The sequence below is a fragment of the Chryseobacterium sp. P1-3 genome, from assembly GCF_000738495.1.
In the GTDB taxonomy this organism is placed as follows: domain Bacteria; phylum Bacteroidota; class Bacteroidia; order Flavobacteriales; family Weeksellaceae; genus Chryseobacterium; species Chryseobacterium gallinarum.
The window spans coordinates 115344-230686 of record NZ_JPEQ01000014.1 but is presented as its reverse complement, the minus strand read 5'-3'; the positions used below and the strand labels follow the sequence as shown (position 1 = coordinate 230686).

Here is a 115343-nt window from a genome sequence, read left to right as displayed (position 1 = left end):
ATCTAAAATAGGTCGATTTTTAGCAATGGTAGCAACTGCTGGTATAAATGTTATTATAGAAACACACAGTGATCATTTGATTAATGGAATTCAAATAGCTGTCGCTGAAGAAAGAATTAATAATGAAGAAATTACTATCAATTTCTTCAATCATGAAGATAATGCTATTCAGCCAGATGTACAGCCAATTACGATAACATCAAAAGGGGAACTTTCTGATTGGCCAAAAGGTTTTTTTGATCAAACACAAATTGATTACGCCAAACTATTTAATCTTAGAAAAAAAGATGAATAATTTTTTTTTTATTTAAAGATGCCCTAAATGTAGCAACAATAGAGGATTTTGAAAAAGGAATTAAAGCTTTAAATGATGTTGTAACAAATAAAGATAAAAGTAGCGATACCTTTATCCGTTATGAAGGCTTTTGGTGTCAGACCTGTTCTTTAGGTAATTTTTACGATATTCCAAGGCAATTAAACAAAGAATATATCAATCTAAGTTACAAATTATTTGATTCATTTGTCTCAATTCCTTTTGATATAGCAAATGAAACAGAATTTGATACGCTTTATACAAATGACTGTAATGGCTTTAAAGGTTTTGATTTTAGCGCAACAAATATTTTAGCTAATCGACAAATTATTGATCTTGAAAGTTTTAGTGATTTTAAACATAACTGTGTTAGTGAAAACGCTTTTGACACGATTCAAACATTTTGGGATAGTAGAGAAATATTATTTCCTAATTTAGTTTTTTGTGATAGAGTTTGGGATCAAATATCACATCTATCAATTTCTGATGATAGATTTACATTAATTAATCAGAAGTTAAAGAGGTTGGATTCATTTACTAGTTTATGGAAAACGGGAGTTTTTGATTATAAAAAATTTGGGCTTAGATAATTCACCCGATACGCCCACAAGAGTTAAAAATACACAAGCACTTAGGACATTTGATTGTCCTGGAATTGGGAAGAAAGTTTTTAGCTTACACATAAAATGGAGTTTTGGCAGAGAGTTTTTTAGATTATATTATTATCCCCATGATGAAAATTGTAAAGTTTATATTGGGTATATTGGGCCGAAGGATGATATTGGATTTTAAGCAAAAAGTATTTCTAATACTATAAACCTGTTTAAACTTATTTAACAGAAAAGTTTCAAGAAAAATAAAAACAAGAGGTTAGTATTGCAAAACAAAAAATCCATAATTCTGGAACTCCCAAGCAACGATAGATATTGTTCAAGAGTAAGGAATAAATGTAAAAATGCAGTTTTGATAAATAATCTTATAAAGGGATGAAGTCACATATTATGAAGAATAATTTAGATTGTTAATACAGGATAAACTATCAAGGATTATACTTCATATATAATTCTAAATTAAACAAACTTAATATTTCTAAACTGATATAGTAGGGTATGGTTTTTCATTTAGAAGAAATGTATAGTTTAACATCATCATCATCATCTCGTTCTATACCAAAGGAATGAGTGTGTCGATATTGAAGAACATATCCGTGAGATGTATGATTTTGAGGTTTCTATTTCGATTATATACCGAATTATAGCACACAATTAAACCAAATCAATGAAATAATGCCAAAGTGAAATATTGTCTTTAAGTATTTTTCTTTTATGTTGTGAAGAGTATTTTTCAACGGAATAAAATGAAGTATGCTTCAAAAGTTGTTCATTTTCTAACCAATCAATTGAACTATCTGTATTTGAATTGAATTGGTTTATTAACCAATTATTTACTTTGGTATACCATTCGCCGATAGTACGGCTTTGAACATATGCAAACATTCCACATATCTTTAAGTGAGAAGAATGATGACCTCTTTTGAATCTCTCAATTCCTCCACGATCACCATATACATATTGCTCATTACTTGAATTTTCTGAAAAACGCTTCGCTTCAAATTCAATAATTGGAGATGGTTTTCTCCCTCTTGTCAATACAAAAACACCAATATCCGTTTCTTTTCCTGAAATTTCTTGAGTAGGATTTTTTCTAAAATCGAATGGGAAATAGTCTTGATTATTCTCTACTTTGCAAAGTTGAAAATGATGGACCAAGAAATCACTAATCCTATTTTCCCGATCAGAATCTTTTATCTTTTTGTAATACTCAGGAAATTCCGACACATGACCATCTACAAATAACAAAATCTGTTCTACCTCGTGATTATTTGGTACAGATAAATCATTCGATTTAGGTAATTGATATGGAGGCATACTATCTCTAAGCATCTTGATAGCGGGCTTTTACATAATCAGCAACTACTTCATCAGCGTCTCGTAATGCAATTGAGGGTAGCCAATAACGTAACTGCTTTGGTTTTACCAAAATAATACTATCCCTACCATACACTTTCATTATTTTCTGAATATGCAAGTGTTGTTGGTTGGATTCTCTTTGAGGAATAGCTTCTTTAATATACTGATCTAAATCTGAGATTTGCTCTTCTACAGAGGTAATAGTTTCTTCGCTGTATTCAAAATGAACAGCAAAGTAATTGCCTGTATCTAAAATTTTATATGTTTGAAATTGCTTGTTTTCAATCTGATATACGCTATTAAGTGTCTTGCAAAAAACATCAGCAAATTGTTTGATAAAATCAACATTTGTTTCTTCTAACCAATATTCACTTTTGATTTTGGAGTAATATTTTTGGATGTCTCCTATAATCAACTGTTCTGCCTTTGAAACGGCAAATGAAGTTTCTATATATGGAATAGCCATAATATCTTCTTTGTTTAAAGCTGTAGCCTTATCAATCAATACTCTTCCACTAGTTGAAACAATAAATGTCCTTAATACTTCACTATTTGTAACGAGGTAGTTATATAATTTTTCTAAATCTAAAACATCTTTTTTGGGAGCATGAATACCTATAATTCCTTTAGGAAAAGCTATGTCCTCTTTTGATAAAAAAACAGGGATTTTAAAATCTCCTATTATCCCTCTTATTAAAATGTGAGGATTTTTTATATATATACTCATTTCTAGGATTGTCAAAACCATCAATTAAACAACTTGTAGATTGATTCAATCCGTATTCTGTTAAATCTGATACTTCAACATATTGCTTTCCAGTTATATAATCTGCTTTTTGTTTTTTTATTTCCTACTATAAACCCAACACCAAAAGCCCAATGATTATTTTTTCTTTTTATTTTCTAGATAATCATTCAATTTTGGAAGTTGGTCTAATCTCTGTATAAGATCGAACAATCTTCCACCTCCTAATAGATTAGTTTTCCATATAAAAGAGTTTGTTAATACATTTACTTTATCAATAAAATGAAAATTATAGTAATCAAACTCTAAAAACATTTTATTCGTATTCGAAAAGGTACGTTCTGCAATTAGGTGAAGGACTGGTTCATCATCAGGTTCGGTATTTTTAACAAAGGCGGCAGCAGTAGCAATATTTGCTTTCCCCCATATTTTTTTCTGAGAGTTTAGAGAAGTCTATAACCTGTAAAAGATTAAATTTTGAAAAAATATTATTTTTAAAATCCTGCTCATCTTGATATAAGAGAGGTCCTGAAGGTTGTATTAAACATAATAATCCATCTTTTTTTAATAATTTGAAAGATTGGAAAAAGAAATGTAGTGCTATATTCTGAGTTGGTATACGTATCTCACTTTTATAGCCATATTTTTTTTCTACGTGTTTTAAATAATCATTATTTGATTGCTTTTTTCCCTCTTCCGTTTGCGGAGGGTTAAATGGAGGATTTCCGATGACCAATGAAAAATCATTAGGAGGATTATCTCTTATAAACTCAAAGAAATCTTTAGTGATAACATTATCATTCATATCAGGGAATTTTAATTTTTCCCATGTAGGTGGATCTAAGTTAACTTCATCTAAAATCGCTAGAGCCAAACTAAAAATAGACAGTCGTATAGCATCTTGTTGAATATCTATACCATGAATACTTTTTAGCAATAAATCTTTTAGGACAGAAAGAGATGGTTTCTCTAACTTTCCTGTTTTTTGCCATTGTTCATATCTCCACCATTGAACAATACGTTTGTATGCTTTGACTAAAAAAATACCCGAACCACAACTTACATCAATTAGCTTAAAGTCCTTTTGAGGAACTTTGAGTGGCATACACTCATCTACAAGCGTAGAGACAATCATCTCAGGGGTATAAACGATATCTTTGCTGTCAGTTAGCAGTTCTTCATATACAGAACTGATAACCTCTACAGGTAAATGTGAAAACGAATATAGTCTCCAAATAACAAGTTGACCATTATCATTATTTCCGTCCAAGTAGTCAGCTAATCTTTGCACTTCACTTTTTTGAATAGCTTCTCTTGCATCAGCTTCATTTTCTTTATGCCATTCAAATATTTTTCCGTTGAAATCTTCTGCTAACTTATCTAGCAAAAGAATTAATTTCCCCTTGCGAATAACGTCACAAAAATCAGCACACTGAAAATTATTCTTAAAGTATGTTCCTGCAAAATAGCCACTTTTAGAATCTTCATCACGCTCCTCAAGATATTTAATCAAAAGGCTCTGTACTAAAAGTTTTAAAGCGACATGTTTATCCAGATTGGATTCTTTTTGAAATCCTTCATAAACATTTTTAAGCCCTCGAATTAAATCTCGAGTAGCTGATTGCTCAAATTGGAATCGTTTTTTATTATTCTCCTCTTCCCAAAATAATCCATCATCAAAACTTTGAGCATTGAACGATTTTATCGCATCACCTGTTTTTCTGATGATTTCCTCTGCATAGTACTCTTTTTCCTCTTTAGGTTTTTCCCTTGCGTCGAAAACACTTATAACTGATTTTTCAATAATAATGTATGCAGGAACTTGATAGCCGTTCCACATATTTCTATGTATACGATTTCGGTCTTCTGTACTTAAAGTTTTTTGTGTATAATCAAAGATATATAACTGTGGAACAGCCGCCCTCCCATCTTGGAAATAGCGAAAATAAACAGCATCTGCTTCAAACTTGCATGCTGTTTCTAATGAAAATAGAATATCCGGGCTAGCAATGGTCTTGTTAAGATTTTCGTAGTTTGAAGTCAGTAATACACCACTTGTTCCTTTATTTAAAATAAAGGAAAAGTTAAGTTCCTGAATATATTTTTCAAAAACTGCTGTTGGCATATTGTGATATAATAACGTTATTGTTTACTGTGTAAAGATACTAATTATAATAGCTGAATTAATTCGTTATATCAAAATTTTCTGTGATTTTTCAATTGCTTACCTGTTCCAGATAAAATAACTTTTCACAGAAATCAGCGTTTTTTTGTGTTGGCGGTTTCTGAGGAATTGTGCTAAAACCATCTGAATTTATTTTGAAAAAAGTTTAGATTATATTATCCAAGCCCTACTTTTAATCTATACTATACTTCGTGCGGTAATGTCTTCCTATTTAAAATTAAATCTCTATGAAGCTATGGGTGAAAGAGGTGGAGCTATACTTTATAGCTCTAACACATTTTTTTTTTTACCTTTTTATCAGAATGCTTTTCAGTAGCAACATATCCTCTCCAATTTTTTTTATCTTGTATTTTAGCATAATGTTGGGTCATTCTAATGTTGGCGTGTCCAAGCATTTTACTTACGGTCTCTAAAGGTACACCATTATTGAGGGTAACCGTAGTAGCAAATGTATGTCTTGCCGTGTGAAAAGTAATATCAAAATCAATGTCACACAAGTCTCCAATCTCTTTTAAATACCCATTCATCTTTTGATTGCTTAGTACCGGTAAAACAGTATTTTCATTTACACATTTCGGATGATTTTTATATCTGCTTAAAATTTCCTGTGCTTCTGGTAGCAGCGGTATACTGGCTTCGATCTTTGTTTTAACCCTTTTAGTTTTTATCCATAACCCTGTGTCAATTCCCTTTGTTATTTTATCTCTTGTAAGATTCTTGGCATCAATATAGGCTAACCCTGTATAACAGCAGAATACGAAAATATCACGGACTATTCTTAATCTGTCAGAATTAAAATTCTTCTCACGGATTTTTTTGTAGCTGGATATCAGTTAAGAATCTGACATCGACGCTTTCTATTTTAGATTTATAGCCTATAAAAGGGTTTTTGCTAATCCATTCATTGTTGAGACAGATATTAATTATTTTTTGAAAATTTCTAATATACTTTACAGCAGAATTATTTGAGCAGTTTCTCACAGTTCTCAAATAAAACTCATAATCTGCAACGAATCCGGGATTAATATGACGGACATCAATGTCACTGATATTAAATTTCCATTTCAAAAATGCCTGAGTATGTCGTAATGATGTTTCATACCGTTTCCACGTTCCTTTAGAAAATTCTCTATCTATAAGTTCCTTTACCTTTGAGTTGTGATCTTTAAAAGCTTCAATAAGAGTAACTTTTTTTTCTTCAATTCCTAAATATTTATTTCGGAGATTTTCACAAGTTATCTCTTTGCCTTCGTTATACAAGGAATTATAGCATTCAAATAATTTAGCTCTGAAGCTTTCCAGTAAGGAGTTTAATTGTCTACCATTGGGACTATTACCTGATACCTTTCCTAATTTTATACTCCATTGAGAGGTTTTTACCGTTTGTCCTGTTGAAATCTCCGTTCGTTTTCCGGCAACAGTGATTCTCATGTAAATTGTAGATAATTCAGGGTTGTTCTTTGCCTTTTTGGCATAAAATAGTAAGCTGTAGGTTTGCATAACATTTTAATTTTAAAGATTAATAATATTGCTGAATCTTTAAACCTACAAGATGTTCAATCAATGAACAGGCTGATGAATAAGCTGTTTAATGAGAATTCGGTGAGTCAAAAGCTACCTAAAGACGACTCACCGAATGACTCACGTTCGATTTGTATTTCTTTGGTATATTTTGATAACTCAAAAAATAAAAAAGCCCTTAAATACTAGGATTTAAAGGCTTTTAGATTAATTTGGTTTCCCACCTGGTGGAGTTGGAGGGATTCGAACCCTCGTCCAAACAAGCAATACATAAGCTTTCTACATGCTTATTCTGCTATTGGTTTTCGACGGGAAGCAGAGAGCAGACGCTCAACTTCCAGCTTATCTTCTAAAATTTTCGTGTGATAGCCGAAGCTTCTATCACCTTATTTCTGCATTCCTATATCCCAGGATCAAAACGCCGCAGAACGAGGCATTTGTGGAATATCTTGCTTCCTTACTAAATCTTCAGGAAAACGCTTGAATCTACTATACTTCGATTATTAAGCTGCAAGAGCGAACTCTTCGTTGCCAGTTAAAATTCTGTAGCAAGGGATTATAGAGATCGCGCTACGGTTCTCTGCATGCTTACTTACCCATTGGTCTTGCTGTCGAAACCAGTCAACCCCTATAAATAAGTGAATGCAAAGATAAAATATTTTATTCAAATAGCATGAATACTATCTATAGCTTTTTTAAATAATCATTATATCTGTTATTTGTAGTTTAAACCCATTATTTGTTTGAACTGTAATTAGGGTTCCTGGAACGAGCAAGTTCTCTCTTTGAATACCTGAAAATACGTAGTTTTTTAAGAAAAGATGTTGAAATTTTGTACTTTAAGAAAAAATGTCTACTTTTGCAATCCAAAATGAGATGTAAAATATGTTAATAATTCCAGTAAAAGATGGGGAATCCATCGACAGAGCATTAAAAAAAATATAAAAGAAAATTTGATAAAAACTGGTACAGTTCGTCAATTAAGAGCTAGACAACAGTTTATTAAGCCTTCTGTAACGTTAAGACAAGCCAGACTAAAAGCGGCTTACAAACAAAGAGCACTTAGCAAAGAAGAGCAGGCTTAAGATTTTTTCTTAACCAAATACTAATTCACTTCTTAAATTCTTATATTTGAGAAGTGAATTTTTGTTTTTATACTAACGGATGATGCTTGAAAAATTTTTGGAATACTTGGCACTTGAAAAGAGGTACTCTCCTCATACCATCACAAGCTACAAAAAAGATCTTGATGACTTTTTCCATTTCTATCTGCGTACAGAGTCTTCTGAAGACATCACTAAGGCAGACAAAAAAATAATCCGAAACTTTATTGTTGAACTCAGTGAAAACCATATTTCCAAAAGAAGTATCAACCGGAAATTATCTTCACTCCGAAGTTTTTACCTTTTCCTTTTAAAAATAGGCGAAATCAAAGTGTCTCCCACTGAAGGCATCTCTTCCCTGAAGTTTTATGCAGAGAAGCAAATTCCCATGTCTAAAGAAGAAATGGAGGGTCTTAATGAACGTATCTTTGAGCAGGTCCATGATATATTGGAACAATGTATCGTGGAAGTGCTTTATCAGACAGGAATACGTAAGGCAGAACTTTGTGGCCTGATATTTGAGCATGTTGATACAAATGGGAATGAATTAAAAGTAACCGGGAAAGGAAATAAGGAAAGGGTGATTCCTATTTCAGGCGATCTGTCCGGATTGCTGAAAAACTATCTGGAAATCAGAAAGCCACAGGCAGAATATCAATCCTATTTTTTTGTGAATAAGAAGGGGAAAAAACTCAATGAAAAATTTGTTTATTTGGTAGTTAATAAGTACCTTAGTCTTATAACAACGAAAGAAAAAAGAAGTCCTCATATCCTTCGTCATAGTTTTGCTACGCACGTGTTGGATAATGGGGCGGAGATCTCCAAAGTAAAAAAAATATTAGGGCATTCAAGTCTTGCCAGTACTCAGGTCTATACGAATGCTAATATTGAACAATTGAAAAAAGTGTTTAATCAGGCTCATCCCAGAGCATCAAAAAAAGAAGAATTATGAAGATTTCAGTACAATCAATTGGTTTAACTCCTCACGAACCACTAGAATCACACATCGACAAAAAAGTAAGTAAATTAGACACGTTCTATGATAAAATTCAGGAGTGTAAAGTCTTTTTGAAAGTAGAAAATAATTCGGATAAAGCGAATAAAACAGCTGAGATTATTTTGGCGGTTCCGGGAGATGATATCGTAGTAAAAAAAACCACTACAAGTTTTGAAGAAAGTTTGGACCTTTGCGTTGATACTGCTAAAAAGCTACTAATCAAGAAAAAAGAAATGGCTTAGGAAAAAAGTTTAAAAAAAGTTCATAAAAAATTTGAGAATTCAAAAAATCCGTTCTATATTTGCACTCGCAAAAAAGGAGCAGTGATCTTTTGAATTCTTTTTTAATTTGCCTCCATAGCTCAGTTGGCCAGAGCACGTGATTTGTAATCTCGGGGTCGTGGGTTCGAATCCCTCTGGAGGCTCATTAATATAAAATATCTGGGGAGATTCCAGAGTGGCTAAATGGGACTGACTGTAACTCAGTTGCTTCGGCTTCGTAGGTTCGAATCCTGCTCTCCCCACATTTTATATTAGAGAAAAACTTGCAGAATTAAATTAGTTTTCTTAGTTTTGCACAGCGTTTACCAATAATTTTGGAAACAAAATTGCGGAAGTAGCTCAGTTGGTAGAGCGTCAGCCTTCCAAGCTGAATGTCGCGGGTTCGACCCCCGTCTTCCGCTCAGAAAAATCACACGTTAGGGGTGATTTTTTTTAACACTGAAATGTAAAGAGTAGAATTTCTCAACCACTTTCAGTCCTACTATTAAATGCCTCCATAGCTCAGTTGGCCAGAGCACGTGATTTGTAATCTCGGGGTCGTGGGTTCGAATCCCTCTGGAGGCTCATTAATATAAAATATCTGGGGAGATTCCAGAGTGGCTAAATGGGACTGACTGTAACTCAGTTGCTTCGGCTTCGTAGGTTCGAATCCTGCTCTCCCCACATTTTATATTAGAAAAAAAAAACTTGCAGAATTAAATTAGTTTTCTTAGTTTTGCACAGCGTTTACCAATAATTTTGGAAACAAAATTGCGGAAGTAGCTCAGTTGGTAGAGCGTCAGCCTTCCAAGCTGAATGTCGCGGGTTCGACCCCCGTCTTCCGCTCAAAAAAAATCACGCTCATTAGTGTGATTTTTTTAGTTGATGCCGACTTAGCTCAGCGGTAGAGTGCTTCCTTGGTAAGGAAGAGGTCACGGGTTCAAGTCCCGTAGTTGGCTCTCGATTTTCCCGGATTGATTCCGGGATTTTTTTTGCTCTAAACTTCAGGTAAGTGTAGAATTGTAAAAGTTGGAAACTAAACATAAAAGTTTGTTCCTCACAACTTGATCTCAATAGATACTCAATAGAAATGGACTTTAGTCCGTTTAAAAAAAAAAATAGACTCTTTTCCATTGGCTTTAGCCAAAACCTATATTATCCATAAGATAAAATAATTTAGAAGAGTGAGAATATAATCCGTTTTTTTCATATTCTATTTACTTCATCTTTAGAATCACAATCCTAAAAATTTTCTTTAAATTCGTGTAAAATAATTGTTGATGAATATTCTTTTATTAGAAGATGATCTCATTCTATCTGCTGAGCTTTGCCGATTTTTAGAATCTAATAATTTTACCTGTGATAAAATCTATGACGGAGAGACCTTTCTTCGCCAGATTAAAAGCAATAGCTATGATCTTTACTTACTGGATATCAATGTACCTAAAATAAATGGGCTGGACGTTTGCCAAACAATCCGGTCTTTTGATAAACATACACCCATTATCATTATTTCCGCTTATGGAGATATTTCGGATAAAAAGGATGCGTTTACAAGACTTGCTGATGATTATCTGGTAAAACCTTTCCAGTTTGAAGAGTTGCTTTTAAGAGTAAATTCTTTGTTAAGAAGAAAGGCTCCTTCTGATACTTCTGACCAGGATATCATCAGAATTGATGACCTGATTATCAATAAAACAGAACAGAAAGTATATCGTGGTGGAAATGAAATTACCCTTACTCTAAAAGAATTTCAATTATTGGTATATCTTGCGGAAGCCCAGGGAAGGACAGTTTCCAAACAGCAGATTACAGAACATGTATGGGAACATAATTTTAATACCAATACTAATACTGTAGAGGTTTATATCAATTTTTTAAGAAAAAAGATCGACAAAGATTTTAAAATTAAATTGATTCATACCCGTTCTGGATTCGGATATTACTTAAGCCCGCTATAAATGTCATTAAAAAGAAAGATTGCTTTAACGATCAGTATCGCCTTTTCATTGCTTTTTGGAATGGTAATGGCCGTTATTTATTTATCTTTTAATGATTTCAGAAGAGAAGAGTTTAAAGAAAGATTCAGACAAAGGCTTGAATTTACCACTCATTTCATTTCAAGATCTAAAGATTTTGAAGAAGAAGCACCTATTTTTTTTAATGAAAACTCGGACAATATCCTGCTGAATGAGAAAATTTTGATTTTTAATGCAGAAAAAGAACTGATCTATAGCACAATCAAGGACCGCAATGTAACCTGGGATAACACCATGCTTAATGAACTGGATAAAAAAAAGATTATTTATACTGAAAAAACAGTTCCTGAAATTTATGCGGCATTAAAAAATATCAATGGGGAGAACTACTATATTCTTACGAGTGCGTTTGATACCAACGGAAAATCTAAATTGGTTTACCTTAAATACCTTCTGATTCTGTCCTATGTAATGAGTACACTTCTCATTGGATTTTTCAGTTATTATTTTGTAGAAAAATTCCTCCGTCCTTTGGAAGATCTTAATCAGGAAATCTCTGAGGTGACTGCTCATAAATTAACCACACAGATTCCGGTACAGAGTTCCAATGATGAAGTAGGGGTTCTCGCACAATCTTTTAATACAATGATAGCCCGGTTAAATGACGTTTTCCAATCTCAGAAAGATTTTACCGCCAGTGCTTCCCATGAGATCCGCACTCCTATTACAAGGATGGCTTTTCAACTGGAAAACTTAATTAAGTTTGAAGAGCATTCCCCTGAAACACTTTCCGCATTACAGCAGATACAGCGGGACGTTTATCAGTTGTCTGACCTGACTAATTCGTTACTGTTGCTTACAAAATTTGATAAAGAAAATATTCAGAGTATTTATGAAGAGGTAAGGATTGATGAGGTAATTTTTGAAGCTTTTGAAGCCGTAGAAAAAAGTTATCCGGATCTTAAACTTGATTTTTTGATTACTGAAGAAACCTCTGAAAATGCACTTCTTACTATCAATGGAATATCATCGTTATTAGTTATTGTTTTTATCAATCTGTTTAAGAATGCAGCTGTATATTCTGACAACGTTGAAGTAAAGGTTTTAATTACAGAAAATAACGATTATCTTACGGTGGATGTAATCTCTCGTGGAGATACAATTCCCGAAGAAGAGCGGTCCAAATTATTTGAAGCTTTTATGAGGGGGAACAATGCTCAAAATATAGCAGGATCCGGTTTAGGGCTCCGGATTGTGAAACGGATACTGGAATATCATGATGCGGGAATTTCTTATTCTTCTCCTGAAAAATACCTGAACAAATTCAGTGTAACTTTTAAAAAATAATTCTCTTTATATATTCAGCTCATAAATTAAAATATATTCTTTGAAATCCTGAAATTATTTTAGGTAAAATTCAAAGAGTGAGAAAAAAATGTTAAAGCCTTCTTTTTTGAATCCCTTTATTTAAACGATTTTAATTTTTTTTTAAGGATCCTTTAAGTTTCTTTTAATCACATCAAGGCAATTTTGTAAGTAAAAGAAAAATAATGAACAAAATTGCCGTGCTGTTTTTGGCTATTTCCTCATTCATGGCAGCACAACAACAAATGTCTCTTTTGGACTGTGAAGAAGCTTTTCAGAAGAACAATCTTCAGCTGCTTGCCGAACAGTACAATATCAGTATGGCTGAGGCGGATATTTTACAGGCCAGGATCTGGGAACTTCCACAGTTGAGCGGGCAGGTTAATGCATATAATCCCCAAGGGAAGAAAATATTCGATATAGGCCATTCAAAAGGAGCGGGTATCACCCAGCTGATTTATATGGGAGGCAAAAAGAAAAATGAAATTGCTTTCGCAAAATCCAATAAAGAACTGGCCCAGCTTCAGTTTACCCAGCTTTTAGTAGATCTGAGAACCCAGCTTCGTTCTGCTTACTTTAATCTTTACTATGAGAAATTAAAGCTTGAAAATACAAATAAGCAGTTAGGGTATATGAATGACCTTTTAAATGCCTATCGGATACAATCAGCCAAAGGAAACGTATCGCTGAAAGATGCCGTAAGACTTCAGAGTATTGTGATTCAGCTGAATCATGATAAACTCGCCATCAATAAGAATATTCTTGAGTTTGAGCAAAACCTGAAAGTGTTAACGGGAATTTCTGAAGATATAGAACCTCAGATGTCCGAGTCAGAAGCTAAAGAAGCATTGGCGGCTCAGCCTTTTGGGGATGAAGAAGAGCTGAAAAAAAAGGCGCTGGAAAATAACGCGGATTACCGGTACAATTTAAAACTGATTGATAATAGTAAGCTGTATGCTCAATGGCAGAAATCACTGAATGTTCCTGATCTGAATGTAGGAGCCGGCTGGGATCAGGCGGGAGGAACCTTCAATAATGAAATTAATCTGACGTTGGGGATTCCTTTACCTCTTTGGAAAGTAAATCAGGGGAATGTAGAAAAAGCCAATTATGCCATTCAACAAAACCAAAGAAATGCAGACTTTCAGAAACTAACCCTTGAAACAAAAGTTCAGTCTGCTTACAAGGCCTGGAAAGCACAGTATGATCAGCTATTGGAAATTAAAACTGCCGATCTCCAGAACATGGACCTGGTGTATAACGGAATGTTAACCAACTTTAGAAAAGGCAATGTGAATCTTATTGAATTTACAGACTTTATGGATAGTTACAGAGAAACTGCACTTCAGATTTACGATATGAAAAATGAAATTATGCAGGCTTCAGAGCAGCTTAATCAATTAGTACAAACCAAAATCTTCTATTAACAATGAAAAAATATATAATCCACGGATTGATAGCCTTATCATTATTGGCTTGTTCAAAAAAAGAGGAAGAAAAAACAGATAGGGCCCAAAAAGGCTTTGAACTCAGCAATACGATGCTGAATTCTATTTCTTTGGCAAAAGTTGAAAGAAAGAATATAGAAGATGAATATAGTTTTTACGGAAAAATCTCTGCCGATAAAAACAGCTATATAGATGTATATCCTCTGGTAGGAGGAAACGTGATGAGTGTAAATGTGGAACTTGGAGATTACGTGAAAAAGGGGCAGGTACTGGCTACCATCAGGAGTACGGAACTCGCCGAGATCCAGAAAGATGTAAGCGATGCCAAAACCGATTTGGTAGTTGCCAAAAACAACCTGCGTGTAGCAAAAGAACTATATGAAGGAAAACTGAATACGGAAAGAGATGTACTGGAAGCTAAAAGTCAGTTGCAGAAAGCACAGGATCAGCTGCAGAGGGCTACTGCGGTAAGTACCGTTTACAATGTAAAAACAGGAAATATTTATAGTGTTGTAGCACCAATCAGCGGATATATTGTTCAGAAAAATATCAATAAGGATATGCAGCTGAGAAGTGACAGGAGTGAAAATATTTTTGACGTAGCCAATACAACGAATGTATGGGCGATTATGAACGTTAATGAATCCGATATTGATAAAATAAGTCTTGGAATGAAAGCTCAGGTTTCTACACTTTCTTATCCGGATAAAGTATTTGACGGTAAAATCGACAAGATATTTAAAATTATTGATCCCCAAACGAATGCCATGCAGGCAAGAGTAGTGCTTGATAATGCAAACGGACTGTTGATTCCGGACAGTAAGGCTACGATAAAGGTGTCCAGTCTGGAAAGTAAGACGATGCTTACTGTACCTTCTAAGGCTGTGATTTTTGATGATAACAAAAGTTTTGTCGTTGTTTTTAAATCCAGAACGGATGTAAAAGTCAGAGAAGTGAAAGTTCTGAAACAGGTAGGTGATATTACCTATATTTCGGATGGTTTAAAAGAAGGAGAGGAAATTATTACAAATAACCAACTGCTGATATACCGCTCTTTGAATAGCTAACACTTGTAATGATATCCAATCAATTCTTTCAACGGCTTTTTTAGGTCATCAATGTATTCATCATGAACAAATTCATAAAAAATATAATCGCTTTTTCACTGAAAAATAAAGCATTTACCTTTATCTGGGTTGCTATTCTGGCGATTTCCGGATTTATAAGTTTCAAAAACATGCCTATTGAAGCTTTTCCGGATGTTACCAATACCCAGATTGTTATTATTACCCAATGGAATGGACGTAGTGCAGAAGAAGTGGAACGCTTTGTTACCACCCCCATAGAGCTGGCTATGAGCCCGGTTCAGAAGAAAACCAGTGTGAGAAGCACTACAATGTTTGGGCTTTCCATTGTTAAAATTCTGTTTGATGATGGGGTGGATGATACTTTTGCCAGAAATCAGGTCAATAACCAGTTAAGAACCATAAGTCTTCCTGATGAGGTAGATCCGGAAGTACAGCCACCCTACGGGCCAACCGGGGAAATTTTCAGATATACGCTTGAAAGTAAAACAAAAGATTCACGTAAGCTGCTTACATTACAGAATTGGGTCATTGACCGGGCATTGAGAGGCGTGCCGGGAGTAGCTGATATAAAACGTTTTCGGAGGACAGGATAAAGTATTTGAGCTTAGTATTGACCCTAGAGCATTGGATAAATATAACCTGACTCCGCTTCAGGTATATGATGCCGTTACCAAAAGTAACCTGAATGTAGGGGGAGATGTTATTGAGAAGAATGGGCAGGCTTATGTGGTAAGAGGGATCGGTTTGGTAAAATCGGTGGCGGATATTGGAAATATTACTATCCAGAATGATAGCGGAAACCCTGTTTTGGTAAAAAATGTAGCGGAAGTACACGAAAGCTCTATGCCTAGGGTAGGACAGGCAGCCCTGAACAATCACGATGATACGGTCGAAGGGATTGTGGTGATGAGAAAAGGCGAAAATCCGAGAGAAGTTCTGGTAGGAGTAAAAGCTAAAATTAAAGAGCTTAATGAAAAAATCCTTCCGAAAGATGTAAAAATGGTGACTTTTTACGATCGTGATAACCTGATGGATTTCACCACGCGCACCGTAATGCACAATTTAATTGAAGGAATTGTACTGGTAACCGTGATCGTTCTGATCTTTATGGCAGATTGGAGGACTACTTTGATCGTTTCCATTATCATTCCCTTATCCTTATTATTTGCTTTTTTATGTTTAAAACTGGCAGGAATGAGTGCCAATCTGCTTTCATTAGGAGCCGTAGACTTCGGAATTATCATTGACGGAGCCGTCGTTATGGTGGAAGGACTCTTTGTAATGCTTGACCATAAAGCTCATAAATATGGAATGGAAAAGTTTAATAAGCTGGCAAAAGGAGGATGGATCAAACAAACCGGTACAGGATTGGGAAAGGCAATCTTCTTTTCAAAATTAATCATTATCACTTCCTTAATTCCGATTTTCTCATTCCAGAAAGTAGAGGGAAAAATGTTTTCTCCTTTAGCTTTTACACTAGGATTTGCTTTAATGGGAGCGTTGATCTTTACATTAACACTTGTTCCCGTTCTTTCCCATATTCTTTTAAATAAAAATGTAAAAGAGAAAAACAATCCTTTTGTGAATTTTTGGGACAGGATCGTTTTAAAAGGATTCAACCTCACATTCAAACACAAGAAAATGAGTATGATTGTTGCGGTTTCATTTCTGGCAGTGACTTTGTTTTCTGGTAAATTCTTAGGGACGGAATTCTTGCCACAGCTGAATGAAGGTTCCCTTTGGATTACTGCAGAAATGCCGATGAGTTCTTCATTAAAAGAATCTCTGAAAACAGCAGACTTACTAAAGAAAGATATCATGAGTTTCTCTGAAGTTACAGATGTTTTGGCACAAACGGGGAGAAGTAATGATGGAACAGATCCCAACGGGTTCGGGTTCGTACAGTTTGCGGTAAACCTTAAACCCAGGGAAGAATGGAAGCGGAAGATTACTTATGATGAATTGATTAACGAAATTGATAAAAAGCTGAGGAGCTACCAGGGGATTACATTCAATTATTCCCAGCCGATTTCAGATAATGTAGCAGAGGCAGTGGCAGGCTTTAAAGCAGAAAACGGAATCAAAATTTATGGAGACAACCTGGAAACCCTGGATAAGCTGGCTCATGAAGTTTTGACAAAAATAAAAGATGTACAGGGAGTAAAAGATCCGGGAATCATTAAAAATATTGGACAGCCGGAAGTAAGTGTGATACTTGATAGAGATAAAATGGCGGCTTACGGTGTCATGCCGGCGGATGCACAGGCTGTTTTGGAAATGGCGTTTGGAGGAAAAACAGCTTCTGAAATGTTTGATGGAGAACGGAAATTTCCTATTCGTCTCCGCTATTCCCAGGAGTACAGAACAGATGAGAAGGATATAGCTTCACTGATGGTACCTACGCAGGAGGGTACAAAAATTCCTTTAAAAGAAATTAGTAATATCGTTAAGGACAACGGTGCTGCCTTTATCTACAGGGATAATATTAAAAGATATATAGGGGTTAAATTTTCAATCCGCGACAGGGATCTGGGAAGTACTATTGCCGATGCCCAGAAGGAAGTGGAAACTATAGAGCTTCCGGATGGTTATTCTGTAGGCTGGACGGGACAGTTTGAAAACCAGCAGCGTGCTTCACACCGTTTAGCCCAGGTGGTTCCTGTAAGCCTTTTAATGATTTTCTTTCTGTTGTTTATTTTGTTCGGAAACATCAAAGACTCTCTGCTTGTATTGGCCAATGTACCTTTTGCACTGATCGGCGGTATCATTGCATTGCATGTTACGGGGATCAATTTTGGTATTTCGGCAGGAGTAGGAATGATTGCCCTTTTGGGGATTTGTATACAAAATGGGGTCATCCTTATCACAGAATTTCACCAGAATGTTAAAAACGGATTGGATATAGATACCGCTATATTGAATGGAGTAAAATCCAGAACGAGACCAGTCATCATGACGGCATTGATGGCCTCTATCGGATTGATGCCGGCGGCTTTGTCTACAGGGATCGGATCGGAATCTCAAAAGCCTCTGGCTATTGTCATTATCGGAGGACTTATCACCGCTACTGTATTGACATTACTTATTTTTCCGATTATTTTCTGGATTTTCAACAGGACAAAAAAGCTTCGTCAAGTTTGATTATCTTTCATTTTATATCATAACTGAGCCTGAAATAATCTGTATTTCAGGCTTTTTCATAAAAGGTTTTCAGAAAGTTTTTTTCAATCAGGAAAATTATGTAAATTTGCAGTCTCAATACGTTGAAATATAAGGTTTGCCCTTCATTGAATAAGAATATTGAAAGTTTTTTTAACAAAAAGTTTTTGGTATCTAAAAATTCATTATATTTGCACACCGAAAATTTGAAAAACAATAAATAAATAATTTTAAATCATGGCAAAGGAAACGTTTAATCGTAACAAACCACACTTGAACATTGGTACTATTGGTCACGTTGACCATGGTAAAACTACACTTACTGCAGCTATCAGTAGTGTATTAGCTAACAAAGGTCTTGCTGAGAAAAAAAGACTTCTCTGCGATTGACTCTGCTCCAGAAGAAAAAGAAAGAGGTATCACTATTAATACAGCTCACATCGAGTACGAAACTGAAAACAGACACTATGCACACGTTGACTGTCCAGGTCACGCCGACTATGTTAAGAACATGGTAACTGGTGCTGCTCAGATGGATGGAGCTATCTTAGTATGTGCTGCAACTGATGGACCAATGCCTCAAACTAGAGAGCACATCCTTCTTTGCCGTCAGGTAAACGTACCAAGAATCGTTGTTTTCATGAACAAGGTTGATATGGTGGATGATGCTGAGCTTTTAGAGCTTGTTGAACTTGAACTTAGAGATTTATTATCTACTTACGAATATGACGGAGATAACTCTCCAGTAATCCAGGGATCTGCTCTTGGTGCTCTTAACGGAGACGAGAAGTGGGTTAAAACTGTAGAAGAATTAATGGATGCTGTTGATACTTGGATCGAGCAGCCGGTAAGAGATCAGGATAAGCCATTCTTGATGCCAATCGAAGACGTATTCTCTATTACAGGTAGAGGTACTGTAGCAACAGGTAGAATCGAGTCTGGTGTTATTAACACTGGTGATCCTGTTGATATCGTTGGTATGGGTGATGAAAAATTAACTTCTACTATTACAGGGGTTGAGATGTTCAGAAAAATCCTAGACAGAGGTGAAGCTGGTGATAACGTAGGTCTATTGTTGAGAGGTATTGAAAAAACTGACATCAAGAGAGGTATGGTTATCGCTAAGAAAGATTCTGTTAAACCACACAAAAAATTCAAAGCTGAGGTTTATATCCTTTCTAAAGAAGAAGGTGGACGTCACACTCCATTCCACAACAAATACCGTCCTCAGTTCTACGTAAGAACTACTGACGTTACAGGTGAGATCTTCTTACCAGAAGGTGTAGAAATGGTAATGCCTGGTGATAACTTAACAATCACTGTAGAATTGTTACAACCAATCGCTCTTAACGAAGGTCTTAGATTTGCGATCAGAGAAGGAGGTAGAACAGTTGGTGCTGGTCAGGTTACTGAAATCTTAGATTAATATCTTAAAATATAAAAAGCTTCCGTAAGGAACTTCTTTACGGAGCTTTTTAAACTACGGGCATCGTCCAATGGTAGGATACCGGTCTCCAAAACCGTTGATCAGGGTTCGAATCCTTGTGCCCGTGCAAATATAAATTATGAGTTCATTTGTCGATTTTTTTAAAAGGTTCTTATAACGAATTTAGACACAAAGTAGAATGGCCAAAATGGGCTGATCTTCAGTCTTCCACAATCGTAGTGACTATTGCGACAGTGATTCTGGCATTATTTACATTTGGAGTTGATGAATTGTTTTCCAAAGCAATCAGCAACATAATAGGAATGCTAATCAACTTGTTCAATTAATAATTAAGTATTTTCCATAATGAGCGAATTGAAATGGTATGTGCTGAAAGCTATCAGCGGACAGGAAAATAAAGTGAAAAACTATATTGAGACAGAAATCAAAACGTCTAGGGTTTGAGCAGTACGTTACTCAAGTGGTTATTCCTATGGAAAAGGTAATCCAAATTAGAAACGGTAAAAAAGTTCCTAAAGAAAGACCTTACTATCCTGGCTACCTGATGATTGAAGCTGACCTGATGGGAGAGATTCCTCACGTTATCAAGAATATTCCCGGAGTTATTTCTTTCTTAAGTTTAACAAAAGGAGGTGATCCTGTTCCTATGAGAAAGTCTGAAGTAAACAGAATGTTAGGAAGAATGGATGAACTTTCAGAATTTGCAAGTGATGTTGAAATTCCTTACATTGTAGGTGAGAACGTTAAAGTAATCGATGGACCTTTCAACGGATTCAACGGTACTGTTGAAAAGATTCTGGAAGATAAAAAGAAAATTGAAGTTTCTGTACTGATCTTCGGTAGAAAAACCCCAATGGAACTTAGTTACATGCAGGTAGAAAAAGTATAAGAATATTTATAATAAATATATAAAACCGCTGTTAAGCGGTTTTTTTTTTATTTCCATCATCTATACTATCCGAAAGAATCATGGATCAAGCGCAAAAATTGTGGTCTTATAATATTTAGATCTATTTAATTTTTAAAATTCACGTTTTGATTACTCTTTATTTTAAGTAAGCTGAGAAATGAAGCGAAGACTTTGCATGCACTTAGCCAGCAGCTATGCTGCTTCTTTGCCTACTTGAAATAGAACATTTATTTTTTTTTAAACTTTGCGTGAAAAACGATCTCAATAATTTTGACGTTTAATCAATAATAAACAGAATTTTTTACATTCAGACCCAATTTATTATGTCCCCAACTTTTGCTCCTGATCCAGGATCATGGATTGATTCCATTTTAATACTCAAGATTCTTTTTAATCTGAAATTTAGGAATTAGAAATAATTTGCTTATTTTTTATTGAAATAAATAAATATATTTTATTTCGTGGCATGCTTATTGCAAACTGTTAGCTAATTAATCCATAGAACTTTTCATATTTTATTCAGATACAGTGCAAAGCATATGTACATATGTTTGTGTGTCTGTTGTAAATATAAAAGCTATGGAGTAAGATGAGTTAGCCACATAAACACACAAAACAATGACGAAGATTATTTCGACAGTACTTCTTGCAAGTGCTGTATTTACTAATGCACAAGTTGGTATAAATACCAATACTCCTGAGAAGACCCTATCCGTAAATGGAACTATGAAAACATCCGGGATAGCTTTCAAAACTCCTTTGGAAAAGTTGGGAACTAATGAAAATTATACCTTCATCATTAAATCCCCGGCACCTGAAAACAAGATTACTGCTTATAATGATTCTTTTGTGCCTAATTCTCCGGCACCTATCAATCTTATTCAGTATAAAATTACCTGTGACCCCACAGATAAAGATTGGGTAAATCAGTTTGATACTAAAATAAACTCCAGTAAATTTCTGGTGGTAATCTCCTCATTTGGATTTACTCAACCGGTAAAAGCAGCTTCTCCGGACTGGCTAACGCCGGTACCACAGATTTTTGCCTATTCTTCAGGAGGGACATGGAAGCTAAAAGCAGATTACCAGGGGTTTGCACCCGATAGTTCTCTTCCAACAGGAGTATGGACACTTAATTTACTGGTTTATGACCGTGCCTATGCAAAGGAGTTTAATCCGACACAGGCAATGGGGACTTCAACAACCGGAACAGCTGCAGCTCCTTTGATTCAATAACATAAAAAAACATACTATAATGAGAAAAATAACCACATTCATCCTTGCGGTTGGTACTTTTCTAATTGCACAATCTCAAGTTGGCATTAATACTAAAACCCCGCAATCCACTCTGGATGTAGAAGGAGAAACTTTGGTGGAGTCTTACCTCATTGATACGGTAAATTCACCTGCAAGCGGAAATTATCTTCTGCTGACACGTTCTAAAGATACTACCCCTGTGGGGAAAGTAAAACTCCTGGACATTGCCCTTAGGAATGTAGCCCCGGTGAATTCATATAAAGTAGTTTTAACCAATGTTAAGCAGGATGAAGTAGTAAGCCTGAATACAGGATTAGAAACTAATAAATATGTAGTTGCTATTACCGGAGCTGTCTTTACCAATGCTGTTTCTGCAGCGAATATGTCGACTACCCCAAAATCCTATGGTGCTTATTCTACAGAAGTTACCCCGGTAACAAGCAATGGAAAAAGTTATCATGCTATTAATCTAAGTTTTAAAGGGGCAGGAACAGTTTCTTCAACAAATGGTACCTGGACTATCACCCTGAATGTTTTTGAAAGATCTCTGGTAAAAGACTGGGGAACATTCAATGGCTCAGTCACTGCAGCATCCGGTTATTCAGGAGTTTCAACCAATACTCCGCTAGGACTTCAATAAAACAACAATTATGGAAAGAAAAATTTATATAATCATCATAATGTGTCTGGGAATTTTCCTGAATGCACAAACGGGGAAAGTAGGGATCAATACTACAAACCCTACAGAAACACTTGATGTGAATGGTAATACGCGTACCAATGCCCTGTATTTAAGAAATCCGGGGGAACCTACGATGACAGGGGGAAGCTTCCTGGCTACCTCCCAGAATTCTCTTCAGCTATATGATCCTGCATTGGAAAGCAGTGGTCTGTTTAACTATATTAAGCTTACGCTGACAGGAGTATCTGGTGCAGGAATCACTGATTTTGATACTAAAATTGATGCGAATAATTTTCTGGTTGTAGTACATAACTATGCTTTCAAGCTTAATGATGGTACTACAAGTGTAGCTTTGGATTTCGGAGATAACGGAGTAAATGATAACCAACAGGGCTCTCCGGATGTTACTGCATTTAAAAGTAACGGAACCTGGCATCTTAAAGCAGGATTTACCAATAACAGCAGGCTTATTGCCTTTACCTCTTCCAATCCTTCGAGAACATATAATAACTTTACCGTAGAATTTTACCTGATGGCTTACAAAAGACTCATCACTAAACAGAATTTTAGTGATATCAATACCAACTTAGGAGGAACTGATGGTTCCACACAAACTCTTACCAAGCCTTCAGGATTCTAAAGATTATTAATATCAAAAAGCCAAAGCCGACTCATGGAGCCGGCTTTTTGTTTTTATAGTCATTAAGTTTTTGATCTATTCATTATTGGATAAATGGAAGCGGTCGTTTTTAATGGACTTAAAATAAGATTCAAGATCTTCCTTCAGAAAAAGAAATGGATGATTTTGAATAAATATTACTAAAAATCAACACTATCCGTTTGCTATTTCAAAAATATTTTATACTTTTGCAGTCCAAAAAGTAGGTTTATTATAGGTGAGTACGATAACCTGCTGAATAATAAATGCTTCCAAACTCATTAATTATTCAAATTTAAAAAACAAACAATGGCTAAAAAAGTCTTTAAAATGGTAAAGCTTCAGGTGAAAGGTGGCGCAGCTAACCCTTCTCCACCAGTAGGTCCAGCTTTGGGTTCTGCAGGTGTGAACATCATGGAGTTTTGTAAGCAATTTAACGGAAGAACCCAGGACAAGCCAGGTCAAGTTTTACCTGTAGTAATTACAGTATACGAAGACAAATCTTTTGAATTCGTTATTAAAACTCCGCCTGCAGCAATCCAATTAATGGATGCGGCTAAGATCAAAGGAGGATCCGGTGAACCAAACAGAAACAAAGTAGGTTCTGTAACTTGGGATCAGGTAAAGAAAATCGCTGAAGATAAAATGGCAGACCTTAACTGCTTTACAATGGACTCTGCTCTTTCTATGGTTGCAGGTACTGCTAGATCTATGGGATTAAGAGTAACAGGAACTAAACCAACTAACGCTTAAAACTTAGAGAAATGGCAAAATTAACAAAAAAGCAAAAGGAAGCTTTAAGCAAAGTAGAAAAAGGAAGAATCTATAACCTTGAAGAAGGTTCAGCTCTTGTAAAGGAAGTGAACACTGCAAAGTTTGATGCTTCTGTAGATATCGCAGTAAGATTAGGAGTAGACCCTAGAAAAGCAAACCAGATGGTAAGAGGTGTTGTATCTCTTCCTCACGGAACCGGTAAAGATGTTAAAGTATTAGCTCTTGTAACTCCGGATAAAGAAGCAGAAGCTAAAGCTGCTGGTGCTGACTATGTAGGTCTTGACGAATATTTACAAAAAATCAAAGATGGTTGGACAGATGTTGACGTTATCGTTACAATGCCAGCTGTAATGGGTAAACTAGGTCCATTAGGTAGAGTATTAGGTCCAAGAGGTTTAATGCCAAACCCTAAATCAGGAACTGTAACAATGGAAATTGGTAAAGCAGTAACTGAAGTAAAAGCAGGTAAAATTGATTTCAAAGTAGACAAGTATGGTATCATCCATGCGGGTATTGGTAAAGTATCTTTTGATGCTGCCAAAATCAAAGAAAATGCTCAGGAACTTATCCAGACATTGATCAAAATGAAACCGACTGCTGCTAAAGGAACTTATGTGAAGTCTATCTATTTGTCTTCTACAATGAGCCCGGGTATTGCAATCGATACTAAATCTGTTAACTAATATTAAATCCTTAAGACAATGACAAAAGACCAAAAAGTTGTAGCGATACAAGAGATCAAAGACTTGCTTCAGGATGCAAAAGTAGTATACGTAGCAGATCTAGAAGGATTGAACGCTGGTAAATCTTCAGATTTCAGAAGACAGGCTTTCAAACAAAATATCAAAGTAAAAGTGGTAAAAAATACACTTTTACAAAAAGCAATGGAGCAGATTGAAGGAGTAGATTACTCTGAAATGTTCCCATCTTTCAAAGGAAACACAGCGTTGATGATTGCTGATACAGCTAATGCTCCTGCGAAATTAATCCAGGGATTCAGAAAGAAAGAAGAGAAGCCGGCTTTAAAATCTGCTTTTGTTCAGGAAACTTTCTATATCGGTGACAACAATCTAGATATGTTGGCTAACATCAAGTCTAGAGAAGAAATGATCGGTGAAATCATCGGATTACTTCAGTCTCCAATCCAGAGAGTTGTTTCTGCTCTTCAAAACAAACCTGAAACAGTAGAAGCTAAAGCTGAAGAAGCTGCTCCTGCGGTAGAAGAAACTCCTGCTGCTGAAGCTCCGGAAGCTGCTGCAGATAGCACTGAGGAAACAAGTGCTGAATAATTACACTCAAAAAATTAAATAAATAATCAACAAAAACATTACAACAATGTCAGATTTAAAAAATTTAGCTGAAACGCTAGTAAACTTAACAGTAAAAGACGTAAACGAATTAGCTACTATCCTTAAGGATGAGTACGGAATTGAGCCAGCTGCTGCTGCAGTAGTTGTTGCAGGTGGAGGTGCAGGTGAAGCTGCTGAAGAAAAAACTGAATTCGACGTAATCCTTAAGTCTGCAGGTGCTTCTAAATTAGCTATCGTTAAATTGGTAAAAGATTTAACTGGTGCTGGTCTTAAAGAAGCTAAAGATATCGTAGACGGTGCTCCAGCTCCAATCAAGACTGGTGTATCTAAAGACGAAGCTGAAGCTCTTAAGAAGCAATTAGAAGAAGCTGGTGCTGAAGTAGAATTGAAATAATTCAATTATTCTTATAAATAAGGAGCCCGGGCAAATTGCCCGGGCTTTTTTTATGTCTATAACGATGCTTTTTTTAATAAGAGTATTCAAATATTTTTATATGGATTTGTGAAATATTTTATTATCATTGGGTTATTTATAATTTAAAACTTATTTAATTGAATTATATTATTTTTATTTAGTGTTTTGTAATATTTTTTTAAATGAAATGTTGTTTTTATTGAAAAATTATTATATTTGTATTGAGAAAACACACAAATAAGTTGGATAGAAATTATTTTCTTTCTTATAGCCGTATCATAGCTCTTCTGCTGCTTTTGCCGGTTATAGGAAAACTAAACACTAAGGCTATATCAAACACAATGGACGGATTCCCGGAAGTATTGCATTGTACTGATATACATAACTACAATCTGCAAACACCTATGACAAAGAATTTTGTCATGCAGACTATTCATACAGATCCGGATTACAAAACTGGCGGGCTTTTTACAGGCATCAATTCTAAACGTGATATAAAGCTAAAACGCTTCCCGGTTGTAAATGATAATTTTTCTGTTTTATTTCAGAAAAATATCAATGAGATCCGAAACTGGCATGAACGGATGTATACATTATATCCTGAATCCCTGGCAGCTGTATTGCCATTACAGAGAACTCACAAATTTAATACGCCTTCCTCTACGTTGGTCGATGGTTTTCAATTCATTATTAAAATTCCCGACAAAATATTCAGTGCTTCTGAATAAGTACAATTTCTGAAAAAACTCTGAACCTTACGAGAATAGCTGTCTTTTTCATTTAATAGTTAAGTGAAACAGCTAAAGGATTGTCATTACATAAAAAAACAACAAATATCATTAAAATGAAAAACAAATTATTCACCCTCGCACTTTTATCTGCGAGTTCATTAAGCTTAGCACAGGTTGGGATTAATACCGGTTTACCGTCAGCAACTTTGGATGTGACCGGATTTCCTGCAATGTCAAGTAAACTGGATGGAATCATTGCTCCGCGACTTACAGGAGCAGAACTGAGAGCCAAAACCTATACATCTGCCCAAACAGGAGCTATTGTATATGTCACCTTAGCTGAATCAGCACCTGCAGGACAAACAGTTGATATTGTCGCCCCCGGCTATTATTATTTTGATGGAACCAAATGGGGGAGCTTAAGCGCAGATTGGCGTATCCTTGGAAATACCGGTACTATAGCTACCACGGCTCCTCTGGGATCAGATGTTACTTCCGGAAACTATTTGGGAACAAATGACGGACAAAATATAGTATTGGCGACTCAAAAGAATGTGAAGGGGATTTTAGATGTCAATGGAACTTTACAGGGAGGAAACGCCAATAGCGCAACAGGACCTTTTTCTTCCTTTACCTGGGGATCTAATAATGTGCTTGCCAACAGCACCTCTTCCAATATAGCATTAGGAAAAGACAACACCGTATCTGCGCAGGGGAACTTTCCGGCTGTAGCTATCGGGCTGGGGAATAAAGCAACAAACGGAGCCAAAATAATAGGAAACTCCAATACGGCGAGTGGAGCTAATAATTTGGTGTTGGGAAATTCTAATACTATTACAGGTATTATCGGAGTCACTGTAGGGAATTCTAATACCAATAACGGAGGAATTATTTTCGGGACCGGAAATACGGCTTCTTCAAATAATATAGCTATTGGCTCAGGAAATACGGCTTCGGGAATTGAAGCAATAGCTATCGGAGTCTCCACTCAGGCCGCAGCCGGACAGACAGCTTACGGGAATACAGCACATGTTTTTACAGGAAAAAATGGAGCTGTTACTGATGTGGGTATCAATATGACTCCCAGTGCGGCTAATTTTGCGGATCTGGAAGTCAGTAAGGCCATCCAGATCAGAGGTGTAGCTTCTCCGGCCAACGCTGCCTGTACCACGGTGGATGAAGGAGCTATCCGCTACAACACAACAACAAAAACACATGAAGGATGTAATGGCAGTAACTGGAAGCCTTTATACTAATTGAGAATAAACACAAACCTTATAAAAAATAAAAAAATGACCAAAAAATTATTCGAGAAACTGATTGTAATGCTCATGGTAACAGTAATGTCGTCTGTAGCATTTGCACAACAAGGCTATGAACCTATTCGTGGGATGGGAGTAGAAGCAAAACCTGTAAATAACTCAGGAATTTGTTTGGCATGTTACAACGGAAGCATGAACCCGGTAATTGACGCCAATCTGGATAACAGTGTAAATATGGGGAATTTTGCTTCCCTGGTTAGTGGAAATGGTATATCGGTTAAAAATAAGAATACAACATATCCTGCCGGCTATATTACAGGGTTTAATGTGGATCTTGGAACCAGCTTTATCACGATTGATCTGCTAAGCTCAATGAGAATCAGTACATATAAAAATGGGGTTCTCCAGGAGTCAACTTCCAGTAGTACGCTTTTATCAGTGCCGGCATTTGGAGGAAACAAAAACAGGATATTTTTACATTTCAAAACTTCTAAAGAATTTGATGAAGTAAGGCTGTATCAGACAAACGTTCTTTCCGTATTCAGTGCTATGAATGTGTATTATGCATTTGCTTTTGATCCGGCCAGGGTGCCTGTTGATAATAATGGCATCTGTGATGATATTATTGCGGGAAGTGGTGTAGATGGAAATGTATCGGGGAGCAGTACTATTCTGGCTCCGCTTTCATATGTTCAGAATAAGGAAAGGATCGGGGATGGGAATAAGAACTCTTTCGGGACGATAGTTCTTCCAATCGGGTTATTAGGATCTTATTCAGTAGGAGTATTGGATAAAAATCAGGTATATCCTGCAGGGAACAGGGCCGGATTTGTGATTGAGCCTGATGACCAGGGAAAGCTTCTTAGTGCTGAATTTTTGAAAAATATTACAATAGAAACCTATCTGTTCGGGCAACTTCAGGATTCAAAACAATTGTCTGACGGGGGAGGTCTTATTAATATTAAAGTTCTTGGATATGGTTCAGGAAAGCAGAAAGTAACCCTTACAACCTCTAAACCATTTAATGAGATTCGCCTGAAGGTGACACAAACCATAGGGTTTAATTTAGGAGCTTTGAAAGTATATTATGCCTTTGAAGAACCGGTATCTTGCGAATGTGATGATAAAATCCAGACCAGTGGCTCTTCGGTGCCCGGAAATCTGGTAACGGGAAGCAGCTGGACATCAGGACCTGGTTTTCTGGGGCTTATTTTAGCAAAAATGACAAATCCGGGCGCTATTGTAGATAACAACCCATCAAATTATGCCACTGCCACTGTGCCGGCAGCCTCTTTGTTTAGTATATTTTCGGCTTATGCGACGGTAAGCAGTAATGCAACCCTGCCGGCTAATACAATGGCCGGATTTACGGTGGAAAAAGCAGGAAACCTTCTTGGGGTAAGTGTTCTTGAGAATATTACGGTGACATTATATAATGGTAATACGCTAACGGATAGCTTCACAAGTTCAGGAAGTCTCATCAGTGGTAATTTCTTTACAACAAATTCAAACAAATTCTATGTCGGGGGTAAGGCGACAAAACCCTTTAACCGTATAAAAATTACGTTTAACAGTGGTACGGCGGTTCGCATTCCTCAAAACTATTATATTTATAATGCCTTCGCAAGCAGGGATGATGATAACGACGGAGTTCCGAATTGCTTTGACCGCTGTCCGGGAGGGGATGACAGTATTGATAATAATGGTAATGGTATCCCGGACTGTGCAGAAGGCTGTAATGCTGTAAATGATAAATCTCCTACACTGGATACAGACGGTGACGGGATTGTGGATGCTTGTGACCTGGATTCTGATAACGATGGTATTCCTGATGCAACAGAAGACTTTGATAAAAATGGTAAATTCCAGGACGATGATACTGAGGGAGACCTGGTATTGACACCTGTATTGGGAGATTCTGTTCCGAATTATCTAGACCTTGACTCTGATAATGACGGGGTGTTAGATTTGTTTGAGTCAGGAATTCCGGCATCGGTGATCAGCCAGATCGACACGGATCGTAACGGAATCATTGATAGTAATGTTGCAGTAGGTAAGAACGGTATTGCCGATATTCTTGAAACTTTTCCAGATTCAGGCATCCTGAAATATGCCATTAAAAATACAGATGGTGATGATAAACCGGACTTCCTGGATCTTACATCCAATGGTTCAGATCTTGATCTGTACCAGATCGGAAAAAGTAACCTGGATACTTTAGGAGGAGGATTCATTTCTACAATTGATGACAAAGATAAAGATGGTATTCAGGCGGTTGTAGATACTGATCTTATTAAGAGAGGAGCACCGGATTCTCCACTTTCTCCATACACTTCAGTATTGAAAAATTCTTCTGAAAGTGCAAGGATTGCCGGTGCATCGGAAGTGATCAATGCAGCCAATGATATTAAAATATATCCTAACCCTGTAAAAGCAGGAGAAAATCTTACCATTACCGCAGGAGGAGAAGGAGCTTATACGCTGTTCTCTGCAGAAGGAAAGGTGATTAAAGCAGGCAGGTTTACCGTAAATACCGGAATTGATACCACTTCATTATCAGCAGGAATTTATATTGTTAATATAGAAACCAAAACCAATGTGAAGTCTTATAAAGTGATTGTAAAATAATTACAGAAAACTTATAGAATGCTGTGCCGCCGGACAACAGGCGGCACTTCTCTTTTAATGGTCTCAAAATGAGATCATTTATTTGTATTAATGGAAGTTTTTTTGTATCTTTGCCCCTCTTTTGGCGCGGAAAATTGTTTGTAAATTTATAAAATACTGAAAATCAGCTCTTTCATTGTAAAAATATGAAAGGGATTTCGTGTTTATAGATGTCGCGGTAATTACGCACAAAAGTAATAAAAATATTTTGCATTACGCTGTGAAAAGATATACCAGTGTTGCAGTTAGGAATCGGACTGTAAGAATAAAGAACAAAGAATAAAGACTATTTCTGATAGCGCCAAACATCTCCATGTCTTTTATCTTTTTTCTTTTCTCTCCTTTCTCTTCCTGATATTTTTTAATAAAACAAAATATTTTTTAACCCTTTCTTACAAGTTTTATGAGTAAAACAAAATCAACAACTCAGGGAAATCCGAGAATTAATTTCTCATCAGCGAAAGGAAAAATCATTACTCCGGACTTTTTGGATATCCAAATTGAGTCTTTTAAAGAATTTTTCCAGCTTGATACACTTCCTGAAGCCAGAAAAACTGAAGCTCTTTACAAGACTTTCCAGGAAAATTTCCCTATTACGGATTCTAGAAACCAATTCGTATTGGAATTCTTAGATTATCTGGTAGATTCTCCACGTTATTCAATCGATGAGTGTGTGGAAAGAGGTCTGACGTATTCAGTTCCTCTGAAAGCAAGACTTAAATTGTACTGTACTGACCCGGAACATGAAGATTTCCAGACAGTAGTGCAGGATGTATATTTAGGTCCGGTTCCTTATATGACACCTAGTGGATCTTTCATCATCAACGGTGCAGAAAGAGTTATTGTTACGCAGTTACACCGTTCACCCGGGGTATTCTTCGGACAGACTTACCACGCTAACGGAACCAAACTATACTATTCAAGAATTATTCCTTTCAAAGGATCTTGGATGGAATTTACAACTGATATCAACAGCGTAATGTACGCGTATATCGACCGTAAGAAAAAGTTACCATTAACAACTTTATTAAGAGCTATCGGTTATGAATCTGATAAAGATATCCTTCAGATTTTCGACCTTGCTGAAGAAGTGAAAGTTTCTAAGGCTGCCCTTAAAAAAGTAGAAGGAAGAACATTGGCTGCGAGAGTTTTGAACACATGGTTCGAAGATTTCGTAGATGAAGATACAGGTGAGGTGGTTTCTATCGAAAGAAACGAAATCATCCTGGACAGAGAAACAATCCTTGAAAAGGAACATTTGGACCTTATCCTGGATGCTGGTGTGAAATCAATCCTGATTCACAAAGAAAACAGCAACGAGTTCTCTATTATCCAGAATACATTACAAAAAGACCCTACCAACTCTGAAAAAGAAGCAGTAGAGTACATCTATCGTCAGTTAAGAAACGCAGATCCGCCAGATGAGGAAACCGCAAGAGGAATCATTGAAAAATTATTCTTCTCTGAGCAGAGATATTCATTAGGTGAAGTAGGACGTTACAGACTAAACAAGAAGTTAGGTCTTAATATCCCAACTACCACTGAGGTTCTTACAAAAGAAGATATCATTGCTATTGTAAGACATTTGATTGAACTTGTCAACTCTAAAGCGGAGGTGGATGACATCGACCACTTATCAAACAGGAGAATTAAAACTGTTGGTGAGCAACTAGCAGGACAGTTTGGCGTAGGTCTTTCAAGAATTGCAAGAACAATCAAGGAGAGAATGAACGTTAGAGATAACGAAATCTTTACTCCACTTGATCTTGTTAATGCTAAGACTTTAACGTCTGTAATCAATTCATTCTTTGGTACCAACCAGCTATCTCAGTTCATGGACCAAACCAACCCACTGTCAGAGATCACTCACAAGAGAAGATTATCTGCACTAGGGCCTGGTGGTTTATCAAGAGAAAGAGCAGGGTTTGAGGTTCGTGACGTTCACCATACGCACTACGGAAGAATCTGTCCGATTGAAACTCCGGAAGGACCAAACATCGGTTTGATTTCATCTTTAGGAATTTATGCAAAAATCAACAGATTAGGTTTCATTGAAACTCCATATAGAAAAGTAGAAAATAGTAAGGTTGAACTTAATGCAGATCCTATCTACTTAAATGCTGAAGACGAAGAATCCAAAGTAATTGCTCAGGCAAACGTTGAATTGAACGATAATGGTGAATTCGAAACAGACAGGATTATTGCAAGACTGGATGGTGACTACCCGGTAGTAGAGCCAAACCAGGTTGACCTTATCGACGTTGCACCTAACCAGATTTCCGGTATTTCCGCTTCATTGATTCCGTTCCTGGAGCATGATGATGCGAACCGTGCATTGATGGGATCTAACATGATGCGTCAGGCCGTTCCTCTATTGAAGCCACAGGCTCCGATCGTAGGTACAGGGCTTGAGCAACAGGTTGCAAGAGATTCAAGAATTTTGATCAACGCTGAAGGTACAGGTACAGTAGAGTATGTAGATGCTGATAAAATCGTTATTAAATACGAAAGAAGTGAAGATGAAGATCTTGTATCATTCGAGTCTGCTACTAAAAAACATATAACCTTACCAAGTTCAGAAAAAACGAACCAGAGTACTACCATTACCCTGAGACCAAACGTAAGAGTAGGTGATGTAGTGGAAAAAGGACAGGTACTTTGCGACGGTTATGCTACTGAAAAAGGAGAATTGGCTCTTGGTAGAAACTTAGTAGTAGCATTCATGCCTTGGAAAGGATACAACTTCGAGGATGCGATCGTAATCAACGAAAAAGTAGTACGTGAAGACTGGTTTACTTCAATCCACGTGGATGAATACTCACTGGAAGTTCGTGATACTAAATTAGGTATGGAAGAACTTACTGCTGATATTCCAAACGTATCTGAAGAAGCTACCAAAGATCTTGACGAAAACGGTATGATCAGAATCGGTGCTGAAGTGAAGCCTGGAGATATCATGATTGGTAAAATTACTCCAAAAGGTGAATCTGACCCGACTCCTGAAGAAAAACTTCTTAGAGCAATCTTCGGTGATAAAGCCGGTGATGTAAAAGACGCATCATTAAAAGCTGACTCTTCATTAAGAGGGGTGGTTATCAACAAGAAATTGTTCTCCAGAAACATTAAAGACAAAAAGAAAAGAACTGAAGAAAAACTTAAGCTTGAAGAAATTGAAAACACTTACAAGGCTAAGTTTGACGAATTGAGAAATACTTTAATTGAAAAATTAAATACACTGGTTAGCGGTAAAACTTCTCAGGGAGTACATAACGACCTTGATGAAGAAATCATCGGTAAAGGGGTGAAATTTACTCATAAGCTATTAACTTCAGTTGAAGATTATGTAAACGTTAGCGGTTCAGACTGGACAGTAGACGCTGACAAGAATGAATTGATCAAACAATTGATTCACAATTACAAAATCAAATATAACGACATTCAAGGAGTTAAAAACCGTGAGAAATTTGCCATTTCAATCGGAGATGAGCTTCCTGCAGGTATTATGAAGCTGGCTAAAGTTTACATCGCTAAGAAACGTAAACTGAATGTAGGAGATAAAATGGCAGGACGTCACGGTAACAAAGGTATCGTATCAAGAATCGTTCGTGAAGAAGATATGCCGTTCCTTGAGGATGGAACACCGGTAGATATCGTATTGAATCCACTAGGGGTACCTTCCCGTATGAACATCGGACAGATCTATGAAACTGTTCTTGGATGGGCTGGTCAGAAATTAGGATTAAAATTCGCTACGCCAATCTTCGACGGAGCTAGTCTTGATCAAATCACTGAATATACAGATAAAGCAGGTCTTCCTAAATTCGGTCACACTTACCTTTATGATGGTGGTACCGGAGAAAGATTTACACAGGCTGCTACAGTGGGTGTTATCTACATGCTGAAACTTGGACACATGGTTGATGATAAGATGCATGCACGTTCTATCGGTCCTTACTCATTGATTACTCAGCAACCGTTAGGAGGTAAAGCTCAGTTCGGGGGTCAGAGATTCGGAGAGATGGAGGTTTGGGCACTTGAAGCATTCGGTGCATCTAACATCCTGAGAGAGATCCTTACTGTGAAGTCGGATGACGTGATTGGTAGAGCAAAAACTTATGAAGCAATTGCTAAGGGTGAATCTATGCCTGAACCAGGTATTCCGGAATCATTCAACGTATTACTTCACGAGTTACAAGGTCTTGGATTAGACGTAAGATTGGAGGAGTAAGATATCAGATGTCAGACACAAGATGTCAGACTATGGCACTCTAAGAATTTTATAATCCTTGAATTTGGAATGATGATTTCGTCTGAAATCTGAAATCTGAAATCTAAAATCTAAAAAAAAATTATGTCAAATAAAAATAAATCAAGTAGATTTAATAAAATAACCATCGGTTTAGCTTCACCGGAGTCTATTTTACAGGACTCAAGAGGGGAGGTTTTAAAGCCGGAAACTATTAACTACAGAACTCACAAGCCTGAAAGAGACGGGCTATTCTGTGAGAAAATTTTTGGTCCTGTAAAGGATTACGAATGTGCTTGTGGTAAATACAAGAGAATTCGTTACAAAGGGATCGTTTGTGACCGTTGTGGAGTAGAAGTTACTGAGAAAAAAGTAAGAAGAGAGAGAATCGGGCACATCAACCTTGTAGTTCCTATTGCACACATCTGGTATTTCCGTTCATTACCAAACAAAATCGGATACCTTTTAGGAATTCCTTCCAAGAAATTGGATATGATCATCTACTACGAAAGATATGTAGTGATCCAGCAGGGTATTGCTAAAAAGCTGGATGGTTCTGATTTTGAGCATATGGAATTCCTTACAGAAGAAGAGTATCTTGATATCATGGAGACCCTTCCTGTAGAAAACCAGTATCTTGATGATTCTGATCCAAACAAATTCATCGCCAGAATGGGTGCTGAAGCTGTTGAAGATTTATTAAAGAGAATCGATCTTGATGCATTGTCTTTCGATTTAAGACACAAAGCTCACAACGAAGGTTCCAAGCAGAGAAGAACTGAGGCATTAAAAAGATTAAATGTTGTAGAAGCATTAAGAGGTGCCAATACAAGAATGATCAACAAACCTGAGTGGATGATCATGCGTGTACTTCCTGTTATCCCGCCAGAACTAAGACCATTGGTTCCGTTGGATGGAGGACGTTTCGCTACTTCTGACTTAAATGACCTTTATAGAAGAGTTATTATCAGAAATAACCGTTTAAAGAGATTATTGGAGATCAAAGCTCCTGAAGTAATCTTGAGAAACGAGAAGCGTATGCTTCAGGAATCAGTAGATTCATTATTCGATAACACAAGAAAATCTTCTGCAGTAAAATCTGAATCAAACAGACCATTAAAATCACTTTCTGATTCATTGAAAGGTAAACAAGGTCGTTTCCGTCAGAACTTACTAGGGAAAAGGGTAGACTACTCTGCGCGTTCGGTAATTGTTGTAGGTCCGAACTTACAGCTTCACGAATGTGGTATTCCTAAAGATATGGCAGCTGAGCTTTACAAACCGTTCATCATTAGAAAATTAATTGAGAGAGGTATTGTAAAAACAGTAAAATCTGCAAAGAGAATTATCGACAGAAAAGAACCTGTAGTGTATGATATCCTTGAAAACGTGATGAAAGGTCACCCGGTACTATTGAACAGGGCACCTACTCTTCACAGATTGGGTATTCAGGCCTTCCAGCCTAAGATGATCGAAGGTAAAGCAATCCAGCTGCACCCGTTAGTAACAACGGCCTTCAATGCCGACTTTGATGGTGACCAGATGGCGGTACACTTACCGTTAGGGCCGGAAGCGATCCTTGAAGCTCAGTTACTGATGTTAGGTTCTCAGAACATCCTGAACCCTGCAAACGGTTCTCCAATTACGGTACCTTCTCAGGACATGGTTCTTGGTCTTTATTTCATGACTAAAGAATTAAGCTCTACAGAAGATATGAAAGTAAAAGGAGAAGGTCTTGCATTCTATTCTCCTGAAGAGGCGGAAATCGCTTATGCAGAAGGAAAAGTTTCTCTGAACGCTAAGGTAAGATGTAAATTACCTGTTAAAGAAAATGGAGAAATCGTAACAAGACTGATCGAAACTACTGTAGGTAGAATTTTATTCAACCAGATCGTACCTAAGCAGGTAGGATATATCAATGAACTTCTTACGAAGAAATCATTGAGAAACGTTATCGGTAAGATCCTTGCTGATACAGATTTCCCTACAACTGTGAAGTTCCTGGATGCAATGAAAGATCTAGGGTATTCAAACGCATTCAAAGGAGGTCTGTCGTTCTCTCTTGGAGATATCGTAGTACCTGTGGAGAAAAAGCAGATGATTGCACAATCAATTGAAACTGTAGACGAAATTAGAGCTAACTATAACATGGGTCTGATTACCGATACAGAACGTTATAACCAGGTAATCGACGTTTGGACAAACACGAACGCCGGATTAACTGAAATGATCATGAGCAGAATGAAAACTGACCAAGGTGGTTTCAACTCTGTGTACATGATGCTTGACTCTGGGGCGAGGGGTTCTAAGGAACAGATCCGTCAGTTATCAGGGATGAGAGGTTTGATGGCGAAACCGCAAAAAGCTGGTTCTACCGGTGCGGAGATCATCGAAAACCCGATCCTTGCTAACTTTAAAGAAGGTCTTTCCATCTTGGAATACTTTATCTCTACCCACGGTGCCCGTAAAGGTCTTGCGGATACCGCTCTTAAGACTGCCGATGCGGGTTATCTAACCAGAAGATTGGTAGACGTTGCACAGGATGTTATCGTTACAGAAGATGACTGTGGAACTTTAAGAGGAACAGAAGTTACTGCACTTAAGAAAAATGACGAGATCGTTGAAAAAGATTTCTGAAAGAATCTTAGGTAGAGTATCTCTTCATAATATTTACGATCCTGAAAGTGATGAATTAATTGCTGAAGCAGATCAGGTAATCACTGAGCAACTAGCTAAGAGAATTGAAGAAGCAGGATTAGAAGCCGTAGAAGTACGTTCTCCGCTTACTTGTGAAGCTAAGAAAGGTATCTGTGCGAAATGTTACGGTAGAAACTTAGCAACTGGTAAGATGATCCACATGGGTGAAGCAGTAGGGGTAATTGCAGCACAATCCATCGGGGAGCCGGGTACTCAGCTTACGTTGAGAACCTTCCACCAGGGGGGTACTGCAGGAAACGTATCAGAAAACCCATCTATCGTTGCAAGAAGAGACGGTATCGTTGAAATGGATGAAGTAAGAACCATTACTTCTGAAGATGAAAACGGTAATACAGCTGAGGTTGTAGTTTCTCGTTCAACGGAATTCAGATTAGTTGCTGATAACGATTCCAGAACACCATTAATGGTAGCTAACGTACCTTATGGATCAATATTATCTGTAAAACCAGGTGATAAAGTGAAGAAAGGAGATGTAATCTGTAGATGGGATCCGTATAACGCGGTTATCATTGCTGAAACTTCAGGTAAGGTAGAATACGAGGATATCATCCAGGGTATTTCATTCCAGCTTGAAATTGACGAACAGACAGGATTCGAGGAGAAAGTAATCTCTGAATCCAGAAATAAGAAAGCTGTACCTACCTTAAAAGTGGTAGACTCTAAGGGAGTTGAGCAAAAAGCTTACAACTTACCGGTAGGAGCCCACTTGATGGTTAATGATGGTGAGAAAATTAAGGCTGGTAAAGTCTTGATCAAAATCCCGAGAAAATCTGCAAAAGCAGGGGATATCACCGGAGGTCTTCCGAGAGTTACTGAATTATTCGAAGCAAGAAACCCTTCAAACCCAGCGGTTGTTACTGAAATCGACGGGGTAGTTTCTTACGGAAAAATCAAGAGAGGTAACCGTGAACTTATCGTTGAGGCTAAAACTGGAGAAAGAAAGATTTACCTGGTAAAACTTTCCAACCAGATTCTTGTACAGGAGAATGACTTCGTAAGAGCAGGTTCTCCGCTTTCTGACGGTTCTATTACACCGGAAGATATCCTAAGAATTAAAGGTCCAACAGCCGTTCAGGAATACTTAGTAAATGAAATTCAGGAAGTTTACCGTCTACAGGGGGTAAAAATCGATGATAAGCACTTCGAAATCATCGTAAGACAGATGATGACAAAAGTATCTATCGTAGATGGAGGTGATACTCAGTTCCTTGAAGGAGCTCTTGAGCACAAATATGACTTCCTGGAAGAAAACAACAGGGTATTCGGTCTTAAAGTAGTAGTAGATGCCGGTGATTCTAAGGAATTCAAGCCAGGTCAGATGATTACTGCAAGAGAATTAAGAGACGAAAACTCGAAGTTGAAACGTGAAGATTTAGCATTGGTAGAAGTAAGAGAAGCTCTTCCTGCTACAGCAACTCCGGTATTACAAGGTATTACAAGAGCAGCACTTCAGACTAAGTCATTCATGTCTGCAGCATCGTTCCAGGAAACAACTAAAGTTCTTAACGAGGCCGCAGTGGCTGGTAAAATAGATGATCTGAATGGTCTTAAAGAAAATGTAATTGTAGGACACAGAATCCCTGCAGGTACAGGTCTTAAAGAGTATCAGAATGTTATTGTAGGTTCTAAGAAAGAATTCGAAGACCTTAATTAAAATTAATGATTTGAAATTTGGGATTTGAAATTATTTTTATATTTTCACAATCTCAAATTTCGAATTTTAAAAACATAATTTATAACAATGGACAACAATCAAAATCCACAAGACGGAAACATCAACATCGAATTAAACGAAATGGTAGCTGCTGGTATCTATGCTAACTTAGCATTAGTAAACCACTCTCCATCTGAATTTGTAGTAGACTTTATTCAGTTGATGCCGGGTGTTCAGCAAGCTAAAGTAAGATCAAGAGTTATTCTTGCTCCACTTCACGCGAAAAGAGTATTAAACGCTCTTCAGCAGAACATCGCTAACTACGAGCAGCAGTTCGGAGAAATCAAAGAAGTTGAACCTTTCGTATTAGGTGGAAACAACGTACAAGCTTAAGATTTCTTTTACAATAAAATAGAATGCCCCGGTTTTTACCGGGGCATTTTTTATCAATAGCCCAGGCTAACATGTTTCAGGACAGTTTTAAATACACCTATATAAATTCACATATTCTTAATATTATCTTATTTCATTGTGTTTGAAGAGGGTTAGAATGAAGTAATCATTGATATCTTATTGTAATAATGAAAAGTTTTTATTTATCTGACATATTTATTGCATGATTTTATATATTTGTTTCAAATACTTGACAAAAAAGATATGATGAGTGATCCGTTTATTGTACAGAAATTTGGTTTTTTAGGCAGCGGTTTTTCAGCTGAACTTGAAAAACATGCGGTAATAGTCAATATAAAGGCCAAAACAGAAATTATAAGGGAAGGACAGAAAAATAAATATGTGCCCTTCCTCACGAAAGGTTCTATTAAAGTTTTTACCCTTAATGACGGCCGCGAGCTTATTTATTATTATATCAAACCGAGTGACAGCTGTCTTATGACCTTTTCTTCTATTTTCACAGATTATGTGAGCAGGGTATATGCTGTAGCAGAAGAAGACTCAGAAGCCCTGTTGATCCCTGTTTCTGTAATGCATGAATGGCTGATACAATTTCCGGAAATCAATAAATTATTTTATCATGAATATGACAGGCGCTTTTCCGAAGTCATGAATATGGTAAATGATGCCGTTTTCCACAAACTGGATAAAAGGGTTCTGAATTATATTAAACAACAAATTGCACTTACCGGAAATCATCCGATCAGAATAACCCATCGCGAAATTGCCAACAATCTTGGGACTTCAAGAGAAGTTGTAAGCAGGGTTTTAAAAAAAAATTGAAAGCGATGGGGAAATTCAGCAAACAAAAGAAGGAATAAAACTGGCTGTAAATGAAAATGTTAGATTAATCTAATGTATTTTGTTTAAAAATTTTTGCTTTCTGATTGATAAAAACAATCTCCTCGGTGACTTTTATCACCTGTTTTTGAATTGATAACTCTATAAGTTTGTTATATCATAATTAAATGTAAAATATAGTTATCATATGACAAAAACTCTCTTATTTTTGTCGGTATTTTCATCAGTTTTTGCCTTTGCACAGGAGGATTTGCTGAAAGATATCGACACTATTAAAACCAACACAGAAACTTCACAACCCGCATTCAAAGCCTTGCAGATCGTTACAGGGCAATCTACAAAACTATCTGCAAAAAAAGAATGGTATATTGTTGTTGCCCATCGTTTCGGAGATATTAGCACAGGCTTTAAAGACTTTTTTGGTCTGGACAATGCTTCTACCAAGCTCGGGGTTATTTATGGCATTACGGATGCCGTTTCTGTAAGCTTGTCGAGGGAGACCCATATGAAAACCTTTGAAGGCGCTGTAAAATACAGGCTGGTAAAGCAGAATGAGAATTTTCCGGTAGATATTGTAGGATATCATGTAATGGGTTTAAATACCGCCTTGAATAAAGATACCTATCCCTATCTTACATTCAACGATCGGCTTTCCTACCTGACACAGGCTTTGATTTCCAGAAGGTTTAACGAACAGTTTTCATTGCAGCTTACTCCGTCTTTTGTTCATAAAAATTTATACGAACCGGCAACCGAAGATAAAAACCAGTTTTTGGCCGGAATAGGCGGTCGATATAAAATTTCCAAAAGAGTCTCTGTAAATGCAGAATATTTTGTGAATTTTGATGATCATAGTTTCTATAAAAATCCTCTTTCTTTAGGAGTAGATATAGAAACAGGGGGACATGTTTTCCAGCTTTTATTTACGAATTCCCAGATCAATTCGGATATCGGGTATCTTACCAACGCCACCGGCAGATGGGGAAAAGGACAAATTTTCTTTGGGTTTAATCTTTACAGAGTTTTTTGATATGAGAAAGTTAGCGTACCTATTGACAATATCGGCGGGAAGTATACTGATATCCTGTGAAAGCAGAACCTATGAAGAAATTTCTGATAATACCCCCATTACATTACCGGTAAAATATATAACCGATGTAAAGCCAATTATGGATAATAACTGTAACACGTGCCACTCGGCAACCAGTTTTAAACCTTTGGCAACCTATGATCAGGTAAAAAATAATATAGACGGAATTCTTGACCGGATTCAAAGACCTGATAACGACCCCGGGAAAATGCCTAAGGGAGGTTCTTTATCTGCAACACAAATCAACATTTTCATTAAATGGAAAGCCGACGGATTAGCTGAAAATTAAAATATCTGATATGAAAAAATTAATAATAACAGGTGTTTTTCTGTTTATGGCAGGTTACACCTCAGCTCAGAAATACAGTTCAAAAACCGGAAAAGTCACCTTTGAGGCCTCTGTGCCATTATTTGAAGATATTTATGCCCGGGATGACAATAATATTGTGGTCTTCAATGCAGATAACGGGGAAATGGCATCCGTTTCATCCGTCAAAAACTTTCACTTTAAAACAAAACTGATGGAAGAACATTTTAATGAAAGTTATGCCGAAACAGCAAAATATCCAAAAACCACCTTTAAAGGAAAAATCGTCAATTTTGATTCCACAAAACTTACTGCGAACCCTCAGAAATATACAATTCAGGGAACCCTCAATTTTCATGGTGTGGATAAAGCGGTCACTTCTACAGCTTCTGTTTATGCCAAAGACGGGAAAGTTTATATGCAGGGAGGATTTGTTGTGAAGCCTGCAGATTACAAAGTAACGATTCCTAAAATGGTAACTAAAAAAATTGCTGAAAATGTAAATGTGGAATATAACTATATCCTGACAAAACAATGAAAAACCTGATCTTACTGCTGAGTATGTTTCTGACTTCGTTGTTATATGCTCAGGAACAAACAAAAACAATTTTTGATGTTGCCAGAAACGGAACGGTTGATGAAGTAAAAGGATTGATGAAACAGAATCCGGATATTATCAATCAACCGAATGAGAATGGTTTTTCACCTCTTATCCTGGCTTGTTACAGAGGCAATACAGAGGTTGCAAAATTTTTGATTGACCATGTAAAAGATGTGAATTATCAAAGTAAAGAAGGAACTGCACTGGCAGGACTTTCGGTAAAATACAATAAAGAGCTTACAGAAGCTTTGCTAAGAAAAAAATGCCGACCCTAATATTGCAGATGCTACCGGTTATACTCCTTTATTCTGGGCCGTGAAATTTGGAAACAAAGAATTGGTGGAACTACTGCTTTCATATAAAGCAGATAAATCTAAAAAAGATTCAATGGGAATGACTCCTTTTGAATATGCATTGCAAACCAATAACAAAGAAATCATTAACCTCTTAAAAAATTGATATGAAAAAAATTTTACTCACCATCAGTATGGCCCTCGCTACCCTTGCCTGGGCTCAGTTTTCGTCTGGAACAGTAAGCCTTCCGGTTACTTCCATGACGGTGAAATTGGATACCACTCCTACAGGAGTGACCCTTACAGTAACCGGCGACAGCAATTCTATGTTGGGAATCGGGTTTGGAGGAAATGGAGTGGACAGCGGAGGAATGGCTCCGGGAGCAGATGGGTTTATTTATAATTCTGCAACCACCAGAGATTATTCCTTTATAGGAACTACAACGCCCAATGCTGATGTTTCACAAGACTGGACAGAAGTATCCAATACTATATCAGGAACTACAAGGACTATTGTGGCCACAAGATCTCTTTCCGGTGGGGCGGGAGACTTTGCGATTCCCAATTCGGCAGGAACCATTAATATCTTTTATGCACGCAGGCTTGGAAATCAGGCTTTAGGATATCATGGACCAGCTAATAGAGGATATGCAACATTAACAATGGCAGCCAGTACTTTATCCACAAATGAAGCAGCTGCCGGAAACAAAAAAGTACTTCTTTATCCTAACCCGGCAAAAGAAACGATTGGCTTTAAAAATTTTGATAAAATAAGATCCGTTGATGTTTTTGATGCTACCGGAAGAAAAGTAAAATCAATAAGACCAGACAAAGAGCATATTAATATTGAAGATCTGAAGTCAGGAACTTATTATTTTGAGGTTTTGCTGAAAGACGGAAGTCTGTCTTATGAAAAACTGATTAAAGAATAATTAAAAAAAACACATCCTAATAATTTTTAAAAAATGCCTCTGATTTTTCGGAGGCGTTTTATTTTTAGAATCAAAAATCTTAAAATGCCCGGTTTAAAGGCTTTGAGCGAATTTTCATATATTTGTATAAACCGTTACCGATGAAAGTTACGTTTGAAAAATACAACCCTTCCTGGAAAATACAATTTGAATCCATTAAAAATGAATTGGAAGAAAGCATCGGTTTTTTGAATCCCGAAATTGAACATATCGGAAGCACATCCGTAGAAGGCTTATCTGCAAAACCTATCATAGATATTATGATCGGGGTAAAAGATGCGGAAGATCTGGATAAAATTCCACATTTATTACAAGGACAGGATTATGTTTATTATGAAAAATATAATAAAGATATGCCTTATCGCCGCTTTTTTATTAAACTTATAAACCGTCCCAAAAACTTAGGATTTCCTGAAACCATTTTCAAGGAAGAGGATATTCCTGAGAAGCTTCATGACCATAGTCTTCGTGTGGCCCATATTCATGCAATTCCTGTATCTTCTGAACATTGGCTTCGTCATATTGCCTTTAGAGATTATTTGTGTACCCATGCCCGTGTAAAGCAGGAATATCAACAGCTTAAAGAAGTTCTGAGCAAAAAAGAATGGTATGACGGTAATGATTATAATGCAGGCAAGGATCCGTTTATTAAAAGAGAAGAACGTAATGCGGTACAGTGGTATATGGAACATCACAAATAAATTTATCTATGAGAAAGGATTTAAAGGAAATAGCCGGTCAGTTTGCAAAATCCAGGATGCTGAATGATTTTATAGAATATGGAGGAGTAGCGGCTGCTATTGAAACTGCAGAAGGTAATGTATATACAGGAATCAGTATAGATACTGCCTGTTCAATGGGGTTTTGTGCAGAGCACAGTGCTGTGGCTGAAATGTTGAAAAATGGTGAACATCGCATTAAAGCAGTAGTAGCCTTAGGTAATGACGGGAATGCAGTTCCTCCTTGTGGAAGATGCAGGGAACTGATGAGTCAATTATCCAAAGAAAATCTTAATGCTGTAGTAGAAGTAAAAAACGGGGTTTTTGTCACTTTAAAAGAACTGATGCCATACGACTGGAAAGAAGATTTTGACAGAACATGGTAGGCTTTTAATGAAATTAAAAATAAACAGTAATGGAATTTAAAACTTTAACCCATACTACGATAGATGAGCTTTTAACGGTCTTTAATCTTTCATTTTCAGATTATATTGTTCCTTTCCATCTCACAAAAGAAATGCTCATCTCAAAAATGGCAGCGGAAAAATTAGATATGGATTTGTCAGTCGGTGCGTTTGAAAACGGACAGCTTATAGGTTTTATCCTTCAGGCTGAAAAGACTGAAAATGGTGAGAAAGTTATCTATAACGGAGGAACAGGAGTGGTTCCGGAAGGCAGAGGTAAAGGATTGGTAAGAAAAATGTATGATTTCATTATTCCGGTTTTGAAAGAAAGGAACGCAAGTGTACTGCTTCTGGAAGTTATTGAAGGAAATCAAAAAGCAATCAGGGCCTATGAAAATCTTGGCTTTAAGATTATGCGAAGGCTTCTTTGCTTTAATGGAATTATACATCCGGAGGAAGAGCAGGCTTCAATTTGTATACGGGAGCTGGAAGATTTCCAATGTGAAAAGTTCCGTTCGTTCTGGGATATTGAACCTTCCTGGCAAGGTTCTGCTTATGTGCTGGATCCTGTTCCGGAAGGGTTTGTCACTTTTGGGGCGTATCTGGGAGAAAACCTGGCAGGGTATGTTATTTATAATCCTTCAGCAAAAAAAGTGCATCAGATTGCCGTTGACCCGGAGCACCGTAGGCAAGGAATCGGGACACAATTATTTAACGCGGTCAGAAAAAGAAATGAAGGACAGCCGGTTTCTTTGAATAATGTAGATGAGATTTCCGTAAGTACGAGTCAGTTCCTTTGCGAAAAAATAGGACTTACAAACTGGTTATCTCAGTTTGAGATGAAAAAGGCAATTTGAAATAAATGTAAGGTTTAATATACTTTTAATCCTTTAAACTTTTCAGGGAGCAGTATAGAATGTACCTTTGCCAAAAAAATTAAATAATGAAGCGAGGAATACATTTTTTACTGCTGCTTGTCTCCTTTACGGTTTTTGCACAGCAGGTAAATATTGATACGGCTCAGGTAGTAATATCAGGTCGTCAGAACACAGCTGAAGCCCAGTCAAAACCTTACGTAATCATGATTTCCACGGATGGTTTCCGTTATGATTATGCCCATAAATACAATGCTGAAAACCTTTTGAAATTTTCTGATCAGGGAGTAAAGGCTGAAGCAATGATCCCAAGCTATCCGAGTATTACATTTCCGAATCACTGGAGCCTGATTACCGGGCTTTATCCTTCTCATCATGGGTTAATTGATAATTTTTTCTACGATTACAAAAGGAAAGAAGTATATGCCATGAGCAATAAAAAAAAATGCAGAAGACGGAAGCTGGTATGGAGGGATACCGCTTTGGGGGCTGGCTGAAAAGAATGGGATGGTTTCTGCTTCTTTAATGTGGGTAGGATCTGCCAGTGATGCCGGTGGAATAAGGCCATCTTACTATTATCCCTATCATGAAAAATTCACTCCTTCTGAAAAAGTGGAAAAAGTAGTGAACTGGCTAAAATTACCAGACAATCAAAGACCACACTTTATTTCTTTATATTTCCCGGAAGTGGACGGGAGCGGTCATCATTATGGACCGGATTCAAAAGAAACTGAAAATGCTGTCCACTTGATTGACCACGCAATTGGAGACCTTGTACAGAAAGTAAATGCATTAGGTTTGAAGAATGTCAATTTTATATTCGTTTCAGATCATGGAATGATCAAAGTAGATGGCGGAACGCCATTGGAAATTCCGGCCCTTCTTTTTGATAAAAACAGATTCGATTTTTATAATTCCCAAAACGTTATTAAGAGTATATGTTAAAAATCCGGATGAGGTAAAAACCGTTTATAAAGAATTAAAAGCACATAAAACAAATGACTATGATGTTTATCTGGATAAAAGGTTGCCCCGGTATCTGCATTTTGCAACGAGAGATGATCAATATAACAGAATAGGACAGATCCTCCTGCTTCCAAAAGCTCCAAAGATATTTTTAGAGAAAGGAAAGAAAACATCTGTAGGAAAACATGGATACAATCCCAGGGTAGTTCCTGAAATGAAAGCTACTTTCTATGCCTGGGGACCTGAGTTTAAAAATAATCAGGTTATCAGTGAATTTGAAAACGTGAATGTCTATCCGCTTGTTGCTGAAATTTTAGGTTTGAAAATCGAACAGCCTGTTGATGGAAAGCTAAAGGTTCTGAAAGGGATACTAAAAGAAAAGAAGTAACCTTAAGGATAAAATTAAGGTAAATTTGTAAAAAGTTTCGGCGCACCAAAGGTGCGCCGAAACTTTTTACGGATAACAAGACCTACTCTTATAAAGACTTCATATCAATCACAAAACGATACCTTACATCGCTTTTCAGCATTCTTTCGTATGCTTCATTGATTTCCTGCATTCTGATCATTTCAATTTCCGAAACAATATTGTGCTCACCACAGAAATCCAGTAATTCCTGAGTCTCGGCAATACCTCCGATGACAGAGCCTGCTACAGATTTTCTGCCCATAATCATGGGAACTGTATTAAGTATTGGCTCCAGGCCACCCAGATATCCGACAAGAACATGGGTTCCGTTAATATTCAGGGTAGCTACATACGGATTAACATCATGAACATAAGGAACGGTATCAATAATCACATCAAATTTACCTGTTACCGATTTCATTTGTTCCTCATCCGTGGAAATGATTACATGATCAGCTCCCAGTTGTTTGGCATCTTCCGTTTTCCCGGGAGTTCTTGAGAATAAAGTTACCTCAGCTCCAAGTCCTTTAGCCAGTTTAATGGCCATATGGCCTAATCCGCCTAACCCTACGACAGCTACTTTGGAGTTTGGACCTACATTCCAGTGTCTCAAAGGAGACCATGTTGTAATACCGGCACAAAGGAGTGGTGCTACAGCAGCAGGGTCAAGATTTTCAGGAACCTTTAAGACATGGTGGGCATCTACCACTACTTTTTGAGAATATCCACCGAAAGTATGTCCTCCGGAATGTTTATCATGTCCGTTATACGTTCCCGTAAACCCGTTTAGGCAATATTGCTCAAGATCATGCTGACAGCTTTCACAATGCCCACAGGAATCAACAATACATCCTACCCCGGCAAGGTCACCCACTTTAAACTTGGAAACCTCACTTCCAATTTTTGTTATTCTCCCGATAATTTCGTGACCCGGAACAGCAGGGTAGATAGTTCCACCCCAGTCATTTCTTGCGGTATGAAGATCAGAATGACATACCCCGCAATACAGGATTTCTATTTCTACATCTTTAGGAGTGACTTCTCTTCTTTCAATATTCATTTCTTTCAGGTCTGCAGTGGTGGATTCAGCGCCATAAGCTTTTACTGTAAATGTGTTCATTGGTTTACTTTGATTTATGTTATATATTAGATTGATACATTGTGATAGTGCTCATCCGGTACAGGCTCCAGCCATTCAACCATTCCATTCTGGGTATTGGGATTGATTGCAATATGGGTGAACCCACTGTCCGGAGCGGCCCCATGCCAGTGGATAACTTCCGGAAGAATAGTAACAACATCTCCCGGGTGTAAAACCTGGACAGGTTTACCTTTTTCCTGATAGAAACCGGTTCCTGCAGTAACAATCAAGATTTGTCCGCCAGCATGAGAATGCCAGTTATTTCTGCATCCCGGTTCAAAAGTGACGTTTCCGATCTGGCAGTTGAGCTGGTTTTCGTTGAGTTTAATAATCTGGACCCAGGCAGTTCCTCCTGAAAAATATTCTGACGGAGCTTTTTCTCCTCTCGGAAAAATGGTTGTATTAAAAAGTTTCCATAATGATACAAAATTCGATACTTTCATAGAAAAACTGCTTATACAGATTACCGGATTACTTACCAATTTTACAGGCAGCCTGCCAGTTCATCCGGAAATTGGTAATTTTGAATAATAAAAATATACTTCATGGAAGATCAGGAGGTTGAAATCTATAACAGCATCTCGGAATACAACAAAATGGCTAATCATGAAACACTTCACCCGTTGGTAAGTGTAATTGACTTTTCCCAATCAGATCCCGTTTGCCAGCACAAAAGGAAATTCGGTTTTTATACCGTTTTCCTGAAAGATGTAATGTGTGGTGACATGCTGTATGGGAAACATAGCTACGATTACCAGGAAGGTACATTGGTGTTTATTGCTCCCGGACAGACCTATGGTATCTATAACAAAGGAAAATATGTTCAACCGGCAGGCTACGCTCTGATTTTTCATCCTGATCTGCTGAAAGGAACAAATCTTGGGAAAAACATTAAAGATTATAATTTCTTTTCGTATGATGTTCATGAAGCCTTACACCTTTCAGAAAAAGAAAGAGAAATTATCCTGGAATGTTTTAAAAATATAAAGCATGAACTCGGACAGCCTATTGATAAGCATAGTAAATCATTAATGGTCAATAATATTGAATTGTTTTTGAATTACTGTATGCGTTTTTACGACCGTCAGTTTATTACAAGAGATCATATCAATCAGGGGCTTATCGGTAAATTTGAAAGTCTGGTGGATGATTATCTCAAATCTGAAAAACCTAAAAGTATTGGTTTTCCCATGGTAAATTATTTCGCGGAAAAGCTGAACCTCTCGGCCAATTACTTCGGAGATCTCATAAAAAAAAGAATTGGGTATTTCCCCGCAGGAATTCATTCACAATAAATTAATCGATGTCGCCAAAGAACAGATTCTGGAGCATGGAAAATCAATCAGTGAAATTTCTTATGATTTGGGCTTCAAATATCCGCAGCACTTTACAAGATTGTTCAAAACCAAGGTAGGTATTTCCCCGAGTGAATACAAAACTCTGAACTAAGTTTTGAAAATGGATAGCATATTTTTTTGACAGATAGAACCTTTCTCAGTGAATATTTGTGTTATGTGATATTTGTATTTTAATTATTTCCTGTTGTCAAAAAACAAGATTAATTTTAAGGATAAGAATTTTAGCGTTTAAAATGACATCAAATCATAAAGGAATCCATGTTTTTGAAACCGGTTTCGGAAGGATTATCGCCTTAAAAGAAAATGGTATCATCAAGGCCAAAAGTATTCGTTATGCCCATTCCAAAAGGTTTCAGAGGCCTGTTCCTGCAGAAGCTTCTGCATCAGATATTGTTTTTCCGGATAAAACCCCGGTTTGCCCGCAGAAATTAAGTGCTTTAGTGGAAAAAATGATCGGCGCAACGCCGGTTGAAAATTTTGAGCCCGACGAATCTACCCAATACCTTTCAGTAAGCTGTCCCGAAAATAGTAAAGAAAATGAAAAACTTCCGGTTGTTGTATGGATTCACGGAGGATCTCATGAAATAGGTTGTGGGGATCTGCCGACTTCCGATCCGGCGGAATGGATAAAAGAGCAGCATATTATTGTCGTTACGGTTTCCTATCGTTTAGGTCTGTTTGGATTTTTAGGAGGGAGTGAAAGCAGGCCCCCGAATCTTGGGCTATTCGATATCATTGAAGCTTTGAAGTGGGTAAAGTCTTACATTGCAGATTTTGGTGGCGATCCGGAAAATATTACGTTGCTGGGGCAGTCATCGGGAGGAGACGCTATTGCGCATTTAATGATATCGGAGGGGGTAGAAGAATTGTTTCACCGGGTCATTATCCAGAGTGCTCCTTTAGGATTACGGCATAAAAGACAGAAAATGTCAGCTGAGTTTTTGCAAAAAACAGAGACCCTTAAAGATGAAACCGATGTCTTTAAAATGATGGAGGAGTATGGAAAATATGTACCTTCTGTCATAAAATACGGACTAAAAGCAGCAATGCCTTTCGGAATCCAATACGGATATCCCCCTTTATGTACAGAAGAAGAATCTGTGGAAAAGTGGAAACAGAATGCAAAAAAATATGATGTCCTGATTGGCCTGAATAATGATGAAACAGCATTTTACCTTAAAACATCCGGGGCATTGAATAAGTATTTAGGGAAGGGCTTAGGCTTGAAGATTATGGATAAGACGGTAGAAAAAACTACCAATCTCATCTATGGAACTCCTGCCAGGATATTTGCAGAAAATTATGCCGGAGCTGGAGGAAATGTCTATCTATTCAGAATCATTTCGCGGTCGGAATACAATCATATAGGAGCGCCTCATTGTATTGATCTCCCTTTGATTTTTGGGAATGAGGCTGCCTGGAAATCTTCTGAAATGGTGAAAAATATTCCCTGGAAGTATATTCATGAGAATGGAAGAAAATTAAGAGCACTTTGGGCGGAGTTTGCCAGAACGGGAAAAATAAATGATCATTCGGAAAGACCGGAAATTCTGGCCATCCGGAAAGTCGGAGCCTAGTTACTGGATGGAAATTACAATTCCAATATTTTCCGGGCATTATGATTTGAACTTTAAGTAGATGCAATGGTGGAGTTGGAAGATTTGTTGAAGATCCATTGTTGTTTTTTACTTATATTTGATTACAAATCAAAAAAATAATAATTATGAAAACAAAAAAAATTCCCAATGCCCGAAAAATTGATCGGCAGGAACTTAAAAATTTAAAAGGAGGAATCATCATCAGAGACAGAATCTGCTGTTTTTATAATGAAGATAATTATTGTTGTGAGTGGGCTCCCGACTTATGGAGCTGCAGGGGTATCAAATGTTAGGATACGACATAATAAGAAAACAAAGCGTACTTCATTTAGGTACGCTTTGTTGTTGATAGACAGTTATATTCTTATTTATTCAGGCACCCATACACTGACATTCCCGGCCGGTACAGGAAAATCCCCCCATCCGTTTTCATCAATGGTTACCTGGCCTTTGAACCTTTTTAATAGATCCTTACATTTTTTTCCGGCATAGCGTTTACCTATTTCCATAGGCTTATTATAGGCATCTTTATTGCTCAGAACTACGGCGCAGCCTGTATGTTCCTCATCACCTTCACGAACCCATCCCAGGCAATTGGCATCTTCAAAATAATCCCGTTGTGCCCCGTAAGCATGATCTTTCCTGGCTTTAAGAAGTTCTTCAATACCATCCACTTTAGGCATGAAAATTTCCTGATCATGTCCCCCCGAATCTTTATCCACATAATGAGCTCCATACAAGTCAGGATAAAAAACACATGGATAGCCATCCTTTCTTAATAAAATTAAAGCATAGGCAAGAGGCTTAAACCAGGATTCCACGGGAGCTTCCAGATCCTGAAGAGGCTGTGTATCATGGTTGGCCACAAGGCTCACGGAGTGTAACGGGTCAGCCTGAGTAAGAGTTCCGTCAAAAATTTTCCGGAGGTCATAGCTGCTCCCTTCTTTTGAAGCATTGTGGAAATTATTTTGTAATGAGCTGTCAAAAAGGCTCATACATCCTTCTGTTACCTCAATATATTTTTGAAGAAGATGAAGATGTCCGGGAGCCCAGTATTCTCCTACGGCAAATATATTTTTTCCTGAATTGGAACGGAGCAGCGTAAGCCATTCTTTATAAAAGTCAAAAGAAATATGTTTCAGGGCATCAAGCCTTACCCCGTCAAAATCCGTCTGGTCAAAATACCATTTTGCCCATTTGTTGAGTTCTTCACGTACAAAAGGATTTCTATGCTCAATGTCATTATACATCAGAAAATCATAGTTGCCCTTTTCATCATGGATCATTTCTTCCCAGTCATTTCCATATTCAGATTGTATTTTAAAAATATGGGGATCCATTCCCTCTGCATAATCCACTCCACTGAAGCAGGTAAAATTCCATTCAAAATCAGAATATTTTTTTCCTCTTCCCGGAAAGGTAAATTTAGTATATGATTCTATTTCGATAACATCAGAGATTACTTTCTCCCTGTTGTTTTCATCTACTTTTACCACTTTGAATTTTTCAAGCTCATCACCGCCGGCTTTATGGCCGAGAACAATATCTACAATAACTTCAATATTCTGTTTCTTTAATGCTTTAATAGCTTTGAGATAATCATTTTTGGTACCATATTTTGTAGGAATAGATCCTTTTTGATCGAATTCGCCGAGATCATAGAGGTCGTAAGCGTCATATCCTACAGAAAGACTGCCATGAGTCCCCTTATAAGCCGGAGGGAGCCAGGCGGAAGTAATTCCTAGTTTTGCCAGGTAGCTAGCTTGCTTTTCTGCTTTTTTCCATAACGTTCCATTCCCTTCAGAATACCAGTGGAAAAATTGAATCATGGTTGGGTTCATATATTTATCGATTTGGTCGATACAAGTTAGCAAAAAAATAGGAATTATTCATTTTCAAATTCCTTAAACGGGATTTTTAGTTGAACGGAAACCTGCTTTTTTTCTTCCGTATTAAGCTGAGAAAGCGACAGTCCCAGTAGCCGTACTGCCTTGTCGTAGGGACGAAGTTCCCAGAGTTTTTTTCCGGTGTCGAAATATTGTTCAGGCGAAGTAAAATAGTTTTCTTTTGTAATGCTTCTTGTGAAAAGAGAAAAATCCTTGTATTTGATTTTTAAGGTTAAAGTCCTTCCCAGAATATTGTTTTTCTGTAATCGTTGATGAAGTTCCTGGCTTAAGCTCTCCAGCTTTTCATTAATCTGCTGCTCATCAAAAAGATCTTCAAAAAATGTACGTTCCACTGCTACACTTTTCTGAATCCGATGAGGTTTCACTTCCGAAGTATGAATGCCTCTGACCACATTGTAATAATGTTTACCGGACTTTCCGAAAATTCTGACAAGTTCCTCAAGTGTTCTTTTTTTTAAATCTTTTCCTTTATAAATTCCCAGACTGAACATTTTGTTAGCCGTAACTTTCCCTACTCCATAAAATTTTTCAACAGGTAATTCTTCCAGAAAAGTCTCTACTTTATCAGGATGAATGGTCTTCTGCCCGTTAGGTTTATTGATATCAGAAGCCACCTTTGCAAGGAACTTATTTACAGAAATACCTGCGGAAGCGGTGAGGCCGGTTTGCTCAAAAATTTTTTGTCGGATTTCCCGGGCAATCTGGTTGGCAGATTCTATTCCTTTTTTATTTTCAGTGACATCCAGGTAAGCCTCATCCAAAGATAATGGTTCTACCAGGTCTGTATATTCATAGAAAATTTCACGTATCTGTTTTGAAATTTCTTTATAGCGGGGAAAGCGGGGAGGAACAAAAATGAGATGCGGGCATTTTTCCTTTGCCGTCTTGCTAGGCATGGCAGAACGTACTCCATATTTTCTTGCTTCATAACTGGCGGCAGCCACTACGCCTCTATGCTGGCCGCCAACAGCAATAGCCTTTCCTTTGAGGGTGGGGTTATCATGCTGCTCCACGGAAGCATAAAATGCATCCATATCTACATGAATAATTTTACGAAGCGGCAAAGAAAAATCCATAACACAAAGATATGGATTCCTGTATTTATTTTATAGAAGGGAAGTTAGAAGCTAGAAGCTAGAAGCTAGAAGTGGGAAGTTAATATACCCGATAAGGAAATTAAAACCTGCTTACTAAATATAATGAAAGACGAAGTAGTAATTAATAATACGTTAATCCCTTCCATCTCCCGGTATCCGCCTTTTAAGCTTTCAGTCTCATGGTAAGAAGGTGAGGCTCAAAGCCTGCCTTTTCATAAGCTTTTATAGCAGATTCATTCTGTGCATATACATCCAGCCTGACCTCTGAAATACCTCTGGATTTTGCCCAGCCAATCAATTCATCAGTGATCACTTTATTAACGCCTTTCCCCCTGTATTCAGGCTTTACATACATAAAGCCCAGATACGCATACTTTTCAAACGTGTAGTAAGACTTTTCTGCCTTTTTAATCAGAGCATAGCCGGATCCGATGATCTCATTATTTTCTTCAGCAATAATCAAAGTGGCATCCGGAGATTGTATAAAATGGCTCAGATCATAATAATGAATCTCCCCGTCAATAAGTGTAATGTTGAATGGCCTTTCTGCTGAAACAATTCCCTGTTCAAATTCTAAAAGAATTTTTAAATCTTCTTCTCTTGCTTCTCGTGTGGTCATGGTGTTTATGTGATTGTGTTATTATTGTAAAAGACTGTCGATTGTTTTCTGGATTTCAGGATCTTCCGGAGATATAGCATAATATTTTGCAATCGCTGATTTCTGATCGATCACCATATATCTCGGAATCCAGTTCAGGTCTATATAATTGTTGAAATCATTTTTCCATCCTGATGCAAACCAATAATTATCTTTGTCTTTCATATTGAACCTTACGAGACTTTTTTTCAAACCCTTCTTTTGATCTTTCTAATGATAAAAATACGAAGTCTACGTTCGTATTATTTTTTTCTAATTCTTCAGCTTTAGGAAGGGCCTGTAAACAATCCCTGCACCATCCGGCCCAGAAGTCTATCACCAAAACCTTACCTTTATGCTGATCAAGGATTTGTTGGATGGTAATTGTTTTTCCCTCTTCATCTTCCAGTTTCTGGCTGAGTGCTTCTTTGGAAAAACCTTTTTTCAGGATGGCAGGAGCCTTTTGAGCATAATTCAGTCCAAAAAGGGCTATTGCAAAAATTAATAACAACTTTCTCATTTCTTACAATTTCATTTATACAAATCTAAACAATGAATTGCAATTGAAGATTGATTTTTCACGAATTAGGAAAAATTTATAATATTGAAAAATTCTATAAAAGGAAATGGATGAGCCGTCGTATAAATCTAATTGGCCCGAAGCAGGCTACGGATAATTTTGAATTAATCCCTTTACTACCGTGATTACGTTCGGCATGGCTTTATTGGCAGCATTTAAAACTTCTTCATGAGAAACGGCAAAAGCGACATCCGGCCCTCCAAGATCAGTAATTACAGACATACAGAATACATCCATTCCCATATGTTTTGCGACAATTACTTCAGGAACGGTGCTCATCCCTACCATATCGCCTCCAATAGCCTTTATCATGCCATATTCAGCGGGTGTTTCAAAAGTTGGCCCTTGCAGGGCAACATATACTCCCTGGTGGATTTTAATGTGATGTTTTGAGGCAACCTGTTCTGCTATGGCAATCATTTTTTTGTTGTAGGGCTCGCTCATATCCACAAAACGTGGTCCAAGCCCATCAATATTTCTGCCACGAAGCGGGTGTTCAGGCATCATATTGATATGATCTTTTAAGATAACGATATCTGCAACACTATAAGCAGGATTTACTCCACCACAGGCGTTGGAAAGAATCAGATTCTGGATGCCTAATAAGTGAAAAACTCTTATGGGAAATGTAACGGTTTCCATAGAGTGGCCTTCGTAATAATGGAAACGGCCGCTCATCATCAGGACTTTTTTACCTTCCAGTATTCCATAGATGAGTTTCCCGGTATGTCCCACTACTGTCGTTTGCGGGAAGTTAGGAATATCCTTATATTCCAAAATATGGATAGGCTCTACTTCATGCTGCAGCTTTCCAAGTCCGGATCCTAAAACAACCGCAAAATCCGGGGTTTCATGAATAATACTTCTGATGAAATCTGCTGTCTCGTTAATTTTTTCTAACATAATCCAGGATGATTTGATTGAATTCTTCCTTTTTATCAATAATGACATTGATAGGCCAGTAGTAAACAATTTCTCTAAGATAGTCAAAAGTTTTCAGACGGACGTAATCTTTCTCCGTGGTCAATATCAGCTTATATTCACCTAATTTTTTATATTCTTCAAGGATTTTCTTAATATCATCATCCGTAAAATTATGATGATCCCTGAACTTTAAATGTTTAACCCGTTTCGAAAATTTCGCCAGGTGCTCCAAAAGAGGCTTCGGGTTGGCGATTCCTGTAATCAATAAAATATCGTAATAGTTCAGATTGTTATCAGGAAGCATTTTATCCTTTCCATATACATTTTCATCATAACCGATGGATGAAAAGAATACTTTTTGGTTATGAGACGGGTTTATCCTGGAAATATAATACCTTTTGGTTTCTTCTGTCAGCTCATCAGGACATTTGCTTACCATGATGATATTGGCTCTTCTGGCACCGGATCTCGACTCTCTGAGATCTCCGGCAGGAAGAAGATAATCTTTGAAATAGGGATCATTAAAATCAGTCATCAGGATATTGAAGCCTGCCTTAATAGCTCTATGCTGCATTGCATCATCCAGCACCAAAACCTCAAGATCCATATCGCTGATTACTTTTTTAGCTCCGGGTACACGGTCTTCGGAAACAGCAATGACAAAACGGTTTTTGAAACGTTCAAAAAGCTGCATGGCTTCATCTCCTACTATTTTGTAGTTGCTGTCATAATTGGTCACCTCATAACCTTTGGTGAGCCTTCCGTAGCCTCTTGAAAGAACTCCGGTCCTGTAATGTTTGGACAGATACTGGGCAAGGTACATCACCATCGGCGATTTTCCGCTTCCGCCCACAGAAAGGTTCCCGACATTGATTATCGGTGTCTTGAATTTTGTCGACTTAAAAATACCCAGATCATACAATGTGTTCCGGATACCCGTTACCAAATGATAACCGAGGGAAAAAGGATAAAGGTACCATCTTTTCATACGATTGCAAAAATAGGAATTTTCATAAGCATTTGATATAATATTCTCAAAGACTTTTCAACAAATATTTCGTTAAATTAAAGTATTTTTGTGGAGTTATTATAATACCTTGAGATACTTTATAGAATTTTCTTACAACGGAAAGAATTATTTCGGCTATCAGATACAGCCGGATGCTATTTCTGTACAGGAAGAACTGGAAAAAGCGCTTTCCACTATTTTACGGGAAGAGATTAAAACAACCGGAGCCGGAAGAACCGATACCGGTGTTCATGCTAAAAAAATATTTGCCCATTTTGATACAGGGCAGGAGTTGAATGATGATCTTCCGAGAAGATTAAACAGTTTTCTTCCTCCGGATATTTCCATCCATAGGATTTTTAAGGTGAAGGATGATTTTCATGCCCGCTTTGATGCTACTTACAGAACGTATGAATATTATATTTCCTTGTCTAAAAATCCGTTTACCCAGGAATCTGCATGGCAGCACTGGAAAAAGTCACTGGACATCCATACAATGAATGAAGCCTGTAAGATTTTATTTGAATATGAAGATTTTACAAGTTTTGCCAAATTAAAAACAGACAACAAAACCAATATCTGCAAAATGTATAAAGCAGAATGGGAACAGAACGGAACAGAATTGAAATTCACTGTTTCCGCAAACCGTTTCCTGAGAAATATGGTTCGTGCTATCGTAGGAACAATGGTGGAAATTGGAAGCGGAAAAATGAAGCCTGAAGATCTCCGTAAAGTCATTGAAGATAAAAACCGTAATGCCGCAGGAACCTCTGCACCCGCGCATGGACTGTACCTGGTGGATGTAGGGTATGAGTTTGATGAATGATGGAGAGCAGATATCAGATGATAAATGATATTAGACCGATAAACCTTTGCAGTCTCTCTACCTTCTAATCATCCGCTCCATTCATTCTGTAAATAACAGGTATCCGGAATTTTCTATGACGATTTGCAAAACTTGTAAAGGCAGTCCCGTTATAAAGTATTATTTTTGCATAGACTTTAATTCTTTTCTTCGATCCGAACAATGAAAAAACAAGATACCTGGGGAATTATAAAGAGGTTGTTCTTTATCGGAATGAAATTTCGTTCTTGGTTTATCCTCACTTTGATAATTTCTGTCATACTTTCAATCGTTTCTACCTACAGGCCTTATCTTACCATGGAAGTAGTGGATAATGATATTACAAAGCTGAAAGATAAGGCTTTGATGATGAAACATATCTATATTTTAGTAGGATTGGTATTTGCAGAAACTATTCTAAACTTTTTCCTGGTTTATTTTTCCAATTTCATTTCACAGAATGTTATCCGTGATATCAGAGAACGATTATATGCCAAGCTGATTTATTTCAGAACTTCATTTTTTGATAAAACACCGATCGGGCAACTGGTAACCCGTGCCGTAGGAGATGTGGAAACAATTGCGACTGTGTATACAGACGGGTTTCTGATGGTTTTTGGAGATATTCTGAGAATTATATTTGTATTGATCATGATGTTCAGTACCAATGTCCATTTAAGTTATATTACCCTGGCTATTCTGCCTTTGATGGTAGTTATTACAAGGTTTTTTCAGAAAAGGCTCAAAAAGGCATTCGGGGATGAAAGAAACTGGACGGCCACTCAAAATTCATTTGTACAGGAAAGGCTTGCAGGAATGCCGATTATCCAGGTGTTCAACAGACAGGAAGCCGAATATAAAAAATTTGATGATATTAACATTACCCTGAAAGGAGCTCTGCTGAGAACAGTTTTCATCTTTTCTTTATTCTTTCCCGTAGTGGAACTTATTTCTTCATTGTTCATCGGTTTTATCCTGTTTTATGGAGGATATATTACCATCAGCGCGGGAGTGGTTATTGCTTTTATTCAGTATATTTCAATGCTGATCCGTCCGCTCAGACAGATTGCCGACCGTTTCAATAACATTCAGAGAGGTATTGTAGGGGCAGAAAGGGTATTGGGACTCATGGACGAAGAAAATTCAATGCCTAATACCGGAACGGTAAAAAAAGATCATTTTGCCGGAAAAATAGAATTCCGGAAAGTGCATTTTGCGTATGATGAAAAGCAGGAAGTTCTTAAAGGAATTGATTTTAAAGTAAATCCGGGAGAAACTGTAGCGATTGTAGGAGCTACCGGTGCAGGAAAATCTACGATCATCAGCCTGATTACAAGGCTTTACGATATTAATTCGGGGAGTATTCTCATTGATGATGTAGATTTAAAAGATTACGAGCTTTATAACCTGAGAAGTCATATCGGGGTTGTCTTGCAGGATGTTTTCCTTTTCCATGGAAGTATTTTTGAAAACCTTTCTTTCGGTGATGACAGCATTACCCTGGATAAAATAAAAGCCGGAGCCAGGGAAATTGAAGTAGACCAGTTCATCGAACAGCTGCCGGGTGGATATGATTACGTGGTAAGTGAAAGAGGCTCTTCCATTTCCTTGGGGCAGAGACAATTGCTGTCTTTCCTTAGAGCATACTTATCTGATCCTAAAATCCTGATATTGGATGAAGCTACCTCTTCTATCGACCATGAAAGTGAAAAACTGATCCAGAGGGCTACAGAAAAGATTACCAAAAACAGGACATCAATTATTATTGCACACAGGCTTTCAACCATTGAAAAAGCAGATAAGATTATTGTTATGGAGCATGGTAAAATTGTGGAAGAAGGGAAGCATCTGGAGCTTTTAGATAAAAACGGATATTATGCTACCCTTTACAAAGCCCAGCTGCGCCATGAAGTAGAAATGGAAGAAGAGAAAAATCATAATCCATAGGGGTTATCCCGAAGTTTTTTTCCAGGCATCAGCCTATTGATCCGGGACTTTTTTTTGCAATGGTTTTGAGATTTCCGGCTTGCTACACAAGTCTGATGCATCAGGCTTACCTTTTTAAAAAGCTCAGACCTTCTTAAAACTACAAAAAACAAAAATGTTGGGTCGTACCGAAGGGGGTTATATGCTCTTCAGTAATGCACTTTATTTTTTCAAAATCTTGCTCAAACTGCTGAGATAAAGAGTGTTCATCATATTGCTGAATATCCAGCCCGCTGCATTGGGTGGGTCCTTTCGTGGAAAAAGTTCCCAAAATCATAAAATGGCTGGTATTTTTTCCGGCAATGCTGACATATTGGGATATCTGTTCTGCAGTGGTCAGAAAATGGAATGCTGCTCTGTCATGCCAGATGTCATAGGTTTCAGCAGGTTCAAATGCAGTAATATCCGCAGTGATCCATTTTACTTTGTCAGCAGCTTTTCCCAGGCGTTGTCTGGCTTTCTCTAAGGCTTTGGAAGAAATATCAAGAACGGTGATATTTTCGTAGCCTTCCTCAAGGAGGAAATCTACAAGATTGCTGTCGCCGCCTCCAATATCGATGATTTTGGCATCTTTTCCTAAACCAGAAGAATGGATGAAGGCAAGAGAAGTCTGAGGTTTTTTCTGAGTCCAGCTTACCTGGTCCGGATTTTTGGTTTCGTAAACATTTTCCCAGTGGCTTTTAGGATCAGGTGTGTTCATAATTCTTTAAACTGATTATTTATTTCTTCAAATTTATTAATTAATCCATCAATTTTAGCCTGTTGCTTCCTGATTGTTCTCGGCCTTATATAAAACCAGTTGAAACCTATCCAGAATAAGACGGCAGTGTAAGCAATAATGGCCGGTATAGCTGACATTTTCAAAGTGTATTCGTACATATAAAAGCATAATCCCAGAAACAGTATCATAAAATATATATTCAGCATGGTAGTCTGCATAAATTTTTTGTTTACCTTTTACAATATAAAGGCTTTGCAGGTACTCCTGATTGGTTTGGGTATTGTCAATCTTGTAAAAAACCATAAATAGCCTGTTATAAGCACACAGAAAAATCAACATTGCCAGGATAACGAGCACAATCCCGATTTTCGTAGTGACAAGCTGAGGCTGATAACGATACCAGATAAAAGCAATACCTAAAGAGGTTATGATCAACATGATGTTGATAAGAATAAGTTTGCGCAGATTTTCAAGCCTGAATTGTTTCAGTTTGCCAAGCAGTTCTTCAATGCTTGGTTGATGGGAAGTTTGTTGTTTCCATATATTTTTGAAATCAATATTAGTATCCATTTTCTTTGAATTTTTTAGTTAATTTTTCCTTGATCCGATAGATTTTCACCCGTATGTTGGCTTCTGACAGTCCTGTGATAAGGGCTATTTCTGCTTGTTTTACTTCTTCCAGTTCCAAAGAAATAATAATCCTGTCTGTTTCAGGCAGCTCAGAGATAAACTGGTATAGCAGCTGTATCTGAGGCTCCATAGATTCCTGCTTTTTTTCCTCCAGTTGGGCAGGAAGGCCGGTTTTAGAAAATTTTTTTTCTTTTTCAATTCTGACGCAGGCAATTGTTGGAGGCAATTCTGAAAATCCATGTACCGATAGCGGATTCATTCCTGAATTTCGGGAGCTGCTGCCAGACAATGATAAATGTTTCCTGGGCCAGATCCTGCGCGAGTTCAGCATCATTAACATATCCCATACACAAACGGAATATCCTTTGCCAGTAGAGCTCATATATATCTTCAAATACCATTAATGTGCAGATAAGAAGTTATTCAGCTGATTAAAGTACCATTCTTTATCATCATACATAATAAAATGGAGCCCTTTTGAGGCATATTGAAAGTTAGCATTTTTCAGGTTTTTATATTGCCCTTCAATACTGGGTTTAAGGTTTATAAAAAAAGATTCCAGTAAAATAAGAGATGGACATTGTATGGATTTTATCTTTTCCCTGAGATCTGTATTGGAAAAATCACAATACATTTTGGCAAATGTTTTTCTGTCTGATTTCATACTCCAGCCAATAACGGTTTCCTGCATAGAAGTATCTGCTAAAAGACGAGGGATGGATTGGTTTTGCATTTGACGGAATTGTTCATCTGTCATTGCAGATAATTTATTAATGGTAGAAGTGCAGTCATTGTTTTCTTTGGATGTAAAATCCGGATCAGACAACGCTGCCAGACAAGGAAGTGTATCTACGATTACTATTTTACCTGGGAGTTCAGGGTAGTCTGCTGCAATGGCCAGGGCCAGTCCGCCACCCATGCTATGTCCGATAATAACCGGCTTTTCAATCTTATTATTTTTTATATAGGCTGCAATTTCTTTTTCCCAATCTGTAAAACTGGCATCAGCATTAGCTTTCACGCCGGCAAATCCTGCCATAGTGAGGACATAACAAGTATACTTGTTTTCAAATTTTGCAATGGTTTCGTTCCATACCTCACCTGAAGAGGCAAAGCCCGGAATAAAGATTAAAGCCCGGCTGCCATTTCCGGTTTTCCTGACTTCGAACGGATATGATTTTTCCTGACCAAATACTTTACATAAAGCAGCGAAAAATAACATCAGGATAAGAAGGAATTTGATTTTTTTCATGATTTCCAAAGTTTAAAGGTTTATTTGCCTTTTAGAGACCAACCTTTTTAAAATGTTACATTTATTTTTTAATTTTTTTTTCAAAAATTATTTCGAATATCTGCAGAGACTGTATTTAAATGGTTTTTGCCAGGGACTTGCTGCAGATCATAAACGGCAATTAGGTATTTTGTTTTGCTATTGTATATAACGTAAGAAGTATTGATTGTAAAAATAAACATCATTTTGTTGATTTTGTTAGATAAAACAAAAAAATAATGGATGTATGGTGTTTATATTGAGAAAAGTTTTTAAATTTATTAAATATTTAAACCTTTACCCGGAATATTAGAGGGGTATGGCATTAAGTTGGAATTTTTAACTAAAATCTATAAAATATAAATGAGCAGTAGTATCCAAGATGAATTTAAAGTCTTTAAAGACGAATTAAAGAAGCTGAATATCGAAGTACAGAAAGTTGTGAAAGTAGGAAACGGAAGTATGGATTTCCATGAAGTTTTTTACAAATCGCCAAGGTATGAAGAGGTAAAAAGTGTGTATGTCCAGCGACATAATCTGGACAGTATTATTGAAAAATTTAAACAAGCCTATCATTAAAATACAACCGGCGGCGCAGAGAATCTGCGCCGCCGGTTTCTTGAGGGCAATTTATTTAACGTAAGTTCAGACAAGAATTATCAGAATAACTTCAAGCCTATTATGGGTCGAATGATCTATTTTATTGTCATAAATTCCCGATTTCAGCGGTTAATCCTGATCCAGTGCTGATGTCTTTTTAGTGTCCCTCATTCTTACATAGACGATGAATGAGAAGAAAATACAGGCTGTGATATACCAGTAAAAATATTCTTCTGTTCCGGTTTTTTTTAAACCAAAGCGCAATATATTCTGCCGTTCCTCCAAAAACAGCCACCGTGAGTGCATACGGAAGGCCTACTCCAAGAGCTCTGATCTCGGAAGGAAATAGCTCTGCCTTTACCACAGCATTAATAGAAGTATATCCGCTCACAATAATCAGGGATACCATAATCAACAAAAAAGCTGTCCACATGGAAGTCGTATTGCTCAGGGCGGTAAGAAGCGGTACTGTACACAAAGTTCCCAGAACACCGAAGCTTAACAGAAGAGGCCGTCTTCCTATTTTATCAGATAAGCCCCCGAATACAGGCTGGAGACACGCAAAAATAAATAAGGAAATAAAAGAGATTAATGTAGATTCTTCCTTAGTCAGATGAACGGTGTTCACCAGGAATTTCTGCATATACGTTGTGTAAGTATAGAATGCCAGTGTGCCGCCCAAGGTCAGCCCAACTACAGTAAGCAGGGCTCTGGGATGTTTGAGAAGCTCTTTAACGGTTCCTTTTTTCTTTCCACTGACTTTTTTTTGGTTTTCAAAAGCTTCGGTTTCATGCAGATTGGCACGTAAATATAAAGCAATAATGGAAAGCATTGCTCCGATAACAAACGGAATTCTCCATCCCCAGTCTTCAAGTTGGGCTTCCGTTAACAGTAATTTTTGTAAAATAAGCTGAATTCCCAGCGCTATAAGCTGTCCGCCGATTAATGTTACATATTGAAAGCTGGAATAAAATCCCCTTCGGTCCTGGGTAGCCATTTCACTAAGATAGGTGGCAGATACCCCATATTCGCCGCCAACACTCAGCCCCTGTAATAACCGGGCTGTTAAAAGCAGGAGTGGCGCCAGAATTCCTATGGTTCTATAGGTTGGAGTAAGGGCGATAAGAAGTGATCCGAAGGACATAAGCAATACGGAGAAGGTCATGGCTTTTTTTCTTCCTATTTTATCGGCAATGCTTCCGAACAGCCATCCTCCGATGGGGCGCATCAAAAAGCCAACGGCAAAAATTCCTGCGGTGTTCATCAACTGGGCATTCAGGTCGGAATCCGGAAAAAAAGAATGAGAAAAATAAATTGCAAAGGCTGCATACGCATACCAATCATACCATTCTACAAGATTTCCGATTGATCCGCCCACAATCGCTTTGATTCTCTGGGCAGTGGTGATTGAGGAAGAGTTCATATTTTCCGGGGAATTCTGATAATGGAAGGCAATATACAAAATTCATCTAAAAATAAACCGTACCGGGAAGAACGGTTTTACAGTAAATGATATTGTTTTTAAAATCTGTATCCTAAAGAAAGCCCGCTTCTAAAACCCGCCCATGGACCGTCTATTTTTATTCTGGCACCGTTGGCATTTGTTTCTACGGTATATTTTACAAAAGGGATATCCAGTTTTTCTATTTCTCTTTTAAGCTGTGCCTGCATGTCCGGGGTAAGCACGTAGTCAGAGGTCATGGTAAAATCGCCTTTTCCCCTTCCGTAGTGAGCACCGGCAATCCAGAAATCAAGGACGAGATTGCGACTTCGGGTAAGAAAAAATTGTACTCCGGCCATCAGTCCGCCACTATTCCCGTTAGTGCTTCCTTGTCCTTTAATGGGGATGGGGTAAGTAATTCCGTTGGGTCCGTTATAATCATAGTAAAAGTCGAAAGTATTGGATGAAACATTGGAATAGCGGTAGTAAGGGGCAAGGTAGAAGCCTTTTCCATATCCTTTTCCAAGATAAAATCTGGGCTCTACTGTAAATTGAGTTGCTTTTACCCTGAGATTTTGGAATCTTTTTTCATCTTCATCTTTCAGAAAGGCGTTGATGAACGGAACTTTCCCCTCAGGCATGGTTCCGAAGCCTATATTTAAAGAAAACCATTGATTAATGACTCTTTCATAAGATAAATTGATATTTCTGAAAGTATAGGCTGTAACATTAGTCTTTATGATATTCATTTTATCTGTCCGGATATTCTGGCTTTCCTGTGCTTCCGCTTTTGAAAACAGAATACTGAGAAAGAGTAAACTGGCCTTTTTCATAATCATATATTTTATGGTATACTATTGTCACAGCAAAAAACGGGCTGAATTTAATGTATTGTAGTTGTTATTAGAAAAAAATACTTATAAGTTTCAATTATTTAGGTATTTTTTTTTATCTGATTCAAACTGAAATGTAACGAATTGGCAGTTAGATTTGTCTTATCAGTACTGTACTATTCTATGCGGAACATGAAAAAAAACTATATATACCTTATTTTTACTTAGTGGAATTTTTGTTTTTTCACAAGAGAAGCAAAATGACACGGTGGAAGGAACGAAAACGAAAGAGATTCAGGCAGTTATTTTAAAATCACAGCGTAAAAAACAATTTGCAGATAAAGCCGTTTATACTTTTGATAAAGAAGCGCTGGAAAAAGCCCGTTATGCAAAAGATCTGCTTCAGACGCTTCCCGAATTGCAGCTTGATCCTGTTTCCAACACGATTACAAGTACCAAAGGAGGAACCACTCTATTTCTTATTAATGGTATTGAAGCAACCGATCTTCACATCCGGAGTATTGCTCCCGCTGAAGTGGTAAAAGTGGAATATTACGACATTCCACCGGCAAGATGGTCAACAAGAGCTGATACAGTGATTAATATCCTGACAAGATCTACCGAAACCGGTTATGTTTTCGGGGCAGATTCCTTTTTTGCACTGAATACAGGTTTTCTGAATAGCTCCGCCTATGCCAATTATACAAAAGGGAAAAATAATTTTGGCCTTGAATATTCCCTTAATCTGAGAGATTATAATGACAGAAGAGTCAATAGTATTTATGACTACCAGCTGGACGGAAAACATTATCGTTCTGACGAAGACAGGGCCGATCATTTCGGATACACTTTTCAGAGTGTAGCATTACGGTATACCCGTCTTGTCCCCGATAATTATGCCTTACAGGTAAAACTGAATACGGACATTTTCAGCAGGTTTTCAAAAGGAACCGGGCAAAGTATCTTCACTGCAGACAATTCCAATGAAGAGCATGCCATGTTTAAAAATAACGGTTCGGATTATGTAATTCCCAAATTGGATGTATATTATTCAAAAAAAATAGGTGAAAAAGATGAGGTGAGCATTAATGTGGTAGGTTCTCACTATACAACCAATACCTCGGAGACGGCCAAAGAATGGATTACAGGTTCGGGGCTGTCAGTCTACGATAATGACATGATGCTTAAAGCAAAACAGACAAGTGTAGTAGGAGAGCTTGCGCATGTTCACGATTTTACGACCGGGAAATTATCCTCCGGATATCGTATTTCCAGTTCTTCCATTTCGAATGATCTCAACAATCTTGCAGGATATTCGCAGTATAAAGTAAATTACCTTGAACAGTATTTTTATACCGAATTTTCAGGAAAAGCCGACCAGTTCAGTTACCGTATTGGTGCCGGCCTTACTAATATCCATAACAAAAGTGCTGAAAACACTTTTGACGAATGGAGCTTTACTCCCAAGGTTATTTTAGGTTACCAGTTGAAGAATAATCAGAATCTACGGTATACAGGAAGTTATAGCCCGGTAAGCCCGTGGAGTAGTGCGTTGAGCAGCAATGTGGTACAGCTGGCTCCCAATATAATACAGAGAGGTAATCCTTTCCTGAAATCTCAGCAGGTTTTTTCCAATAATCTGACGTATTCTTTTAACAATAAATATTTTGATTTTAATGCCACCTTGTTTTACCGGTATACAGACCGGATCATCAATCAGTATTATGTTTTGGATAATGAATTCGGAGGATATGCATTGACATACGAAAATGGAAAAAATGCCCAAAGGTACGGAGTGCAGCTAACCGGTTCCTATAAGCCGTTCGGAAACAGTCTTCTTGTAGTAAAAGCAGTACTTACCCCTACCTCGGAATTAGTGAGAAACAGCCAGGGAGTACTTATTAAGAATGATCTTATAGGTAATTATTTTGTACTGTCATCAGAGTATAAATCCTTTTCGCTGCAGTACCAGTTTAATATCCCTGTTTATAGCCTCAGCGGAGCATTTCTTAATACCAATGAAAACCAGAATAATGTTTTTGTAAGCTATAAACATAAAAACTGGACATTCTCAACAGGAATGTATTGGATCGGTATGCCTTCAGAGTATAAAACGAAGAGCCTTTCCGAAAGTGCAGTAGATTATAGGGTACATACACAGATTATGAATAATAAATCTATGTTTGTATTGGGGTTGAGCTATGATTTTTCAAAAGGAAAGAAAACGGAAATTCAGAGAAAGCTTAATAATGAAACAGCTCCGGCAGCTACTTTTTAATGATAGTATAGAAAAACCGCTCTGATTACAGAGCGGCTTTCCTATGCATTAAATAAAATAAAGTTTAGTTGCTGATAATCATTTTGCGGTAAGCATAAATATCTTCAATAGTAACCACGCTCATATCTTTTTTAAGAGCAAAGTCTACGATTTCCGGAAGTCTTGCCATGGAGCCGTCCTCATTGGTTAATTCACATAAAACGGCATCGTCCCCCAGATTGGCCATTTTTACAAGATCTACGCTGCCTTCAGTGTGGCCGCGTCTTTCAAAAACTCCTCCTTTTCTGGCGATCAATGGGAAAACGTGCCCTGGGCTAGCGATGTGCTCGGCTTGTGCATCCGGGGCTACGGCTGTCCTGATGGTCGTTACACGGTCTTTCGCGGAAACTCCTGATTCTACTCCTTCTTTAGCTTCAATTGTAATGGTAAATGCGGTCTGATTTTTTGAATTATTGTTTTCTACCATCGGTCGCAGGTTGAGGTGTCTGCTTTTTTCTTCAGAAATGCATAGGCACACAATTCCGCTGCACTCGCGGATCAGAAGGGCCATATCCTGTTCTGTAATGGTGGAGGCGGGAAAGATGATATCACCTTCATTTTCTCGGTTTTCATCATCTACTAAAAGAATACCTTTTCCCCGTTGTAATGTTTGAAGTGCTTTTTCTACACGTTCTGCGGAGGTTGCTCCGAATTGTTCTAATAATTTTTCCATGTTATTTTACTTTTAAAAGTTAAAATAGTCTTCGGTACATGGAAATGAAATACGACACAGTAAGAGTCCCTAGGAAATCTTATTGCCGTCTCATTTTCTTCTCCCATCCAGACTTTAACTGTCGGTTCCGGAATTTCACCAGATCAGTCCCTTCAAAGAAAGGAGTCGCGGACTATAACCGCCGGTAGGGAATTTCACCCTGCCCCGAAGAAAACTTATACTAAGTTTTGCTGTATGTTATAATTTACATTTTTATTTCATAGAATTCTATTTAATGCACAGACTGCTAATTTCGGGAAGTTTTTCGAATTAGAGAAGTTTTTTATAAGATTTTCAGGGGATGTGGCAATTGGAAGTATATTATTTCCTCAGTATCTTTTCCATTGATTTCCCTTTTGCCAACTCATCAATCAGCTTGTCCAGATACCGGATATTTCTCATCAGATCATCCTCAATATCTTCTATGCGATATCCGCAGATAACTCCTTTTATCAATGAGGTATTAGGATTCATTTGAGGAGCGTTTTCAAAAAAAAGTTTTAAAATCCGTTCTGTTGTCTAATATCTCCTGCAAATTTTTTTTCATCATATCCGGTGAGCCATGATATAATTTCGTGCACTTCTTCTTTCGTACGTCCTTTTTTTTTCGGCTTTCTGAATATAATGAGGATAAACACTGGCAAAGGCCGTAGTATAAATTTTAGTGTTTTGCATATATTTTTTTCATTGATACTAATAAGCAATTTACAAAAAGATTGGAAATCGTATTTTTAGATAATAAATCTCGGCATCATAGTAATGCCGGGATTTATTGTTTGGTTTTATTTTGATAGCATGCTGATAATGAGGACTGCGTATAAGACTCCTGTAGTATCTTTTATTTCACATTTAAAATACGTAAGGTTTTTTTAAAAATTTCTGTTGGAATACTTCAACCCTGAATTCTACTCCGGTAGGCATGGCTTTGGAAGCGTAACCTTCAAGGCTGTCTATCTCATGAGACCCTTCGCCTCCCAGGAGTTTGAAAATTTCCCTCAGCACACAGTTACCGAGATAAACAAATGGTACAATGGGGTAGTTTTCAAAATGTCCCTTGCACTGGTTGGGGGTAAAAGGCATTATCGAAATGGTGAACTGGTGCTGATCCCCGGAATATTCTATGCTCGCTTCAGGAAGTTTCTCATCGTGGTATTCCACAGGAACATCATTGAAATAATCTTTATAAAAAAGCTGAAATGCATTTTGTGTAATAATATAGTAATCGAGTTCAAAAGAATATAAGGGCTCTTTGGAATGGATATCTTTTACAATAAGATGAGATTTGCCTTTTCTTTGGGACTCCAGAAAACTTTCACTTGTGATAGATACCGATTCAGGGGTTTTATAAGACAGTTTCCTGATCCTTAACTTTTCGCCCAGAAAATAAATTTTTTCTTTGGACGAGTCATTCAGAAGCTTATATAAGCTACAGCTTCCCAGTGAAGCAAGGGTTTTTAATAAATTGGGTGAAATTTTCATTATTAAAGTTCCAATCTGTAATTTCCGTCTCTATGGTATTTCCATTGACAATGATGTGTTCAGGAATAGAGATGTAAGGTGCCGTTTCCCCAATGTAAGGGATAATTGTTTCTTTTAGGTCAAGTGTTTTCATTTGAATGAGGGATTTTTTTATTTAATTCATTGATGTGCAGGTTATTTCCCACAGCGTGATGTTGCTGTAAAAAATTAAACTGTTGGGATTTTCATTGTGTTTCTCGAATCTATACCTGAAATTCAGCTTTCTGGTGGGAATTGTTGATAAAAGCTGAGATCATTTTTTACTATAAGGTGGGCTTTCTGTTTTCATATTGTAGGTGATTTCATAATAATATTTCTTTATTTGGTGATTTTATGTATTGCAATTTACTAAAAAATAATAATAAATGATTATGAATAAATATTTATAATTTTATGCTTCGATTGCCAAAGTAAATCATTGTGGAAAAGTTGGCAGTATAAGTTATCCACAATTCCTGATTTTGTGGAAAAGAAATATATTGATTTTAAAGTATGTAAAAGATTCTATATCAGTATATTATATATATATTTATTCCCCGTATTCAAAAAGATATCCATATTTTATCCACAATAAATGTTGAGTATTTAAAAAGTTATCCACATTTTATGGTGTTGTAGAAATTGAAATCTGTTTTGAAATGTTTGGAGCAATAGATAAAAAAATTTTCTGAATAAAATATGATATTGTGGAAACTATGAATTTTCTATATGTTTTCAGATGTGTTTATCCCATAGTAAAGCCATCCAGGATAATCCCAGATAAATGTATTTTAATAAATGCAGTGAATTTTCTTACCTGAATCTTACTTCTGTTCTTTATAAATATTCCAGAAGTTAAAATCGGTCATCGGCGCATCGGTAATTCCTACATTTCTCCCCATTGTTACAATCTGACCCCTATGATACGTGCCATGAAGAATAATATGTTGGATATATTCATATTTGGAGAAATCACATTGGAACCATTGGGATTCAATTTTTACATTTCTGGATAAATCTTCTTCCGATAAACTTTCTACATAATCTACCAGCTTTTGCGAATTATTTTTTATAGCATTGAAAATATCTTCTTTACCGGTTATGGCTGCTGTTTTCTCAAAATCAAAATCATTATTCTCGGCAATGAAGCTCCACCAGTATTCCTGAGTTTGCCAGATGTGATGTAAAGTCTTTAAAATAGTAGGAAAGCTTGAAATGGTTTCCCGGTTAAGCTGTTCGTCAGACTTTGTGGACAACCAGTCGATGTATTTATTGACTACCCAGTTGTTGTACTGAACACTTTTGTCGATTAATGTTTTTAAACTCATAATGATTAATATTTAGTGGATTTGTATGGTAAGTATTTAAAGCCCGAAATGGCGGTCTTTATGTATGTTTTCAGGGTTGATAAGAGCTTTGTTGCTGTAGGTGGCTGCTTCGAACTCACTGATGTTGACAGATAGAAAGGAGATGTCGGGAAGCAATTCTGTAAGTTTTATGCTGATCTGTCTTGATAAGCCGGCTTTTTGTTCTGTACTCCGTCCTTCCATGATATACCCGAAAACATGTAGGAAGTTTTTCTTATTATTTCCCAGCCGGTAATGGGAGTAAGGCTTCAGCCTGACTTTTATGTCATTGGGGGCAAATAATCCTGTGGAATCAGCAGTTTCATAAACCGCATCCATGATCTCATCAGGTGTTTTTTGCTGAAGAATATCTTGTGAACAGTCTATGATAAAGTGCGGCATGGTTGTTTTATTAATTGACTTTTAGTTAGTTAAAAATAAGAAAAATAGCAATGGGTTTTATAAAAAAAACACTCTATGATAAGAATGGTATATTTTCATGATTGATATTATTTTTTTTATTTCTGATTTGTACTGTTTAATAATTCAAAACAGATTTTATCAATAGGATCATTGATTTCAGAAACATTTGAAAGAATAATTACTGCAGTCTTATCATTGGCATTTACAGCCATTGAAGAAGAATATCCTCCTGTGCCTCCGTTGTGCCACACGAATTCTTTTCCTTCCTTTGATATAAGAATATGCCACCCCAAACCGATTTTCATGGTGCCGTTTATGGTGAAAGTTGGTTTTCTGGTTAAGGCCAGCTCTTTATTTTCAGGATCAAATTGCGCATTGGCAAATTTGGCTAAATCTTCCGTTGTGGATAATATTCCACCAGCTCCGAATAAAACATCAAAATCCCAGTTGGAGGCTATCTCACCATTTTTACGGTATCCTTTAATGAGCCTGCCTCCCAGGCCTTCCGAACTGGTAAATGAACTATTCATGTGATATTTATCAAAAATATTTTTTTGTACTAATTTCTGAAAAGTCGTTTTTTGAGACAGTCCCAGGGTATATCCTAACAATCCCGCTCCTAAATTGGAATAGCTGTAGGTTTTATTGCCATGGATAAGAAAATTTTTAAGGTATTCTTCAAGCTCTTTTAGATGATAAGCTTTATAAGGATTAGCTTCATTAGACAGGTCCAGGTTGTCTGGTAAGCGGGGCAGTCCCGAGCTATGGTTGGCTAAACTCTCAAAATTTAATGTGATATTATTTTTAAAAGCAAAAGGGTAGTATGGATTGATATTATCGGTCAGCTTTATTTTGTTGGCTTCTGCCAGAGACGCAAGTACAGTTGAAGTAAATACTTTTGTAATGGAGCCGATCTCGAAAATTTTATTTTGATTTTCAATAGGTTTTATAGCGCCGTTTTCTTTTAAGATTCCATAATAATTTGTCTTACCGTTTTGAATAAGGGCAATGGATAGCTGAGTGTTATCCGGAAAATCTTTTGATTTCGAATAAATGATTTCTGCAATTTCCTTTGGGTAAATAGTCAGTGCATTAACGGTTTGACTCTGAGATTCTTTTATCTCTTCATATGGTTTGATGAATAGCCCGTTTATTGTATTTTGTTTGTCGAGAGAAATATTAACAGCTAATACCGTTTTTTCAAACTGTGTCTTATAAGTAGCATAAGTCCCTTGTTGATAGCCTGTGAATTCTTTACTTTTGATATCACCTGCCTGAGCTTTCAGGCCTGCCAAGAACTGTTTCGTATTCTCAAGAGGCAGAGCCTGCTTCATTCCGGTTGAAAAGCTATTGAAAATTTCTTCATACTTCCCGGTATTATAGTTTTTTTTGAAAATGATCAATGGCAGTGGTATAATTTTCAGTCTGAGCCGATAAATGATGAATTGTAAAAATAAATATTAGGAAGCAAAACAGCTTTTTCATGGTAGTTTTATAGATATTAGTTAAGGGCTAATTTACATATTTATTCAGTAACAGCCAGGTAAAGATAGAAAGGTTCCGGAATTCGGCATCTGAAATTTTACATACAGATGATCAAGCCTTAAGATATTTTGAAAAAATTATTTCTGAAAAGCAGATCTTTAAATTTTAATTTACTTTTTCCATTTCCGGAGATATTTTCCATTCCTTCATGATGTCTAACAGGTTCTTTTTCATCCTGAAATATTTTCTGCTGAGAAGGTATGGATAAATATTCATTGCATTGATCAGAAGCTGTATGTTTGATTCGAGGTATTGGTTATTATTAAAGTATATCAAATCATTTTGAATATAATAATCCATGTCTTTTATATCCTGCTCATTCAAATCCACTGATGCTGTGCCATCCTCCAGATAAGCCCGTATTTCGTTTTTTAACTTTTCCTCAAAAGGTATCATAAGACTGAATTTATGTTTAATCTGATCAAATGGTGTTTGGGTACTCATGAATACGGTTGCATTACTCATATCAGTATAAACACTCAGCTTTTCTTCATATTGGTGGTCAAATTCTGCAAGACGTTGGTAAGCTTGTATAAATTCATTCTTTCTGCCGTGTTCTCCTGTTGAAAAGTAATTGTAGATATCAGAATCGTTCTGCTGAATCTGGGACTTTACATCTGTTATAGCGTTATTTAACATAGGAAGCAGCTTATGGGCTTCGCTGGCACTATATTTTTGGCCGTCATAATCAAATGTTTTCAAAGCCAATTCTTTATTAACAATAGCCTCGATGGTGTTTTTATCGTTTTCCAGGGCAATAAGGGTATAGACCAGCTCTACCTTTTCTTTGCTGAAAAGATCATCAAAAGAAAGTTTTTTGGGTATCTGATTTTTATCAACTGTAAAATCAGGGTTTTTGTTATTGTAATAGCTGTTGAAAACCCTGTCAAATGAATCGTTCGTATACTGTTCTTCGAATTCTGCTTTAAAAGTATTCAATTCCAGGTTAATTTTTTCCTTTTGGTATTTTACCCTTGAAAATAATTTTGCAGTAAGCTTTTCTTCTGTCTGTTCGAAATCTCTGAATAAATTTCTGGCAGGCTCGTGGTTTGCCTCTTTTATAATATTGAGGGCCCTGAGTCTTGTGATACGTTCCTCATGGGAAGGATGCGAGGCCCATTGATTCTCTATAACCAGTTTAGATTTGTTAAAAAGACCTGATTCAGACAGCTTTATATTAGGAAAGTTGTGTTTTATTTCAACTTCATTCAATTGGGCAAAAAAATTCATCACAAAAGATTGTTCGGCATAAATATTTTTGCTTGCTTGGTTTTTTGAAATTCTGGATTCATAAAAAGTAAGCACATTGTTATATGAATTGCTGGCTAATTCTATTCTTAAAAGAGATTCTTCCAATGAGAGTGAGCCAGCAATATGGGCGGCCACTTCATCGGCATGAAACTCCATTTCCCTGGAGAGTGCCAAATGGCGGATGTTTACAAAAGAATACATTTTGGTAAGCACCCACTGGATTTTCTGAGTAATAAACATAGAAATTGCAGCAAAAATAGAAAAGTAACCGCTTATGTTCGCCCAGCTTTCCACAGAATTACGATAGGACTGATCATCGTTGACCAGGTTAAAAATAATCTGGTTTACATTGTAGACATAGCTTCCCACTTTCATAGACCGTTGAGAAAAATGCCCGAATTCATGGGATAGGATGGCTTTCAATTCCTGTTTTGTTGTCGTATTGATCAATCCCGCCCCAATTGTCAGATTCTTTTTGATGGGCAGAAACATACTCCAGAAACTTGAATCATAAAAAACACTGGCATTAACATCATAGGATAGATATACTTTTTTCGGAAAATCAGTTCCTGCTTCTTCTACAATTTCGTCAATCATTTTAAAAAGTGCAGGTTCCTGGGCTCTGGTTATTTCCGTAAGATGGCTTCTGTCATTAATGTGTTTTTTGAATAAGAATTTAATGATAAAAAAGAATATGAAAACACCTGTTCCTGCAGCGCCTATACCCAGCATTAAAGTTAAAAACATGGGTTTGGCAATGATCAGCAAAATTCCTCCACCTATGCAGGCCGCCGTTAATAAGACGGTAAACAGGAATAAAAGAATATACACCATGACAAAAATGCCAATGGCCAGAATAGCAGATTTACTTTTCTTTTTAAAATCCTCCGAAACTTGAATATACATGGAAATAGTTTTTTACAATATTACATTGATATTGCTAAGAAAACAAGCAACTTTTCAAATTTGTGAAGTGGTCAATAATCAGGATAAAATTTAATAATTGTTTCATTTTCTATTTGAAATAATTTTGCCGGACTGGTTTTCTGTTTTATGAACAAAGTCAGAAACAGCCTTCACAAATTCTTTATTTTTTTCATAATAGAGTATGTGCCCGCCATCTATTTTTATAATCTGCTGGTTGGGAAATAAGAAAGAAGCGTAATGATCTTCACCGATAGAATGATCTTTTGTTCCTGTGATGACAAGTACAGGTGTCTTTATAGATTGGGTAAAGGGAGTATAATCCTTCCAATATTCCTGTATGGAGAAAGCTTTTTGGGCAAAATCAAAAGTACTTGGGTTTTTACTGTCGATTTTATTTAATAATTCTACATTACTTTTATTTCCGGAGAGCATTTTATAATCCAGTCCTTGTTTACCTAATTCATTTCTGGTTTTGATAAAGTCCGGTAATAAGGAAGCATCTGAAAGGGTGAAATCAGTGTTCATCAGCTGATTCATATAACGGATTTGCTGTTGAAGTGAATATTTCAGGTTCAAAGTGCAGTTGGCCAGGATAATTCCTTTAACGCGTTCAGGATATTTCTGTGCATAATTGGTGGCTAATATTCCACCGAATGAATGGGCCAGCAGATAAACCTTTTCTGTTCCGGACTGTTTTCTGATTTCTTCAATATCCTCAACCATCCTGTCCAATGAGTAATTTTCTTCCGGAGCATTTCCGGATCGCCCGCTTCCCCGCTGATCATAATAGATCATGGCAAGTTGGGATTCCAGTTTATTGCCACCGAGGCTTTCAAAGGATTCGCTCCATGCACCCGGTCCGCCATGAATGAAAATACATACCGGGCCTTTGCCTGACTTTTTTGTAAATAGTTTTACGTGATCACTGGTCAATACAGGATAGTCTTTGTTATCCTGAGCTTTGATGTTTGTATTGAAAATAAACAAGAAAAGTAAGGTGAATTTTAAAAATGCGGCCATGTTTGTACGATTAAGGGCTGAAATTATTTCTAATGCCCCCAAATATAGTAATAATTGGATGTAAAATACTGTTTCAGATCAGTTCAAAGATTTCTCCGACGTTAATTTCCTTCCAAATGGTCAGAGACCACAATGGTATGATTTGTATGTTTCCATTCCGGTGGGGTATGAGGTCAAAGTCCCCATTTAATTTCTCGCTCCGGTTAAAATGGAGAGAACGTCCCCATCTTTAGAATTGCCCCGATATTATTAAGGAAAATAGCTTAGATCTTCTCTCAGCACCATAGTTTCAGACTGTATAGATTTAATAATTCTATTATTCAGCTTACTATCAATATTCCGGATTTCATGTAGAATATCTTCTGAAATGGCATAATCTTCCCAATTGGCAAATCCTAAAATAATGATGAGCTCATTCAGATTCCCTCCATCCGCAATTTTAAACGTATGTGCTGATTTTATTTTTTTTGATTCGTAAAAAGCCTGAAGTTTTTTTTAATAAATCATATGTTTTATCTATATCATCAACCTGAAGAGTTAAAAGGCGGGATAATTTAAATTTATCGGAAAAGGATTTCCCGGTACTGAACTCACTGAGACGAGTTACTTTAAAAATTGTCTGTACATCTGCGTAAGGAAAAACATTGATCCTGTTATCTGCCATATCTTCGGAAGGCTTTACTGCTTTATCGAAATCGGCCCATTGCAGATTAAAAGTAGCATCAACAAACTGTCCGTACCTTTGTCCTGAGATAATAAACCAGCCATACCAACTCCAGGGGTCTTTATTGTTTTTATGCCAGCCCAGATGCTGTTTATAGCCGTCTTCAAACTTTTTTAGTTGTCCGTCCTTGGGCTTCCATATGGCAAATTGGCCCATAGTATCTGACTGTCCGTTCGCAATATTGAAAATAAAAAAAAATAAAGACGAAAATATACAACTTCATAGGTTTTATTTTTGAGTGAATTTAATTATTTTTTTAAACTTAAATTACAAAAAAATATGAAAAATGGTTTGATAAGGGTTAGCGTTTATTTAATTTTTATTTGTATAAAATTATTCTTCGTTTTCATATTCAGTGCTCAATTTGATTTGTTTTTTTATTTGCCCTGACATGATAACCCCAATGATAAACCCGCTAATCAGTCCGCCGATATGGGCTGCATTATCAATGCCACCCGCAAGACCCATCAACAGATTGACTCCAACAAATACCAGAGTACTTATCAAAAACGCTTTTCCAAAATCAGGCGGAAATACTTTTAAAACCAGACAGGCTAAGAAAAACCCATATAATCCGAATATGGCTCCGGACGCTCCCACACTTATCGTAGCATCATACCATAAAATACTTGCAAAACTTGCTAAAATTCCTGTAGTTAAATAGATGAGTGCATATTTAACCTTTCCTAAAAGGGGTTCAAGAAAAATTCCAACAAATAAAAGACCATACATATTGGCTACAATGTGCATAAACCCGCCATGAAGAAATGTGCTGGTCAATAGACGCCACCATTGTCCATTTGTTGTTAATGGTTTAAAATTAGCTCCCCAGTTCAACAGGTTTTGTCCTTTAAATGATAGCAACCCTAATCCAGAGAAAACCATTATAATATAAATTAACAGATTTAAATTGATAATAATAGGGGTTATATAAAAGCCTTCTTTCGGGATGAATAAATCCAGTATTTCTTTTACATCAGTATTTTTTGTCGTTTCTCCTTTCTTGAATTTTTTCAACTTGTTTTCCTGAAATTTTGGAAATAATAAAAGGATGAAATAGACAAGAAGGCCCATTCCAAAGGTTCCCAAAATCCACGGAAGTTTTTTTCCATTTCTTGCTTCGAAAGGCTCTGTTTTCGCCATAAAAACCAGATTCTCTTCTGTTGAACTTTGTTTTAGTTGCTTTAAAGCATTATTAAATTCATCATGATCCTCTGTATTTCCGATAACTTCCAAGTAAGTGAATTTCCTGAAATCAGTATTTTCAAATTCTTTTTGTGATTTTTCCGTAAATATTTTGTATTTCGCTTCCTTTTCCTGATCAGAAAGGCTGTTGCTAATCTGTTCATGATACTTTTTCCCCAGCCAGAACTTATTATTATGGCTTCCCACCTGGGTATCGTTTTCCAAAATTGGAATAGCAACGTAAATAAGCATATTAAAATTCTGATTATTTTTTCCTGTTACCGTAGCCGTGTTTTGTACAGCGATATGTTCTTTGTCTATATAATAATTTTTTTATTGAATAATACTTTGTTTTATCGTGTTGTAAAATTTGCGAAATATTATCAAGTTGGGTTAATTTACCTGTGGCTGTAATTAAATACTCCTGCGCAATTATGGTTGGGATAGCGATAGCAATACAGGCTATAAGCTGATAAAAGAAAGAACCGTTATCATTTTTGAATTGTAATAATTTTATTCGGGGTCTCAGCCAGATAAAAACCGGTATCCAGGGTAAGCCAAAGGGAAGCCAGAAGTTGAGTATTTCCTCTTTGAGCGGAATTCCTGCTTTTATAAATAATAGCCAATGTAAAAATGTATACGTTATAATAAACCCTGTTGCTATAATGACGAAAGGTTTGTAAATAAACTTCAGCTTATTTGTAAATCCAGCCATATTTAAGTGATTTGCTTTTACGGAGCATTTGTAATTTTTCCATCAGAAGTAGTAATATTGCTTTAGTAGTCTACATCTATTTTTTCCGGATCGGATATCATGAATAAAAATTATCAACTCTTCTTGGTAGGCTTGTTAGAATATTGCTTTTTATTTCATTAATTTTCTTCTGATAGTCTATTTTTTGCTTTTCAGTTGAAATACATTCCCTTCCGGATCTGTTCCGTCACAAAGCCGGAAAGGGTAGTTTTCAAAAGTTTTGATTTCCCTCATCGCAACTTTTTTTTGAGATCAGTTCATCCCTGGCAGACTCAATATCGGTATCAATGTCAAAAACGATTTTGATATTGTTGCTAAAGGTTTGATCCGCTTCTGTTTTCTCAATATACTGATCTCCGATTTTATGTAATCCCATATGAGCGCTTCCTGCATCAAGTAAAATCCAGACCGGATCTTCTTCTATTATTTTCAGGTTAAAGTTTTCCACATAGAAATTTCTCAGCAGCTGAAGGTCTTGTACAAACAGAATAATGGTGGCAAGCCTGGCATTCATAATCTTATCAATTAGTTTAAACTTTCATAAATAAGCTGTACGACGCCTGATTTGAAAACATTGGTTTTAACCAACTTTAAATTGAGCCGTTCCATTACATCTTCAAAAAGCGGCTTCCCTTTTCCCAAAGCAACCGGGTGAACAGATATCCTGTAGGTATCAATAAGATTCTCCTGAATGAATGTCTTGATAAGACTTGCTCCTCCATACAACCAGATATCTTTCCCGCCCTGTTTTTTTATCTCTGAAACTTTTTCCACAAGATCAGAATTGATAAAAACCGCATTTTCATCTTCTCTGTTCTGGCTGGAAAAAACAAATTTATTTTTTGAATGAACTGCTTCCCAAAGTTTTTGCTCCTCAGGACCTGCATTTTCTTCCGGCTGATAATTTCCCCATGCGTCATAGCTCACTCTTCCGTAAAAAATGGTGTCTATTCCTGCAAGAAATCCATCAAAATCCATATCATCATCCATGATACACCAATCGGTCTCTCCATTGGGGCCTTCAATAAAACCGTCTAAGGTAGTGGCAAGGTCTAAAATTATTTTTTTCATTTTAATAGTAAGTGATTAGGTTTCTTTTCCGAGGGCCTAAATTACAAATAAGGGGAATAGAATAAAAACAGATATTCAGTTTATACATAAATTTTTAGAACAAAGGTTCACCATTCAAATCCGTCGTAAGCACTTCGCTCATGTAATCGAAAAAGGGTCGCATTGCCAACAAGGTAAGAACTGCTTCTTTCTGAAAGGTATCTGATAAAACCTCCTTATCGGTAAATTTCCGCATCACCAGGAATTGTTTTTTTCTGATCAGGTCTATAGCCGGATGGTTTTTATCAAAACCCCGCGGTGCTGTTTTTACAGCATCACCTTTAAGTTCTCCAAAATATTTGATGAAAGTTTTGTCGGAAGTAATTTTTTCAATTTCTGTACTGCTGATTTCAAATTCTTTGCGGATACGGAGCAAATCTTTGGCCTCCGGTCCCCAAAATCCACCTCCTACAAAACTTTTTCCCGGTTCCAGCTGAATATAATATCCGCCTCTCAACATAGGTTTTGATCGGGAATATCCCACACCAAAATTGGTTTTATAGGGTGTTTTGTTTTTGGAAAAACGGACGTCATTGTAAATCCTGAAAATATGGATTCCTTTAAGCTGATCATGCTCCTGAAGTTCATGATAGATCTGAGTAAATAAAACTTTATTTTCCTTTACAATGGCATCATATTCGGATTTGTGCCTGGCGAACCATTCCCGGTTGTTATTTTCTTTCAGATGGGTGAGAAATTCAAATGTTTTTTTCATATTCAGATCAGGACTTTCCTTCGTTGATATATTCTTTGTAATCTTCTTCTAATTTGTCAATTTCTTTGATTAAAAAGTCATAGATATTCCCTTCAAATACTTCATAATCTTCTTCGTCATATTTGTCGTACTCAATTTTGATGATTCCGTTGTCTGTATAGGCTCTGTACAGGTTTCCGCTGCGTTTGAAAAATAGCTGGCCAAGAGGCTTTTCTTTAACAAGGTATGGTCAATTAAATTGAAGCTTGTTATCTTACAATTTTAATCTGTTGCAAAACCCCTTTCTCATCTTTAAAACTGAAAATATAAGTTCCCGGTTTTACTCTTGATAAATCTATATTTCTGTTATAATAGGCAAAGCCCCTGCTGACTACCTCTCCATCTAAAGAGTAAACGGTAAATTCAAATTGATTGCTGTTATTTTTATTGCTGATGATGAAACCGTCTCTGGATGCATTGGTATAGACTCTTGTTTTAGTTTCACGGTCTTCACCGGCTGCATTTGAAGAGAGTGCATCCTCAGAAATATCAGCTGCTTGTAAGCTTTTAATAGACGATTTGGTTACAGATGTTGTACTTCCGCCGATGATGTATAATTTATTGTTGTATACTTCCGCTGCAGCATGTCTTCTGGGAATCATATTGGATGATAGTTGATGGAATTTATTGGTTGCCGTAATCAAAATAGGCCAGAAACGTCTGATTATTATAGCCTCCTGCAATAAAAATCTTATTACCGGATACGGCTAATGAATGTCCGGATATCCCGGCGGGCATCGTAAACTGATCGGTCCACCGATTTGTGTTAAGGTCGTAAACATTGATCAGCCGGGATGAGGTGCCGTTAAAACCACCAATCACATAAAGCTTGTCATTCACAATTTTACCCTTTGTTTCCCTGGCTGTGGGCATATCCGGTAATGGATGCCATGTATCTGAAGCAATATCATAATATTGGAATCTGTTAGAAAATTTAGTGGTTGCTGCGCCATTGAGCCCGCTGCCGCCGAACACATATATTTTTCCATTATGGATGGCAGAACCTGCATTTCCTGTATAGGAACGGTTAACAGCCCCCTTCGTTACTTTCTGGGTTGCAAGGTCTACAATTTCAAGATGGCTGTTTCCCCAACCGTTAAATATATAAATTTTATTATCATAAGTCTCCGAATTAGCAAATCTTTTGGGACTTAGAATAGAATTGAGAACACTCCATTTGTTATCAGTAATATTATATTTTTCAATATAGTTGGCAATGCCTCCGCTTTCCTGATATCCATTGCTCACATATATATTATCATCCACAATTACACTGGTTGTAGCTCCTCTGCCTACCGACATGTTGGCGAGACTTTTAAAATTAAGAGTTTGCGCATGAGCCAGCAGTGAACTTAAAAATGACAGGAATAATAATTTTGTTTTCAATGGTATGGGCTTTAGTGTTTGGTTTTATCTTATTCTTTCAGTGATTCAGGTTTATTTTTAATACCGGACTTTAATTGCATATCATGGTTTAAAGATAGGAAAAAGTTGGAGAGGATTCTCTGCTTTTACCAGATGATAAAGTTTTTTTTCTCTAAAAACAAGACCGCTTCATTCATCCTCTGTATTTTACTAATATGCTAATTTTCTGGCTTTTGTTTATTGAATCATTTGTGGTGGTAGTTGGGTAAACAAGGGTAATTTTGCTATCCGAAGACTCCTGACTTTGGATTATTTATTAGCTCAAAGTCAGGAGACTTTACGCAGCAGGGAAATTGGGAGAATGGAGCTAACAATCAGTGATATCCTTTTATTTTCTGTAAAATAACAGCATCATTCTTATTGGTATTCTTTTCAATGAGGACATCTAAAATCTCTCCATATAATGCTCTTTGCTTTTCATTGGGAGCGTTCATAGGGTTGATTTGAACTAATTTTCCATTGGAGTATACAATAATAATGTTTGTTGACATCCCATCCATTGCGGGTTTTAAATCTTTATCATTAAAATCTTCTGATGTAAAGGAGTCTGATATTCTTTGAATTCTTTCAATATCATTTTTTGACAGCTTAATTTTAAAAGGTTGCAGTTCCGGCCTTTCATTGAGGTATTCCAGATGTTGTTTTTCTTCTTCTTCACTCCATTTTTCTCCATTTTCCTGTGATGGAGGCAGAGGTGGATTATAAGAAACAGGACTGTAAAAAATCAAATACTCGTCAGTGAAATTTAAGATGGTTTCAGCAGGAAGATGAAACGTAGGATAGTATCCTATTTTTATCAGAACGGGTTTAGGTTTTTCAGTTGTGTTATCACTATTTTTCTTACTACAGGAAAATAAAAGTACAAGACAAAATAATAGCAATTTAAAGTTCTTCATAGATGAAAATATACAATGTTTTTACTTGGTATAATCCCCTGCAACAATAGATTTTTCCATGGAGCTTATAATCTCAGAAACGGGAGTGGTAAATATCCCGGCATCTCCTTTATCGAATTCTCTTTTCCAGTAAGAATATCCGTCCATTTCAAGGGAATCCGGCTTTTTGCCGGTCTCACTTTTCAGAGTGGTGACACTTTTGTCCAAAGCTTCTTCTGATATGGGAATATGGCTGAAATATTCTGCAAAACCTGTAGGACTGGCAGGGTTTTTAATTTTCAAACCACTGATGGAAATATGAATTACTTTTCCGGTTTCAGGATATTCTTCAATCTTGAAGATTTTAAGAATTGAGCTTTTTTCCGTAGGACGGGTTTTGTAGTTCCATTCCTGGCCGATATGGTATTCTTTTTTTGCACAGCTGAAGGATAGCAAGAGGAGTAATGCTATGAAAGTATAGAGTTTCATGAAGGGTTGGTTATTAGTTTTTTATTTTTGAATCAGCTGTTCCAGTCTGGTCATCATCTCATCTTTTTCTTTCAGCATTCTTTCGTACAGCGCAATTTTTTTCTTCGTGTAATTTTAGTACCTGCTCAATAGGATTGAAAATAGGATTATCATTTTTCTGATAGCCAATACTGTGATCCCCAAAAGTATTTGCAATTACATTCACTGCCTCTTCTTCATCAAAATTCTCAATCGCTTCCACCGGAATTTTCAAGATGTCAGAAATTCTTTCTAAAATATCCTCTTCTATTTTTTCTTTTTGTTCTAAAAGAGAAACTTTCTTCTGATTCCAGTCTTCACCAAGATCAAAAGCCAAAGCCTCCTGCTTAATGCCCAGCATCTCCCGAAAACGCTTGATATTTCTCCCTTGATGTATTTTTTTGTTTTGCATATTTGTGTATGTTATAGAAACAAATATAAGTAAAAGTTTGGGGATAGGAAATGGGGTAGTGGGGGTATTTTATCTTGAGATAAAAGAGCTATTAGCAAAATTGAAAAAGAAGAAGTTGATTTAAGAATTTCAACAATACAGGAACTAACTAAAGGTTTAGAAGTTCACCCTCAAGAATTGTTTGATTTTAAAATAGAATAAAAACTAATCTCCGAAGTCTTCATACTTCGGAGATTAGTTTTTAACATATTAGTTTTATTTTGTTAACTGACAGTCAGGAGACTTTGTGCAGCACAGTAAATTGTTATAATATTTTTTCAAACTTCAAAGTATATGAATTGTTGGAAAGTGTACTTTGATAAAGATTTATTTTTTTATCTATACATAGTTTGGTTATGGTCTCCTTTACAATTTTATTAATGTTAGCCCCTAAATAAATTGCTTTAATTGAACCTGAAGGGATTTTATGTAATCCTTTTTTTGAGGAAATATAGCGAAACTCATTTTCATATTCCCATAATTTACTTTTTCTCCTCAGATAGAATTGGAAATTTGAAGGAAGAGAAAGAAAATCTATTGGAATATCTTTATATTCTACGTCCATAAAAAAAACTTCATCGTCATTTTCAAAATTTAATTGATTAATTATATTTGAATTTAGATCGTATTCAATACAATAACCCTTGTGATTATCTGCATAATGACTCCACATTACTAGATTTGTATTCTCTTCACATAATGATAGAATTCCAACTTTATTAAAATATTCATCAACATTTTTTTTGAAATGGAATAAAAAAATCAGTAACAATTTGTTCAGTACCTTCATATTCTTCAAGCGTTTTTGTAGAATAAACTTTTTCAAAAGGATCATTTAAATATTCAATTCCAGAAAACCAAATTTCATCATTCATCATTGTTTGAATATCACGTGTAAGATCTTCTATTGTTTTTGCACTTTTAAATTTAAATAGATTCATTTTATTAATCCTGATTTTATACTTTAATCACTATTTTGCCAATACAATGTTATGTGTGGTTATAATTTCTTGTATTTATCTTTTAAAAAATCAGCCAAATCATCAAGTTCGGGAAATAAATTTGCTTTACTGATTCCTAAAATTTCTAGTTCTTTAAGTATGGAATGTTTTTTAGAAGCTGGAACAATTACTTTTTCATTATTCGGTTTCAAAATCCATTCTGATGGAACATTGGGACAATTCTTTTTTTCTCGGTCTACTCCAAAAATTAAAAAAGCCCCACTTTGTCTAATTATTCTGGGGTTATCTAATTTAACTTGAACAGCAAAAACACTACTTAAATCTGATGGATCTATTATGTCAAAAAAATGAGGCTTATCTTCTTTAATATGATGTAACAAGTATCCGAAATATTCTTTATTAATAAATTTAACGTCTGCTTCATTATTGTAATCAAAATTTGGAGAAACTTGATATTTAAAATCGCTTCTAAGTTTGCATAAATTTGCTAAAATTGTAATTCTATCACTATCGTAATAGCAGTTTTCTGAATTAGGAATTTCTAATATTATTACCTCTCCATCTGCTTTTTGATTATCAATACATGTAAAATATAATGCAACCAATGCGTTTTTTTGTTATGTCTAAAATTCTAGTAGGAATTCCATAGTGTTGCATCTTAACTAGTTGCTCCAATGTATTTTTACATTTTGAAAAATCTTGTGGACAATTTAAAATTGCTTCTCTATATAAATGATGTTCATTTTCAAAGAAATTTTCTTTTCTATATAGAGTTGGTTTTAGTTCAAAATTTTCTGCATCTGAATGACCTCTGAAAAAAATATTTGCTTTGCTTTTAGATATATATTGTGTTAAAGCATCAGTAAATTCGCTTACGTGATCTATTATCATTGGTATTGGTTTTATAATTATACATAATGTTTCCTAGCTTTGGATTCGAGCGGGTTTCAGAGCATAAAGTTTCAACTTATTATAAATGTTCATTAGAAGTACAATGCTCCAAGTTTGTATGTAAACCAGTCTGATGCAAAATTCGTGTTATCTGCCTGTTTTTCTTTTTGCTTTGTAATCATTTCTAGTTTTTGAAAAATGCCATCTATAAAACTTAAGTGTCCAGAGTTCATAAAATCTTGGTGTTCTACCGTTTAAATAACACTTACGAATACAATTATCTAAACTGTCTCCCAATCTAGTCCCTCTCTTAACAACTTTCTTTGCAACTTCAATATCGTCCAATGTGTAAAGAGTAAAGTCTGGAAGTCGTGTTAAGTAAAGAATATTCTCTTCAAGCCCCCAAAGAGAATATCTTATTTTGGGTCTAATATCTTTCAATTTACCCTTTGCATCTTCTGCCTTTTGCCTCCAGTTTCCTCGGCTTTCCTCTGTTTTGTTTTTGAGTAGTATATTACTAATTGCAATCAATTGGTGAATAGTGTCTGATAAGTCAGGAATATAAGCTTCAAGTGTTTTCCTATTTGCTGCTCTTATTTCTGTCGGTCTTGTTGATAGTAATGTCAGTAAGGAAAATATAGCAGCGATTATTGCAGCAGCTAAAGTTGCAGTTCCTTCGTCAATATTTATTTGCAGTATTGTTATCATTAAATGGCTATTAGCTTTCTAATTTGTGCATTGCGTCAATAATGACAATAGATGTTGCGCAAATGTTATTTTGATTTTAGCTATCTATTGTCAATCATTAAAATATAAATATACTATTTCCTTACGGGAAATCATAAAAATAAAAAACCGCCCCACAAAAGCAGAGCGGTTAGTATATTAATTTGTTTTAGCTTACGCTGTTACATCATTCCTGGCATTCCACCACCCATTGGCATAGCTGGTTCGTCTTTTTTCACTTCAGTGATAACACATTCAGTGGTAAGAAGCATTCCAGATACAGAAGCTGCGTTTTCAAGGGCAACTCTTGTTACTTTAGTTGGGTATAATCCCTGCGATATATATTTAAAAAAGATTACTTTTGATGGCTGTGTATAGTGGGGAACTAAATAAAATACCTAAGATTTACATTAGTTCTTTTATAATATCAGAGGAATTATTAATTATATCAAATTTGATTGCTGTTCCCATTCCTAAATTTAAATTGGCTTTCATTTCAGTAATTAGTTGTTGAATTATTTGAATTGGATCTAAATTTCCAATTTGTATAACAGTGGGGATTTTTAAATCTTTGATTTGGTTTAAGAAAGAAGATAAATTTCCCATTTTAGAGTTTACTATTCCTATTAGTTCACCTTTATTATTAAAAAGTGGACCTCCAGAATTTCCATGATTTACTGAAGCATCAATAAATATTTTACCAATTTCAATACCAGAAATATTTGCCCCCATTGCTGAAATTGATGATGTGTGTGATGGGAAGCCAACCAAGAATACTTCTTGTCCAATTTTTAGATCATTGGGATTCCCAATTACTACACCATTGGGACATGGAGTGTGTAATTCAATTATTGCAATATCTATATTAGGGTCATTAAAAATTATTTTCCCTAAATGTTCAGCATTATTTGTTGTTTTAATTAATAATTGAGTGTTTGGTATATTTACACAATGACTGCAAGTTATAACTTTTTTACCATTGTCAATTAATACCCCTGAGCCATTACTTATTATCAATTTTTGATAATAGAAGGTGCTTTGGTAAGCAATTATTTTGACTACAGAGCTATTTATTTCTTCATATTGTACAGAAAAATCCATTGATTATTATTTTTAATATTAAAGATACTATTTCAAGTTGATTAAGTTATGGAAAAATGTGATGAGAAAATTAAAGGTAATAACATGTAGTGATTTAATGAAAAGTCAATTTTTTATAAACAAGAAAACCGCCCTACAAAAGCAGAACGGTTTATATATTAATTTGTCTCAATGAAACGTTGTTACATCATTCCCGGCATTCCGCCACCCATTGGCATAGCTGGTTCGTCTTTTTTCGCTTCAGTGATAATGAATTCATCATTTTATCTCCAAATATTTCACTGTTGATCTATTATGAAAATAAACCTTTTATCTTCTGAATGGTTTTCTTTTACATCATTAAGCAAGAATTGTTTTTGGAAGGGGAGGAATACTTATTGAGAGCTATTGTCTATAATTGGATATTTAAAATCATCTATTGTAAAAATTTCTTCTTCAAGTAAATCAGTTTCCAAAAGCCCCCATCTATCTCGGTTTCCAAATCCAAAAAACCATTCTTCAGTCTCAATCATTTTAGCCTCTTTTTCGTAACTTGTTTTATCTTTTTTTGACTTCCAAAAAAAATTATAAGTTCCCATTATTTCGGTTTCCAATTGAATTTTTGCTGTATCAAAGTCAATTTGGCGTAAAATATTTTCAAATTCTAAAATAAATTCTGCCCAATAATACTCGATTTGTTTATATGTTGCTCCAAATGAAATGACAGGATCTTCGTAGTAAGTTTGATCTGAGATACCAAGCCCGAACATTTCAGTCCTAAGCATCCATTCATCATTTCCTAGATTTTGAATAATTTCTCTTACTTTGTCAAGATTATTTTCTATAACTATTCTTCCGTGTACAATTGATTGAAATCCCATATGCTTATTACAACGTTTCCTAATGTCCAAATTTACTCATTACACTCATATAAATTACCAATATTTGTTTTATTATTAACATTTGGGTATACATTAAAAATTATAAATCTGAGGAGATATTATAAAAAAAAAACCGTCCCACAAAAGTAGAACGGTTAGTATATTAATTTGTCTTAGCTTACGCTGTTACATCATTCCTGGCATTCCACCACCCATTGGCATAGCTGGTTCGTCTTTTTTCACTTCAGTGATAACACATTCAGTGGTAAGAAGCATTCCAGATACAGAAGCTGCGTTTTCAAGGGCAACTCTTGTTACTTTAGTTGGGTCAATGATACCAGCTTCAAGCATGTGAACGTACTCGTCTGTTTTAGCGTTGTATCCGAAGTCTCCGTTTCCTTCTGCTACTTTAGCAACGATTACAGAACCTTCACCACCTGCGTTGGCAACGATTTGTCTTAATGGCTCCTCGATGGCTCTTTTCACGATTTTGATCCCTGTAGTTTCGTCAGCGTTAGCTCCTGAAAGTTCGTTTAAAGAAGAGATTGCTCTTACTAAAGCAACACCACCACCTGCTACGATACCTTCTTCTACGGCAGCTCTTGTAGCGTGTAATGCATCATCAACTCTGTCTTTTTTCTCTTTCATTTCTACTTCAGAAGCAGCACCTACATAAAGTACAGCAACACCACCAGCTAACTTAGCTAATCTTTCCTGAAGTTTCTCTCTGTCGTAATCAGAAGTTGTAGTTTCCATCTGAGCTTTGATCTGAGCTACTCTTCCTTTGATTTTCGCTTCATCACCACCACCGTTTACGATTGTTGTGTTGTCTTTGTCGATCGTTACTTTCTCAGCAGTTCCAAGCATATCCAAAGAGATGTTTTCCATAGTGAAACCTTGCTCTTCAGAGATCACCTGTCCACCTGTTAGGATTGCGATATCTTCTAACATTGCTTTTCTTCTGTCTCCAAATCCAGGAGCTTTCACAGCAGCAATTTTAAGAGAACCTCTAAGTTTGTTTACTACTAAAGTAGCTAAAGCTTCTCCTTCAACTTCTTCAGAGATGATTAATAGAGATTTACCACCTTGTGCAATTGGCTCAAGAACCGGTAACAACTCTTTCATTGAAGAGATTTTCTTCTCTACTAAAAGGATATATGGGTTTTCAAGTTCAGCTAACATTTTCTCAGGGTTCGTCACGAAGTAAGGTGACTGGTATCCTCTGTCGAACTGCATACCTTCTACAACGTCTACCGTTGTATCAGTACCTTTAGCTTCCTCTACAGTGATTACTCCTTCTTTACCTACTTTTCCGAACGCTTCAGCGATTAAAGAACCGATTGTATCGTCGTTGTTAGCAGAGATAGAAGCAACCTGTTTGATTTTTTCTGAAGAATCCCCAACCTCCTGAGACTGGGATTTAAGGTTTTCCACAACAGCAGTTACCGCTTTGTCGATCCCTCTTTTAAGATCCATCGGGTTAGCACCTGCTGCTACGTTCTTAAGACCTTCTCTTACGATAGCCTGTGCCAATACAGTAGCGGTAGTAGTACCGTCTCCTGCGATATCGTTGGTTTTGGAAGCAACTTCTTTTACCATCTGAGCTCCCATGTTTTCTACCTTATCTTCAAGTTCGATTTCTTTAGCTACAGAAACACCATCCTTAGTTACGTGCGGAGCACCGAAAGATTTTTCGATTACCACATTTCTTCCCTTAGGACCTAAAGTTACTTTTACTGCATTAGCCAATGCATCTACACCTCTTTTTAGAGCGTCTCTTGATTCAATATCGAATTTTATTTCTTTTGCCATAATTTTTTAAGCTTTAGGCGACTTGCTGTTAGCTTTTGGCTTTTACAAGTCGTTAGTTTAATTTTATTTTTTTAATTTCCATTGAGCTTGTTCCATAGAGTTACAAGCTTCTTTTTTAGTATGGTCAACTCTTCCAAAAGATTTTGGTAATCAATTTCATGAATGTATCCTAAGTCTTTCGCAAGAATTAATTGGTTCTCAGCTTCATTGGATGATCCCAGAGCAATATTAATGAAATTGGCAAATTCTTTATCTGAATTTCTACCACTTCCTTCTGAAATATTATATCCAATAGATGCAAATGATCTTCTGATTTGAGAGGTAAGCCCAAAAATTTCTTCTTTCGGAAAATTTTTGGTTGAAGTATAAATTTTTAAAGTCAGTTGATGACTTAATTGCCAAACTTCGAATTTTTTAAAATCTCTCATCAATTAATTTCTATGTAGAAAAAAAGCCATTTGCCAGAAGCCAATAGCCAGAAGCTTTTACCCGATGATTCCCAATAAGTCAGCTTCTCTTACGATTAAATAATCTTTCCCTTCTAACTTCAATTCAGAACCTGAGTATTTTCCATAAAGAACTTTGTCACCTACCTGAACAGTTGTAGGCTCATCTTTTTTTCCAGGACCTACTGCCACTACAGTACCTTCTTGCGGCTTTTCCTTTGCAGTATCCGGGATAATAATACCTGAAGCTGTTTTAGTTTCTGCTGCGATTGGCTCTACCAGAACTCTGTCTGCCAATGGTTTAAAGTTTACTGACATAATATATTTATTTTTTAATTATTTCTGTCTTGTAATTCTCTAAATGTATGCCATCAGCTGCCAATGGATGAAATGGCAGATTTTTTATTGGGGATGTGAAAATTTGGCAGAAAAATAAAAAACAAAGCCGGAAATTTTTCCGGCTTTTTATCTAACTGTATGAGTTGTCTCTTACTATGGGCAATATTGTCCCGGCCCGATCCAAAGGATGCATTGTCCTTTGTAATTGTACTCACAGCAATAGCGTCCTGCGGCCCCGCCGTTGATTGATTTCTGGGCATCTCTGCTTAATAATTTAGCGTTTTTCATAGGTAATCATTTTAGTTTGTTCTACATCCTGAGCATGATAAGTCAATCAGGTTTTTGACATTTGGTGTTTAAAAGTAAATCAAAGATAATATTTTTTCCTTTAAATGTGATATATTTTAACTGTTTTTTTTAAATGTAATTTACTGGTTGTTAAGTGATAGGTGCTTTTTTTTTGAAAGCGTTTTTGTGGAGAGGATTGTGCTGGTTTTATATTTCTTTCTTTATAATTTGTATTTTAATATAATTCCAGTATGAAAAGAATAAGCCGGAAATGTCCGACTTTTATTACTGTTATATAAGCCGGGCTATGGACAATATTGCCCCGGTCCGATCCATAAAATACAATTGCCATTTCTGTCCTTTTCGCAACATTTGATTCTGGCTGTAACAATTCCTCCACAGATGGCTCCCTCTTTAATAGTTTTGCATTTTTTCATATGTAATACTTTTTATTGTTGTTTAAAAGTAAGTGTTTTAACTCCAGGATGTTATGTTGTTTGTAGACAGGCATAGGGTATTGGTATTTTTGAAGATCTGCTTTTTATGAAGAGACTTCCGGAAACATTTTTTTTCAGCAATATCCATAATTAACCTGACAATTTCTTCTTGTTTCGGTATTAATATATTGTAGCAGAGGCTTTATTACTTTAAAAAGTAACATTATTGAACAGGAGGAATTGAATAAAAGTGAAACTCAATTAAGCAGAGGGAATTTCGTCTTTCTGATGCTGGTTTATTTTAGAAATAATAGCTCCTGAAACTGCAATACCAATAAAATTGGTTACCGATCTGGCCTCATTCATAAAGCGGTCTACGCTATAAAGGAGTGCAATATCCGTTAACGGGATCTTTCCGAACCTGTTCAATGTAAATATCAGAGCTAAAAATCCTGAGCCCGGTACACCGGAAGCCGTTTTTGAAGTAACGGAAATAATAATAAAAAGCCACAGGTAATCATTAAAGCCCAAAGAAATATTATAAAACTGAATAAGAAAACAACAGGTTACTGAAATATAGATACAGGCTCCTGCAAGATTAAAGTTATACCCCAACGGAATAATAAACCTTAAAATCTTTCTGCTATACCCCTCAGATTCCATTTTTTCAAAAATTAAAGGGAAAGCCGTTTTGGAAGATGAAGTAGTAATAACAAGAATGATTTCTTCCTTGATCCCCAGTAAAAATGTCCAGAGATTAAATCCAAATCCATAAGAGATAAGGCCTAGAATTCCAAAAATAAAGACAATGTCTGCAAGATAGACCGTAGCGACCACTTTGCTCAAAGGTAAAAGAGTATTGATGCCATATACGGCAATTCCATAGGCAATGTTACAGAAAATGATAAGAGGAAGAATGAAATAGAGGTATTTAATGACCGTATAAAAAATACTGGTGCCCCGTTCCAATAAATTCAGAAATTTTTCTTTTTTGGAAGAAAGGTTCATGATAATACCTATCAGGATAGAAATTAAAAGAAAGATGCCATGCCTGTTGAGATACAGGAGAGTGGATAAATCACCGTTTTCGATTTCAAAGGTTTTTGGAAGGGTAGTGTTTATATAGGAAATATCAATGCCTGTATCAGAGCCAGGCTGCATAATGGAGCCAAAAACAATGCCCAGGATGATGGCGATGGAACCTACCGTTAAAAAATACAGGATGGTCTGCCACACAATATTACTTGCGTTTTTAATCTCAGAAAGCTGGCAGATTCCGTATATGATCGCCATAAAAATGACAGGCAGGATAAAAGCTTCCAGAATCATAAAGAAATACCGGCTCACCACTCCTAGCTTTATACTTTCTCCGGGAGCGTAATGTCCTGCCAATACCCCGCCTACGATTGCTGTAAACACATACAATGTAAGATTTTTCAGATATTTGCCGGTGAATGTTTTCTGAGGTAAGAAATTCATCTGGAAGAATAAGCTGTCTTTACAAGAAATTAGGCTGATTATATTTTTAGTTGAAGATAATAATTATTCCTCAAATTATCATATCGTTCCAAGAAGCAAGGCTCCGGCAAGCATAATAATGGATGACCCTATTGCCCACTTCAACGTATATTTCAAATGATCTGAATATTCCACACCGGCCAGTGATACCAAAAGATAAGTAGAAGGAACGAGTGGGCTCAGCAAATGTGAAGCCTGCCCTACAAGACTTGCTCTTCCCAATATTTCCGGGGCAATACCCAATTGATGGCCCGTGGCTTCGATGATGGGCAATATTCCAAAATAATAAGCATCATTGGTAAGAAAAAACGTAAGCGGGACACTGAAAACAGCTGTAATGATATTAAGATAGCCACCCCAGCTCTTCGGTACAACTTCGATCATACTATTTCCCATAGCCTGCATGATACCTGTGCCGTTGAGTATTCCCGTAAAAATTCCGGCTCCGAAAATCATCCCCGCCACGGAAAGGGCGTTTCCGGCATGTTTTGAAATGATTTTTTGCTGATCTTTCAGCTTGGGATAGTTGATAACAGATGCGATACAAAATGCAATCATAAACGCGATTCCCAAAGGAACGATATCAAGTATCATGACTGTCAGGAGGATGAGTGTCAAAATAAGATTGATCCAGATCAGCTTTGGACGCAAAAGTTTCGGATCCGATTCTCCGGCAATATCGCTCGCGCTGTATTGGATGTATTTCCCATATTTGGCAATCCTTTTTTTCTCTTTTCTTCCTAAGATATAAGCAACGAATATCACCCACGCAATTCCTAATGCCATAATAGGAATCATAGGGACGAAAATCTCTGTGTGACCTAGTTTCAGAGAGCTCATTACCCGCGCGGTAGGGCCGCCCCAGGGCAATATATTCATAATCCCCCCGGCCAGCATGATAATACAGGTAAGGGTAAGCGGGTTCATGCCCTGTTTTTTATATAGGGGAAGCATGGCAGCCACAACAATAATATAAGTAGAGGAACCGTCACCATCCAGGGAGACCAAAGTGGTGAGAATAGCGGTTCCGATAGTCGTTTTTACAGGGTTGTCGCCTACAGCCTTTAAGATGAGGTTTACCAGGGGCTCAAAAAGCCCGGTATCTATCATTAAGCTGAAATAAAGAATAGCAAAGATGAGCATAACCCCGGTAAGGGCAATTTCCTTTACTCCGTTTTTCATCATTTCTCCCAGATGAGGACCAAAGCCTGCAACTAATGCTATAGCTACGGGAATAATCACTAAGGCAGTAAGCGGAGTCATTTTTTTGTTCATGATAAGCACCATAAAAATGATGATCATCAGAAATCCAAGGAGTGTAAGCATAAGTGGATGTATTGAAGTTATTTATTTTTATTTTTTCTCCAGTCGAAACTATTTCTGTAGCCGATATAGGCATAATTACTTGTGGATCCTGTTTCCAGTTGGTTAATGAAAGCGATTTCCACAGCTGAATTTTTTCCGGTTTTTATCCCGACACCGGCTGTTAAACGGTTGCTGTCAAATGGTTCATCTTTCACAACGTTCATCCTTATTTCATTTTTCAGAATCCCGTAGAATTTTTCTTTTTCCCCGGCTTTATTGAATGGAATTCTTAAAGAAATAAGGTATCGCAGCCTTACAATAAACTCATCAGGGTTGCTTATAAACCGCTCTTCTACACGGAAACGGTGGGAGATGGAGGTTCTTCCGATATTGCCCCCCAGACTTACTTGCTGGAAAGGTCTTTTCTCATATCTTTCTCTTTTGGTATTGTCAGACTTATATGAATCCAGAATAAGAAACATCATTCCCAGGGCAGGTTTTACCTCATTGGCAACTTCATAATCAACATAGGCAGAGACCAGGAAAAGTCTTGTATCATAGGCAAGATCAAAAGACCGGTACTGGGAAAGTGCGGTTAAGGTGCTTTTATCCGTAAGTTTTGCAGACATAAGATACTGGAACCACATATTGTAATTGTCGCGGCTTTGGGCACAGATCATCTGGCCAAAACCCAGTAAAAAAAAAGGTGATTAACGATAATTTAATTTTCATGTAAGACTGAATTAATATCCTGCTGATTCAAATATATTTATAAGAAGGGGCCGTGAATTTATTTTTCAATCAATGACAGTTTTTATCAGTGAACTGCAATCCCGGATAAAAAAGGCCTTATATTTGAAAGATTGAAAATTGGATATTTTAGATGTTTTTTATTATCAATATTATATTTATATTGTTGGTTTTCAGAATTTTACTTAACGGTAGGATTTTGAAAAGGCTGATGGAATATCACTGGGGATTTCTGCTGAACTTTCAGCACGCTTTGTTCTTTTTATTCTTTTTAATCATCACTTTTTTTACCGAAAATTACTTTTTAGATGTACCGGAGCTCATATGGTCGGTATTATTTGTGATCATTTTCAATGTCGGGATTTATTATCTGGTGTACTTTTATCTCGTTCCCCGCTTTTATCTTTCCAATAAATACCCTGAGTTTATTTTATTTGCTTTTATCTGCTTTCTCGTGTCGAGCCTTTTTAGAATTCTACTGGAGCCGGCAGTATTTAATATGAGATTTAATGAGACGCTATCCAACACAAAATTTTTTATACAACGTCTATACCGCCCAGGGAATTGTAATTCTTGTCGCTTCATTTCTTGGGATTACAAAGGATAAATTCCTGATTGAACAGGATTTTAAAGAACTGGGAGAAGAGAAGGACCAGCTGTATCTTGATCTTCTGAAATCGAAACTGAATCCCCATTTTCTGCTGAATACCCTTAATAATATGTATGCCAATAGTTTTACTTCCTCAGAGAAAACCTCTGATTCCATTTTACAACTGAGTAAGCTTTTGCAATACATTATTTATGATAGCGGAAAAGAAAAAATAAGTGTCACACAGGAGTTTTCTTCATTGAAGGCACTGGCTGCTTTATACCAGTTGAAGTATAATAACCGGCTAGATATTACCTTTGATATCCAGGATCAGGAAGATTTTGATATTGTTGAAATTCCCTCTTCCATACTTCTCACCTTATTTGAAAATGCCTTAAAACACTCTGCAATAGGGGAAGAGGAGCATAGTTTTATCAGATTGTCTTGTAGAATGGAGCATTCGGAATTATTGTTTGAAATTATCAATTCCGTAGGGAAATATAGAGCGAATTTTACTGAAACAGGGTATCAGGGATTGGGAAATGAAGCAATTATCCATATCTTAGAGAAATACTATTCCGGTAGATATGACTTCCATTCCGGACCGGAAGGAAATGATTATTATAAAATTGCTTTAAAAATTAATATGAATGGCTAATCTGACTGTCGTTAATGTTGACGATGAATACCCTGCATTACAGTTGGTAAAACAATATTGTGAGCAGATTCAAGATGTTGAGCTGCTGGCTTCATTTCAGAATCCGGAAGAAGCATTGGATTTTCTTAAAACCCATCAGGTGGATCTGGTAATTTTTGACATCAATATGCCAAGGATAAATGGAGTAGAACTTTTACAGCAGCTTCCCGACCGGCCGTTATGTATTTTTCTTACATTGGAATCAAAGTATGCCGTAAAAGCCTTTGAACTTGATGTTGTCCATTACCTGGTGAAACCTGTAGACTTTGACACTTTTAAAAAGGCCGTTAATAAAGCAAAAGATTTTTTACAGTTTAAGAATTCAGTCAATAATCGATACCAGGAAGATTATATTATGTTCAAATCCAATTATGTGATGAACAAGGTTTTTCTGAAAGACATTTTATGGATACAGGGGTTCGGGGAATATATTATGCTGATGACTCCACTCAAAAAATATATGATCCTTGAAAGGATGTCTAATTTTGAAGAGAAGTTTCATGATTTTGGTTTTATCAGAATCCATAAATCATATATTGTATTATCAGAACATATCAACTCTTATGATTCCGGAAGTGTTTATCTGAAAAACGGAGAACAGCTTCCGCTGGGGAGAACATATAAAAAAGACTTTAAGAGAACATTTTGGGATAAAAAAACGCCGGAATTTTCCGGCTTTTATAATTAAAGTCAATTTTTTTCTCTTTCAACTTTTCTGAAAAAGTCCATAAAGTCCTTATCTAAATCTTTTGCAAGTTTTATTGAAGCAAATGTATTAATGTGCCCCCCATTATAATAGGCAATCGTATCATTAATGTAAGGTGCCGTTTGGAAAATCTTACTTTTGCTTATGTCATAGAAATAAACATTTTTGTATTTATTAGCTAGATTTTCTAAATAACTTTTATTGTTATTATTTAAACACGTTTTTTTGAATTTATAATCATTATTTTTGATAAATCCATTATTTAATTTTAATGGGTTTTTATCCAAAACAACAGGGAATGTATTTAAAAGAATTATTTTTTGATTTTTTCTTAAACTATTAATCAGCTTTTCTAAAGCGAATTGTAAAGACGGAATATTGCTAATACTTTTATTATAGGTCTCATTATTATTTTCATTCCTAACAAAAGAATAACTATTTATAAGGATGATATTGCCACTTTCAATTAATTGTTTTGTTGGCTTCACTAATTTCATGACATCTCTATAATGTTTAAGCCCTTCCTTAGATATTTCACTTTCTTTTATCCCTTCTATTGCAGGATATGCATCACACGTTAATGTTTTATAAGAAAAATGATTTTCCTTTCCCAGATAATCAAGAAATGGTTTCAACATCAAAGCATGGCTATCGCCAATTAAAACAATACTATCATTTTTACTTAAATCTCCAAATTTTTCAATGTTGTCTATACCATGAGATTGGAATCCAAAAAAAGGTATTGAATAGACTTTCGGAATCTTTTTATATCCTGTTATACTAAACAGAAAGTATGAAAACCCTGCAACAATTAATCCCAAAGGAATAAATGCTTTAAAGAATTTAACATCCGTAATTTTTCGAAATTTGTTTTCTATAAAGTTATAAGAAAGCCACGCCAGAACAAATGTGGTAACAGAAATGAAAATAACTTCTAACCCATTAAATCCATAACTTTCATTTTTGTATCTTAAAAAAGCCATTATTGGAAAATGCCATAAATAAAGAGAATAGGAGAGTTCACCAATGTAAACCAGTGTTTTTGTTGATAAAAAATCGGATAAAGCATTGTTTTTAAGAACTAACAGATTAGCACTCGCCATACAAGGAATAAGTGCTAAAATCCCAGGAAAATGACTTTCTTCGGTAATGAAAACCGAGCAAATCAAAAGAATAATTAAACTTCCAAAAGAAAGTAAATTATTATATTTTCGTTGTATATCAATCCCCTTTTTGAAGATCAAAGCATAAACTCCACCGATCAAGAACTCGGGAATTCTACTTAAAAGTGAAAAATACATTTCAGTTTTAAGGTTTTGAAATTCTATCTGATAAGTTGCATAAATTGTAAAAAATACAATTATTATTATAAAAACTTTTACAAGGTGCTTTCTGAAAAAATAAATAATAAAAGGTAAAAAAATGTAAAATTGCATTTCTATAGAAAGTGACCAGGTGTGGAGCAATGGGTTTTCACTGGTTTTTGCTCCGAAGTAATTATTTCCTCTGGAAAATATTAGGTTAGATATAAACAGACCAGAAGATATAATAGTTTCTCTTAAAACTTTCATTTCTGCATATTGCCATAAATAAGCTCCTACAAAAGCAGCGAAAAACAGCATAACATAATAAGCAGGAGTAATCCTCTTTATTCTTTTCATATAGAAATTAATAAATGTAAATCTATTTTTTTTCTATATCGTCCAAGGTAATCATGGTCATTAAAAATCCAGAAATCACAAAGAATAAATCAACCCCCAAGAATCCTCCGGGAAGCCAGTCTTTATTCAAATGAAAAAAGAAGACAAGTAAAAATGCAATAGCTCTTAATCCTTGTATATCCGGGCGATAGGTTGTATTCATTTTTTAAGGTAATTTCATCAATTTGTGGCTGCGATAGGCAAAACTAAAAAAAGTATTCAGATTATGAATACTTTTTATAAATTATTTTTAACTCTTTCCTGCTGCCTGCATCGGGTTTACTTTTCCGTTTGAACTACCTCTTGCAGAGCTTGTTTCCTGTTTTTGCTTAAATAATTGGAATTTTGAAATTTCAGCACTTGTACCGCTACTGGTCCATAGGTTGTTTGAAGTATCAATATCGGCGGTTTCCCTCATTGGATCCAACTGGATTGATTTTAACTTCTTATCAAAATAATATGTCTTTGATACTTTTTGTTCGTTTAGTCTCCAGATCTGGGCCGGAGATTTATCGTACAGTTTTGAACCGTCCTCAAAAGTAAATTCAAGGATAATAGGCATGATCATACCTCCTTTGTTCACAAAATCGATTTGGTAAGCAGTAATATTTTTAAACTTTTCTTTATCCCTGGCATCTAAAGGAAGGGACGCTTCCGTTTTAAGGGTATACTCCTTATTCAGATCCACTTTTTCCTGTCCTCTGTCATACCTGTAATAGAAATCCTGGGCTTCTTTATCCTTATCTACATAGAAGGTAATGTTCTTATCTTCCCTGTTTCTTATTTTTGAAATATCGTCAAAGCTGGATGCAAGGGGCTTTTCAACCTGATATTTGATTTCTGCTGCTGCCTTTGGATTGGTTTCCAGATCAGGAGTAGCTACCGTTACTTTATCAATGGCAATATCCACAGGATCTGTTCCATAGAACCAACCTCTCCAAAACCAGTCAAGGTCTTCACCACTGGCATCTTCCATGGTACGGAAAAGATCTGCGGGCTCAGGATGTTTGAATGCCCATCTTTTTGAATAGGTTTTGAAAGCTTTATCAAAAAGTTCTCTGCCCATAATGGTTTCACGGAGGATGTTCAATCCTGTGGCAGGTTTTGAATAGGCATTCGGGCCATATTGAACAATATTTTCAGAATTGCTCATGATAGGCTCCAGCTGGTCCTTCGGAAGTTTCATATAATCCACAATCGTCCAGGCCGGGCCTCTTTTCGAAGGGAACTTATTATCCCATTTTTCTTCCGTAAGATATTCGGTAAAGGTATTCAGTCCTTCGTCCATCCATGCCCATTGCCTTTCATCCGAATTGATGATCATAGGAAAGAAATTATGTCCTACTTCGTGAATGATTACACCAATCATTCCGTTTTTGGTAGCCTCTGAATATGTGCCGTCTTTTTCCGTTCTTCCGAAATTGAAGCATATCATCGGGTATTCCATTCCGTTAGCGGCTTCTACAGATTGGGCCACAGGATATGGATAAGGGATGGTGAATTCTGAATAGGTTTTGATGGTGTGTGCTACTGCCCTGGTGGAGAACTTCCGGTAAAGGCCGTAAGATTCTTTAGGATAAAAGCTCATGGCCATTACCTTGTTATTGTTTTCAGGAATCGTTACACGCATCCCGTCCCATACAAACTTCCTGGAAGAAGTCCATGCAAAATCTCTTACATTATTGGCTTCGAAAACCCAGGTCTTTCTTTGTTTAGAACGGTTTTTTTCTGCCTTTTTGGCCTCATCCAGGGTTACGATTTCTACAGGCTCGGATGCATTTTCCGCTTTTTTGTATCTTGATAGCTGATCAGGAGTTAAAACCTGTTCATAATTTTTGCATTCTCCGGTACCACCCACAATATGATCGGCCGGTACATTCATTGAAACTTTAAAGTCACCGAAGACCAGCGCAAATTCTCCCCTTCCGGTAAACTGGTGGTTTTGCCAGCCCTGAAAATCACTATATACGCACATTCTTGGATACCATTGCGTCATCGTATACAGATCATTCCCATCTTCAGGGAAATTTTCGTAGCCTCCGCGGCCTCCCATTTTGATTCTGTTGGAGATATTGTAGTTCCAGTCTATCTTAAAGATAAATTTTTCTCCCTTTTTTAATATTTTAGGAAGATCAATGCGCATCATTGTTTTATTGACTGTATACTTCAGGGGAACCCCTGAGGCATCCGTTACTTTTTCAAGATGAACTCCATAACCATTGTCTTTTACGGGAAGTTCCGTTAGCTTGAGTTTTTGATCGGTAGTAGAGGCAGGAAGAACGGTTGAGGTGTCATAACCTGCATTTCTGATGCTGGAATGTTCATTTTCATCCAGTTGAAGCCAGATATAATCCAGATCATCAGGTGAATTATTATAATAGGTAACTGTTTCCGATCCTTTCAGATTTCGTTTGTCTTCATCCAGATATGCTGTGATATTATAATCAGCCCTGTTTTGCCAATAACCGTGTCCCGGTGCTCCGGAAGCTGTTCTGTAAATGTTGGGTGTTGGCAGGATAGAGCCTAGTTGCTCAAATTTATTTCCGTGGTTGCTTCCTGGATTATTCTGGATATTTTGTGCGGTGAGACCTGTATAAGCAAATATGGAAAGTGAAAGTATGACAACTTTTTGTTTCATAACCGAAATGATTTAATAATTACCAAAGATAGGAATATGTGATTGAAATAATGAAAATATTTCAAGTTTAAAAAGGAATTCTTTCTAATGTCATTTTTAAAGACAAAGCAAATACACCGGATGAAACAAACAACACCCAGTCTTTTTTATTCACCTTAAAAATATTAAGCAAAATAAAAAGAAGAATTAAAATGGCAAAAACAATTACAATCTGTCCAAGTTCCAGTCCTATGTTAAACCCAAGTAAGGGAACAGCAATACTCTGGCTTTTGGCAATCATCACCCTTGCTGTATTGGCAAAACCCATCCCATGAACAAGACCAAAAATAAGAGCAAGATAATAATTAGCCCGCATTAATGTTTGCTTTTGATTTTTCATGAGAATATTATCCAGGGAAGTAACTACAATCGTTAAAGGAATTAAAAACTCTACCCAATCGGATGGAACCCGGAAGATATCCAGAATACTCAGAGCCAGTGTGATGGAATGGCCAATGGTGAATGCCGTTACAAGAATCAGAATCTTTTTCCAGTCACTATAAGAATAAACGGCAATAAGTGCCAGAACAAACAGCTGATGATCCAGCGCATCCAGGGAAATAATATGTTCCCATCCAAGGTTTAAATAAAAAAGAAAATCCTGCATCATAACGTAAAAATATAATGCGTACGAAAATAATGATTAATTTCGGACAAATTTATTTCTATGTCAGGGTTTATGAAGAATTTATGGCTGTTTCTGATTCCGGTGTTTTCTTTGCTGTCTTTTACAGAGGCGAAACATCCGTATCATGTAGGGGCTGTTGAAATCAATTACAATTCAAAATCAAAAACATTTGAAGTGACCGGAAGGTTTTTCATGGATGATCTGGAAAATGGATTAGGAAAAAAATACGGTGGTTCTTTCCACTTTAATGATGAAAAATATAAAGCCAGGCTTAATGAAGCTTTACAGAAGTACTGTCAGGAATATTTTAAATTGAAATCCGATAATAAATTTTTGAAAGTAAACTTTATCGGCTATGAAGAGGACCATGAATCTGTTACTGTCTTCCTGGAATCTGAGCCGGCCGGAACTCCTAAAAAAGTTGAAGCAGCAGTGAGTTTTCTGTATAATCTGTTTGATGATCAGATCAATATCATTCATATTATTGTGAACGGAGACAGAAAAAGTGAAAAGCTGGCATATCCTAACCGTTACCTGTATAAACAGTTCTGAGCATATTTTAGACATCATTTTCCAGCTGGAGAAGAGAATTGATTCCTGATACATGCGACTGCAGATCAGGGAAGAAATCATAATAACATTCCTGAAGGATATTTTTATTGTCTAAAAATGCCTCAAAAACAGGAATATCCTTCCCCAGATATTGGGCTTTGTTGAGAACATTCTGGATACTGAACTTTATTCCCCAGTCTTCCCGGTAGTTATAAAGCCAGTCGTCATGTTCCATTTTGACCAGCATTCTTTTGAGATTTTCAGGAAGCCATTGTTCATGCTCATTCAGAACTTTATACACTCGTAAAGAATGAGCTTTCCAGCCTGCTAAAGAGAGTAGGGAAAGATCATTGGCCACAAAATAATCCATGGAAACATCCACGAAAGCACCGGCGTATAGCCTTACCAAAGGAGAAAAAACTTTTTTGGCTTCATGGATGGCGGGATGAGAATCCGTAAAGGTATCTATTGCTCTATGAAGGGTAATGCCATCCTGAATATCTTTCGGGAAAGAAAACCGGTCTTTATTCCGGATGAAATCTTCCAGGAATTGTCCTACGATCTGCCCGTCGGTAAAGGAAAGAAAAGAATGAGCCAGGTAATTCATAGAATAAAGATATGAATTATAAAGATGAAAAAATCATATTAAGTGCTGATTCCATTTTCCGTTCTTAGTTTTTAAACTTAAAAACTAAAAAAGTCTCTCATGGAAATCTTCTACTTTACTGACTTCTTCAATCCTGATTCCAAATTTTCTTTTCGGGATTTTGTTGAGGTTGGAAACGAATATTTTTTCATAACCGAGCTTTTCAGCTTCCGTGATTCTTTGTTCAATCTGTGCAACCGGGCGGATTTCCCCGCTTAATCCAATTTCACCGGCGAAGCAGTAATGCTCGGAAATGGCAATATCTTCATTGGAAGAAAGGATGGAAGCTACTACTGCGAGGTCCAATGCCGGATCATCTGTTTTGATTCCTCCTGTAATATTAAGGAAAACGTCTTTGGCTCCCAGTTGAAAACCTGCCCTTTTTTCCAGTACGGCAAGAAGCATGTTTAATCTTTTAGAGTCAAATCCTGTAGAGCTTCTTTGTGGAGTTCCGTATACGGCGGTGCTTACCAACGCCTGAATTTCCAGAAGCATAGGCCTGTTTCCTTCAAGGGTGACCGCTACTGAATTTCCGGAAAGTTCTTCAAATTTTTTGGTGATAAGGATTTCCGAAGGGTTTTTAATTTCCTTCAGCCCCTGGGAAATCATTTCATAAATTCCGATTTCAGAAGTGGAGCCGAATCTGTTTTTATTGGCTCTCAGCAATCTGAAAAGATGGTTTCTGTCTCCATCGAAATTCAAAACCACATCCACCATATGTTCCAGTACTTTGGGGCCGGCAATCTGGCCATCTTTTGTAATGTGGCCAACCAGGAAAACAGGGACATTGTTTTCTTTAGCGTATTTGATAATCTCATTAGAGCATTCCCTGATTTGGGAAACAGTTCCGGGAGAGCTTTCAATAAGCTGGGATTGGAGGGTTTGTATAGAATCGATGATCACAAAATCCGGCTCCAGCTTTTTGGCTTCATGAAGGATTTTTTCCAATGAAGTTTCGGTAAAGAGAAAGCAATTGGGATTTTTAACATCCGTTAAGCGATCTGCCCTCATTTTGATCTGAGAAGCACTTTCCTCACCGGAGACATAGAAGATTTTTTTCTTCATTTTCAAGGCAAGCTGAAGCAGCAGTGTTGATTTCCCAATACCGGGCTCACCGCCAATCAGGGTAACAGAGCCTAAAACAATACCACCGCCCAGAACGCGGTTAAGTTCTTCGGAAGGTGTTTTTATTCTGGGTTCTTCACTGGTTTCAACCTCAATAATGTTGATGACATGTTGCTTGGACTTCGAGAAAGGAGGTGCGCTGTGTGAAGGTTTTTCCACCACCTCCTCAACTAAAGTATTCCATTGTCCGCAATTTTTACATTGTCCCATCCATTGGGGATACTGGGTTCCGCAGTTTTGACAGAAATATGCTGTTTTCAGTTTTGCCATACTGCGAAGTTATAAAAAATGAATTTTTTTCCGAACGTTTTTTTAATGGATTAAATATTAAAATGCTAACATAGAAGATGCTAGGAAATTCTTTTATATCTTAGCTTTGTTTAATTAAAATAATAATGTAAAATATCATAACAATGAAAAAAGTACTTTTATCTTTCATATTTGCATTTTTAAGCAGTATGACTTTTGCACAAACTACCTGGGAAGTTGATCCTATGCATTCTTCCGTTAATTTCAATATTAAACACATGGGAATTAGTTTTGTGCAGGGAAGATTTGATAAGTTTTACGGAAAAGTAACTGCCCAGGAGAAGAATCTGGATAACGCAGACTTTGAATTTGGCGTGGCGGTAGGGTCTATCAACACAGGAGTGGACATGAGGGACAAGCATCTTTTAAGCGCTGATTTTTTTGATGTTGCGCAATATTCTGATATGTCATTCAAGAGTGCTTCTATTTCAAAAGATAAAAACAATAATTACATTTTGAAAGGAACTTTAAAAATTAAAGATGTAGCCAAAGAAATAAGTGTCCCGGTGACATTCGGAGGAATTGCAAAAAATCAGAAGGGGAAAGAAGTAATGGGCTTTCAGACTAAGTTCACGATTAACCGTTTGGACTACGGAATAAAATATGATCCGACGGGAGCAGGTGTAGGGAAGGATGTGGATGTCAATTTATATTTTGAGCTGCAAAAGCAATAATTAACGGATCAATAATAAAAAAAAGGTTTTTCAGATATATGGAAAACCTTTTTTAATGAGATTAAATGGAAAATGTCATCTGAACAAAGGAGATTCTCACTGCTTATTTATAACTTTTTTCATCAGGTTTTATAGTTGTTTGAAGGGAATTTAACTATTTTAGAAATTTAAAAAATTGCTTTGTGTTTCTTTTTCCCCTAACTTTGCACAAACCTAATCTAATGAGTAAAAAGAATACAAAATACATCTTTGTGACAGGAGGTGTAACTTCATCTTTGGGAAAAGGAATCGTTTCTGCTTCTCTGGGACTATTGCTAAAATCACGCGGTTTTAACGTAACGATCCAAAAACTTGATCCTTATATCAATATTGACCCGGGAACTTTGAATCCTTATGAGCATGGAGAATGCTATGTGACTGAAGATGGTGCGGAGACGGATCTGGATTTAGGTCACTACGAGCGTTACCTTGATGCTCCCACTTCCCAAAACAACAACGTTACTACAGGAAAAATTTACCAGACTGTTATTGAAAAAGAAAGAAAAGGAGATTTTTTAGGGAAAACAGTGCAGGTAATTCCTCATATCACCAACGAAATCAAACGTAGAATTAAAATCCTTTCAAAACAAAACTACGATATCATTATTACCGAGATCGGAGGAACGGTAGGGGATATTGAATCTTTACCCTACATTGAAACTGTCCGCCAGTTAAAATGGGAACTGGGAGAGAAAAATTCTATGGTTATTCACCTGACTTTGTTGCCTTATCTGGCTTCAAGCGGGGAATTAAAAACAAAACCATCGCAACATTCAGTTCGCCAATTGATGGAGAGCGGAATTATGGCGGATGTATTGGTCTGCAGAACAGAGCATAAAATTCCTAAAGATCAGAGAGCAAAACTGGCTCAATTCTGTAACGTTCCTTTGGAAAACGTTATTGAATGTAAAGATATGGAAACCATCTATGAAGTGCCAATGTATCTTCAGAAGCAAAACTTCGATGATGTAGTACTGAAGGAACTGGACCTGAAAAGTGATAAAGATGCTGATCTGAAAGATTGGAAAAGTTTCCTTAAAAAATTCCAGAATCCAAAGAAAACTGTTGAAATAGCTCTTGTTGGAAAATATGTTTCCCTTCAGGATTCCTATATTTCTATTGCTGAGGCTTTCAAACATGCAGGGGCAGATCTTGAAACCGAGGTGAAGGTAAGATGGGTGTACAGCGGAGATATTACGGAAGAGAATATTAAAGATACGCTCAAAGGAGTGAATGGTATCCTTGTTGCCCCGGGATTCGGAGACCGAGGAATAGAAGGAAAGGTCCTGACGGCAAAATATGCAAGGGAAAACAAGATCCCGATGCTGGGAATCTGTTTGGGAATGCAGATCATGACTATTGAGTTTGCGAGAAATGTTTTAGGACATACCAAAGCCAATTCCATGGAATTTGATACGGCTACTCCGGATCCTGTTATTTCATTAATGGAAGAGCAGAAAAATGTAATAGATAAAGGAGGAACAATGCGTCTTGGAGCCTGGAAATGTGCGCTGAAAAACGGATCCAGATTATCCGAAATTTATGGAAGCAAAAATATTTCTGAAAGACACCGTCACCGTTATGAATTCAATAGTGACTACCTGCAGGAATTTGAAAAGAACGGTTTTCTGGCTACGGGTACAAACCCTGAAACAGGATTGGTAGAAGCACTTGAGCTTCCCGGCCATCCATTCTATGTGGGTGTTCAGTATCACCCGGAATATAAAAGTACAGTAGCAACACCGCATCCTTTATTCAGAGCTTTTATTAAAGCTTGCGAAAAGAAATAAGGTAAATTTTTATCATAAGCGTCTAAACATAAACTCAGGCTGATTATTCTCAGCTTGAGTTTATTATATAGTAATATAGTAAAGCATAGAGTTTTGATAAAAAAAACAGTATTTTTGTCAGCTCAAAATTATGTACATGTATTGTACATCCTAAGTTTAAAATTTTAATATAAAATAAAATGCAACAAAACAACGGAATCGATAAGAAGCAAATGATTAGTTTCGCGGTTTTATGCCTGGTTCTCTTTGGTTTTATGTTCTATTTCCAGAACAAACAGGCAAAAGAAGAGCAGTTAAAAGCTCAGCAGCAGAAAACTGAACAGGTAAAAAGTGCCGTAAAACAAACTCAGGCAAGCAATATCAATCCAAATGTAACTCCTAATGCTATTCAGACAGCCAATTTAGGGAATAATGAATTGAAATTGGAATTTTCCAGTTTGGGAGGACAACTTTCTAAAGTAGAACTTTTAAAGTATAAAGCATATAACCATAAAACAGATAATGCGGACCAGCCACTTTATCTGATCAATAAAAATAACTCTAATTACGGTTTCCAGTTTAAAGACAAAACAGGTAAGGTTATTAATACCAAAGATTTAGTTTTTGCACCGTCAGTAAACGGAAATGCTGTAACCTTAACGGCTGATTATAACGGAGCAGTTATCCAGTTTATTTACACCTTACTTCCGAAATATACCTTGGATTTTAAAGTAAGAACCCAGGGGCTGGCTACTATTACGGCAGACAACAAAGCCGATTTTATCTGGGATTATAATGTAAGAAATTTAGAAAAAGGAAGGGCTCAGGAACAGTCTCACTCAGAATTCTCATATGCCTTCAATAATTATAAAGATTATGATTATGACGGAAGAACTACTATGGATGAGGAAAAAGAAACGCTTAACTGGATTGGTGTGAAACAGCAGTTTTTCTCTTCTGTGATTGAGGCGAAAAATGGTTTTACTCAAAGTAAAGGAAATCAGGAAAACGTTGAAGAAGGAGAATACCTGAAAAAATTCAGTTATGAAGGATTCGTTCAGATGACGGGAAGTGAGCTGAATCAGGATTTTACATGGTATTTTATGCCATTGGATCTTCCTTTGCTGAAATCTTATGATAAAAACTTTGATGAGATTCTTCCTCTGGGTTGGTCGTTCATCGGAGCTATGAACCGCTGGTTCTTTATTCCTATGTATAATTTTATTGCATCATGGGGATTAACAGCCGGATGGGCTATTTTCTTACTAACCATTATTGTAAAGCTGATCTTATCACCAATCATGTACAAGCAGCATAAGCTAAGTGCCATGATGAAAGTGATCCGTCCTGAGATTGATGAGGTGAATGCCAAATTCAAAGATGCGGATCCGATGAAAAAACAGCAGGCTACGATGGAGGTTTACAGGAAGGCCGGAGTTAACCAGATGGCGGGTTGTTTACCGGCATTGGTCCAGATTCCTATTTTCTATGCGTTGTTCCGGTTCTTCCCGAACTTTATAGATTTAAGAGGAAAGGGATTCTGGTTTGCCAAAGATTTGACAGCTTATGACGACTTGATCAAATTACCATTTAAAATTCCGTTTTTAGGAGACCACTTGAGTATTTTTGCATTGGCATGTACTGTTGTTATCTTAATTTATACCGTGATGACTTCAGGGAATATGCAGCAACCGCAACAGGAAGGAATGCCAAATATGAAGGTCTTGATGTATATTTTCCCAATTACATTCCTGTTCTTCCTGAATACTTCAGCATCTGGTCTTTCCTGGTATTATTTTGTATCCAATGCGATTAATATTTTAATTATCCTTGTTATTAAATATTGGATCCTGGATGAGAAGAAAATCCATGCACAGATCCAGGCTAATAAAGAAAAGCCAAAAGCAGAAGGCAAGTTCCAGAAGAGAATGAGAGAGATGATGGAAAAAGCACAGGAGCAGCAAAAAGCTCAGGAACAAATGAGAAACAGAAAGAAGTAATTTCTTGATATACCTAAAAGAGAAGCAATAGAATAAATTGCTTCTCTTTTTTTATTGATATAAATTTTTATATACTGTTTTTATTAATTTAAATTAGAATTTTAATCATACTTTAGTCTGAATGACTGTCTGTGGTACCTTGTAGGACCATATTTTATAAGAGCTTCCTGATGCTTTTTGGTTGCATATCCGAAATTGGTATCCCAGCCATATTCAGGATGTTCTTCATGAAGTTTAATCATTAATGTATCTCTGTAGTTTTTGGCAAGGATAGAGGCGGCAGCAATGGATAGTACCTTAGAATCTCCCTGAATAATGCATTGATGAGGGATATAGTTGTAAGGATGGAATTTATTGCCATCTACCAGTATAAGCTCAGGCTTTATTGTTAATTGATCCAAAGCACGGTGCATGGCATGAATGCTGGCGTTTAATATATTATGTTCATCAATGAATGACGGGGGAAGCTCTGCAATAGCATAATTCTTTACATTGTCTTTGATATAACTGTCCAGTTCCATTCTGGTTTTGAATGTTAATTTCTTTGAATCATTAACCAGGTTTTGCTGAAAGCCATCATCTAAAATAACAGCCGCTGCGACAACAGGTCCGCTTAAACAGCCTCTTCCGACTTCATCACATCCTGCTTCAATGTAAAGATTTGACCAGTTTTTTATTAATTCCATGAAATTATTTCTTCTGTATCTTACAAAAGTATAAAATTTCAAAAAAAGTAGAATTATTATATTTTGATTTTTTGTTGTATTATAATGTATGATGCATGGCTAAAGTAAAAAATGCTTGTATGATTGTTGGTTTTAACTATTGTGTTTTTATTCAATAAATTCATGATTTTTTCCAGTTATTATTAATTTAATGTAATTGTTGTTAGGTTAAAATTTTCATATTTAAATATTTTAACAAATATCTTGGTGATTTTGGGAAACTTTCACATATTTGTACCCAATAAAAAATAATCAAAATTAAACATGAAGAAACTAACAGCAAGTGTACTTATGGTAGCACTTTCTTCACCCTTTTTTATTGTAAAAGCCCAACAGGGAAATGATACAGTAAAGACAAAGAACATTGAAGAAATTGTGGTTACAGGTGCACTAGGTATTAAAAAAAAAGGCTGATGCTATTACCAACGCACAGCAAGTAGTAGGTACTAAAGAACTAAATCAGGCCTCTGCTCCAAACGCAGTTCAAGCTCTGACGGGTAAAGTATCAGGATTACAGATCACACAGACTGATAATAGTGTAGGAGCATCCAGTAGAATTGTAATTAGAGGTAACAAATCAATCTCAGGAGGAAATGAAGCTCTGGTTGTAATTGATAATGTTATTTCTTCAGCTTCTGTCCTAGCTCAATTACCTCCTGAGATTATTGAAAACGTAAACGTTATCAAAGGTCTGCAAGGTGCTGCACTATATGGGCAACAAGGAGTGAATGGTGTTATTATTGTAACTACTAAAAAAGGTGCGAAAAGTGAAAAAATGCAATTCACTCTCACTTCATCAATTCAGATGACACAAGCATTTAAGTTTCCTATAATACAAAAACAATATGGTAAAGGTTATCCTCATGAGCCTGCTTTTAGTGCAGGAGATGTAGATTATAACGGAACAACATATGTGCCTTTTGAAAATATGTCATGGGGACCTGCTTATAACGATCCAAATATTGGAGGGCAGATGGTTCCTTCTGGTTTGCCACAATGGGATAACAGGTTTATTTATGAAAAGTATGCTCCTATTGATAATCATTTCTCTAAATTTTTCAAAAACGGGGTGATTTTACAAAATGGACTTACTGTCAATTCAGGAGGAAGTGATTCTTATGCTATGTTATCCATTAATAGATTGGAAAATGATTTTGTTGTTGAAGGTGACCAGTTAAGACAAAATAGTTTCTTGGTAAAAGCTGGGAAAAAACTGGATAAATTAAGAATTGACGGTACTATTAACTACATTAGTAAAATAACCAATCAGTCTAGTGCAGATTTATACAGTGATATCCTCCAGATGCCTTCAATGAATGATATTAGAAAATATAGATATTCCGGTGTTGAAGGGGGGCTGTCGGCATTTACGAAAAATCCATATTATCAGATTGAGCATACAAGACAAAATACGGTTAATGATTATTTATCTGGAATTTTATCTTTACAATATGATTTTAATAAAAATATCAATTTAACATATACAGGAAATTTATATTTAAATAACTCCAGATCTGATAACCATGATGACGGCTTTAAAGCTACTCAAATTTATGCAGGAAGTGGACTGGTATTAGATGATGGGACCTTACAGGACTATACTGGAAATTCTAACTTTGATTCGTACTATATTAATCGTACTGTTAGTACGAGAAGTTATTATGGAGACTTGATGTTAAACTTTAATTATGATCTTACAGATAATATCAATATGAAGTTAAACATTGGTAATAACATACAGGATAGCTATAGAACTGCTAGATCAATGGGAGGTACAAATTTAGTTGTTCCGGGATGGTATGACATCAGAAATGTTACTAATCTTATCCAACCAGGAAATTCAACAGGTGCATCAGCGTTGGATAACATTCTTTTTGAGAATACTACAACAAGACAAAGAACTATCGCTGGATTTGCAAACTTAGACTTGTCCTATAAGGATTATCTATTCTTGAACTCGACATTTAGAATTGAGCAAAGTTCTGTATTATCTACCTATTACAACGGACAGGTGCATAATAAATCTTATCCTTATTATTCTGTAGGACTTTCTTTTGTTCCTACAAAAGCTTTTGAAGCTCTGAAGAATAATAATATCATTAATTATATCAAAATTGCACCAGGATACACGAAGGTTGGAAATACTTCTGCTGTATTACCTTATGAAACATCTAACGTAGGTATTGCTCCTTCTGGTTATCCTTTCCCTAACCTGCCTGGATATGGGATTGACGCTACTCAAACCAATAGAGCAATTAAACCTGAATTTATTTCTACATATGACTTAAATGTTCAGTTAGGTTTCTTAAATGATCGTATCACTTTAGAAGGCTCTATTTACCAATCAGATACTAAAGACTTAATTACCAATGCAAATGTTTCAAATGCATCCGGGATAAGTAACCTTAAAGATAATTTTGGTAAAACCAGAATGAGAGGTTTTGAAATTGACTTAGGACTTACTCCATTTAAATCTCAAAATTTTACTTGGAATCTGAGAGCTTCTTTTGCTAAGTCAAGATCTACAGTACTGGATCTGCCAAACGGTTTAGATGAGGTTGCTCTTGCAGTGCCATATACTACTGTTGGAATTGGAGTATTTGCTATTAAAGGATCTGACCTACAGGTTATTAAGGCAACCACTTTCCAAAGGGATGATCAGGGAAGAATTATTGTAGGAGCTGATGGGGTTCCATTGCAAAATACAACATTAAGCAATATGGGTAGAGTAACTCCAGATTATACACTTGGATTTAATACCTCTCTTAAATTTAAAGGATTTACACTTTCTGCTACAATGGACTACCGCAAAGGAGGTAAATTTGCTTCACTGAGTAAGAGTCTCCTGACATTTGCCGGAGCTACTGAAGAAACAGCAGGTTTTGATAGAAGCAAAGGATATGTGATTCCTAATTCAGTTCAGGTTGTAAATGGTCAATATGTTCAAAACAATACTCCGGTAGGTGGAACAGCAGACTATGATGGAGTAGCAGGTTATTTTAGCTCCCAGTCACTACAAAGATTAGGAGAGCCAATGGTATTGGATGCGACTGCATTTAAAGTGAGAGAAATTGCTTTGTCGTATGATGTTCCAAAATCAGTACTTTCATCAACTTTTGTTAATGCTATTACTATAGGGGTGTTTGCGCGAAATCCATTCTTTGTATATTCTAAAGAAAACAGAAATTATGCTGACCCTGAAACATCTTACACAAGTGGTAACGGTGCAGGTATTGCCCTTGCAGAGCAGTATCCTTCTCAAAGATCTTTTGGAATTAACCTAAAAGCGACATTCTAAAATTAAAAAAATATGAAAAATATAAAAATAACTACAGCGGTTTTATCTTTAACAATGTTATTTGCTTCTGTATCATGTAACAGATATCTTGACATCAATGAAGATCCTAATAATATTTCAATTGATAAAGTTAGCCCTAACGAGTTACTTCCGGTTGGTATCACATCGGCTTATGCAAAGCAATCTCAGACATTAAATAGATTTGCTAGTGTAGTAATGAATTCAACTGCAGGAAACTCATTGGTATATGGTGCTCCATTTATTGACGATTATAAGCCAAATGTTTCCAATACATTTTATAATGATGTTTGGGACAGTTTATTTAGAGCTACTGCTAATTTTGAAAAAATTATTACGTATAATGATCCAGGTAATAAATATGTTCAGCATAAAGCTATTGCTAAGATTATGAAGGCCAATTACGTACAGATATTGACAGATTTGTATGGTGACATACCGTATTCTCAAGCATTTAAAGGGCAGGATAATTTGACACCTAAATATGATAAAGGTGAAGATATTTATAAAGCTTCTATTGCTGATTTGGATAATGCAATTGAATTATTGGAATCGGGATTGGGTGATGCGTCATCTAGTGATATTGTTTTCCATGGAAACGCAGGAAAATGGATCTCTTTTGCAAATACTTTGAAATTAAGATATTTGCTAAGAATGTCTAATGTTACGGGTGATATGGCTGCTTACAGAGACCAGCAACTTGCTTCTCTTAGTGGTGTTGACTTTATCCATGAAGATGTTTTAGAAAATCCTGGATATTCTGCAGCTAATGATGCTCAGCAAAATCCATTTACTAATTACTATGTATATCTCAGCTCTGGAACTAGGGCAGCAAATTACTCTATAAATGTTGCCTCTGAGCATGCTGCTATTATTTTAAATGGTAACTCTGAAGGAGATACTCGTCCGGTGTATCAGAAATTTAATGGAATTGTGGATGGAAGAAGATCAAGGATGTTTTCACTTGTAAATGGAAAAGTATCAGGAATCAGACAAGGAAATCTACCTGGTCAGCCTGGTGTACCTGCTGCTATTTCCAGATTTAGTTACGGTATTACAGTCGGTGCAGAAACACCTGCTTCTACAAGAGAATATGTAGAAATGGCTTCTGCTAAATCTGGTTGTATTATGACAAGGGCAGAATCTGAATTCTTACAGGCAGAAGCAGCCTTACGCTATCCTTCTATATTCTCTGGTGCACAAGCTCATTTTGAGGCTGGTATAACTGCTTCTTATAATTATTTAGGAGCAAATGTAGATGTGGTTATTGACCCGAATACTAATCCGGTTACAACCAAGAAAGCTGCCTTAATTTATATAGATCTTATAAATGCAGTGCCAAAATTAGGATGGATTGGGACCAACGATGATAAATTAGAAGCTATCATGACTCAAAAATGGATTGCGTTAACCGGTATTAACCCTGAGCAATCATTCTTTGACTACACCAGAACAGGTTTCCCGGTAACACCACTGGCTACAATAGCATCGAATCCTAAGCCAAATAGATTGATCTATCCTCTTTCAGAATATATCGGTAATGCTAGTAATGTACCTGCTATCAGTAATGCTGATGTATTTTCAAAAAATCAGTATACTCCATT

At 36.5% G+C, this 115343-nt stretch carries 103 protein-coding genes, 8 tRNA genes, 1 other RNA gene, 12 pseudogenes and 1 riboswitch (2 of these 125 cut by a window edge); of the genes and pseudogenes, 63 read left to right on the top strand and 61 right to left on the bottom strand.

The annotated features are described in order from the left end of the window. Positions 1–295 carry the end of an AAA family ATPase gene (locus tag HX13_RS18440; protein WP_050022266.1) on the top strand. 845 nt of this gene lie to the left of the window's left edge, so the window shows 295 of its 1140 coding nt (coding positions 846–1140); the start codon falls outside the window, past its left edge; its stop codon occupies positions 293–295. 1283 nt (positions 296–1578) lie between these two features. On the opposite strand, the gene HX13_RS18430 is transcribed toward HX13_RS18440, so the two are convergent. From HX13_RS18430 to ssrA, 6 genes are all read right to left on the bottom strand, one after another. Beyond that, positions 1579–2256, bottom strand: a complete 678-nt coding sequence (locus tag HX13_RS18430; protein WP_050022264.1) for a hypothetical protein — start codon at positions 2254–2256, stop codon at positions 1579–1581. After that, the gene (locus HX13_RS23005) at positions 2249–3010 is read right to left on the bottom strand and encodes a hypothetical protein (RefSeq protein WP_202962932.1); all 762 of its coding nucleotides are present in this window, start codon (positions 3008–3010) and stop codon (positions 2249–2251) included. Before HX13_RS23005 ends, HX13_RS18430 begins: the two co-directional genes overlap by 8 nt. Positions 3011–3413: 403 nt before the next feature. Next, positions 3414–5153, bottom strand: a complete 1740-nt coding sequence (locus tag HX13_RS23000) for a class I SAM-dependent DNA methyltransferase (RefSeq protein WP_202962931.1) — start codon at positions 5151–5153, stop codon at positions 3414–3416. A gap of 329 nt (positions 5154–5482) precedes the next feature. Then, positions 5483–5941: a site-specific integrase gene (locus tag HX13_RS24805; RefSeq protein ID WP_238555515.1), complete on the bottom strand. Its 459-nt coding sequence runs from the start codon at positions 5939–5941 to the stop codon at positions 5483–5485. Between the two features lie 76 nt (positions 5942–6017). Continuing rightward, positions 6018–6713 (bottom strand): phage integrase SAM-like domain and Arm DNA-binding domain-containing protein, encoded by a 696-nt coding sequence (locus tag HX13_RS24800; RefSeq protein WP_238555489.1) that lies wholly within the window; start codon positions 6711–6713, stop codon positions 6018–6020. Positions 6714–6959: 246 nt separating this feature from the next. Continuing rightward, positions 6960–7363, bottom strand: a transfer-messenger RNA (tmRNA) gene (ssrA, locus tag HX13_RS22260). A 256-nt stretch (positions 7364–7619) separates the two neighbouring features. Between ssrA and rpsU the strand changes: the two are divergent. The 44 genes and pseudogenes from rpsU to HX13_RS25715 all read left to right on the top strand — a co-directional run bounded on the left by rpsU (position 7620) and on the right by HX13_RS25715 (position 46732). Next, a pseudogene (rpsU, locus tag HX13_RS22255) lies at positions 7620–7819 on the top strand (30S ribosomal protein S21). Positions 7820–7901: 82 nt separating this feature from the next. Further along, complete coding sequence (locus HX13_RS18410; protein WP_050022262.1) at positions 7902–8789, top strand: tyrosine-type recombinase/integrase; 888 nt, start codon at positions 7902–7904, stop codon at positions 8787–8789. Next, the gene (locus tag HX13_RS18405; protein WP_002976393.1) at positions 8786–9076 is read left to right on the top strand and encodes an HPF/RaiA family ribosome-associated protein; all 291 of its coding nucleotides are present in this window, start codon (positions 8786–8788) and stop codon (positions 9074–9076) included. The genes HX13_RS18410 and HX13_RS18405 overlap by 4 nt, the downstream gene beginning before the upstream one ends. 108 nt (positions 9077–9184) lie before the next feature. Next, positions 9185–9258 (top strand) — tRNA-Thr (locus tag HX13_RS18400). Positions 9259–9276: 18 nt separating this feature from the next. Then, a tRNA-Tyr gene (locus HX13_RS18395) sits at positions 9277–9357 on the top strand. 86 nt (positions 9358–9443) lie between these two features. Beyond that, positions 9444–9516, top strand: a tRNA-Gly gene (locus HX13_RS18390). Between the two features lie 89 nt (positions 9517–9605). Further along, positions 9606–9679 (top strand) — tRNA-Thr (locus tag HX13_RS18385). Between the two features lie 18 nt (positions 9680–9697). After that, positions 9698–9778: transfer RNA gene (locus HX13_RS18380), tRNA-Tyr, on the top strand. Between the two features lie 89 nt (positions 9779–9867). Continuing rightward, a tRNA-Gly gene (locus HX13_RS18375) sits at positions 9868–9940 on the top strand. A gap of 41 nt (positions 9941–9981) precedes the next feature. Beyond that, a tRNA-Thr gene (locus HX13_RS18370) sits at positions 9982–10053 on the top strand. Positions 10054–10374: 321 nt separating this feature from the next. Then, positions 10375–11055, top strand: coding sequence for a response regulator transcription factor (locus tag HX13_RS18365; protein ID WP_050022261.1), 681 nt, complete (start codon positions 10375–10377; stop codon positions 11053–11055). Continuing rightward, positions 11056–12420, top strand: a complete 1365-nt coding sequence (locus HX13_RS18360; protein ID WP_050022260.1) for an ATP-binding protein — start codon at positions 11056–11058, stop codon at positions 12418–12420. It abuts the gene before it with no gap. 203 nt (positions 12421–12623) lie between these two features. Further along, positions 12624–13865, top strand: coding sequence for a TolC family protein (locus HX13_RS18355; RefSeq protein ID WP_128572499.1), 1242 nt, complete (start codon positions 12624–12626; stop codon positions 13863–13865). Between the two features lie 2 nt (positions 13866–13867). Continuing rightward, positions 13868–14953, top strand: a complete 1086-nt coding sequence (locus HX13_RS18350) for an efflux RND transporter periplasmic adaptor subunit (RefSeq protein ID WP_050022259.1) — start codon at positions 13868–13870, stop codon at positions 14951–14953. Positions 14954–15015: 62 nt separating this feature from the next. Beyond that, positions 15016–18115, top strand: a pseudogene (locus tag HX13_RS18345) (efflux RND transporter permease subunit). A gap of 255 nt (positions 18116–18370) precedes the next feature. After that, positions 18371–19559, top strand: a pseudogene (gene tuf / locus HX13_RS18335) (elongation factor Tu). Positions 19560–19615: 56 nt separating this feature from the next. Beyond that, positions 19616–19686 (top strand) — tRNA-Trp (locus HX13_RS18330). Between the two features lie 22 nt (positions 19687–19708). Beyond that, entirely contained in the window at positions 19709–19906 is a 198-nt protein-coding gene (gene secE, locus HX13_RS22250) for a preprotein translocase subunit SecE (RefSeq protein WP_128572498.1), read from the top strand. Between the two features lie 19 nt (positions 19907–19925). After that, positions 19926–20469: pseudogene (gene nusG / locus HX13_RS18325) on the top strand (transcription termination/antitermination protein NusG). Positions 20470–21108: 639 nt separating this feature from the next. Continuing rightward, positions 21109–21726 carry a hypothetical protein gene (locus tag HX13_RS18320; RefSeq protein WP_050022257.1) on the top strand — a complete coding sequence of 206 codons (618 nt, stop codon included), beginning with the start codon at positions 21109–21111 and terminating at the stop codon, positions 21724–21726. A 19-nt stretch (positions 21727–21745) separates the two neighbouring features. Next, a complete protein-coding gene (locus HX13_RS18315; protein WP_050022256.1) occupies positions 21746–22387 on the top strand; it encodes a hypothetical protein in 642 nt (213 codons plus the stop codon). Positions 22388–22397: 10 nt separating this feature from the next. Next, on the top strand, positions 22398–23069 hold the full coding sequence (locus HX13_RS18310; protein WP_050022255.1) for a hypothetical protein: 672 nt from the start codon (positions 22398–22400) through the stop codon (positions 23067–23069). Positions 23070–23396: 327 nt separating this feature from the next. Beyond that, positions 23397–23840 carry a 50S ribosomal protein L11 gene (gene rplK / locus HX13_RS18305; protein WP_050022254.1) on the top strand — a complete coding sequence of 148 codons (444 nt, stop codon included), beginning with the start codon at positions 23397–23399 and terminating at the stop codon, positions 23838–23840. 11 nt (positions 23841–23851) lie between these two features. After that, positions 23852–24544, top strand: a complete 693-nt coding sequence (rplA, locus tag HX13_RS18300) for a 50S ribosomal protein L1 (protein ID WP_050022253.1) — start codon at positions 23852–23854, stop codon at positions 24542–24544. An 18-nt stretch (positions 24545–24562) separates the two neighbouring features. Continuing rightward, positions 24563–25150, top strand: coding sequence for a 50S ribosomal protein L10 (gene rplJ / locus HX13_RS18295; protein WP_050022252.1), 588 nt, complete (start codon positions 24563–24565; stop codon positions 25148–25150). Between the two features lie 46 nt (positions 25151–25196). Beyond that, positions 25197–25565, top strand: a complete 369-nt coding sequence (rplL, locus tag HX13_RS18290) for a 50S ribosomal protein L7/L12 (protein ID WP_050022251.1) — start codon at positions 25197–25199, stop codon at positions 25563–25565. Between the two features lie 425 nt (positions 25566–25990). After that, a complete protein-coding gene (locus HX13_RS18285; RefSeq protein ID WP_128572497.1) occupies positions 25991–26314 on the top strand; it encodes a hypothetical protein in 324 nt (107 codons plus the stop codon). Between the two features lie 116 nt (positions 26315–26430). After that, positions 26431–27573: a hypothetical protein gene (locus HX13_RS18280; RefSeq protein ID WP_128572496.1), complete on the top strand. Its 1143-nt coding sequence runs from the start codon at positions 26431–26433 to the stop codon at positions 27571–27573. 36 nt (positions 27574–27609) lie between these two features. After that, entirely contained in the window at positions 27610–30207 is a 2598-nt protein-coding gene (locus HX13_RS18275) for a T9SS type A sorting domain-containing protein (RefSeq protein WP_128572495.1), read from the top strand. 442 nt (positions 30208–30649) lie between these two features. Next, positions 30650–34474 carry a DNA-directed RNA polymerase subunit beta gene (rpoB, locus tag HX13_RS18270; RefSeq protein WP_050022247.1) on the top strand — a complete coding sequence of 1275 codons (3825 nt, stop codon included), beginning with the start codon at positions 30650–30652 and terminating at the stop codon, positions 34472–34474. 123 nt (positions 34475–34597) lie between these two features. Next, positions 34598–38864, top strand: a pseudogene (gene rpoC / locus HX13_RS18265) (DNA-directed RNA polymerase subunit beta'). An 87-nt stretch (positions 38865–38951) separates the two neighbouring features. After that, the gene (locus HX13_RS18260) at positions 38952–39257 is read left to right on the top strand and encodes a DUF3467 domain-containing protein (protein WP_002976436.1); all 306 of its coding nucleotides are present in this window, start codon (positions 38952–38954) and stop codon (positions 39255–39257) included. 237 nt (positions 39258–39494) lie between these two features. Continuing rightward, positions 39495–40100, top strand: coding sequence for a Crp/Fnr family transcriptional regulator (locus HX13_RS18255; RefSeq protein ID WP_238555488.1), 606 nt, complete (start codon positions 39495–39497; stop codon positions 40098–40100). Positions 40101–40305: 205 nt separating this feature from the next. After that, a complete protein-coding gene (locus HX13_RS18250; RefSeq protein ID WP_050022246.1) occupies positions 40306–41148 on the top strand; it encodes a DUF5777 family beta-barrel protein in 843 nt (280 codons plus the stop codon). 1 nt (position 41149) lies between these two features. Beyond that, positions 41150–41497, top strand: a complete 348-nt coding sequence (locus HX13_RS18245; protein WP_238555487.1) for a hypothetical protein — start codon at positions 41150–41152, stop codon at positions 41495–41497. A 10-nt stretch (positions 41498–41507) separates the two neighbouring features. After that, complete coding sequence (locus HX13_RS18240; RefSeq protein ID WP_050022244.1) at positions 41508–42053, top strand: YceI family protein; 546 nt, start codon at positions 41508–41510, stop codon at positions 42051–42053. Continuing rightward, positions 42050–42391, top strand: coding sequence for an ankyrin repeat domain-containing protein (locus HX13_RS18235; RefSeq protein ID WP_238555486.1), 342 nt, complete (start codon positions 42050–42052; stop codon positions 42389–42391). The genes HX13_RS18240 and HX13_RS18235 overlap by 4 nt, the downstream gene beginning before the upstream one ends. A gap of 1 nt (position 42392) precedes the next feature. Continuing rightward, positions 42393–42575: an ankyrin repeat domain-containing protein gene (locus tag HX13_RS24795; protein ID WP_316931362.1), complete on the top strand. Its 183-nt coding sequence runs from the start codon at positions 42393–42395 to the stop codon at positions 42573–42575. Position 42576: 1 nt separating this feature from the next. Then, positions 42577–43341: a T9SS type A sorting domain-containing protein gene (locus HX13_RS18230; RefSeq protein ID WP_050022243.1), complete on the top strand. Its 765-nt coding sequence runs from the start codon at positions 42577–42579 to the stop codon at positions 43339–43341. A 140-nt stretch (positions 43342–43481) separates the two neighbouring features. Further along, on the top strand, positions 43482–44081 hold the full coding sequence (locus HX13_RS18225) for a GrpB family protein (protein ID WP_050022242.1): 600 nt from the start codon (positions 43482–43484) through the stop codon (positions 44079–44081). Between the two features lie 8 nt (positions 44082–44089). After that, positions 44090–44485, top strand: coding sequence for a cytidine deaminase family protein (locus HX13_RS18220; protein ID WP_050022241.1), 396 nt, complete (start codon positions 44090–44092; stop codon positions 44483–44485). Between the two features lie 29 nt (positions 44486–44514). After that, positions 44515–45360 carry a GNAT family N-acetyltransferase gene (locus tag HX13_RS18215; RefSeq protein ID WP_050022240.1) on the top strand — a complete coding sequence of 282 codons (846 nt, stop codon included), beginning with the start codon at positions 44515–44517 and terminating at the stop codon, positions 45358–45360. A gap of 86 nt (positions 45361–45446) precedes the next feature. Then, positions 45447–46323, top strand: a pseudogene (locus HX13_RS26475) (ectonucleotide pyrophosphatase/phosphodiesterase). Beyond that, complete coding sequence (locus HX13_RS25715; RefSeq protein WP_262483572.1) at positions 46265–46732, top strand: alkaline phosphatase family protein; 468 nt, start codon at positions 46265–46267, stop codon at positions 46730–46732. Before HX13_RS26475 ends, HX13_RS25715 begins: the two are co-directional and overlap by 59 nt. An 88-nt stretch (positions 46733–46820) precedes the next feature. Here the strand turns inward: HX13_RS25715 and HX13_RS18205 are convergent, their stop codons facing one another. After that, a complete protein-coding gene (locus HX13_RS18205) occupies positions 46821–47873 on the bottom strand; it encodes an NAD(P)-dependent alcohol dehydrogenase (RefSeq protein WP_082129139.1) in 1053 nt (350 codons plus the stop codon). A 26-nt stretch (positions 47874–47899) separates the two neighbouring features. Then, complete coding sequence (locus tag HX13_RS18200) at positions 47900–48337, bottom strand: cupin domain-containing protein (RefSeq protein WP_050022239.1); 438 nt, start codon at positions 48335–48337, stop codon at positions 47900–47902. Between the two features lie 102 nt (positions 48338–48439). Here HX13_RS18200 and HX13_RS18195 point away from each other — a divergent pair, with 102 nt between their 5' ends. From HX13_RS18195 to HX13_RS22640, 4 genes are all read left to right on the top strand, one after another. After that, on the top strand, positions 48440–49189 hold the full coding sequence (locus tag HX13_RS18195) for an AraC family transcriptional regulator (protein ID WP_316931356.1): 750 nt from the start codon (positions 48440–48442) through the stop codon (positions 49187–49189). Then, positions 49155–49343 carry a helix-turn-helix transcriptional regulator gene (locus HX13_RS26135; protein WP_316931355.1) on the top strand — a complete coding sequence of 63 codons (189 nt, stop codon included), beginning with the start codon at positions 49155–49157 and terminating at the stop codon, positions 49341–49343. Before HX13_RS18195 ends, HX13_RS26135 begins: the two co-directional genes overlap by 35 nt. Positions 49344–49485: 142 nt before the next feature. Then, positions 49486–50829 (top strand): carboxylesterase family protein, encoded by a 1344-nt coding sequence (locus HX13_RS18190; protein ID WP_050022238.1) that lies wholly within the window; start codon positions 49486–49488, stop codon positions 50827–50829. Between the two features lie 146 nt (positions 50830–50975). Further along, positions 50976–51143 (top strand): hypothetical protein, encoded by a 168-nt coding sequence (locus tag HX13_RS22640; protein ID WP_156173224.1) that lies wholly within the window; start codon positions 50976–50978, stop codon positions 51141–51143. Positions 51144–51218: 75 nt separating this feature from the next. On the opposite strand, the gene HX13_RS18185 is transcribed toward HX13_RS22640, so the two are convergent. The 6 genes and pseudogenes from HX13_RS18185 to lpxK form a co-directional block, all read right to left on the bottom strand. Then, complete coding sequence (locus HX13_RS18185) at positions 51219–52679, bottom strand: alpha-amylase (protein ID WP_238555483.1); 1461 nt, start codon at positions 52677–52679, stop codon at positions 51219–51221. Positions 52680–52735: 56 nt separating this feature from the next. Beyond that, a complete protein-coding gene (gene dinB, locus HX13_RS18180; protein WP_050022236.1) occupies positions 52736–53833 on the bottom strand; it encodes a DNA polymerase IV in 1098 nt (365 codons plus the stop codon). A gap of 184 nt (positions 53834–54017) precedes the next feature. Continuing rightward, a complete protein-coding gene (locus HX13_RS18175) occupies positions 54018–54473 on the bottom strand; it encodes a GNAT family N-acetyltransferase (RefSeq protein ID WP_050022235.1) in 456 nt (151 codons plus the stop codon). 21 nt (positions 54474–54494) lie between these two features. Next, positions 54495–55011, bottom strand: a pseudogene (locus HX13_RS18170) (TlpA family protein disulfide reductase). Between the two features lie 147 nt (positions 55012–55158). Then, complete coding sequence (locus HX13_RS18165; protein WP_050022370.1) at positions 55159–55974, bottom strand: purine-nucleoside phosphorylase; 816 nt, start codon at positions 55972–55974, stop codon at positions 55159–55161. Beyond that, the gene (gene lpxK, locus HX13_RS18160; protein ID WP_050022234.1) at positions 55958–56983 is read right to left on the bottom strand and encodes a tetraacyldisaccharide 4'-kinase; all 1026 of its coding nucleotides are present in this window, start codon (positions 56981–56983) and stop codon (positions 55958–55960) included. The genes HX13_RS18165 and lpxK overlap by 17 nt, the downstream gene beginning before the upstream one ends. 109 nt (positions 56984–57092) lie before the next feature. On the opposite strand from lpxK, the gene truA reads away from it, so the two are divergent. After that, positions 57093–57830, top strand: coding sequence for a tRNA pseudouridine(38-40) synthase TruA (gene truA / locus HX13_RS18155; RefSeq protein WP_050022233.1), 738 nt, complete (start codon positions 57093–57095; stop codon positions 57828–57830). A gap of 201 nt (positions 57831–58031) precedes the next feature. Beyond that, positions 58032–59795, top strand: coding sequence for an ABC transporter ATP-binding protein (locus HX13_RS18150; protein WP_050022232.1), 1764 nt, complete (start codon positions 58032–58034; stop codon positions 59793–59795). A gap of 123 nt (positions 59796–59918) precedes the next feature. Here HX13_RS18150 and HX13_RS18145 read toward each other — a convergent pair. The 4 genes and pseudogenes from HX13_RS18145 to HX13_RS18130 form a co-directional block, all read right to left on the bottom strand. Beyond that, positions 59919–60534 (bottom strand): annotated as a pseudogene (locus tag HX13_RS18145) (class I SAM-dependent methyltransferase). A 54-nt stretch (positions 60535–60588) separates the two neighbouring features. Further along, complete coding sequence (locus tag HX13_RS18140) at positions 60589–61125, bottom strand: hypothetical protein (protein WP_238555482.1); 537 nt, start codon at positions 61123–61125, stop codon at positions 60589–60591. Beyond that, positions 61115–61586 (bottom strand): annotated as a pseudogene (locus tag HX13_RS18135) (RNA polymerase sigma factor). The gene HX13_RS18140 and the pseudogene HX13_RS18135 overlap by 11 nt, the downstream one beginning before the upstream one ends. Further along, a complete protein-coding gene (locus tag HX13_RS18130) occupies positions 61586–62437 on the bottom strand; it encodes an alpha/beta fold hydrolase (protein ID WP_050022230.1) in 852 nt (283 codons plus the stop codon). The pseudogene HX13_RS18135 and the gene HX13_RS18130 overlap by 1 nt, the downstream one beginning before the upstream one ends. Positions 62438–62818: 381 nt before the next feature. Here HX13_RS18130 and HX13_RS18125 point away from each other — a divergent pair, with 381 nt between their 5' ends. Continuing rightward, positions 62819–63034, top strand: coding sequence for a hypothetical protein (locus tag HX13_RS18125; protein WP_050022229.1), 216 nt, complete (start codon positions 62819–62821; stop codon positions 63032–63034). A 178-nt stretch (positions 63035–63212) separates the two neighbouring features. Here HX13_RS18125 and HX13_RS18120 read toward each other — a convergent pair whose 3' ends face one another. Together HX13_RS18120 and HX13_RS18115 are read right to left on the bottom strand one after the other, a co-directional pair. Beyond that, positions 63213–64478 (bottom strand): MFS transporter, encoded by a 1266-nt coding sequence (locus tag HX13_RS18120; protein WP_238555481.1) that lies wholly within the window; start codon positions 64476–64478, stop codon positions 63213–63215. Positions 64479–64576: 98 nt separating this feature from the next. Next, positions 64577–65329, bottom strand: a complete 753-nt coding sequence (locus tag HX13_RS18115) for a DUF3575 domain-containing protein (RefSeq protein WP_050022369.1) — start codon at positions 65327–65329, stop codon at positions 64577–64579. 205 nt (positions 65330–65534) lie between these two features. Here HX13_RS18115 and HX13_RS18110 point away from each other — a divergent pair, with 205 nt between their 5' ends. Beyond that, positions 65535–67607: a TonB-dependent receptor domain-containing protein gene (locus tag HX13_RS18110; protein WP_050022228.1), complete on the top strand. Its 2073-nt coding sequence runs from the start codon at positions 65535–65537 to the stop codon at positions 67605–67607. Positions 67608–67671: 64 nt separating this feature from the next. Here the strand turns inward: HX13_RS18110 and ribB are convergent, their stop codons facing one another. The 34 genes and pseudogenes from ribB to HX13_RS17945 form a co-directional block, all read right to left on the bottom strand. Beyond that, positions 67672–68319 (bottom strand): 3,4-dihydroxy-2-butanone-4-phosphate synthase, encoded by a 648-nt coding sequence (ribB, locus tag HX13_RS18105; RefSeq protein WP_050022227.1) that lies wholly within the window; start codon positions 68317–68319, stop codon positions 67672–67674. A gap of 91 nt (positions 68320–68410) precedes the next feature. After that, positions 68411–68535: riboswitch (FMN riboswitch) on the bottom strand. 144 nt (positions 68536–68679) lie between these two features. Further along, positions 68680–69033 (bottom strand): annotated as a pseudogene (locus tag HX13_RS18100) (DUF2200 domain-containing protein). A 174-nt stretch (positions 69034–69207) separates the two neighbouring features. Continuing rightward, positions 69208–69837 (bottom strand): hypothetical protein, encoded by a 630-nt coding sequence (locus HX13_RS18095; protein ID WP_050022226.1) that lies wholly within the window; start codon positions 69835–69837, stop codon positions 69208–69210. Beyond that, positions 69785–69970 carry a hypothetical protein gene (locus HX13_RS22245; protein WP_128572494.1) on the bottom strand — a complete coding sequence of 62 codons (186 nt, stop codon included), beginning with the start codon at positions 69968–69970 and terminating at the stop codon, positions 69785–69787. Before HX13_RS22245 ends, HX13_RS18095 begins: the two co-directional genes overlap by 53 nt. Positions 69971–70679: 709 nt before the next feature. Further along, a complete protein-coding gene (locus HX13_RS18090; protein WP_050022225.1) occupies positions 70680–71183 on the bottom strand; it encodes a DinB family protein in 504 nt (167 codons plus the stop codon). A gap of 36 nt (positions 71184–71219) precedes the next feature. Continuing rightward, the gene (locus HX13_RS18085; protein WP_050022224.1) at positions 71220–71603 is read right to left on the bottom strand and encodes a 5-carboxymethyl-2-hydroxymuconate Delta-isomerase; all 384 of its coding nucleotides are present in this window, start codon (positions 71601–71603) and stop codon (positions 71220–71222) included. A 116-nt stretch (positions 71604–71719) separates the two neighbouring features. Next, on the bottom strand, positions 71720–73027 hold the full coding sequence (locus HX13_RS18080) for a serine hydrolase (protein WP_202962930.1): 1308 nt from the start codon (positions 73025–73027) through the stop codon (positions 71720–71722). A gap of 247 nt (positions 73028–73274) precedes the next feature. Then, positions 73275–75326 (bottom strand): M48 family metalloprotease, encoded by a 2052-nt coding sequence (locus tag HX13_RS18075; protein ID WP_050022223.1) that lies wholly within the window; start codon positions 75324–75326, stop codon positions 73275–73277. A gap of 102 nt (positions 75327–75428) precedes the next feature. Beyond that, entirely contained in the window at positions 75429–76367 is a 939-nt protein-coding gene (locus HX13_RS18070) for an alpha/beta hydrolase (RefSeq protein WP_050022368.1), read from the bottom strand. Positions 76368–76806: 439 nt separating this feature from the next. Beyond that, the gene (locus HX13_RS18065) at positions 76807–77247 is read right to left on the bottom strand and encodes a hypothetical protein (RefSeq protein ID WP_050022222.1); all 441 of its coding nucleotides are present in this window, start codon (positions 77245–77247) and stop codon (positions 76807–76809) included. A 177-nt stretch (positions 77248–77424) separates the two neighbouring features. After that, on the bottom strand, positions 77425–78528 hold the full coding sequence (locus HX13_RS18060; RefSeq protein ID WP_050022221.1) for a rhomboid family intramembrane serine protease: 1104 nt from the start codon (positions 78526–78528) through the stop codon (positions 77425–77427). Between the two features lie 713 nt (positions 78529–79241). After that, a complete protein-coding gene (locus HX13_RS18050; RefSeq protein WP_050022219.1) occupies positions 79242–79544 on the bottom strand; it encodes a glyoxalase/bleomycin resistance/dioxygenase family protein in 303 nt (100 codons plus the stop codon). Positions 79545–79555: 11 nt separating this feature from the next. After that, on the bottom strand, positions 79556–80101 hold the full coding sequence (locus HX13_RS18045; protein WP_050022218.1) for a dihydrofolate reductase family protein: 546 nt from the start codon (positions 80099–80101) through the stop codon (positions 79556–79558). Between the two features lie 94 nt (positions 80102–80195). Then, the gene (locus HX13_RS18040; protein ID WP_050022217.1) at positions 80196–80855 is read right to left on the bottom strand and encodes a DUF2461 domain-containing protein; all 660 of its coding nucleotides are present in this window, start codon (positions 80853–80855) and stop codon (positions 80196–80198) included. Positions 80856–81103: 248 nt separating this feature from the next. After that, on the bottom strand, positions 81104–81496 hold the full coding sequence (locus tag HX13_RS18035; RefSeq protein ID WP_050022216.1) for a T9SS type A sorting domain-containing protein: 393 nt from the start codon (positions 81494–81496) through the stop codon (positions 81104–81106). A 22-nt stretch (positions 81497–81518) separates the two neighbouring features. Beyond that, a complete protein-coding gene (locus HX13_RS18030) occupies positions 81519–82280 on the bottom strand; it encodes a Kelch repeat-containing protein (protein WP_128572493.1) in 762 nt (253 codons plus the stop codon). A 353-nt stretch (positions 82281–82633) separates the two neighbouring features. Further along, a complete protein-coding gene (locus tag HX13_RS18025) occupies positions 82634–83215 on the bottom strand; it encodes a hypothetical protein (protein ID WP_050022214.1) in 582 nt (193 codons plus the stop codon). Positions 83216–83236: 21 nt separating this feature from the next. Further along, entirely contained in the window at positions 83237–83683 is a 447-nt protein-coding gene (locus HX13_RS18020) for a hypothetical protein (RefSeq protein WP_050022213.1), read from the bottom strand. Positions 83684–83704: 21 nt separating this feature from the next. After that, a pseudogene (locus HX13_RS18015) lies at positions 83705–84113 on the bottom strand (XRE family transcriptional regulator). 304 nt (positions 84114–84417) lie between these two features. Continuing rightward, positions 84418–84942 carry a DUF2971 domain-containing protein gene (locus HX13_RS18010; RefSeq protein WP_050022212.1) on the bottom strand — a complete coding sequence of 175 codons (525 nt, stop codon included), beginning with the start codon at positions 84940–84942 and terminating at the stop codon, positions 84418–84420. Continuing rightward, on the bottom strand, positions 84884–85093 hold the full coding sequence (locus HX13_RS22635) for a hypothetical protein (RefSeq protein WP_050022211.1): 210 nt from the start codon (positions 85091–85093) through the stop codon (positions 84884–84886). The genes HX13_RS18010 and HX13_RS22635 overlap by 59 nt, the downstream gene beginning before the upstream one ends. Before the next feature lie 59 nt (positions 85094–85152). After that, a complete protein-coding gene (locus tag HX13_RS18000; RefSeq protein ID WP_050022210.1) occupies positions 85153–85719 on the bottom strand; it encodes a hypothetical protein in 567 nt (188 codons plus the stop codon). Continuing rightward, a complete protein-coding gene (locus HX13_RS17995) occupies positions 85691–86005 on the bottom strand; it encodes an FRG domain-containing protein (RefSeq protein ID WP_050022209.1) in 315 nt (104 codons plus the stop codon). The genes HX13_RS18000 and HX13_RS17995 overlap by 29 nt, the downstream gene beginning before the upstream one ends. Positions 86006–86152: 147 nt before the next feature. Further along, positions 86153–86713, bottom strand: a complete 561-nt coding sequence (locus HX13_RS17990) for a hypothetical protein (protein WP_050022208.1) — start codon at positions 86711–86713, stop codon at positions 86153–86155. 423 nt (positions 86714–87136) lie between these two features. Beyond that, entirely contained in the window at positions 87137–87832 is a 696-nt protein-coding gene (locus tag HX13_RS17985; RefSeq protein WP_050022207.1) for a serine protease, read from the bottom strand. A gap of 374 nt (positions 87833–88206) precedes the next feature. Further along, complete coding sequence (locus HX13_RS17980) at positions 88207–88692, bottom strand: hypothetical protein (RefSeq protein WP_050022206.1); 486 nt, start codon at positions 88690–88692, stop codon at positions 88207–88209. A gap of 186 nt (positions 88693–88878) precedes the next feature. Then, the gene (gene groL, locus HX13_RS17975) at positions 88879–90504 is read right to left on the bottom strand and encodes a chaperonin GroEL (protein ID WP_050022205.1); all 1626 of its coding nucleotides are present in this window, start codon (positions 90502–90504) and stop codon (positions 88879–88881) included. 71 nt (positions 90505–90575) lie between these two features. Further along, positions 90576–90932, bottom strand: a complete 357-nt coding sequence (locus HX13_RS17970; RefSeq protein WP_050022204.1) for a four helix bundle protein — start codon at positions 90930–90932, stop codon at positions 90576–90578. 57 nt (positions 90933–90989) lie between these two features. Next, entirely contained in the window at positions 90990–91268 is a 279-nt protein-coding gene (groES, locus tag HX13_RS17965; protein WP_002976538.1) for a co-chaperone GroES, read from the bottom strand. A 174-nt stretch (positions 91269–91442) separates the two neighbouring features. Next, positions 91443–91577: a hypothetical protein gene (locus HX13_RS25710; RefSeq protein WP_262483571.1), complete on the bottom strand. Its 135-nt coding sequence runs from the start codon at positions 91575–91577 to the stop codon at positions 91443–91445. Between the two features lie 305 nt (positions 91578–91882). Continuing rightward, positions 91883–92014: a hypothetical protein gene (locus HX13_RS25705; protein WP_262483570.1), complete on the bottom strand. Its 132-nt coding sequence runs from the start codon at positions 92012–92014 to the stop codon at positions 91883–91885. 261 nt (positions 92015–92275) lie between these two features. Beyond that, positions 92276–93493 carry a cation:dicarboxylate symporter family transporter gene (locus HX13_RS17955; RefSeq protein WP_050022202.1) on the bottom strand — a complete coding sequence of 406 codons (1218 nt, stop codon included), beginning with the start codon at positions 93491–93493 and terminating at the stop codon, positions 92276–92278. A 78-nt stretch (positions 93494–93571) separates the two neighbouring features. Beyond that, the gene (locus HX13_RS17950; RefSeq protein ID WP_050022201.1) at positions 93572–94858 is read right to left on the bottom strand and encodes a CitMHS family transporter; all 1287 of its coding nucleotides are present in this window, start codon (positions 94856–94858) and stop codon (positions 93572–93574) included. Positions 94859–94875: 17 nt separating this feature from the next. Further along, a complete protein-coding gene (locus HX13_RS17945) occupies positions 94876–95517 on the bottom strand; it encodes a DUF2490 domain-containing protein (protein WP_128572491.1) in 642 nt (213 codons plus the stop codon). Positions 95518–96096: 579 nt separating this feature from the next. Between HX13_RS17945 and HX13_RS17940 the strand changes: the two genes are divergently transcribed. Continuing rightward, on the top strand, positions 96097–96834 hold the full coding sequence (locus HX13_RS17940) for a sensor histidine kinase (protein WP_238555480.1): 738 nt from the start codon (positions 96097–96099) through the stop codon (positions 96832–96834). Continuing rightward, complete coding sequence (locus HX13_RS17935) at positions 96827–97561, top strand: LytR/AlgR family response regulator transcription factor (protein ID WP_050022200.1); 735 nt, start codon at positions 96827–96829, stop codon at positions 97559–97561. The genes HX13_RS17940 and HX13_RS17935 overlap by 8 nt, the downstream gene beginning before the upstream one ends. 2 nt (positions 97562–97563) lie before the next feature. On the opposite strand, the gene HX13_RS17930 is transcribed toward HX13_RS17935, so the two are convergent. From HX13_RS17930 to HX13_RS17915, 4 genes are all read right to left on the bottom strand, one after another. Next, on the bottom strand, positions 97564–99240 hold the full coding sequence (locus HX13_RS17930) for an acyltransferase family protein (protein ID WP_050022199.1): 1677 nt from the start codon (positions 99238–99240) through the stop codon (positions 97564–97566). Positions 99241–99262: 22 nt separating this feature from the next. Beyond that, a complete protein-coding gene (locus HX13_RS17925; protein ID WP_050022198.1) occupies positions 99263–99442 on the bottom strand; it encodes an acyltransferase family protein in 180 nt (59 codons plus the stop codon). A gap of 87 nt (positions 99443–99529) precedes the next feature. After that, positions 99530–101917: a M1 family metallopeptidase gene (locus HX13_RS17920; RefSeq protein WP_050022197.1), complete on the bottom strand. Its 2388-nt coding sequence runs from the start codon at positions 101915–101917 to the stop codon at positions 99530–99532. A 67-nt stretch (positions 101918–101984) separates the two neighbouring features. Then, positions 101985–102563 (bottom strand): HupE/UreJ family protein, encoded by a 579-nt coding sequence (locus HX13_RS17915; RefSeq protein WP_050022196.1) that lies wholly within the window; start codon positions 102561–102563, stop codon positions 101985–101987. Between the two features lie 60 nt (positions 102564–102623). Here HX13_RS17915 and HX13_RS17910 point away from each other — a divergent pair, with 60 nt between their 5' ends. Further along, a complete protein-coding gene (locus HX13_RS17910) occupies positions 102624–103136 on the top strand; it encodes a DUF6702 family protein (protein ID WP_228377695.1) in 513 nt (170 codons plus the stop codon). Positions 103137–103143: 7 nt separating this feature from the next. Here the strand turns inward: HX13_RS17910 and HX13_RS17905 are convergent, their stop codons facing one another. Next, positions 103144–103743 (bottom strand): ACP phosphodiesterase, encoded by a 600-nt coding sequence (locus HX13_RS17905; RefSeq protein ID WP_050022195.1) that lies wholly within the window; start codon positions 103741–103743, stop codon positions 103144–103146. A gap of 84 nt (positions 103744–103827) precedes the next feature. Then, the gene (gene radA / locus HX13_RS17900; RefSeq protein WP_050022194.1) at positions 103828–105177 is read right to left on the bottom strand and encodes a DNA repair protein RadA; all 1350 of its coding nucleotides are present in this window, start codon (positions 105175–105177) and stop codon (positions 103828–103830) included. Positions 105178–105320: 143 nt separating this feature from the next. On the opposite strand from radA, the gene HX13_RS17895 reads away from it, so the two are divergent. From HX13_RS17895 to yidC, 3 genes are all read left to right on the top strand, one after another. Next, complete coding sequence (locus HX13_RS17895; RefSeq protein WP_050022193.1) at positions 105321–105890, top strand: YceI family protein; 570 nt, start codon at positions 105321–105323, stop codon at positions 105888–105890. Positions 105891–106111: 221 nt separating this feature from the next. Further along, positions 106112–107719, top strand: coding sequence for a CTP synthase (locus tag HX13_RS17890; RefSeq protein WP_050022192.1), 1608 nt, complete (start codon positions 106112–106114; stop codon positions 107717–107719). A 179-nt stretch (positions 107720–107898) separates the two neighbouring features. After that, entirely contained in the window at positions 107899–109698 is a 1800-nt protein-coding gene (gene yidC, locus HX13_RS17885; protein ID WP_050022191.1) for a membrane protein insertase YidC, read from the top strand. 101 nt (positions 109699–109799) lie between these two features. Here the strand turns inward: yidC and HX13_RS17880 are convergent, their stop codons facing one another. Next, entirely contained in the window at positions 109800–110384 is a 585-nt protein-coding gene (locus tag HX13_RS17880) for a ribonuclease HII (protein ID WP_050022190.1), read from the bottom strand. Positions 110385–110687: 303 nt separating this feature from the next. Between HX13_RS17880 and HX13_RS24785 the strand changes: the two genes are divergently transcribed. The 4 genes and pseudogenes from HX13_RS24785 to HX13_RS17870 all read left to right on the top strand — a co-directional run. Beyond that, positions 110688–110837: a hypothetical protein gene (locus tag HX13_RS24785; protein WP_238555479.1), complete on the top strand. Its 150-nt coding sequence runs from the start codon at positions 110688–110690 to the stop codon at positions 110835–110837. Between the two features lie 4 nt (positions 110838–110841). Further along, positions 110842–111099: pseudogene (locus HX13_RS24780) on the top strand (hypothetical protein); the annotation flags it as partial. Positions 111100–111147: 48 nt separating this feature from the next. Beyond that, positions 111148–113721 carry a TonB-dependent receptor gene (locus HX13_RS17875; protein WP_238555478.1) on the top strand — a complete coding sequence of 858 codons (2574 nt, stop codon included), beginning with the start codon at positions 111148–111150 and terminating at the stop codon, positions 113719–113721. A 12-nt stretch (positions 113722–113733) separates the two neighbouring features. Then, on the top strand, positions 113734–115343 hold the 5' portion of the coding sequence (locus HX13_RS17870; RefSeq protein WP_128572490.1) for a SusD/RagB family nutrient-binding outer membrane lipoprotein. 16 nt of this gene lie beyond the right edge of the window; 1610 of the gene's 1626 nt are visible here — the first part of the coding sequence; its start codon is at positions 113734–113736; its stop codon lies beyond the right edge, outside the window.

Excerpts from the sequence above, each read along its gene's own strand:
- HX13_RS18430 (WP_050022264.1), bottom strand. The coding sequence starts at position 2,256 with ATGCTTAGAGATAGTATGCCTCCATATCAATTACCTAAATCGAATGAT.
- HX13_RS23005 (WP_202962932.1), bottom strand. The coding sequence starts at position 3,010 with ATGAGTATATATATAAAAAATCCTCACATTTTAATAAGAGGGATAATA.
- HX13_RS23000 (WP_202962931.1), bottom strand. The coding sequence starts at position 5,153 with ATGCCAACAGCAGTTTTTGAAAAATATATTCAGGAACTTAACTTTTCC.
- HX13_RS24800 (WP_238555489.1), bottom strand. The coding sequence starts at position 6,713 with ATGCAAACCTACAGCTTACTATTTTATGCCAAAAAGGCAAAGAACAAC.
- HX13_RS18410 (WP_050022262.1), top strand. The coding sequence starts at position 7,902 with ATGCTTGAAAAATTTTTGGAATACTTGGCACTTGAAAAGAGGTACTCT.
- HX13_RS18405 (WP_002976393.1), top strand. The coding sequence starts at position 8,786 with ATGAAGATTTCAGTACAATCAATTGGTTTAACTCCTCACGAACCACTA.
- HX13_RS18365 (WP_050022261.1), top strand. The coding sequence starts at position 10,375 with ATGAATATTCTTTTATTAGAAGATGATCTCATTCTATCTGCTGAGCTT.
- HX13_RS18360 (WP_050022260.1), top strand. The coding sequence starts at position 11,056 with ATGTCATTAAAAAGAAAGATTGCTTTAACGATCAGTATCGCCTTTTCA.
- HX13_RS18355 (WP_128572499.1), top strand. The coding sequence starts at position 12,624 with ATGAACAAAATTGCCGTGCTGTTTTTGGCTATTTCCTCATTCATGGCA.
- HX13_RS18350 (WP_050022259.1), top strand. The coding sequence starts at position 13,868 with ATGAAAAAATATATAATCCACGGATTGATAGCCTTATCATTATTGGCT.
- HX13_RS18320 (WP_050022257.1), top strand. The coding sequence starts at position 21,109 with ATGACGAAGATTATTTCGACAGTACTTCTTGCAAGTGCTGTATTTACT.
- HX13_RS18315 (WP_050022256.1), top strand. The coding sequence starts at position 21,746 with ATGAGAAAAATAACCACATTCATCCTTGCGGTTGGTACTTTTCTAATT.
- HX13_RS18310 (WP_050022255.1), top strand. The coding sequence starts at position 22,398 with ATGGAAAGAAAAATTTATATAATCATCATAATGTGTCTGGGAATTTTC.
- rplK (WP_050022254.1), top strand. The coding sequence starts at position 23,397 with ATGGCTAAAAAAGTCTTTAAAATGGTAAAGCTTCAGGTGAAAGGTGGC.
- rplA (WP_050022253.1), top strand. The coding sequence starts at position 23,852 with ATGGCAAAATTAACAAAAAAGCAAAAGGAAGCTTTAAGCAAAGTAGAA.
- rplJ (WP_050022252.1), top strand. The coding sequence starts at position 24,563 with ATGACAAAAGACCAAAAAGTTGTAGCGATACAAGAGATCAAAGACTTG.
- rplL (WP_050022251.1), top strand. The coding sequence starts at position 25,197 with ATGTCAGATTTAAAAAATTTAGCTGAAACGCTAGTAAACTTAACAGTA.
- HX13_RS18285 (WP_128572497.1), top strand. The coding sequence starts at position 25,991 with ATGACAAAGAATTTTGTCATGCAGACTATTCATACAGATCCGGATTAC.
- HX13_RS18280 (WP_128572496.1), top strand. The coding sequence starts at position 26,431 with ATGAAAAACAAATTATTCACCCTCGCACTTTTATCTGCGAGTTCATTA.
- HX13_RS18275 (WP_128572495.1), top strand. The coding sequence starts at position 27,610 with ATGACCAAAAAATTATTCGAGAAACTGATTGTAATGCTCATGGTAACA.
- rpoB (WP_050022247.1), top strand. The coding sequence starts at position 30,650 with ATGAGTAAAACAAAATCAACAACTCAGGGAAATCCGAGAATTAATTTC.
- HX13_RS18260 (WP_002976436.1), top strand. The coding sequence starts at position 38,952 with ATGGACAACAATCAAAATCCACAAGACGGAAACATCAACATCGAATTA.
- HX13_RS18250 (WP_050022246.1), top strand. The coding sequence starts at position 40,306 with ATGACAAAAACTCTCTTATTTTTGTCGGTATTTTCATCAGTTTTTGCC.
- HX13_RS18245 (WP_238555487.1), top strand. The coding sequence starts at position 41,150 with ATGAGAAAGTTAGCGTACCTATTGACAATATCGGCGGGAAGTATACTG.
- HX13_RS18240 (WP_050022244.1), top strand. The coding sequence starts at position 41,508 with ATGAAAAAATTAATAATAACAGGTGTTTTTCTGTTTATGGCAGGTTAC.
- HX13_RS18235 (WP_238555486.1), top strand. The coding sequence starts at position 42,050 with ATGAAAAACCTGATCTTACTGCTGAGTATGTTTCTGACTTCGTTGTTA.
- HX13_RS18230 (WP_050022243.1), top strand. The coding sequence starts at position 42,577 with ATGAAAAAAATTTTACTCACCATCAGTATGGCCCTCGCTACCCTTGCC.
- HX13_RS18225 (WP_050022242.1), top strand. The coding sequence starts at position 43,482 with ATGAAAGTTACGTTTGAAAAATACAACCCTTCCTGGAAAATACAATTT.
- HX13_RS18220 (WP_050022241.1), top strand. The coding sequence starts at position 44,090 with ATGAGAAAGGATTTAAAGGAAATAGCCGGTCAGTTTGCAAAATCCAGG.
- HX13_RS18215 (WP_050022240.1), top strand. The coding sequence starts at position 44,515 with ATGGAATTTAAAACTTTAACCCATACTACGATAGATGAGCTTTTAACG.
- HX13_RS18205 (WP_082129139.1), bottom strand. The coding sequence starts at position 47,873 with ATGAACACATTTACAGTAAAAGCTTATGGCGCTGAATCCACCACTGCA.
- HX13_RS18200 (WP_050022239.1), bottom strand. The coding sequence starts at position 48,337 with ATGAAAGTATCGAATTTTGTATCATTATGGAAACTTTTTAATACAACC.
- HX13_RS18195 (WP_316931356.1), top strand. The coding sequence starts at position 48,440 with ATGGAAGATCAGGAGGTTGAAATCTATAACAGCATCTCGGAATACAAC.
- HX13_RS18190 (WP_050022238.1), top strand. The coding sequence starts at position 49,486 with ATGACATCAAATCATAAAGGAATCCATGTTTTTGAAACCGGTTTCGGA.
- HX13_RS22640 (WP_156173224.1), top strand. The coding sequence starts at position 50,976 with ATGAAAACAAAAAAAATTCCCAATGCCCGAAAAATTGATCGGCAGGAA.
- HX13_RS18185 (WP_238555483.1), bottom strand. The coding sequence starts at position 52,679 with ATGATTCAATTTTTCCACTGGTATTCTGAAGGGAATGGAACGTTATGG.
- dinB (WP_050022236.1), bottom strand. The coding sequence starts at position 53,833 with ATGGATTTTTCTTTGCCGCTTCGTAAAATTATTCATGTAGATATGGAT.
- HX13_RS18175 (WP_050022235.1), bottom strand. The coding sequence starts at position 54,473 with ATGACCACACGAGAAGCAAGAGAAGAAGATTTAAAAATTCTTTTAGAA.
- HX13_RS18165 (WP_050022370.1), bottom strand. The coding sequence starts at position 55,974 with ATGTTAGAAAAAATTAACGAGACAGCAGATTTCATCAGAAGTATTATT.
- lpxK (WP_050022234.1), bottom strand. The coding sequence starts at position 56,983 with ATGAAAAGATGGTACCTTTATCCTTTTTCCCTCGGTTATCATTTGGTA.
- HX13_RS18150 (WP_050022232.1), top strand. The coding sequence starts at position 58,032 with ATGAAAAAACAAGATACCTGGGGAATTATAAAGAGGTTGTTCTTTATC.
- HX13_RS18140 (WP_238555482.1), bottom strand. The coding sequence starts at position 61,125 with ATGGATACTAATATTGATTTCAAAAATATATGGAAACAACAAACTTCC.
- HX13_RS18130 (WP_050022230.1), bottom strand. The coding sequence starts at position 62,437 with ATGAAAAAAATCAAATTCCTTCTTATCCTGATGTTATTTTTCGCTGCT.
- HX13_RS18125 (WP_050022229.1), top strand. The coding sequence starts at position 62,819 with ATGAGCAGTAGTATCCAAGATGAATTTAAAGTCTTTAAAGACGAATTA.
- HX13_RS18120 (WP_238555481.1), bottom strand. The coding sequence starts at position 64,478 with ATGAACTCTTCCTCAATCACCACTGCCCAGAGAATCAAAGCGATTGTG.
- HX13_RS18115 (WP_050022369.1), bottom strand. The coding sequence starts at position 65,329 with ATGAAAAAGGCCAGTTTACTCTTTCTCAGTATTCTGTTTTCAAAAGCG.
- ribB (WP_050022227.1), bottom strand. The coding sequence starts at position 68,319 with ATGGAAAAATTATTAGAACAATTCGGAGCAACCTCCGCAGAACGTGTA.
- HX13_RS18095 (WP_050022226.1), bottom strand. The coding sequence starts at position 69,837 with ATGAAAATTTCACCCAATTTATTAAAAACCCTTGCTTCACTGGGAAGC.
- HX13_RS22245 (WP_128572494.1), bottom strand. The coding sequence starts at position 69,970 with ATGAAAACACTTGACCTAAAAGAAACAATTATCCCTTACATTGGGGAA.
- HX13_RS18090 (WP_050022225.1), bottom strand. The coding sequence starts at position 71,183 with ATGAGTTTAAAAACATTAATCGACAAAAGTGTTCAGTACAACAACTGG.
- HX13_RS18085 (WP_050022224.1), bottom strand. The coding sequence starts at position 71,603 with ATGCCGCACTTTATCATAGACTGTTCACAAGATATTCTTCAGCAAAAA.
- HX13_RS18075 (WP_050022223.1), bottom strand. The coding sequence starts at position 75,326 with ATGTATATTCAAGTTTCGGAGGATTTTAAAAAGAAAAGTAAATCTGCT.
- HX13_RS18070 (WP_050022368.1), bottom strand. The coding sequence starts at position 76,367 with ATGGCCGCATTTTTAAAATTCACCTTACTTTTCTTGTTTATTTTCAAT.
- HX13_RS18065 (WP_050022222.1), bottom strand. The coding sequence starts at position 77,247 with ATGGGCCAATTTGCCATATGGAAGCCCAAGGACGGACAACTAAAAAAG.
- HX13_RS18060 (WP_050022221.1), bottom strand. The coding sequence starts at position 78,528 with ATGCTTATTTACGTTGCTATTCCAATTTTGGAAAACGATACCCAGGTG.
- HX13_RS18050 (WP_050022219.1), bottom strand. The coding sequence starts at position 79,544 with ATGAATGCCAGGCTTGCCACCATTATTCTGTTTGTACAAGACCTTCAG.
- HX13_RS18045 (WP_050022218.1), bottom strand. The coding sequence starts at position 80,101 with ATGAAAAAAATAATTTTAGACCTTGCCACTACCTTAGACGGTTTTATT.
- HX13_RS18040 (WP_050022217.1), bottom strand. The coding sequence starts at position 80,855 with ATGAAAAAAACATTTGAATTTCTCACCCATCTGAAAGAAAATAACAAC.
- HX13_RS18035 (WP_050022216.1), bottom strand. The coding sequence starts at position 81,496 with ATGATTCCCAGAAGACATGCTGCAGCGGAAGTATACAACAATAAATTA.
- HX13_RS18025 (WP_050022214.1), bottom strand. The coding sequence starts at position 83,215 with ATGAAGAACTTTAAATTGCTATTATTTTGTCTTGTACTTTTATTTTCC.
- HX13_RS18020 (WP_050022213.1), bottom strand. The coding sequence starts at position 83,683 with ATGAAACTCTATACTTTCATAGCATTACTCCTCTTGCTATCCTTCAGC.
- HX13_RS18010 (WP_050022212.1), bottom strand. The coding sequence starts at position 84,942 with ATGAAGGTACTGAACAAATTGTTACTGATTTTTTTATTCCATTTCAAA.
- HX13_RS22635 (WP_050022211.1), bottom strand. The coding sequence starts at position 85,093 with ATGAATCTATTTAAATTTAAAAGTGCAAAAACAATAGAAGATCTTACA.
- HX13_RS17995 (WP_050022209.1), bottom strand. The coding sequence starts at position 86,005 with ATGATAATAGATCACGTAAGCGAATTTACTGATGCTTTAACACAATAT.
- HX13_RS17990 (WP_050022208.1), bottom strand. The coding sequence starts at position 86,713 with ATGATAACAATACTGCAAATAAATATTGACGAAGGAACTGCAACTTTA.
- HX13_RS17985 (WP_050022207.1), bottom strand. The coding sequence starts at position 87,832 with ATGGATTTTTCTGTACAATATGAAGAAATAAATAGCTCTGTAGTCAAA.
- HX13_RS17980 (WP_050022206.1), bottom strand. The coding sequence starts at position 88,692 with ATGGGATTTCAATCAATTGTACACGGAAGAATAGTTATAGAAAATAAT.
- groL (WP_050022205.1), bottom strand. The coding sequence starts at position 90,504 with ATGGCAAAAGAAATAAAATTCGATATTGAATCAAGAGACGCTCTAAAA.
- HX13_RS17970 (WP_050022204.1), bottom strand. The coding sequence starts at position 90,932 with ATGAGAGATTTTAAAAAATTCGAAGTTTGGCAATTAAGTCATCAACTG.
- groES (WP_002976538.1), bottom strand. The coding sequence starts at position 91,268 with ATGTCAGTAAACTTTAAACCATTGGCAGACAGAGTTCTGGTAGAGCCA.
- HX13_RS25710 (WP_262483571.1), bottom strand. The coding sequence starts at position 91,577 with ATGAAAAACGCTAAATTATTAAGCAGAGATGCCCAGAAATCAATCAAC.
- HX13_RS25705 (WP_262483570.1), bottom strand. The coding sequence starts at position 92,014 with ATGAAAAAATGCAAAACTATTAAAGAGGGAGCCATCTGTGGAGGAATT.
- HX13_RS17955 (WP_050022202.1), bottom strand. The coding sequence starts at position 93,493 with ATGAATTTCTTACCTCAGAAAACATTCACCGGCAAATATCTGAAAAAT.
- HX13_RS17950 (WP_050022201.1), bottom strand. The coding sequence starts at position 94,858 with ATGCTTACACTCCTTGGATTTCTGATGATCATCATTTTTATGGTGCTT.
- HX13_RS17945 (WP_128572491.1), bottom strand. The coding sequence starts at position 95,517 with ATGATCTGTGCCCAAAGCCGCGACAATTACAATATGTGGTTCCAGTAT.
- HX13_RS17940 (WP_238555480.1), top strand. The coding sequence starts at position 96,097 with ATGAGACGCTATCCAACACAAAATTTTTTATACAACGTCTATACCGCC.
- HX13_RS17935 (WP_050022200.1), top strand. The coding sequence starts at position 96,827 with ATGGCTAATCTGACTGTCGTTAATGTTGACGATGAATACCCTGCATTA.
- HX13_RS17930 (WP_050022199.1), bottom strand. The coding sequence starts at position 99,240 with ATGAAAAGAATAAAGAGGATTACTCCTGCTTATTATGTTATGCTGTTT.
- HX13_RS17925 (WP_050022198.1), bottom strand. The coding sequence starts at position 99,442 with ATGAATACAACCTATCGCCCGGATATACAAGGATTAAGAGCTATTGCA.
- HX13_RS17920 (WP_050022197.1), bottom strand. The coding sequence starts at position 101,917 with ATGAAACAAAAAGTTGTCATACTTTCACTTTCCATATTTGCTTATACA.
- HX13_RS17915 (WP_050022196.1), bottom strand. The coding sequence starts at position 102,563 with ATGCAGGATTTTCTTTTTTATTTAAACCTTGGATGGGAACATATTATT.
- HX13_RS17910 (WP_228377695.1), top strand. The coding sequence starts at position 102,624 with ATGTCAGGGTTTATGAAGAATTTATGGCTGTTTCTGATTCCGGTGTTT.
- HX13_RS17905 (WP_050022195.1), bottom strand. The coding sequence starts at position 103,743 with ATGAATTACCTGGCTCATTCTTTTCTTTCCTTTACCGACGGGCAGATC.
- radA (WP_050022194.1), bottom strand. The coding sequence starts at position 105,177 with ATGGCAAAACTGAAAACAGCATATTTCTGTCAAAACTGCGGAACCCAG.
- HX13_RS17895 (WP_050022193.1), top strand. The coding sequence starts at position 105,321 with ATGAAAAAAGTACTTTTATCTTTCATATTTGCATTTTTAAGCAGTATG.
- HX13_RS17890 (WP_050022192.1), top strand. The coding sequence starts at position 106,112 with ATGAGTAAAAAGAATACAAAATACATCTTTGTGACAGGAGGTGTAACT.
- yidC (WP_050022191.1), top strand. The coding sequence starts at position 107,899 with ATGCAACAAAACAACGGAATCGATAAGAAGCAAATGATTAGTTTCGCG.
- HX13_RS17880 (WP_050022190.1), bottom strand. The coding sequence starts at position 110,384 with ATGGAATTAATAAAAAACTGGTCAAATCTTTACATTGAAGCAGGATGT.
- HX13_RS24785 (WP_238555479.1), top strand. The coding sequence starts at position 110,688 with ATGAAGAAACTAACAGCAAGTGTACTTATGGTAGCACTTTCTTCACCC.